Below are 112,845 nucleotides of genomic sequence, written 5' to 3'. Positions count from 1 at the left end.
CTCTGGAGGGGGCTGAACCCCTCGACGAGTTGATAGCGCTGCGTGATGACCAGCTGCAGCCCGACTATCGCGAACACACTGACCCCCGCGGCCACCACGCCGCCGCTGAAGCCTCGGTTGCGGAAGATGGTGAAGTCCACCAGTGGCTCGGTGTGGGTGGCCAGTCGCCGTTGCCGCCTGGCGAAGACGGTGAGGGTGACGACGGCGACCACCGTGGCCGCTGTCGCCAGGGTCCGGTTCGCGTCCGCCTCCGCCCAGGTCTTGACGGCCAGGACCGCCGCGGCCATGCCGACCAGGGCCTGCGCGGAGGAGAGGGCGTCCCAGCGTCGGGCGGGGTTGGTGAGGTTGGGTGGCCCGACCACGAGCATCAGTGCGCTGGCGAGCAGGACGATGGGGACGTTGAGGAGGAACACCGACCCCCACCAGAAGTGCTCCAGCAGAACGCCGGACACGATGGGCCCCAGGGCCATGCCCACGGTCGCGATCGCGGCCCAGACGCCGATGGCGAGGTTGCGCTCCCGCTCGTCCGAGAAGCTGAGGCGGATGAGTGCGAGTGTCGCGGGCATCATGGCCGCCGCACCCACGCCCAGTAGGGCGCGGGCGAGGATCAGGACCCCCGCCGTCGGTGCGAAGGCGGCCACGAGCGACGCCGCGCCGAAGACGAGCAGGCCCACCTGGAAGATCCGCTTGTGTCCTACGCGGTCTCCCAGCGCGCCCGAGCCCAGCAGGAGCCCGGCCATCAGTAGGGGGTATGAGTTGATCACCCACAGCTGTTGAGAGCTACTCGCTCCCAGCTCCCGGGTCAGCGTCGGTAGTGCCGTGTAGAGGATCGTGTTGTCCAGGGCGATCAGCAGCAGGGCAGAAGAGACGATGCCGAGTACGGTCCAGCGTTGCCAGGGGGGCAGAGCGGTGTCCGGAGTCGTCGAGACGGGAGCGGATTGCATACCGTAACTGTACCGTACGGTTGGTATAGTTTCGACCGGCGATCGCGGGCGGTCGGCGACACTGGCCGTCATGACGTGTTTCACCACATTGATTCGGGACCGTCGCTTCTAGCGGCGGATTCCCTCCTGTAGGACGCTTCCGCCGCTCCGCGGTCCAGCCGGGCGGCGCTTTCGCATGCCCGGACATCTTCTCGTTCCGGAGCGTCCACACATGCCCACCTATCGGGGCGGCCGTCATGAGTACGGCCAGAACTTCCTCACCGACACCACCGTCGTCGACGCCATCATCGACATCGTCGACGACACCTCCGGGCCGATCATCGAGATCGGACCCGGCCGGGGTGCACTGACCACACCGTTGCAGACACTGGGGCGTCCACTGACCGCCGTGGAGATCGACTCCCGAAGGGTCGAGCACCTGCGGCGTTCGCTCACCGCCGACGTGGATCTGGTCCACGCGGATATCGTGCGGTGGCCGCTACCCACCACGCCGCATGTGGTGGTGGGCAATCTCCCGTTCCACCTCACCACCGCGATCCTGCGTAAGGTGCTCCACTCCTCGACGACGACGACCGCCGTCCTGCTGGTCCAGTGGGAGGTCGCCCGCCGGCGCGCGGGGGTCGGGGGAGCGACCATGATGACCGCCCAGTGGTGGCCGTGGATCGACTTCACCCTGCATCGCCGAGTGCCCCGCCGGGCATTCCAGCCGGAACCCACCGTCGACGGGGCGGTGCTCGTGCTGACCCGGAGGTCCCGACCTCTCCTGCCGGACCGCGACCGGGCCGCATACCGCAGGTTCGTCCACGCCGTCTTCACCGGCCGTGGCCGCGGCCTCACCGCGATCCTGGCCTCGGTGGTGCCGGCGCCGCGACGACCGGCGGTCCGCGGCGCCGTCGCCCGGGCCGGCGTGGCTCCCGGCGCCCTGCCCAGGGACCTCACCGCGCCGCAGTGGGTGGCGCTGTACACGGCCCTGGGGCGGCGGGGTCCGGACGCGTCCCGTTCCGGGAGTTGATGCGCGCCGGTCGCGCTCGGCCGAGCGAATCCTGTCGGCGCTCTGTAATCAGGTACTAGTGTCAGATCCGACGACCGAGCACCGGCATCCCAGCCCGCCGGAGCGCCAGGCACCTGGGACAAGGATGGACCCTATGACATCTTCTGCAGTGGGGGCGGGGCGATGATCGAGGTGCGCCCGGCGGAACGGTTCGACGATGTGGCGGTTCTCCTGGGGCCGAAGAAGAACCCGGATGCCACGGTGTGCTGGTGCCTGAGCCACCGTCTGGACTCCGGGACCAACACCTCCCTGGTGGGTCCCGCACGAGGCGAGTACGTGCGCGACCTGTGCTCACAGGAGGTCGCACCGGGTGTGCTCGCCTACCTCGAATCCGAACCCGTGGGGTGGGCGGGAGTCGCGCCGCGCCGCGACCTGCCGATCGCGCGATCCCGGGTGGTGCCGACCGTCGACACCCAACCGGTGTGGTCGATCTTCTGCATCCGGGTCCGCCCCGGGTACCGGGGCCGGGGGATCGCGCGGGAGTTGGTCGAGGGTGCGGTCGAGTTCGCGCGTGGCCACGGCGCACCCGCCGTCGAGGCGGTGCCCGTGGACAACGGTGCGGAGAAGGTCAACCTGACCATGGCGTTCGTCGGCTTCCGCGCACTCTTCGAGGAGGCGGGATTCGTCAAGGTCGCCGATACGACGTCGGTGGCGGGGGGCTATCCCCGGATCGTCATGAGGTGCCAGATCGTCCGTGACCCGATCCGCGGAGAGTGACCATGGGATCTCTGAGCTACACGGCGACGATCTCGCTCGACGGATACGCCGCCGATGCGAACGGAGACTTCGCCTGGACCGCGCCGGGCGGGGATGTGTTCCGGTTTCACGTGGAACGGATGGGATCGGTATCGCACGAGGTCCTGGGACGGAACACCTACCAGTTGATGACCTACTGGCAGGCCGAACCCGAGGATGGTTCCTGGGGCCCGGACGAGCACGAGTTCGCCCGTCGGTGGCAGGACCTCACACACATCGCCGTGTCGGAGACCCTGACCGAGGCGGATCTGTTGTCCACCCGGGACATCCTGCTGCCGCGTCTCGACCTCGGCCGACTCCGGGAGATCGTCGATGGTGCGGCGGGTGAGGTCGAAGTCTTCGGGCCCACGACCGCGAGCGAGGCGATCAGCGCCGGGATGGTCGACGACTTCCGGTTCTTCGTCGTCCCCAGGGTCGTGGGTGGGGGTCTGCGCGCGCTGCCGCCCGGCGCCGATCTCGACCTGGAGCTCGTCGAGCACCGCGTCTTCGGCAGCGGGACCGTGTTCGTGCATTACAGGCGTCGAGACGACAACCGCCAGAGGGAAGCGGGGTCGTAGACGGCAGGGACTCCCCGTCCGCCCTCGCCGCGGCAAGCCTGCTGGCCTACGTCAGCGCGGGATGCGGCTGAGTTGCTCGGCGACGCGCGCGACGGCCTCCCGATCCAGGCCCAGGAAACCGGAGAGCATTCGACCCACGGGGATGGACCCCACCAGGTCCTCGATAGAGGCCCCCACTGGCGCGCTCGCACCGCCGCTCGCCCCGCCGGCGTTCGCGGCGAACGGGCGGAACACCTCATCGAGGACCAGCCGTGCGTCGGGGTCCGCCATCGCCTCGGAGATGGTGGACTCGAGGTCGATCCGGACCGGGCGTGGATCGCCATCGACCACCACGGTGACCTCGATGCGGATGGCCCTGCTGGACGCGGCGGCCGCGAAGACGTACTCGCCGCCCTCTACCAGCCACCTCCCGGCCGGCTCGTCCCAGTACGCTAGGTCCCGTCGTTCGACCACCACCTCCAGGACCCCGATCTGCCCGGGATCGAGATCGATGTGCCCGAACCCCACGAGCTCCCGCGGCGCCCGCCTGCGCACCGACGCCGGGAGCGAGGAGTAGATCTGGACGATCTCGCGGCCCCGGACCCGCCCGGTGTTGTGGACCTTCACCCGTGCCGTCCACTCCTCGACTCGCTGTCCCCCGTCCCGGGCGACGACCGTCAGGGACCGGTAGTCGAATCGCGTGTAGGACAGTCCGTGGCCGAAGGGGAACCGCACCTCCCGTCGCCTGTGGTCGTACCCGCGGTAGCCGACGAAGATGCCCTCCCCGTACCGCACATGCGAGTCCTCGGCCGGGAAGTTGTCCCAGCTGGGAGCGTCCTCGATTCGGAGCGGGATCGTCTCGGCCAGGCGCCCGGACGGGGTGGCCTGGCCGTAGAGCACTCTCGCGAGCGCCCTGCCCCCGCCCTGGCCCAGCAGCGCACCGGAGAGGATCGCCGTGGCGTGGGGAACCACAGGGGTCAGGTCCAGCACGGACCCGGAGGACAGGATCACCACGATCCGGTCCTGCACCGCCGCGACCGCCTCGAGGAGCCGCAGTTGGTCACCGGGCAACTCGATGTGCTGGCGGTCCACCCCCTCCGACTCCTGGTCGTCGGTCAGTCCGAGCATGAGGACAGCCGCCTCCGCCTCGGATGCCACAGCGACGGCCTCGGCGAGGAGGCGGCCGGCGTCGTCGTCATCCCCCCCGAACCCCGCCGCGTAGGTGACGCGGTCGTCCCCGCCGATCCGGCGGATCTCCGTCAGGGGCACGTCGACCCGGGTGGGCGAGACGTGGGAGCTCCCACCGCCCTGGATGCGCGGCTCGCGGGCGAACGCGCCGATCACCGCGACGCCGGTGCCCGGGGAGAGGGGGAGCAGGTCGCCGTCGTTGGCCAGCAGCACGATCGAAGCCTCCGCCGCCTCCCGGGCGAGCTCGTGGTGGGCGTCGAGGTCCACCTCCACCGGCTGTCCCCCGCGACCCTGCGAGGCATGCCGTCCGTCGCGGGCCCGGGTCGTCAGGCGCGCCACGGCGTTCGCGGCCCGCCGGACATGGGCCCGGTCGAGGTCGCCCCGCCGGGCGGCGCGGACCACGTCGGCGTCGTCGAGATCGGCGGGCCCGGGCATCTGCAGGTCGAGTCCTGCACGAACGGACGCCACCCGGTCCGCCACGGCGCCCCAGTCGCTGATGACGGCCCCGTCGAACCCCCATTCGTCGCGCAGGAGGTCGGTGAGCAGCCACCGGTTCTCCGAGGCGTACACACCGTTGATCTTGTTGTACGCCGTCATCACGGTCCAGGGGCGGGAGTCCCGCACCACACGTTCGAAGGCGCGGAGGTAGAGCTCGCGCAACGGCCGGGGGTCGACGTCGGAGCTCGCCCGCATGCGATCGTGTTCCGAGTTGTTCGCGGCGAAGTGCTTGACCGACGCCCCGACGCCGCCCGCCTGGAGGCCTGCGACCAGCTGCGCGGCCATCACTCCCGTGAGGTGCGGGTCCTCGCTGAAGTACTCGAAGTTCCGACCGGCCCGGGGGTCGCGCTTGAGGTTGATCCCCGGACCGAGCAGGACCCCCACTCCGGCGGCCCGCGCCTCGGCGGCGAGCGCGGCCCCGATCCGGCGGGCCAGGCCGGGATCCCAGCTCTGCGCCAGCCCCGACGCCGGGGGGAAGCACGTGGCCGGGTCGCTCGCGGCCAGCCCGAGATGGTCCGTCGCGCCGGACTGGAACCGCACCCCGTGTGGCCCGTCGGTGAGGACGAGCGCGGGCACCCCGGGCAGCTCCTCGGTGCGCCAGAACGAGGCACCGCTCCCGAGTGAGGCCAGCTGCTCGAGATCCAGGGTGGGGTAGAGGTCGACCGGCGCCGACCCGGAGTCTGATGTCATGTGGTGGACCCGTCCTGACGTGTTGTTCACTTGTAGCACGCGTGTGCACCCGTCATCGTCGTACGCCCACCGCGGTGGGGGTGACGCCGGGCCCGGTTTCTGTACGATGCCCCGGTGATCGCCTCACCCCACCCCGAGAACAGCAGCGGCCCCGCCGATACGGCGGCGGATACGGCCGGCCGGACCGACGCGACCGGCTTGTCGTCGGCACCGTCCGACCCGTCCGACCCGTCCGACCCGTCCGACCCGACCGGGACGGTTCCCCGGCGCCGGATCATCTTCGCCTCGCTCATCGGCACGACCATCGAGTTCTACGACTTCTACATCTTCGCCACCGCCGCGGTCTCGGTATTCCCCCTGCTCTTCTTCCACGGCGGCGACTCGGGCGCCGCTCTGCTCGCCTCCATGGCGACCTTCGGGACCGCGTTCGTCGCCCGACCGCTGGGCTCGGTGATCTTCGGCCACTACGGGGACCGGCTGGGGCGCAAGGTCACGCTCGTGGGGGCCTTGCTCACCATGGGGATCGCGACCTTCCTCATCGGCCTGCTGCCGACCATCCACCAGATCGGGTTGTGGGCCCCGGCTATGCTCACCATCCTGCGTTTCTTCCAGGGCATCGGACTGGGCGGCGAGTGGTCGGGCGCCGCGCTCCTGGCCTCCGAGACCGCGCAACCCGGCAAGCGGGCCTTCGCCGCGATGTGGCCGCAGCTGGGTGCGCCGTTCGGATTCATCCTGGCCAACGGACTGTTCCTTGTGTTGACCACCTGGTTCGCCTACGACTCCACGGCCAGTGACCTGACGGATCCATTCCTGGTGTGGGGCTGGCGCCTGCCGTTCCTGCTGTCGATCGTCATGGTGGCCGTCGGCCTCTACGTCCGGCTGCGCATCGAGGAGACGCCGGTCTTCGCCCGGGCCATCGCGGACGACCAGCGGGTCAAGACGCCGGTGTCGGAGGTCTTCCGCAAGAGCTGGCGGGAGATCATCCTCGGCACCTTCATCATGCTGGCCACCTACGGTCTGTTCTACCTGATGACCACGTGGATCCTGTCCTTCGCGATCGGCGGGGAGGGCACCGGCGGGCTGGGGTACGGGTACCGGCCGTTCCTCACCCTGCAGGTGCTCGCGATCGTCCTGTTCGCCGTGTTCGTGCCGGTGGCGGGGCTCCTGGCCGACGCGCTGGGTCGGCGGCGCATGCTCATCGGCGTGACCCTCGCCATCGTCGCCTTCGGGCTCAGCTTCGGCTGGTGGCTCGACCCGGAGGCGATCGGTACCGGCGACGACCTCGACGTGACCCGGATGCTGCTCTTCCTCTGCGTGGGGATGATGCTCATGGGCCTGACCTTCGGGCCGATGTCGGCCGTGCTCCCGGAGCTGTTCCCCACCAACACCCGCTACACCGGCTCGGGGGTCGCGTACAACTTCTCGGCCATCCTCGGCGCCGCGCTGACCCCGTTCGTCGCGGTGTGGCTGGTGCAGAACTTCTCGGTGGCCTACGTCGGGTATTACCTGGTGGGCCTGTCCGTGCTGACCATCATCGCGCTCGTCCTGGCGCCGGAGACCAGCAAGAAGTCCCTGTATTCGTGACCCGCGAGCCCACAGGATGGGCGCGCATGAACGCAGTCTCCAGAGTCCTGCTCGGGTTGTTGATCTTCAACGGCGTCACCGCGGTCGGCGGTGGGCTCGCGCTCATTACCGGCGTGATCCCCGACGAGCCGTCGTGGGTCGAGCACACCGACTTCCCCACCGTCTACTTCGCCGGCGTGATCCTGCTCGCGATCGTGGGGGCAGCGCCCTGGTCGCGGCGACGGTGATGCTCAAGCGGAGCGCCGGATGACAGGCGGCCAGCATCCTGTCCGGGTGGATCATGGTGGTGTGGATCGTCGCGGAGATCGCCTCGATCCGTGGCTTCCACGTCCTGCAGGTGGTCTACGTGGTCACCGGGCTCGCCGTGATCTGGTGCACCCCGAGGACCCCCGTCCCCGGGCGCCCCGAGCCCGACACCCCGGCGAGGGGCGTCGGGCAGGACCGGGTGAGAGCGACGACGACGAGGCCCGCGGACCCCATGTGGTCCGCGGCCCCCGTCAACGCGCTGATGCGTGGGCTCAGCGAGATCCCCCATGGGACAGCGCGCGGAACACGTTGAGCGCCCCGAGCACGACGAGCGAGATGCCGAGCAGCCACCACAGGAAGCCGGCGCCCCACAGTGGGGTGCTCACCAGGGAGACGCCCGCGAGGACCGAGATGATCGCGAAGAAGATCGTCACGCCCTTCGCTCCGGACTCGCCGAGAGTGAACAGGGCGGTGAAGCCCTCGACGATCCACATGACGCCGATCATCACGGTGATGAAGACGGCGAGGAAGGCCGCGGACTCCTGCAGCGAGACAAACGCGAAGACGCCGGCGATGACCCACAGCAGGCCGAGCAGGACGTGACCGACCCGGCTGCCCGTCGTGTGGTCCTTGGCGAGCAGGCCGACCGAGGCGTACACGATTCCCCCGACGATGGCGTAGAAGGCGAGCACACCGGTGATGGCGACGGCGGTCTTCGCCGGCCAGACCAGGACGGCGATGCCGAAACCGATGGCGAGGAGGCCGCCGGTCAGCAGCGCGAGACGGACGCTCTTGGCGACCTGGGAGGCGGTGGTCTGGCCGGCTGTGGGCTGGGAGGCGGTGGACGTGGACATTCTGGGTACCTCGCTTGGGAGGAGTGGGTCGATCGCGGTTGCGATCAACGGAAATTAATCTAGTCCTGTTCCGGTCTACTTGCGGCAGGTTCAAAAAGGGCAGCCCCCGTGCATCTACTCAGCACGCCATCGCCGGCCCGTCGGGCGACCCGCCGCCGGGTCCTCCGGCGTTGTTCATCTGGCGTTCAGGCGAAAGGAACTGGGGCAGAATCCTGAGATGTCACGGTGGACTGTCACGGATCACCGTGGCCCACTCGGCATCTGAGGAGATCACAACACAATGACGACCACCGCTCGAATCGGAACGCGTTTCCTCGCCCGGGCAGCCGCTCTCGCGGCGGCCGGCGCCCTCACGCTCACGGCGTGCGCCGAGCCGGGCGACGGTGGCGAGGCCACGGCGAGCGGGGACGGGGTCACCGGCACCGTCACCCTGTACACCTCCGAACCCCAGGCCAAGATCGACGAGATCATCTCCGCGTTCAACGAGGAGCAGCCCGACATCACGGTCGAGGTGTTCCGCGCCGGGACGGGTGATCTGCGCGCCCGCATCGCAGCGGAGCAGGCCACGGGAGAGATCGGTGCCGATGTGCTGCTCGCGGCCGACGTCCCGACGTTCGAGGGCTACAAGGATCAGGACCTGTTCCGGGAGTTCACCCCGAGCGACCCCGACGCACTGCTCGAGGTCGCGGTGGACCCGGACGGCTACTACGTGGGGACGCGGATCATCCCCACGGTGATCGCCTACAACACGAACGACGTCGACGAGCCGCCGACCTCGTGGGCCGAGCTGGCCGAGCCGGACTACTCCGGACAGGTCATCCTGCCCAATCCGGACATCTCCGGTGCCGCCGCGTTCAACGCCTCGGCGTGGAGCCTGAACCCGGACCTCGGACCGGAGTGGATCGAGGAGTTGGGAGCGAACGCCCCTCAGGTCGCCGAGTCGAACGGCCCGGTGGCACAGGCCGTCGCCGAGGGATCGCGGCCGATCGGGATCGTGGTGGACTACCTCGTGCGCGACCTCGCCGCGGCGGGGTCGCCGATCGGCGTCAGCTACCCCGAGGAGGGGGTCCCCTACATCACACAGCCGGGTGCGGTGTTCGCCGACGCCCGCGACCCGGAGGCGGCCGAGCTGTTCCTCGACTTCATCGTCTCCACCCGCGGTCAGGAGATCGCCGTCGAGCAGAACTACCTGCCGGTCCGCGACGACGTGGGTACCCCGGAGAACGCCCCGTCCCTGGACCAGATCGCGCTGTTCGACCAGAACCTCCAGGCGATCGCCCGGAACCAGGCCGCCGCCGTGTCGGCGTTCACCGAGGCGATCCGCTGACGCCACGCGTCCGCCACCGACCCCGCCCCCTACCTCGAGTGCTCCCGTGACCCTGCCGATCCGGATCGTCCTCTGGTCTTCGCTCCTCGGGATCGCGGTCCTGCCCCTGGCTCTCGTCGTCTCGCTGGCGTTCGGGGCCAACCACCTGCCGCTTCTCCTCGACGGTGGCATCGTGCAGGCCGCGGTGAACAGCCTGACCACCTCGCTCGCGGCGGCGGTCGGGGCGGTCGTGATCGGCACCGTGATGGCGTTCCTGCTCGACCGGACCGACCTGGCGGGGCGCGGGCCACTGAAGCTGCTGTTGCTCACCCCGCTGTTCGTCCCGCCGTTCATCGGAGCGATCGCCTGGACGGGCCTGGTCACCCGGGGCGGGCTCATCGACCGCACGCTGGGGTTCGCGCCCTGGGACTTCTACGGGTTCTCGGGCGTGGCGTTCCTCCTGACGTTGCACAGCTATCCCGTCGCCTACTTCGTGGTGGCCGCCGCGTTGCGCAGGATCCCCGCGGATCTGGTCGAGGCCGCACGGATGGGCGGTGCCACACCACTGCGGACCCAGCTGGATGTGACCCTCCCGCTCATCCGGCCGGCCATCGCGGCGGCGTTCACGCTGACGTTCGTCAGCAGCATCGGCGACTTCGGCATCCCGATCATCGTGGGTGTCCCGGGCGGTCTCGACACACTGTCGACGATGGTCTACCGGTACCTCGAGTCCGGGACCGTGGACTCGCCACTCCAAGTGGTCTCACAGATCGGCATCATCCTGCTGGTGCTCGGCGTGCTCGGCACGGTCCTCGATCGACGGATGTCGAAGCGTGTCGTGGAATTCGGTGGGTCCGGTCGGGAGTTCGAACCCATGTCGCTCGGGCGGTCGCGGGCCGGCGTCTCGACCGCGGCCTGGGCGTTCGGCCTCGTCACCACCGTGGCCCCGCTGGCCGGGCTCGCCGTCAGGTCCCTCCTGCCGGCTCCCGGGGTGCCGTTGACCCTCGAGACCATGACGCTGGGCAACTACCAGCGTGTGCTCACCTCCGCCCAGACGATCAACGGCGCCACCAACTCGGTGGTCCTCTCGATCGGGGCCGGGGTGATCTGCGGGATCCTCGGTCTGGCGGTGGGCCTGTTCACCACCCGCCTCGCCCGGGCCGACCGGGAGCCGATGCTGTTGACGGTGCTGCTCCCGCAGGCCGTCCCCGGACTGGTCATCGCCACCGGGTGGCTCATCCTGGGCCGGTACACCGGGCTGTACAACACGGGCTGGGTGATCCTCGGCGCCTACGTCACCGCGTTCGCGGCGATCGTCGTCCAGACGGTGCGCGGTCCACTGGCCGGGATGCACTCCTCGATGGAGGAGGCCGCCAGGATCGGCGGTGCGGGCCCGTTCCGGGCGCACCTCGACACGAGCGTGCGTCTGGCGTTGCCTGCCGCGGGGATCGGCGCGATCATGGTGGCCGTCACCGCCGTGCGCGAGCTGACGTTGTCTGTTCTGCTCGTCTCGCCGGGGACGCAGACCCTCGGCGTGGTGATCTTTCAATACCAGAGGGCGGGCGACGTCAACGCCTCATCCGCGCTCTCGGTGATCCTCATGCTGGTGGGGTTGGTGGTGCTGGCACTGTTCGGGTCCAGGTTAACCAGGTCCGACTCGGAGACAGGGAAGCTGAATGTCTGAACTCGATGCCACAGCGGTGGGTGTACGCTTCGGCTCCACACGAGCCCTCGAGTCGGTGGACCTCCGGGTGGACGCCGGCCGGATCCTGGCCCTCGTGGGCCCGTCCGGCTCCGGCAAGTCGACGTTCCTGCGATCGGTGGCGGGGTTCGTCACACCCGACTCCGGCACCATCCGGGTCGGGGACCACGTGCTGGTGGGCGACGGGGTCATGGTGCCGCCCGAGCGCCGGGGACTGGGCATGGTCTTCCAGCACCACGCGGTGTGGCCGCATATGAGCGTCGCCGAAAACGTGGCCTATCCGCTAAGGCGCGCCCGGTGGAATCGGACGGATCGTGAGACGCGCGTGGCGGAGGTGCTCGACACCGTCGAACTGCGGGACCTGGCCGGCCGCGCGCCGGACACCCTCTCGGGCGGTCAGCGACAGCGGGTCGCCCTGGCCCGGGCACTCGTCGCCAGGCCCGCCGTGCTGCTGCTGGACGAGGCGCTCTCCGCCCTCGATGAGCCGTTGCGGGCGAGCCTGCGGTTGATGCTGCGCAGGCTCGCCGCGGAACATCAGCTCACGATGGTGCACGTGACGCACGATCGTGACGAGGCGTTGGCAATCGGCGATCAGGTCGCGGTGCTCAACAGGGGTCGTCTCGTGCAGGCGGGGACGCCCGCGGAACTCGACTCCGCGCCGAACAGCGAGTTCGTGGCGCGGTTCCTGCACGACGCGACGTGTGTGGCCGGCAGCATGGGCGACGGCCGGTTCCGATCGGACGACGGCAGGGTCGTGGTCGACCGCGACGTGCTGGAGTTCCAGTCCGGGGCCGTTGACGGCCCCGCGCACCTCGCGCTCCCGCCCGACGGCGTGGAACTCGTGGACCAGCCCACCGGCGACGGCGTGTTGCCCGTCGAGGTGGTCACCAGCCTCTACGGACGTCGTGGTCGAACGGTGATCTGCCGTTCGGGGGACCTCGAGCTGCGGGTGCTGACCTCGGACATGGGGGAGGCGTCGACGCCCCCGAGCGGGGCGCGCGTGCGGCGCGGCTTCGTCTACCCCCGGTGAGCGGTCCGTCCGCGGCCCCTCGCCGACGGGTGGTGAGGAGCAACGGTTCTCGGAGCGGTCAGTGGACCGAGGCGCCGCCGTCCACCGGGATCTCCCCGCCCGAGACGTAGTAAGCCTGGTCCGAGGCCAGCCAGGCGACGGCGTTGGAGACGTGGATCGACTCGATCCAGGCCTTGCCCATGGGGTTGAGGCCGGCGAAGGCGTCGTGGGCGTCTTCGGCCTGCGGGTCGTCGAGGTCCGGCCGGAAGAGCCCGAACGTCTTGGCGTTCTTCACCATCGGGGTGTCGATGGAGTTGGGGTGGATGGTGTTGACCCTGATGCCGTGCGGGCCGAGCTCGTTGGCCAGGACCTTCATCAGCCCGACGATCCCGTGCTTGGCGGCGGTGTACGCGGCGACGTTCGCCAACCCCTTGAAACCCGCGAGCGAGGAGATGATGATGACGGATCCGCCCGGTCCGGCGGCGAGCAGATGTTCGGCCGCCGCCGCGTAGGTGTGCCAGACACCGGTGAGGTTGATGTCCTGGATATCGTTCCAGGACTGCTGCTCGATCTTGTGGGTCTCCTGCCCGAAGGTGAAGATGCCGGCGTTGGCCACGATGATGTCGACGCTGCCCAGCTCGGCGACCCCGGCGGACACTGCATCGGTGAGCGCCGGTAGGTCCCGCACGTCGGCGACCCGCGCGACGATGCGGCGCCCCTGTGCCTCGACCAGGCGCACGGTTTCCTCGAGGTCCTCCTGCGTGGGCAGGTCGTAGAACCCTTCGAGTGAGGCGATCGGTGCACAGATGTCGACGGCGATGATGTCGGCGCCGTCCTCGGCGAGACGTACCGCGTGGCTGCGTCCCTGTCCTCGTGCCGCTCCGGTGATGAAGGCGACCTTGCCGTCCAGTTGTCCTGTCATGATCTGGTCCTCTCGTCGGAGAAGTTGGGGGTCTCGGTCGTGGCCGGCACGGCGTGTCGCAGCGGCGATCATCACGGTGGCGAAGGCCTCGAGCCGATACTCGGGGAGGGAAGCCGAGTCGGGGGAGGGGGAGGGGATACGGCCGAAACTGTCGGGCGCCGAATCGGAGCTCACGGGAGTCCCGATCTGCGACGCTCGTCGCTCTTTGCAGTGTGGCATGACCTGCTTTGGCGCACAGCCATTCTCGCCCACTCGGTCCGATTCTCCACGGACCTGTGACGCAATTGCCCAGACGAATTCGGGTTGTACCGGCGCGCTCGTGATGCCGGTGTTGCACGCTGAGACATGAACGCGCCTCCGTCTCCCCCCGTTGTCAGCGGGCGGTGACGACGTGCGGCACGCCGCGACGGGAGCACCTATGACCGAGCAAGTGGAGTCCTGGCACGAAGCCCGACTGATCCCCACGTCTGGAATTTCAGGCGCTGAGGAGCAGGAACGTCGGGCGACCTCAGCGCTTCTGGCTGTCATGTCAGTGGTCAAGGAGTTCGGCCGTGCCCTGCTGAAACCTCTCGGGGCGCCTGCGGGCGCCATCGAGACCTACATCGAGGTCCCCTTCGAACAGGGCGAGAAGAAGTGCTTTCCCGATGGTCTGATACGGATCCGACGGGGCAAGCTGACGTGGACCGCTCTGGTGGAGGTCAAGACCGGCCGGAATGTCCTCGAAACCGGGCAACTCGAGACGTACCTGGACGTCGCGAGGTCCCAGGGCTTCGACGCACTCATCACCATCAGCAACGAGATCCCACCGATGCTCGGTGAGCATCCGACCAGGGTCGACAAACGCAAGATCCGCAAAGTAGCTCTGCACCACTGGTCCTGGACTCTCGTGCTCTCCACCGCAGTCCTGCAGAAGGAGCACCGAGGTGTGTCGGATCCCGAGCAGGCCTGGATCCTCGGTGAGCTGATCCGTTATCTCGAGCACCCCAGGTCCGGCGCTATGGAGTTGGAGGATATGGGCGCCCATTGGGTGAGCGTTCGTAACGCTGTCGCCTCGGGGACCCTGCGCCCCGGTGATCCCGGTGCCGCTGAGGTAGTTGCGCGATTCGACGGCCTGCTCCGTTTTGTCACCCTGCGCCTCGGAAGACAGCTCGGGACCGACGTCATCCAGGTTCGTAGCAGAAAGGAGGCCGCTGATCCGTCTCTCCGCGCGCAGGCAGTCCTGGCCAGCTTGGTGGCCGACGGCCGGATGACTGGTGCGATCCGTATCCCGGACACTGTGGCTCCGATACACGTGACGGCCGACCTCAGGGCGTCCCAGGTCACGTGCCAGGTTGAGGTGGAGGCGCCCAAATCCAGCCGCGCAACGACGCGCGTTAGTTGGTTGATTCGCCAACTGAAGCACGCGCCCGAGGGCACGCGTATCGAGGCGTTCGTGGCCAATGCGCGCGGACCCGGTACGGCAGAGTTGCTGGGTAAGGCCAGGGAGGACCCATCCACCCTCATTGCCGACCCCAAGAAAGAGATCAAGAAGTTCCAGGTCACGATGATCGTCCCGTTGGGCACGAAGAAGGCGCGCGGAAGGGGGAGTTTCATCGACTCGGTTGTCGACGTGGTCGACGACTTCTACAGCGACGTGGTCCAGCACATCAAGGGGTGGACGCCTCGTCCACCACAACTGCGCGAGTTCGAGCCCGAGACCGTTCAGCCACCGGAGATCGCCTCGGTCGCTCTCTCGTCACAGGACGGCGCGGAGACTGCGGAAGCGAACCCAGCTGAGAACGATGCAGGGCGGTAGCTGCAGGTGAGCAGCAGCGGATGGCCCCGAGCAGAGGTCACGCCTGATCGAGCCGCGTCACCACCCCCCGGTCCCCGTCCACGCGGACGCGGTCACCGGTCCGCAGCGTCTGCGTGGCGACCAGGGTGTTGACCACGCAGGGCAGCCCGTACTCGCGCGCGACCACGGCCCCGTGGGAGACAGAGCTGCCGATGTCGGTGACCAGCGCCGCGATCACTGTGAAGTACGGAGTCCAGCCCACATCCGTGACGGGCGCGACCAGGATCTCGCCCGGCTGCACCTCGCGGGCGTCCAGAATCGACCTCGCCACGCGCACCACGCCCTCCACCGACCCCCGGCTCGCGGGTCGGCCGATGATCTCCCCGCCCGCAGCCTCACGCGGGGGCCGGGCTATCAGCGGGACCGGGCGACCGACCGACACATCGGGGAACTCCAGCACGTCCTGGAACGCCAGCGCCTCCCGGCGCCCGACCGCGCAGTCAACGAGATCGCCGATCTCCCCTGGCTCCACGATCTTGCCCAGCTCCGCACGGTCGAAGAAGAACACCAGGTCCGGGTCGGGCAGTCGTCCGGCCGCGGCCAAGACCTCGCCGAGATGGCGGTAGCCCCGCTTGAGCGCGTGCGCCATCAGCGCCATCGTCGACTTGGTCTCCTCCCGCCCACGCGCGCCCTCCTGCGCGAACCGGGCGAGCAGTCGGATGACGGGCGAGACGGCCTCGCGGACATCCGCGTCTGCGCCTGCCGCGCCCACACCTGCCGCGTCTGCATCTGTCGCGCCCACACCTGCGGCGCCTGCACCTGCCGCGTCCACGCCTGTCGCCGCCACGATCTGCCCCTCGGAGATCGATCCGCCCCCGGAGGTCGGAGCGCGAGGCGGGATCGGAGGGGCGGATCGCGGGGAGGTGCCCGGCTTGGGGCTGCCCGGCTTGGAGCTGCCCGGTTCGGAGCCGGCCAGATCGGGCCCCGGCCCCGACCCCCGCGCTGACCGGACCATCACCTGCATCATCGCCCCGAGCCCCTCGGGATCGTCGGCCCAGGAGGGATCGCGCATGCACAGCTCGCGGTACCCGCGGTGACCGTGACGATCCAGGAACGCTCGCAGCATCGAGCCCGCGGTACCGCTCGAGGCCCGCAGGGTGGTGACAGCGTCACCGGGATCGGTGGCGAGGAACCCCTCGGCGGCCGCGGGATCGGCGGCGACGGCGCGGACCACCGCGTCCAGCTGCTCCAGCATGACCGCGCTCTCCACGTCGGAGGCACCTGCCATGAGCCGCGCCGCCTCGGTGCGTCCTGAGTCCTCGCCCCGGCCGGCCTTGACCGCTCGGGAGATCAGGACGCTCTCGAGGATGTTGGCGGCGACCGCGGCACGGGAGGACGAGCGCACGTGGGTCAGCGTGACGTCGCAGTACAGCTCGACCCCCGCCTCCAACTGCTCCATCACCCGCCGCGGGTCGTCGTCGGCCGGGACCCGCCAGTCGGCGATCCGCCCCGGCAGTCTCCGGATGGCGGGTCCGGCCGACAGCGCGTGGGAGGACAGACGGAAGGTGTTGCCGAGTCGGCGCAGGAACGGCTTGGGCGGCTTGGGCACCAGCTCCTCGACCACCCGCCCGCAGATCGAGGTGGAGAACTGCTCGAGCGAGTTGCCCACGATGCCCGAGCTCAGTGACGTGCCCTCGGTGAGGTTGAGGAACATGTGCCCGGAGAAGTACCCCACCTGCAGCCACGGCCGGTCGTAGCTCGGCTGGGCTCGGGCCACCACCTGGATCTGCTGCATGGCGTAGTCGATCGCGAACCCCGAAACCGACGCCGTCAGGGGGCAGAACGCCCCCGGCATCATCTCGCCGATGTTGCAGCGCGTGTAGACGTGGTCCTCGCCGGCCAGGGGTGAGTCCATCTCCGCCAGGTCGGCGGGCAACGTGGTGATGGGTCTGGCCTGCAGCCACCAGAGCCTGCCGCCCCTGTCGATCGCCCACTCGAGGTCCATCGGCCGACCCCAGTTCTGCTCCGCGCGCAGGGCGCCCGACCTGATCTCTGCGATCTCCTCCGGGGACAGGACGCCCTCGTCGTCGTACTCCCGCAGGGCCACCCCGCCGGCGGAATCCAGGATCAGGTGGTCAGCTGACGCCGATCCGTCGACCAGCGACTCGCCCAGGCCGGGGACCGCGTCGATCACCATGAGGTCGCGCCGGCCGCTGGTGGGGTCCGCCGTGAACACCACACCGGCGGCGCGCGCGTCCACCATCTGTTGCACCACCAGGTGCATGGGCGGCGGGGCGGTGGCCGTGTCCGTGGTCGCCGGAACGGCCCCGGTGCCGGCCGCCGGATCGGCGCGATAGGACGACGCGCGGCCGGACTCCACCGACGCCACGCACGTGCGCACGGCGTCGACGAAGCGCTCGGCCGAGTCCACGCCCAGCACCGTGTCGTACTGGCCGGCGAACGAGTGGTCCCCGCCGTCCTCCCCGGCCGCCGAGGACCTCACGGCCACCGGCGTCGCGCCCGCGTCGGCCATGCGGTGGAACAAGCGGGAGAGGTCGACGACGACGAGGTCCGCCGACGCGTCCGCGATCACGAATCCGTGCGGTACGTCCAGGCCGAGGCGCCGGAGTCCTGCCAGACCCGCGGCCTTCCCGCCGTAGCGGTCGTCGGTGATGTCGTCGAACTCGACCACCGTCGGCCTCATCGGTCGCCCGCCAGCGAATCGACGATCTGGGTCAGCGCATCGGTGGCGATAGGGCCCGTCTGGTAGAGGCAGAGCCGGTCCGAGACCCCGTCCACCCGGTCGCGGATGTGTGCGGCCACCTCCGCCGGGGTCCCGCAGGCGGCGATGGTGTGCAGGATGTCGTCGCTGATCAGGGCGGTCATCTCCTGCCAGCGACCCTGCTTGGACATGGCGTTGAGCTCGGGCTGGAGATCGCCCCAGCCGTGGGCGTCGAGCACCGGCTTGTACGCGGGGGTGGAGCCGTAGAACGCGAGCAGCCGGCGGGTGGACACGTGGTCGTCGTCCCGTCCGGTGGCCACCGACACGATCACCTCGGGCACCACCTCGAAGTCGTCCTCGTTGCGACCGGCGGCGGCGAGTCCGGCGCGCACGGCCGGCATCGTCGACTCGCGGAGGAACTTCGTGGACCCGAACGGCATCACCAGGAGGCCGTCGGCCACCTCCGCGGTGGCCCGGGTCAGCCGCGGCCCGAGCGCGCCCAGGTAGATCGGCGGCGGGCCGTAGGGGTTGGGTCCGGGCACGAAGGTGGGCGTCATGAGGGTGTGCCGGTAGTACTCGCCGCGGAAGTCCAGGCGCTCGCCGGTCTCCCAGGTGGCGAAGACGGCCCGCAGTGCCCCCACCAACTCCGTCATCCGCTCGACGGGGCGGTCGAACTCGGTCCCGTAGCGCTTCTCGATCTGCGCCCGCACCTGCGTGCCCAATCCCAGGACGAACCGGCCCTCGCTGAGCAGTTGCAGGTCATAGGCCTGGTGGGCCAGCTGGACGGGGTTGCGGGGAAAGGCGATCGCGACGTTGGACATCACGTCCAGGCCCCGGACCTGGGACGCCAGCACCAGGGGGGTGAACACGTCGTGCGGGCCCTCGAAAGTGAACACCCCGGACGCACCGGCCTCCTTGAGCGCCACCGCCCGGTCGACGGCGTCGGTGGGGCCGAAGAGCGCGGTCATGACCTTCACGCCGGCGATCCGTCCTGCGAGGGCGCGCCCGAACCGGAATCCGAGCCGGCGTCTGAACCCGAGCCCGCACCGTCGGTCCAGTCGGCGAACCCAGACGGGTGATGGGGGCCGATCACGCCGTGTTCGAACAGTCCCGCGCCCTCGTGGGTCGTCCCGTCCTCCTCCGTGCACACGGCGCGCCCGACGTGGTCGATGAGGCTGAACGCCGCCCCGGCCATCACCTGGGGGTCGGTGAGGTCGAAGCTCACGCGCTCGGTGAACCCCTCGCCCCTCCAGCTGCCGTGCGCCCAGGAGGAGTCGCCGCCGTACCCGGAACCGAAGGCGATGGGGGCGAACAGTCGGGATTCCACGTCCAGTCGGAACCGGTCGCCCGCACGGTTCATGAACTCCACGTGGACGCCCGTCGGGATCCGGGTGCCGACGCGGTAGTCCACGTCCACGCGCACGCCGTCGAGCTGCTCCACCCGACCGTCCTGCCAGCGCCGCGTGCAGTCGTAGAGGCTGCGGTGGCCGTCGGGGTCCTCCTGGATGATGAGGAACAGCTGGTAGTCGTCGAACGCCAGGGGCAGGTATAGCCACCACATCCCGCGGAACGCCGTGTCGGGCCGCCCGGCGGGTTCAGGTTCGCCCACCGGACGGATGCCCCACGAGCGGTCCCGGGCGGCCACCGAGGAGGAGTGCGTGACCTCCAACCGGTCTCCGTCGACCTCGATCCACCCCTCCCACGAGCCGAGTTGCGCGAAGCGGCTGGCCTGCAACGTCACCCGGCGGTCGGTGAGCATCGAGTGCGGTTCCTCCATGGCTGCGGGGAACAGGCCCCGCCAGGTGAGGTCGGCGGCGATGCCCTCGGTGGGTTCCAGCGTGAGTCGCAGTCTCTGGAGGGGCTCGATCACCTCGAGCCGGTACCCGCCGACGTGAGGCGTGAGGCGGTCGTCGTCGATCGCGTCGCTGAGGTGCACCGCGGTCTGCGTATCACCCCGGCGGACCACGACGTAGGCGTCCTTGACGCCCAGGCGCGGGTAGTAGCCGATCCCGGTGAGCGCCATGAATCGGCCCTCCCGGTCGAGCACGTTGAAGTAGGACCGGTCGTAGAAGTTCCGGTCGGACGTCGCCGGCCAGTTCACCGGCGCGTGCGTCTGGTGGATCGGGTACTCGTCGAGCGGGCTGAGGGTCACGGAACTCTCCCTACAATACGATGCACACTGCATTGGAACTATGGTGGGTTCATGACAGCAGACGCGCGCGCGGTTGGTGGGGAATCGGCCAAGTCCGCCGGGGTGAGGTCCGGCGCCGGGCGCCCTCGTGACGGCCGGATCGACGCCGCGGTCATCGCCGCCACCAGGGAACTGATCTGTGAGACGGGGTACCCCGCGCTGTCCCTCTCGGCGATCGCCGCGCGCGCGGGAACCACGACCGCGTCCATCTATCGGCGATGGTCGGGCAAGGCGCAGCTCGTCCACGAGGCGGTCCTGGACGCGGAGGCGATACCCGCGCCGGGCGGCTCCGGTGACCTCCGCGACGACATCAGGGTCCTCGTCGAGACGATCCGGGCCCTGTTCGACCGGCCCGAGGTGCGGGTCGCGCTACCGGGTCTCATCGCCGACACCGTCGCCGACCCCGAGCTGCACGACCAGATGATCGCCCGACTGGCCGGGAACCTGACCGCGTTCGAGTCGCGGTTCGGGCAGGGGCGCCGTGGTGGCGATCAGCTGCCGATGCTGGCCGAGGTGGTGGCCGGCACCGCGATCTTCCGCATCCTCGTGCGCCGGGACGCCGCGCTCGACGACACCTGGGTGACCGAGATGACCGAGATGATCACCGGGAGCTGGGGCCCTCCCCGGTAGGTCGACGACTGAGGTCGGCACGGGACGATGCATCTTTCCGAACCTTTTCTCGTTCCCGGTGAACGCGACGGCACCCCGCGACGTATCCCCTGTCGACAGCGGTCGCATCGAGGCGATCGCGCACCGAGTGACAGAGGATGATCGCGATGCCCAGCACCACGACGAACCGCACCGGAATGATGGGGGTGTGCGCCCTGGCCGGCGCCGCCGCACTGGTGGTGTCGGCAGCCCCCGCCCAGGCGAACACCGAGGTCGACCGCCCTGACTACTTCACCAGCGCGTTCTCGGTGATGGCCGTTCCCGGAGAGGTGATCGACTCGGACGGTGAGGTGGCCCCCGGCGAGGAGGGTGCGACCGGCGACTTCATGTTCTGGGTGAACTCGGACACCGACGTGATCTGCTACGAGATCACCCTCGACGGCGTGACCGGCGAGTACGACAGCCCGGCGATCACCGCGACGCACATCCACGAGGCGCGCGCCGGAGAGCCCGGGCCCCCGAGGATCGCGTTCCCCGACCCGCAGCCCGTCGGTGACGGCCCGCGCACCTCCGAGGGGTGCATGCAGGGACCGTTCACCACGGGCGTCGAGGACGACGACGGCACGGACAGGGGCGCGGGCTTCACCCTCGACCGGATCGAGGCCGATCCCGCCGGGTTCACCGCGGACACCCACACCGAGGAGTACACCGCCGGAACGGTCCGCGGCCAGCTCATGCAGGTGCCGCTCGACGGTGTGGAGACCGGGGGCGGCGGCGCGGATGGTGCTCCCGTCTCCGGTGCGGCCGCCGGGGCCGGTGCGGCCGCGATCGCGCTGGGCGGGCTCGCGCTGTTCCTTCTACGTCGTCAGCGGTCAGCCGTGTGAGGCGCGCCGACCGCGATTCGGCCGGCACCGCGCCGGCCGGATCGACCGGCGACCATCCGCGCGGGCCGCGGGCACTTCCGCGGGTGGCCTTCCTCCTGGGATCGGCTCTGGCGGTGTCGCTCACGGCCTCCTGCGCTGCGGGTGCGGGCAGCACCGTCGGCGCCGACCAGTCGCACTCCCCGTCCTCCCGTTCGTCGCCGGCGACCCCGGCGGACACGGTGGACACGGTGGACACGCGGGGCCGGGCCGCGCCGGGAACTCAGGCGGAGGAGACGGTGGGCGCGGGGTCCGTTGTCGCGCCGGCGGAACCCGTCGAACTCCGCATCCCCTCCATCGGTGTGTCGGAGCCCGTGATCGATCTGGCGATCCGGGACGACGGCACGTTGGAGGAGCCCGACGACTGGGACGACGTCGGCTGGTTTGCCGACGGCCCGCGGCCGGGCGAGCGCGGCCCGACCGTCTTCGCCGGCCATGTGGACTCGACGAGTGGCCCCGCGGTCTTCTTTCGTGTCCTCGAGCTGTCGAGAGGCGACCTGGTGGAGGTCTCCGCGGCGGACGGGTCGATCCACATCTATCGGGTGGACAGGGTCGAGGACCACCCGAAGGACGACTTCCCGACCCGGGAGGTTTTCGGACTCTCACCGGAGGACGAACTCAGGCTCATCACGTGCACTGGTGAGTTCGACAGCTCGGACCGGCGCTACCTCGACAACCGTGTAGTTTTTGCCACTGCCGTCGGCTGAGCAACCTGTCAGCTGAGCAACCCGGACGCCACGACGCGGCTGCGGTACTTTCGAGTCAACCAGGCTCCCGGGAAGGAGGGTGCAGTGCGGCGACGAGAGGACGACGCCGTGGTCCGTGCACCCTCCACGCATTTCGACGTCGACACTGCCTACCTCGAGCACGGCCGGAGCATCTACGGCTTCGCCCGCAGTTCCGTCGGCGACCGGGCGCTGGCGGAGGAATGCGTGCACGACGTCTTCGTCCGGGCGTGGCGTGCCCGTCACTCGTATGACCCAACCCGCTCCACGCAGCGGACATGGTTGTTCTCCATCGCGCGGAACGTGGTCATCGACGCCGTGCGGGCACGCGCACGTCGCGCCGAACCGGTGCACGACGTGCCCGAACCCGCCACGACCCGCCAGTCCGACACCTCACGACTGGTGGACCGCATCGACCTGCAGGCAGCACTGGCCCAGATCTCGCGCGAGCACCGCGAGGTGATCATCGCCGTCCAGGTCGACGGGATGACCTATCACCAGCTCTCCGAACGCACCGGGGTGTCGGTCGGCACCCTGCGGTCGAGGATGTACTACGGACTGAGATCGGTGCGGGAGATCATGGAAGCGGAGGAGCAGCGATGACACCGGGCGATGACCGTCGAGCGGAGCTCCTCGGCGCGGCGTTGGGTGGCGACCTGTCCGACGCCGAGCAGCGCGAACTCGAGCTGCTCAGGCAGGCTGATCCCCACCTCGACGCCGAGCTCGCCGCGCTGGGGTCGCTGGCCTCGACGCTGGCCCAGACGCGGCACACCGGGCGATCTGACGCGCCCCCGGCGGATCTCGGCGCTCGCGTGTCGGCGATGGTCGAGGCGGCGGCCGCGGAGACGGGCAGCGACCGGGGCCCGATCGGCGGGGGCACGCCCGCTGGCCGCGACGACGAGCTCGCGGCCCGGCGTCGAGCCCGGGGCGGGCGCGTGTATCTCGGCCGGGCCGCCGCGGCGGTAGTCCTCGTGGCCGCAGGCGCCATCGGTGCGCTGGCCGCGCAACAGTGGACCCAGGCCCCGCCCGACGGTCCGCCGGGGACCCTCGGTGCCGTCGAACCGATCGCCTTCACCGGCCAACCAGAGCAGAGCGAGATCACGGCCCATGTCGTGGCGCACACCTGGGGTACCGAGACGCTGCTGGAGATCGATGGTCTGCGGGAGGGCGAGAGCTTCGACGTGACCCTCGTGGACCTCGAGGGCAACACCATCTCCTCGGGGTCGTTCATCGGCACCGCGGTCACTGTGGAGTGCGCGGTCAACGCCGCCATCCTCCGCGAGGAGGTCGCCCAGATCCGGATCACCTCCGTCGACGGTTCTGTCGCTGCCGCCGCCGAGTTACCCCGCGTGGGCTGAACCGCGCGCGGTCCGTCCCCGGGCCGGTCACCACCCCGTCCGCGGGACCGCGGTGTAGACGGCGACCTCCTCGGGGATCCCCTTGGCCCGGGCGAGCGGGAAACTTCGCTTCCGACGCGTAGACACCCTGGACTCGTCCAGTCCGGGGAGGGTGGTCTCGCTGACCAGGATCTCGTCCGGTCCGGCCTTCTCCGCCAGCCTGGCGGCGATGTTGACGTCCACGCCGAGGTAGTCGCCACCGATCAGGCGGGGGGTGCCGGTGTGGATGCCGGCACGGATGCGGGGCCGCATCCCGGCGACCTCCACACGGTCGAGCCCGGCGGAGCAGGCCACGACCGCGTCGAAGGCCAGCTGTGGAGACGGGAACACGGCCATGAGTCCGTCGCCGAGGCGCTTGACCACGTGTCCGCGGTGCGCGCGCACCTGCGGTTCCGTGGCCGAGGCGACCTCCCTCAGCAGACGTAGAGCATCGTCGTCGCCCGCCCTCATGGCCCAGTTGGAGAAGCCGACGAGGTCGGTGAACACGATGGTCACCTCACTCCCGCCGCCGCCCCTGCCGGACCGTTGCGACAGGGCGTGCCACACCTGGAGCCCGCCCAGGGACAGCTCGCGGGAGGCGGTGGGCCGCTCATCGAACAGGCTGCCGGCCACGCGGGCGATCGTCCCCGCGCTGTCCCGGCCCGCGGCCGAGAGCGGATCCCCGAAACCGGAGTCGCCGGGCAGGGCCCGTCGGACGCGGCGCAACGCCTCGACGGCGGAAGGGTGTCTGTTGACGTCGCGGGCGCCCGCTGCGATCCGGGCCGCGGACGCGCGCGCCCGGTCCCATCGAGGGTTCGACATGCTGACGAGGGTAGCCGGACCGCTCCGCGTCCACGCGAGACACCTTCATCCATGGCGCGGGTGGTTTGAGTCACGGTGAACGAAACAGTTCAGTCTTCACGCCCGGTGTCGTTAGCTTTCTCTTCTGTTGCCGACCGGCAGCACCGGCGAAAGTGGACACGACATGGTTGACAGACGAATTCTCTCGAGGCTGGGTACCGGCATTCTGGGCGCGGGGCTGACCGCCGCCCTCGTCGCCGGATGCGGGGGGTCGGCGTCCGGGGACGAGTTGTCGATCGTCGGCTTCGCCGTGCCCGCGGAGGGCAACGCCGCGGTGCAGGAGGCGTTCGCCGAGACCCCGGCCGGTGAAGGGGTCTCCTGGCTCACCTCCTATGGCGCGTCAGGCGACCAGTCGCGGGCGGTGGCCAACGGTCAGCCCGCCGACGTCGTCCACTTCTCCGTGGAACCGGACGTCACCCGGCTCGTCGACGCCGGTCTGGTGGACCAGGACTGGAACTCCGGTCCGAACAACGGATTCCTCACCGACTCCGTGGTGGTGTTGGTGGTGCGCGAGGGCAACCCCGAGAACATCACCGACTGGGAGGACCTGGCCCGCGACGGCGTCGAGATCGTGACCCCCAATCCCGGCTCCTCTGGCGCCGCGCGGTGGAACATCCTCGCGGCGTGGGCGTCGGTGCTCCAGAAGGGCGGAACCGAGGAGGAGGCCGCCGAGTTCCTCGAGTCCGTCATCGGCAACGTTGCCGCGTTCCCCGGTTCGGGCCGCGACGCCACCACGGCGTTCCTCGACGGCACCGGTGACGTGCTGATCTCGTACGAGAACGAGGCGATCCTCGGTAAGCAGCAGGGTGAGGAGTACGAGTACATCGTCCCGGACCGCAACCTCCTCATCGAGAACTCCGCGGCCGTCACCGTCTCCGCTCCGGAGACCGCGCAGGCGTTCCTGGACTACGCCCTGAGCCCGGAGGGACAGGCGATCTACGCGCGGTACGGCTTCCGTCCCCTGCGCCACCTGGCGGACCGGGTGGAGGTCGGGGAGGTCGACGGCGCGACCGACCCCGCGGATCCGTTCCCGGAGATTGCGGAGCTGTACACCGTGGACGACGACTTCGGCGGGTGGACGGCGGTCGTCGACAAGTACTTCGACGACGACGGGGTCATCACCCGGATCATCCAGAATTCCGGCCTGAACTGACGATGGCCACCGTCTTCACGCCGCCGACACCACCGACACCACCGTCACCACCGGCGCCGACGACGCCGCGACTTTCCGCGCGGAGTCGGCGGCGCACCTCCCGTACGACCCTCACCCGACCCGCGGGCGTGGCTCTGGGCGTGTCGGTGCTGTGGTTCAGCCTGCTGGTGCTCATCCCGCTCTCGCTGGTGGTGGTCTCGTCCGCCGAAGGCGGTTGGGAGACCTTCTGGAGCACCCTGACCAACGTCCAGACCGCCAACGCCATCCGGCTGACCCTGCTCTCGGCGCTCGCGGCGACAGTGGTGAACATCGTGGTGGGCACCCTGATCGCCTGGGTCCTGGTCCGTGACAGGTTCCCGGGCAAGCGGGTGATCGAGTTGGTGATCGACATCCCCTTCGCCCTGCCCTCGCTGGTTGCCGGGTTGGTGCTGTTGAGCCTTTACGGGCCGAACAGCCCGATGGGGCTGACCATCGCGGGAACCCCGTACTCGGTGTTCCTGGCGGTGTTGTTCGTGACGCTGCCGTTCGTCGTGCGCACCGTGGAGCCGGTCCTGCTGGAACTCGACCCGCAGGTCGAGCAGGCCGCCCGGTCTCTCGGCGCGTCCCGGGCCGTGACGTTCCGGCGGATCGTCCTGCCCACCCTGACGCCGGCCATCGCCGCCGGGGCCACCCTGTCCTTCGCCCGCGGGGTCGGGGAGTTCGGAGCACTGGTGTTGTTCACCGGCAACCGGCCCAACATCTCCGAGGGCGCCCCGATCCGCATCCAGAGCTACATCGAGATCGACAACGTGGCCGCCGCCGCCACGGTCGCCGTGGTCCTGCTCGCGGTGGCGCTCCTGGCCATCGCGATCCTCGACCTCATCTCGCGGAGGGTGGCTCGCCATGGCTGAGCAGACCACCCACACCCCGTCCACCCGGACGCGCAGACCGGTGGCGCCGTGGGCGGGTGTGCGCCTCGTCGTCGTCGTCACCTATCTCTTCCTCCTGGTCGGCTGGCCGCTGCTGATGATCGTCCAGCGGACGTTCTTCGACGGCTCCAACCACCTGGTCTCCGGCCGATCGGCGCGCCGTGAGGTGGTGGCCGGGTCATCGTTCTCCGGTCTCACGTGGGCCACCGAGCTGAATGGTCGATCGGGCGGCGATCGGTCTCATGGTCGATTTCCTTCCTCGGAAGGGGGCCGGTGAGGGCCTGGGAGCGGCCACTCAGTTCTGCATGGCGATCTGCTGGCCTGTCACCAGGGGATAGTCGACGATCGTGTCGGAGTCGAGATCCGCTGAGTGCATGTCGACGCCGGTGATCTGACTGTTCTCGTAGGTGGTGTAGTAGTAGACGCCGGTGTCGGTGTTGCAGCAGGACGAGTAGATGGTGATCTCGTACGAGTCGTCGCCGCCGACCTGCACGCATCCACGTTGCTGCGCGACAGATCCGAGGATGTGGAAGAACTGGCTGAGGGATTCCGATTCGGACGTCCCGGAGACCGAGTTCATCTTGGTGAAGACGGCCTTGGCGAATCGCGAGGACGAGGACAGGTCGCCGGGCAGGCCGATGGCCCCCATCCCGCGACTGTAGGTATCGAACTCGAGACGCTCGGAGAAGCGGTTCTCGGACGGGGTCGTCGACAGATGCATGTAGTCGTTCAGGCCGAAACTCTGGATGTCGAAGGTCGGGTTGTTGGTCAGCACGCCGTACGGATTGTCGTAGACCCGCAGACCGGCGGCCACGCTTTCGACGGTGAGGGACCCGTGACGGTCCGAGATGATCCAGTGCAACGGTGACTGGGGGAACTCGGCACTGAACGCAATGTCCACGAGGTTGACCTCCGTCAGCGCGGTCTCCACCTGATCGACCGTGTCGAACTGGCCCAGGACCCAGGGGATGAACTCGAACGGCGCGACATTCGCCTTTCCCGGCGCCTCGGGCTTGTAGTCCGCGTTTCCGGGGAAGTTGAGTCCCGCCATGCTCAGACCCGCGTCGTTGGTCCCGTCGTAGTACAGGGGGAACCCGTCAGCGGTGGTGGCCATTCCGATGATGGCGTGGTGGGTGGGCAGCGAGGGCAGCCGCCGGAACTCGAACGGGAAGTTCCGGGGCGTGATGGCGACCTTCTCGTTGTAGGGGTACTCCAGGTCGAGGTTCCTGCCGAAGTAGTGGTCCTTCGTGGTGTGGCTGAGACCGGTGCACATGGCGTGCCTCCCTTGTCGGGGCGACTCCTCCGGGGAGAGGAGGCCTCTCATCCGTATCAGGGTGAGGCACGCCACACCAGAGGTGAGTCGGAACCGTGATCGGCCGGGGCGGCCGCCAGCCGGGGTGCTCCCTACCGGGGCAGCCCCACCACCTCGACGGGCTACCTGATATGTGTGCTGCCGCGACATCTCTCCCGACGATGAGACTGCTGATGCTGGCCCTTGCCAGGAGAAACGGGGGTCCGACGGACCTCACCCGGGGCTGCGGGCGACCTCACGCAGCTGCCCGGTCTCCACGTCGTAGACGAAGCCGCGGACCGCGGAGCCGTGCAGGAGGAACGGGTCCGCCTCGACGCGTGCGAGAGACTGACGGACGTCCCCGTCCACCTCCCCGAAGGCCTCCGGTGACCACCGCGGACGCAGACCGGTGTCGGCCTGGATCTGGTCCTTGAAATCGTCATCCCGAAACGTGAGCATTCCGCAGTCGGTGTGGTGGATCAGCACGATCTCCTCTGTGCCCAGGAGTCGCTGACTGATCGTGAGGGACCGGAGCACATCGTCGGTGACCACGCCTCCGGCGTTGCGGATCACGTGGGCGTCACCCTCGGAGAGCCCCAGCAGACCGTACGGGTTGAGGCGGGCGTCCATGCACGCCACCACGGCGATCTTGCGGCCGGGCGGCATGGGCAGGTCGCCCTTGTCGAAATCGGATGCGTAGGCCCTGGCGGCCTCGAGTAGCTCGTCGGTGACTGTCATGGCCGCAATCTAGACCCGTCGGCCGCCCCGTGACCAGCATTCCGCTCGTCACGGGGCGAATCGGGGTCGGTGGAGGTCAGCCGCGTGCGCGCCGTGCCGCGAGACCCACCAGAGCGTCCAGGACGAGGAATGCCGCCAGCGAGATCCCCAGGAGCGGGACGGCCCACCCGATCGCCGCGACCACGATCGCCCCGACCAGGGTGGCCAGCGGGCGGCGGCGCAGCAGTTCGATCGCCGCGCCGCGCACGGGGGGCCGGGCCAGGCCCCGGGTGCGGGTGGGTCGACGTGTCCACCACAGGGAGTACCCCCGGAGGGTGACGACGATGGCCGCCGCCGCGACGGCCGCCAGCAGTAGCTGGTTGGCCAGCCCGAACAAGAACCCCATGTGGAGCCGGATGCCCCAGTCGGTGAGCTTGGCGGCGACGGGGTAGCCGGAGAACGGGATGGACTGCACCACGCCGCCCGTCGCGGGATCGATGCTGACCGCGTCGGGACCGGGTGTCCAGGACCGTCGGGCCTCCTGGACCCGCCAGGGGTCACCGTCGGCGGTGGGCGGCACGAGTTGGACCGGGTCCGTCAGGCCGGCGGAACGGGCGCCCGCAAGGGCGACCTGGGCTCCGTCCGGGGTCCAGTCGGCGGCGCCCTCGGAGCCAACGCCACGGGAGCCCGCGTGCGAGCCGTGATCGTGGTGTCCGTTCGCGGGCTCGGCGAGAGCAGTTCCGGCGCTGGAGGACTCAGGTGACGTGGCTGAGAGCGTCGGAGTGGTCCAGTCCAGCGCGGCGCGGAGGTCGGCGACGCGTTGACCGGCGTAGGCCGACCAGGTCAGGCCGGTCGCCGACAGCACCAGCATGCCCACCAGAGCCCATGTCCCCAGGACGGCGTGGCGGGAACGCAGGCGCGCCCGACCCTCCAGGCCGGGTGCCGACCTGAACGGAGTGGTACCGGCGCGGCGGGTCCGGCCCCACCACAGGTACAGCCCCGCCAGGGCGAGTGGGGCGAGCCAGCTTGCGGCCAGCTCGGAGTAGAGGCGGCCCACCTCGCCGAGGTGCAGGCTGCGGTGCAGGCCGGACAGCCAGGTGCGCAGGGGCAGCGCCTGCCCGGACCCGTACTGGACGGTGTCCCCGCGGATCGCGCCGTCGGAGGGGTCGACAAAGACCACGCGGGAGTGCGATTCCGACGGCAGCGAGTCGTCCGAGAACAGGACCCTGGTCGTCGACCCGTCGCTCCCGGCCACGATTCTCGCCACCGCGAGATCGGGATGGAACGCGCGTGCGGTGGTGATCTGATCGGCCAGCGGGACGTTCTGCGCCGAGGAGGTGGCGGTCAGCTGATCGGCGTAGACCACCTTCTCGATCGTCGGCGCCAGTGCGTAGAAGAAGCCCGACACCGCCGCGATGAGCAGGAACGGGCCGACCAGCAGGCCGACGTAGAAGTGAAGGCGGAGCATGAGTTGCCTCAGCGGGCCACCGACGCCCGGGTCGCGCGCTCCGGCGGTGGAAACGTCGGCGGTGGGGGAGTCGGGGTCGCGTGGATGTTCGGTCGTGGTGGTCATGTGTTGGGTACTCCTGATCCACGGCCCGGTGCCGCCGGTGCGCTCGTGCGCGACCGGCGGGGGCCGTTCGAGATGAGAGAAGTACGCACACCGGCGTGGCCCCGGGGCGTCGGCCCCGGGGGGAAGGGTGTGGTGGATCAGGTCGGAAGCGGTGGCCCGCGTAGCGAGCGCGCGGTCAAGAGCCGAACCGCGGGCGGGGCGCCGTCGCGGGCGGAGGCGGGTGTCCCCGGGAACGTGGTACTGGGGGCGAGAAGTGCACGGAACAGTAGGACCAGCCGGGCCACCACCCTGCGCACTCCTCCGGCGGCGGCGGCCACCAGCACTGCCGTCAGGACCGCCCCGGCGAGGTGGGCGAGGAGCATCAGCGGGTCCAGGTGGGCCGAATGGGCCAGTGCTTCGGCGGTGACCCCCCAGCCCGCTGTGGGGGGTAGAGGTGGGGCGCCGTGGCCGTCGACCAACCCGTGCCCGAGCCCGTGCCCGGTCGAGGCACCCGCGAGGTGCCCGGTCGTGACCGGGTGATGGGCTCCGGCCCCGTGGTGTGCGGTGGTGGAGGGGAGCGTCACGAGCGACAGGGCGAGGTGGCCCACGGCCTGTCCGAGGAGGCCGGCCGCCGCCAGTCCCGGCGCGCCTCGTCCGACGCGGCCCCGGGCGAGCGCGGCCACGGGCAGGAGGCACAGGAGCACCACGACCCAGCCGCCCGGGCCGGGAACGCCGCCTCCTCCCGCCGTGTGCGCGACCGCGGCGGTGAGCGTGGAGGCCAACACCACGGCGACCGCACGCCACTGCGCGATCGGGTCGTGGTACCTGGACACGCTGTAGAAGCTACCCCCACCCCGCGGGGGCCTCAGTCGCAGGTGGGTGGAGGGTCAGCGACCGCGGGGATGGACCTCCATGGTCCAGACGGGGGGCCCGTCCGGGTGGTCGCGGCGCCCGGTGACCGAGAAACCGTGTCGCTCGTACAGTGTGACGTTCCGCTCGTCCGAGGTCTCCAGGCGGATGGTTCGGGCGCCTCGTCGCACTGCCTCGTCGAGGCCGAACTCGAGCAGGGCGCTGCCGAGGCGTCTGCCCTGGGCGGTGGGGCGCACCCCGAGGGTCTCGAGCGTCCAGCCGGCGTGCGGCGGCGAGCCGCCGGCCAGGCGCCCGATCCGGTCACCGTGCAGGGCCACGATCTGTTCGACCGCCGCCTCGCCGGGGTCCGGTGCGTCCGGGGGCAGGAGCGCGATCACACCGTCCGCGATCACACCGTCGAGGTCCCCGGTGACGGCGACGATCCCGTGACGGTGGGCGTGGGCGAGATAGAGCTGCTGCAGCGTGAGCAGGCGCTCGCCGTACCCGTCCTCGGGGATGACGTGGCGGGTCCAGGGGTAGTGCTCGAACGCCCGGGCCAGCGTGTCCGCGGCCGGGTCGAGATCGTCCGGTCGGGCCAGGCGGGGGTCACTCATCGCCGACTCCCACCGGGCGGATCATCGCCGTGGATTCCTGCCCGGGCCCCGTGGGGACGGTGCCGACGGGGTGGAAACCGAATCGTTCGTACAGCCGGCGGCTGCCCGCGGTGGTGGCCTCGAGGAACACCGGTTCCGGCCCGCCCTGATCGATGAGCGCCAGGCGGTGGCGTAGGAGCGCCGATCCGATCCCCTTCCCGCGGGCCCGGGGTCCGGCGGCGATGTCGTGGAAGTACCAGTGCGGTTCCGGCGGCCTGTGGGCCTCGACCGCACGGGTGTGGGCCCTGCCACGGCGCGCGGTGGGTGAGACCAGTGAGCGCAGTGTCCCGGCGACCCCGCCGGCCCACCCGGACAACCGGCCCGCGCCGTGGTGGGGCGGCTCCCAGAGCAACGCTCCCAGCACCTGGTCTCCCTCCACGGCCACGTCGACCCGGTCCGGGTGCCTACTGACGTGGCGGCGATAGTGCGCGGTCAGGCGTTCGGGCCGGGAGGACTCGTCCGGGAAGAACTGCGCCCACGCGGGATCCTCACCGAACGCCTCACCCAGCATCTCCCCGATGGCCGGTGCGTCAGCGCTCTCCGCGATCCTGATCTCCACCATGATGTCCTCCTTCTGATTGCCAGTATTCTACGATGTAGAAATATCGAGGCGTGCCAGTTGGCCCGAAAGTGGGGGGATCTGATGGTCGAGCGACACTCCGGACGTGGACCGAGGGGACTGTCCCCCGAGCGGATCGTCGATACGGCCGTCGGTCTGCTCGAGGAGGGCGGGCAGGAGTCCTTCAGTCTGCGCGGTGTGGCCCGAGCGGCGGGGTGCGACGCGATGTCGGTGGCCTATCACTTCGGGTCCAAGGAGGGGCTGACCAGGGCCATGGCGTCATGGCTGGACGCCCGGGTGCGGCCCGCCGCGCCCGGGGAGCCCTGGCGGTCGACTCTGCTCCACCTGGCCGAGCAGTACCGCGCCCTGGCCAGGTCGTATCCCCGGACGTTCCCGTTGCTCCAGCGATTCACCCACACCGGGTCGGCCGACTACGCCACCACCGAGGTCGTGCACGCGGCGATGGCGGGTGCCGGGATCCCCCGGCCGCAGGTCGTGACCGTGACGGTGGGCTGGTTCGCTACGGTGCTCGGGCTGGCCACGGCCGAGGCGCTGGGGATGATGGCTCCCGTGGACTCCGCCACCGCAGCGGAGATCGAGGCGCTTCCCGCCGAGGACTTCCCGCTCACCACGGCACTCCTGGCGGACTATCGCGGGATCGACCCCGGTGTCGTCTTCGGCACCGCCGTCGATCTCATGCACGACGGGATCGAGCGGCTGGCCGGCGGGGCTCGAGGCGACTAGCGCGAGTGTTGCCGCGCGAGTTCGTCGACGGTCTTGTCCGACGTCTCGGAGATGATGTCGAGGATCTGCTGGTAGTGCGCGGAATCCGCGCTGACGAGAGACACGTGGTCCTCGCCGTCCGCCAGGACGAGGGCCCCGATACCGCTGCGCTGTGTCACGGCGTCGATGTACCGGATGGAGTTCTCCGGGGAGACCATCGTGTCGGCGGTGCCGTGGACTGCGACGACGGGGATGCGCGGGTCGATGTTCTGGATCGGGTCGACCGAGGTGTAGCGGTCCGGGACCTCGGACGGGCTGCCGCCGAGGGCTGAGACGATGCGGTCGTCGCCGTGAGTGGCGGCGTAGACCATGTCCAGCGGCCCGGCCAGGGAGACGACCCGGGTCGGGCGGAACGCCGGGTCGCTGCCCACCTCGTCGTCGTCCAGGGAGTGCCGGGTGCCGGACCACATGGCCAGCTGGGCGCCCGCGCTGTGGCCGACGACGAGTTCGTCGTCCGTGGTGATCTCGGGATACTGCTCGTCGAGGCGGATCACGTGGTCCAGGGCGTCGGCGACGTCGCTGAACGTCGTCGGCCACCCGCCGCCGGAGCCGACGCGTCGGTATTCGATGTTGTACACGGCCATCCCGCGGTCGACCAGATCCTCGGCGAAGGGGTTCATGACCTCCGCGCCGAGTTGGGAGGCCCACGAACCGCCGTGGATGAGGACGACCAACGGCACCGAGTCCACGGCGTGTCGTCCGGCCGGGAGGTAGAGGTCTCCCCAGTTCTGGGCCGGGTCCGATTCCCCGCGGGTGGGGTAGCTGACCCGCTCGTAGTGGTGGTCGTCGCGCTCGGCGACGGTCTCCTGGTCGGCCGTATCCCCCGGCCCGGAGGCGCCGTCGCCGGACGCGCACCCGCCGGCTATCAGTGCCGCGACCAGCAGGGTCGCGACGCCTGTTGTGGACCGGGTCCGGGTCATCCGCTTCACACGGCCAAGCCTAGAGGTCGTGACGCACCCACCGGGGCGAGGTGACCGATTTCCGTTCCGCCCGGGCGGTTCCGCGCTGTCCCCACGGCTGTCGTCGCACCGGAACCGCCGTAACCGGGCCGTCACAGCGCGTCGACGCGATGCTTACACCGCGGACCTACGGTGATCCGGTTCGCGCACGCCGCGCGACATCCGTCGACACCGCTTCGAGATAGGCCGCGCATGTCCACCGCAGAAACCCACAGTAGTCACCATGACGGAACGCACTCACACCGCGAGAGCGGTGACTACCTGGCCAGGCGTCAGTTGAAGAAGGGCACCGCCGGGTGGGTGCTGCTCGCGGGTCTCGGCGTCAGCTACGTGATCTCGGGCGACTACTCGGGTTGGAACTTCGGCCTGGAACAGGGCGGCTTCGGTGGCCTGCTCATCGCGGCCGTGATCATCGCCGGCATGTACCTGGCCATGGTGCTCGGCATGGCCGAGATGTCCTCGGCGCTCCCGGCCGCGGGTGGTGGCTACACCTTCGCGCGGCGCGCATTGGGGCCGTGGGGAGGGTTCGCCACCGGGACCGCCATCCTCATCGAGTACGCCATCGCGCCCGCCGCCATAGCGACGTTCATCGGCGCGTACGTCGAATCCCTGGAGTTGTTCGGCATCACCGACGGGTGGTGGGTCTACCTCGCGGTGTACGCGGTGTTCATCGGCATCCACCTCGCCGGCGTGGGTGAGGCGCTCAAGGTCATGTTCGTCATCACCGCCATCGCCCTGGTCGGCCTCGTCGTCTTCGCTCTGGCGGCCGCGGGTCAGTTCGAGGCGTCGAACCTCACCAACATCGCTCCCACCGACGCCGCCGGTGCCTCGGACTTCCTTCCGTTCGGATTCATCGGCATCTGGGCCGCCGTGCCGTTCGCGATCTGGTTCTTCCTCGCCATCGAGGGCGTGCCGCTGGCCGCCGAGGAGGCCAAGGATCCGGCCCGCAACGTCCCCCGCGGCATCATCGCGGCGATGGGTGTTCTGCTCGTCACCGCGACCGCCGTCCTGGTCCTGGCCACCGGTGCCGGCGGCGCGGATGCCATCCAGTCCTCGGGAAACCCCCTGGTCGAGGCGCTCGGCGACGGATCGGCCGCGAAGGTGGTCAATTACATCGGGCTCGCCGGGCTCGTCGCCAGTTTCTTCTCCATCATCTACGCCTACTCCCGTCAGTTGTTCGCGCTCTCCCGGGCCGGCTACCTGCCCAGGGCGCTGTCCGTCACCAACTCGCGCAGGGCCCCGACCCTGGCCCTCGTCGTCCCGGGAGTCATCGGCTTCCTGCTCTCGCTCACCGGCCAGGGCGACATGCTGCTCAACATGGCGGTGTTCGGCGCCGCGCTCAGCTATGTCCTGATGATGGTCAGCCACATCGTGTTGCGCCGCAGGGAGCCGGACATGGAGCGTCCGTACCGGACGCCCGGCGGTGTCGTGACCACGGGATTCGCCCTCGTCGTCGCCGCGTTGGCCGTCGTGGCCACGTTCCTCGTCAACAGCACGGCCGCGCTCTGCTGCCTGGTGGTGTTCGGTGGGTTCATGCTGTACTTCGGTATCCACAGTCGCCACCACCTCGTCGCCAACTCCCCGGACGAGGAATTCGCCGCAGTGGCCAGAGCGGAAGCAGAACTCGAATGAGCCCTCATGAGTAAGTACACCCAGCAGGTCTCGGGAACGACCTATCAGTTCGACGGACTCGTGGACCTGATGTCCAAGGCGTCCGCACGGAGATCTGGTGACGAGTTGGCCGGGTGCGCGGCGGCGTCCGACGCCGAACGTGCCGCCGCGCAGTGGGCACTCGCCGAGGTCCCGCTCGAGACCTTCCTCGAGGACCTGCTGGTGCCGTACGAGACCGACGAGGTCACCCGTCTCATCGTCGACTCGCACGATCGCGGTGCGTTCTCGCCGGTGGCCCACCTCACGGTGGGGGGACTGCGCGACTGGCTCCTCGAGGTCGCGGCCTCCCCCGGGGCGGCCGCGGCGCTGGCCTCCGTGGCCGCGGGGCTGACCCCGGAGATGGTGGCGGCGGTGAGCAAGCTGATGCGCAACCAGGACCTGATCGCCGTGGCCCGAGCGGTCCGGGTGACCTCGGCGTTCCGCACCACCGTGGGGCTGCCGGGCACCCTCGCCACGCGCCTGCAGCCCAATCATCCGACCGACGATCCGAGGGGCATCGCCGCGGCCACCCTCGACGGTCTGCTCCTGGGCTCCGGCGACGCGGTGATCGGTGTCAATCCCGCGACGGATTCCCCGCACGCCACCTCTGAACTCCTGTATCTGCTCGACGAGATACGCCAGCGCTTCGAGATCCCCGCGCAGTCCTGCGTCCTGTCACACGTCACCACGACGATGGAACTCATCGAGCAGGGGGCGCCGGTGGATCTGGTCTTCCAGTCCGTCGCCGGCACGGAGGGCGCGAACTCGGGTTTCGGGGTGAACCTCGCGCTGCTGCGCGAGGCCAACGAGGCGGGCCGCTCGCTGCACCGAGGCACCGTGGGCGACAACGTGATGTACCTGGAGACCGGACAGGGCTCGGCGTTGAGCGCCGGCGCGCACCTGGGGACGGGAGGCCGGCCCGTGGACCAGCAGACGCTCGAGGCCAGGGCGTACGCGGTGTGCCGGGATCTCGAGCCGTTGCTGGTCAACACGGTCGTGGGGTTCATCGGGCCCGAGTACCTCTACGACGGTAAACAGATCATCCGCGCAGGGCTCGAGGACCACTTCTGCGCCAAGCTCCTCGGTCTGCCGATGGGTGTGGACGTCTGCTACACCAATCACGCCGAGGCCGATCAGGACGACATGGACAGCCTGCTCACGCTGCTCGGTGCGGCGGGCACCGCGTTCGTCATCGCGGTGCCCGGCGCCGATGACGTGATGCTGGGGTATCAGAGCCTGAGCTTCCACGACGTGTTGTATGTCAGGCAGGTGCTGGGGCTGACCCCGGCCCCCGAGTTCGCGGCCTGGCTCGACCGTCTGGGCATGGTCGACGCCCGGGGACGGATCCTCGACATCGACGCCACCGGGTCTCCGCTCCGTGCGCTGACGGGGACGCGATGAGCGGGATCGAGCCCTCCTTCTGGGAGGAACTGCGCCGCAGCACCCAGGCGCGTATCGGGCTGGGCCGCACCGGCGACTCGCTCCCCACCCGCCGGGTCCTGGAGTTCCGGTCCGCCCACGCCGCCGCGCGGGACGCCGTCCACATGCCGCTGGACGTCCGGGCCCTGGCCGCGCAGGTGCGGGAGATCGGCATCGGGGAGCCGGCGGTCGTCACCTCGCAGGCCTCCTCGCGTGCGGAATACCTCCGGCGCCCGGATCTGGGACGGGTGCCCCGGGACCTGTCCTCGATCACGACGGGGGAATTCGACGTGGGCCTCGTCCTGGCCGACGGCCTGTCCCCCCGGGCGCTCATGGACCATGGCGCCGGGCTCCTCGCCGCGCTGGTGTCCGAGCTGTCGGAGCAGTACTCGCTCGCCCCGCCCGTGATCGCGACCGAAGCGCGGGTGGCACTGGGCGATCATCTCGCCCGCGCCATGGGCGCACGCACGGTCGTGGTGATGATCGGCGAGCGGCCGGGATTGTCGGTCGCCGACAGTCTGGGCATCTACCTGACCCACCTTCCCGCACCGGGCACCCCCGACTCCGGGCGCAACTGCATCTCCAACATCCACCCGCCGGACGGGTTGGACTACGCCCGATCCGCGCACATCGTCGCGCGGCTCATCTCGGGGGCGCGGGAGCTCGGCGCGTCCGGGGTGGCGCTGAAGGACACCTCCCGCGCGGCCGAGGTGGAGGCCGAGGACACGCTGACGATCGACTAGCGCCCGGCCGCCCCGGCCCGGCCGAGCAGACCCGCGTTGGCGTCGGCGAGCAGCGCGTCGACCGTCTCCCGGGCGCAGGTCTTGTTGGATCCGATGAACCCGCGCGGTCCGCGCTTGATCCACCCGGCCACGTAGGCGCCGGGGACCTCGGACCCGCCGGGGCGGTCGAGGACGCGGCCGCCCCGGTGGGGGATGGTCCCGGTGGCCGGGTCGAACGGCACGCCGGGCACGGGCACCCCGCGGTACCCCACCGAGCGCAGCACCAGCCCCGCGTCCAGCACCTCCTCCGTTCCCGGACGGGGTACCGCGCGCACGTCGCCGTCGCGGGTCGTCAGCTCCGTTGCAGCGATCCGCAGTCCCTGGACCCGGTCCTCACCGAGGACCTCCACGGGGGCGGCCTGGAAACGCAGGACGATCCGCGGGCTGCCCGGGCGGGGCGGACGGGCGGCGACGTCCGCGAGGCAGTCGAGCATGAGAGACCTCTGGCGGTCGCTCGCCGCCCCGGGGTCGATCCCGTCCGGGGCCTGCACGCGGAGATCGATGTCGTCCCGCGAGGCCAGCCCGATCAGTTCGGGGAGCGTGAACGCGGCCTGCGCGGGCCCGCGCCGGCCCAGCACCACGATCTCGCGCACCCGGCTGCCGCGCAGTGCCTCCAGGGCCACGGGGGAGATGTCGGTCCCGGCGAGGGAGTGCGCGGGTGTGGCGAGGATCCGGGCGACGTCCAGGGCGACGTTGCCGTTACCGACGATGACGGCCCGCTCGTGGTCGAGTGGGACGCGCGCGTCGACGTGGTCGGGGTGGGCGTTGTACCAGCTCACCACCTGCGTCGCGGACATGCTCCCGGGGAGTCCGGCCCCCGGGATGTCGAGGGGGCGGTCGGTACTGGCCCCGGTCGCGTACACCACGGCGTCGTGGTGCGCGGCGAGGTCGTCGACGCCGAGGTCCCGGCCGATTTCCACGCCCAGGCGGTAGGTGAACCCGGGCTGGTTCTCGATGAGGGTGAACAGGTCGGTGACCGACCGGGTCCGGGCGTGGTCGGGGGCGACGCCGTGACGGGCCAGTCCGTGGGGGACCGGCAGACGGTCGAACACGGTCACCTCGACGCCCGGCTGCCTGAGTAGTTCGTCCGCGGTGTAGAGAGCGGCCGGACCGGCCCCGACGATCGCGACCCGCAGCGGGTGCCCGGCACGTCCCCGATCGTTCTCCAGACGGCGGATCGGGGGAACCGGCGCCTGGGGCGGATACGGTCGTGAGGGCGTGCTCAGCACGGCGTTGAGGTCGAGGAAGACCTGCTCACCCGTGGTGAGGCGGTCGTCGGGGACGATCGCGCCGACCGGGCAGGCGCCCACGCACGCGCCGCAGTCCACGCAGACATCCGGGTCGATGTACAGCATCTCCGCGGTGGCGAAGTCCGGTTCGTCCGGGGTCGGGTGGATGCAGTTGACCGGGCAGGCGTGCACGCAGGACGCGTCGGCGCAGCAGGCCTGGGTGACGACGTGGGGCATCAGGCGCCGGTGGCGTACGTGACGGGGGGTTCGCTGCGGTAGCGGGAGGCGCGACCGTCGATCTTCAGCGCCCGCCAGACCCGCCGCGCGAGGGGGTTCATCAGACCGGACTGCTCGGCGAGCATGCGGACGTCGGAGAAGAGGTCCGACAGGAACTCACGGGACTTCGGGCTGTCCCAGTAGAGCTCGTCGATGACCTCGCGGGGGACGCCGAACTCCTCGCGGAACTCCTTGGTCGGCTTGAGGATGGCGTCGCACAGCACCCGCATGATCACGGGGAACGCCAGGGAGATGGCGAAGCTCTGGCCGCGCGACAACCGGGGCGCGTAGCGGGCGACGTAGGTGTGGGCGAAGGAGATGTGCCGGGCCTCCTCCGCCACGTGGATCTCCATGATCCGGCTCAGCACGGGCGGGAGCTCGTCCGCGCCACGCAGGATCTGCTTCTGGGTGTGGTCGATGGGCTCCTCGCCTGCGAGGACGCCGATGAAGAAGCCCACGGGGGTGAGAGAGGCGAACCAGGGGATGACCGGCGAGACCCTGCGCAGCCAGCGGGGCAGACCGGGTACGTCGGCGCCGATGATGTTCACGCCCTGCTGGAACATCTGGGTGTGGTGACACTCCTCGGTCGCCTCGTGGGTGAGGTACCGGAACTCGGCCGACCCGTTGTCCAGGGTGGCGATGTACTGCATGATCCCGCGGATCAGGAGATTCTCGAACTGCAGGCCGACCTTCATGATGTTGGCCTGGCGCCACATGCCGATCTCGATCCGCCTCTCCACGGGCAGGGACTGGTACCAGGGGTGGGCGCCCAGCGGGTCGACGGCCGCGGGCAGGATCCAGCGCTCGTCGGTGCGGTCCACCTGGAAGTCGGGATGGTCCCAGGGGACGTCGACGAACGCGTCGAAGTGGCGTCGCACCGATGCCTCGGACAGGCGGAGGAGGGTGGCGTCGTACTCCTGGCGAGAACTGGTCGGGGTCGGGGCCGGCGGCTCGGTCCGGATCGAGGGGGCGGCGGTGGGGGTGGGTGCGGGCATGGCGATCCCTTTCGTCTTCCGGCCGCTCGGGCCGGAGAGAGCCTCGGCGTACAGAGAAGGAAGTACAGAGTGACACGTGAGGTCTCTCTGTAACTGAGGCTAGACAGCACTGCCCCTCGTGTCAACGCCCGATCGCCTAGGACCCGTCGGAGGCGCCCCTCTGCCCGCGGAGTTGTGGACCCAGGTGCCTGCGGGCGAAGTCGCGTGCTACGTCGGGGTCGTCCAGATCGATCGTGGTGGACGGGGTGAGTACGAACGAGATCACCAGTCGAACGGCCACCTCGGCCGCCACCAGCAGTTCCTCGTGGGACCGTGAGTCGTCGAGACTGGAGGCCATCTCCGAGGCGAGGAACTCGGCACTGTTACTGACCAGGGGCTCGCCCCGCACCGTCAGGTAGGGGACGGCGACCTCGGGCTCGCTCTCGAGGAGTCGGTTGAGCAGACCGTGGGCGCGCAGGGTCTCGACCGTGTAGAGGAACCCCTCGGTCAGCTTGGACTCCACGTCGTCGTAGCGGTCGATCTCCTGCTTCAGCCCGGCCAGAATGCGGCCGGACTCGCGCAGCAGGACCGCGTTGATCAGTTCCTGCTTGTTGGCGAACCGGCGGTAGAGGGTCATCCGGGACAGGCCCGACCGCTGCGTGATGTCCCCCATCGTGGACCGGGTCACGCCGAAGGTCTCGAACTGACGCACGGCCGCGTCGAGGAGCTTCTCACCGATGTCGTCCGTCGTGCTGCTCGGCCCGTGGCGGTCCAGTGCTGCGCGGATGAAGGTCGCGGCGGTGAACGGGAGATTCGGGGGCATCGCTCGATTGTCCCCCACACCCCGCGCTCGCGCGGAGGTGTGGCGTGACCGGTGGGGTCGGACCCGGATCGTGACGTCAGTCGCGGAGCGCACGGCGGATGGCGTCGTCGATACCCGTCCGCTCCCACCCGGCGGGAAGCAGGTCCGGGGTCCGGTCGGTGGTCACCATGTCGTGCCGGAGGCTCTCGACCAGCGCGCCGACGGTGGCGGGGTCCGAGTCGACGACGGGGGACAGCCCCGCGGCGACCAGATCCCACGGCACCCCGAACACCGGGACGCGGAGGGTGGGCAGGCCCGCGACCCGCGAGAACCTGCGCAGCAGCGCGGGGTAGGTGAGGGCCTCGCCGCAGCCGAGGTCCCCGTGTCCGGAGCGGGGAGAGCCCTCAAGCGCGTGGCACAGGGCCTCGAGGACGTCGCGCTCGGCGACCGGCTCGACCCGGCTGCCGCGCATCCAGCTGGGCACGGGTTGGACCGGCAACCGATCGCACAGGGTGCGCAGCAGCTCGAAGCTCACCGAGCCGGCACCGAGGACGATGCCGGCCCGGAGAGTGAAGACCGGCGTGGGTCCGGCCGAGAGCAGCTGTTCGACCTCGAGCCGGGAGGACATGTGTCGGGACAGCGTCTCACCCGGACCGGCTGACGGTGCGAGTCCGGAGACGTAGACGCAGCGACCGACTCCGGCCGCGGCCATCGCCTCGCGCATCGCGGTGGCGCCCGCCGCGTCCTCGGACCGGAAACCCGGCCCGTGCCCCATACGGTGGACCAGGTAGACGACCGAGTCCACGCCGTCCAGGGCGGCGGGCAGGCAGTCCGGGTCGAGGACGTCGCAGTGGACCGTCTCCGCGCGGCCGCCCCGGTCGTGGGACCCACGCTCGTGTGACGCCCGCTCGCGGGACCCCGCCCGCCGGGGATCGGTGACGCCGGCCCGGACGCGGTGCCCCCGGGCCAGCAGCTCGGGCACGAGGCGTGTTCCCAGGTACCCACCCGATCCCACGACCAGGACGGTCACCCCGCGTCGAGATCCTGCTCGATGAGGGCGGCGATCTCGGCCACCGCCGCCGAGTCGTCCCCGCTCACCGTGACCTCGGCCCCCTTCTCGGCTCCGAGCGCCATGATGAGCATCGCCGAGGCGGCGTCGGCCTCCTCGCCGTCGAACGCGATCTCGATGTCCGTGTCGTACTTCTCGGCGGCCTCGGCGATGATCCCCGCGGGGCGGGCGTGCAGCCCCTCGGCGGATCCCACGATGACGGTGGTGGTGGGCATGGTGTCTCCTCGTGACGGGTGGAGTGGCGGGCCGGCGGACCGACCCGCCGGAGTGCGGTCGGGTGGGGATCAGGCGGCGACGGCGACGGGTGCCGGTGCCGCGACGGGAGCGGGATCACGGCGGGCGCTCTTGGCCAGGACCACGGCTGTGGTCGAGACCAGCATGCCCGCGAGGATGGCCACCAGGTAGCCCCAGACCGGGTTGATGGCGAACACCACGAACAGACCGCCGTGCGGCGCGTAGGACTCCACCGAGAATGCCATGATCAGCGCTCCGGTGACCGCGCCACCGGCCATCATCGACGGGATCACGCGGATGGGATCGGCGGCGGCGAACGGGATCGCCCCCTCGGTGATGAAGCTGGCACCGAGCAGGAACGCGGCCCGGCCGTTCTCCTGCTCGACCTCGGTGAACAGGCGCTTGCGGACGACCGTCGCCAGGCCCATGGCCAGGGGCGGCACCATGCCGGCGGCCATCACGGCCGCCATGATCCGCAGCGAGGCGGGGTTGTCGGCGACCAGTCCCGCGGTGGCTAAGGTGTACGCGGCCTTGTTGACCGGTCCGCCGAGGTCGAAGCACATCATGAGGCCCAGGATGACGCCGAGCAGGATCACCGAGGTTCCGCTCATCCCGCCCAGCCACGACTCCATGGCGGAGGTCAGCGAGGCCAGCGGGCGGCCGAGCAGCAGGAACATCAGCAGGCCGATCGCGAGCGATCCGAGCAGCGGGATCAGCACCACCGGCATGAGGCCGGACAGCCAGCGCGGGGTCTTCCAGGTGGTCATCCACCGCACCAGGTAGCCGGCGAGGATGCCCGTGACGAGCGCACCGATGAACCCGGCGCCGAGGGTGGCCGAGAGCGCGCCGCCCACGAAGCCCGGCGCGATGCCCGGGCGGTCGGCCAGCCCGTAGGCGATGTACCCGGACAGGACCGCGATCATGAAGCCCATCGCGGCCTGCCCGATCGCGAACAGTACGGCGCCGATGTACAACCTCAGGCCGGCGTGGGTGAGCATCTCGGCTCCGGCGGTCCCGGCGGACACGATCTCACCGTCGAGATACCAGACCTGACCGGGCAGGTCGGTCAACGTGAACCCGGTGGCCACCTCCTGCCAGACGAACGCCACGTCGTATCCGGCGAACAGGAACCCCAGCGCCAGCAACAGGCCACCTGCAGCGACGAACGGGATCATGTATGACACACCGGTCATCACCGCGCGCTGCAGGCCGCGGGCCCAGTGTTCGTCCGACCCGGACCCGCCGGAATTCGAGTCCCCACCCGATCCGGACGAGGCGGGGACGCGTTTGGCGTCGGGGTCGCCCGCCGCGGCCAACGCCTCGTCGAGCACCCGCGCGGGGGAGTCGATCGCCTTCTTGACGCCGTACTCGACCACGGGCTTGCCCGCGAACCGGCCGCGGTCGCGCACGCCGACGTCGGTGGCGAAGATGACGGCGTCGGCGGCCTCGATCACGGCGGGGTCCAGCGGGGTGGACCCGGCCGAGCCCTGCGTCTCCACCTGAATCTGCACGCCCCGCCTGGCAGCCTCCTGGTCCAGGGAGTCGGCGGCCATGTAGGTGTGGGCGATGCCGGTCGGGCACGCGGTCACCGCGACCAGGCGGAGGGGTTGTCCGCCGCCCGTGCCGCTCGCCGTGGTGGACCCGGCGGTGGTGGCGGTGGCGGACGTGGCCGCGGCGGTCGTCGCGGTTGAGGCGGCGGAGGTGGAACCCGAGGGCGACGACGACGAGGCGTCCGCCGCGGGGGTGAGCACCCCCTGGATCACCGAGACCGCGTCCTCGGGGGTGGCCGCCGCGCGGAGCGCGTCCACGAACTCCGCGCGCACCAGGTTGCGCGCGAGGGTGGCGAGGATCTTCAGGTGCTCCTTGCCGCCGCCGGCCGGGGCCCCGATCATCAGCACCAGGTCGGCCGGGCCGTCCTTGGCTCCGAAGTCGACCGGCGGGTCGAGGCGGGCGAAGCCCAGGCTGGGCTCGGCCACGGCCTCGGACTTGCAGTGCGGGATGGCGATCCCGCCCTTCATCCCGGTGGCCGCCTTGCCCTCGCGGGCCATCAGGTCGGACACCAGCGCGTCGAGGTCGTTCGCGCGGCCCGCGTCGACGAGCGCCCCGGCCAGCGCCCGGATCACCTCGTCCTTGCTGCTGCCGAGATCGGCGTCGAGCCGCACCGTGGCGGTCTCGATGATCGGGTGGCTCATGGCCTTCCTCCGTGTTTTCTCATGGGTCTTCTGCTCGGGGTTCGTCGATGGGTTCGTCGATGGGTCGAAGGTGCGGTCGGGTCAGTCGAGTCGGCGGACGGTCGCCCGGAACGTGTCCGGGTCCAATCCGAGGGGGAGGCCGGTGCCGGCGAGGGAGGCGGCCACGCTGCCGTGGGACACGGCCCATGCGAGCCGCTCCGCCGGAGGGAGCCCGCGGGCGTCGGCCAGGAGGTATCCGGCGAGCGCGGAGTCGCCGGCCCCGACCGTGGATCGGACGCGGACGGGCGGGGTGGTCGCGAACCACGCCTCGCCGTCGGCGTCGTCGTCATCGCCGCCGCCGACCAGGACCGCTCCCGCACCGCCCAGGGTGACCAACACGGTCCCCACTCCCGAGGCACGCAGCGTCCGGGCGGTCTCCACGACCGGTGCCAGGTCCCCGTCCGCGGCGCGGCGTTCCAGTTCCACGCCGTCGACCCCGGCGAGCTGGCCCAACTCCTCGCCGTTGGGTTTGACGAGGTCAGGGGCGGCGGAGGGGAACCGGGCGGCGAGGGCGGCGAGCGGCGCGTCGGAGGTGTCGACGGCGAGGCGTGCCCCCGTTCCGCGTAGTTCGGCGACCAGGTCGGCGTAGAAACCCGCGGACACGCCGCCCGGCAGTGATCCGCTCAGAACCACCCAGGTGGCCTTCGCTGCGAGCGCGGCCACGTCCGACCGGACCCGGTCGAGCATCTCCGGGGTGGCGACGGGGCCCGGTGCGTTGATCTTGGTGGTGGTCCCGTCCGGGTCGGCGAGGGTGAGGTTCACCCGGACCGGGCCTTCGGCGGGTACCACGGCCGCGGGCACGCCCGCCGCAGAGCACATGGCGACGAACGGGTCGTGGGCAGGAGCGGGGAAGACCGCTGTGGCCTCGGTCCCGCCCGCGGCCAACACCCGGGCCACGTTGATCCCCTTACCTCCGGGGGAGTCGTGGGAGTCGGCGATGCGGTTGACCGCGCCGAGGGTCAGCGCGGTGGCGAGTACCGCCGAGCGGTCCACCGACGGGTTCATGGTGAGGGTGACGATCATGGCAGGAGAACCTCGATCCCGCGGTCGTGGAGGGCGCCGGCCAGCGCGCCGGTGGGCGGGGAGTCCGTCACCAGGACGTCGATCCGGTCCAGGTCGGCGAAGGAGATGAGGAACTCGTGGCCGAACTTGCTCGAGTCCGCGAGCACCGCCACCCGGCGGGCCGCGTCGCACATGGCGCTCTTGACGGCCGCCTCGTCGGGATCCTGCGTGGTGAGCCCCCGCTCGACGGTGAGCCCGTTGGTGCCGAGGAAGGCGATGTCCACCCGGATGGCGTCCAGGGCCCGCAGGACCGTCGCGCCCACGCACGCCCCGGTGAGGCCGCGGACGGCGCCGCCGAGCAGGTGGAGCGGGGCGGCGCCGGAGCGGTGGAGCGCGTCCGCGACGGGCACCGAGTTGGTGATGAGCGACAGTCCGTGGCCCTCGGCGAGCGGCTCCGCCAGGGATTCGGCCAGGCAGGCGGTCGTGGACCCGGCGTCCAGCAGCACGCTGCCGCCCGGGGCCGGCAGCAGCGCGAGAGCGGCGCGGGCGATCGCGGACTTGGCGGTCACGTTCTCGGTGCGGCGGGCGGCCAGCGTCTGCTCGACCCGCCCTCCCGGCACGGCGGGGACGGCGCCACCATGGGTGCGCTCGAGCAGCCCCTCGGTCTCGAGCAGGGACAGGTCCCGACGGATGGTCTCGGCGCTGACGTCCAGGCCGGAGGCGAGGTCGGCCACGGTGACACGGCCGGACGCCTGCAGTACCTCCGCGATGTGTCGTCGCCGTTCGCTGCCGTACATCGGGGGCCCGACCTTTCTTCTGATGACCGAATATGTTGGATTCTGCCCGATACGGTTGGAAAGTCAAGCCAAATTAGTTATTCTCGTCACAATCCACACAGCACCACCGGGCGACGAGCCCGATCCGTTAAGGAGCACCCATGTCGCTGGACACGCAGACCGGGCCGACCATCCGAGGAACCGGCGTGGTGGCCGGCCTCGCCTACGGGGTCGCTCGGTGGGTGGGGCGAGCCGAGCAGGCCGCCGCGGTGGAGCCCGACGGCGCCGCTCCCGGGGGTCCTCCGGGGGAGGAGCAGCTCGAGGCGGACCGGGAGCGCTTCGTCACCGCCGCCACCACGGTGGCGGGGCGGCTGGACCAGCGCGCCGCGCTGGCCACCGGGGTCAGCGCCGAGGTGCTGGCCGCGAACGCCGTGCTCGCGCGGGACCGCGGGTGGGCCAAAGCCGTGGTCAAGGAACTGAAGAAGGGCCTGGGCGTCGAGGCGGCCACGATGGCTGCCACGGAGACGTTCGTCGCCATGTTCACCAAGGTCGGCGGCCGTCAGGCCGAGCGCGTCACCGATCTGCGCGACATCTGTGCCCGCGTGGTGGCCGAGCTCCGCGGGTTGCCCGAACCGGGGATCCCCGAGTTCGACGAGCCGGGTGTCCTGTTGGCGGACGACCTCGCCCCCGCCGACACCGCCGGCCTCGACCCGGCCATGGTCCTGGGGATCGTGATCGAACACGGGGGCCCCACCTCCCACACCGCGATCATCGCGCGCCAGCTCGGCATCCCCTGCGTGGTCGCGGCGGCCGGTCTCACGGAGGTGGCCGACGGGTCCCGGGTCCTCGTCGACGGTGGCGCCGGGACGGTGACCGTCGACCCCGACGAGGCCGCGGCGCAGGACGCCGCCGCGGCGGACCGGCGGTTCCGGGACGTGGCGGCCGGATGGACCGGCCCCGCCGTCCTGGCCGACGGTCACGAGGTGAGCCTGTACGCCAACGTGCAGGACGCCACCGGCGCCGAGGCCGCGGCGGCGGGGCCGGCCGGGGGGATCGGACTGTTCCGCACCGAACTGGCCTTCCTCGACCGCCCCACCGAGCCCTCGGTCGACGAGCAGGCCGAGATGTACGCCCGCGTCCTCGGGGCCTTTCCCAACGCGAAGGTGGTCACCCGCACGCTGGACGCCGGGTCGGACAAGCCGCTCGCGTTCGCCGGGATGACCGAGGAGGACAACCCCGCTCTCGGAGTGCGCGGCATCAGGGTCGACCTGATCGACCGGGGACTGCTCGACCGCCAGCTCGACGCCCTGGCCGAGGCCGGCAGGCGGACCGGCGGCGCCCACTCCTCCCCGTGGGTGATGGCGCCCATGATCTCCACGGTCGACGAGGCCCGCGACTTCGCCGACCGCTGCCGGACGCGTGGACTGACTCCCGGGATCATGGTGGAGGTCCCGGCCGTTGCCGTGGCGGTGGACCGCTTCCTGCCCTACGTGGACTTCCTGTCGATCGGGACCAACGATCTCACCCAGTACGTGATGGCCGCGGACCGGATGTCCTCCGGCCTGGCCGCGCTCACCGACCCGTGGCAGCCCGCCGTGCTCCGGCTCATCCGGTCGGTCGCCCGGGCCGCCGCCACCGTCCCGGGCGGGCGGAGCGTCCCGGTCGGCGTGTGTGGCGAGGCGGCGGCGGATCCGCAGCTCGCCTGCGTGCTGTTGGGATTGGGCGTCAGCTCGCTCTCGGTGGCCACCGCGGCGCTGCCGTTCGTCGGCGCCGCACTGGGCGAGGTGACGCTCGCGCGGTGCCGCGAGTTGGCGGCGCTGGCACTGGACTGCGACACCGCGCGGGAGGCCCGGGCCGCCGTCATGGCGGCCGGCGCCTGAGCCGCAACCGCAGGAGCAGCCGCGCCCCCGCCCACACCCAGCCGCCCCGCCACCCTCAGCCGCCCGCGGCGATGAACTCTCGCGCGAGCCGTGGCGCAGGCGAGAGTTCATCCCGGAGGGCGGCTGGGAGTGGGGCGTGCAGGCGCGGGAGCGGATGCCCTCGAAAGGGCGGCTGGGGGTGGGGCGTGCAGGCGCGGGAGCGGATGCCTGTGATCGAGGGGCGGGCGTGATCGAGGGGCGGGCGCCTCAGGCGTCGATGGTCTCGGACTTCCCGGATCGGGCCAGCGCGGCGAGCTGGCGGGTCGTCGCCCCCGGCAGGTACGCCCGGCCGATCGCCACGCCGATTCGCGGCAGATCGGCCTCGTCGCGGAAGCACAGGAACACGGGCTCGATCCGAGGGTTGAACTTGGCCTTGAACTGGTGGAGTGAGCGGAACCCGTAGTAGGGCTCGAGGGCCTGGCCGAGCAGGTCCAGACCGCGGTCGAGGGTGGCCACCTCGTCGTCGTCGCCACTGCGCGCCAACGGAGCCCCGGACAACGAGACGAAATCAGCCCCTTCGTCCTTGAACTCCAGCGCGGAGCGGGCGATGAGGAACTCGATCATGTTGTTCGCGCCGGGGCCGTTGCGCTTACGCATCACGTCCAGGGTCCACCCGCGGACGCCGCCCTCGGTGCCACCCCGGTAGACGGGAAGCCACGACAGCGCCGCCTGAACGACCCCGTCGGTGTCCACCGCCAGGGCGATGCGCACGTCGTCGTCGAGTGCCTCCTCGACCGTGCCCAGGGTGAAGCCCATCTCGGGGAGCTCCTTGTCCCCCACCCACTGCTCGGAGATCTCGCGCACCTGCCCCAGGATCGCGGACGGCTGCTCCCGAAGGAGCCCGGAGACGAAACTCGTCCCGTTCTTCTGCGCCTTGTTCATGGCGCTGCGGATCTTCTGCCACTTCTTGCCACCGAACGCCAGGTCAGGCAGGTCCATGATGGTGTCCTCGGCGATCTGGAGCGCCCGCCACCCGCGGTCCCGCATGGTCTCGGCGGTCTCGGCCGACACCGAGAACAGGCACGGCACCGCGGCCTGCGACTCGGCGAACTCCACGAACTCGGTGAGCAGCCCGCGGCGATCCTCGGGCGCGGCGACAGGATCCGCCAACGCGATCGCCGTCCCGACGTGGAGGCGGTACCCCACGACTCCTCCGGCGCCGAAGAAGTAGTTCATCGGCTGCCACGTGATCATCCACGACATGGTGCTGCCCCCGTGCTGACGGATCAGCGCGCGGACGCGGTCCACCACGTCCTCCGAATGGACCGAGGACCCGGTGACCCGGCGCCGGATCCGGACCCCGAACGCCCCCCGGCCGGTCACGAGCAGCACGGCCTCGCCCGCCCACAACAGACCGGTGCCCGCCGTGACGGCGCCGAGGCTCTCGAAATCCGCCGCCACCACTAACACCGTGACGACGAGCGTGGCCACCGCGGTGAGCACGGCGTAGGCGAGGGCGACCATCCACGCCGCCCGGAAGCCGCGGCGGAGCAGTTCGGCGGTCACCGCGGCGACCAGGACCGACACGAGCATTCCGGCCAGGCTCACGTCGTCGGCCTCGGTCGGGCCCAGGGGGCCGTCCGCGGGGACGAAGTACACCACCACATGCACCGCGGCGATGAACCACATCCCGGCCGAGACGACCAACCTCGTCTCCCGCCGTGTCCGGGGCCTCAGGCCCCGCTCGGTGAGTGAGAAGAACCGCTCGCCCACGAACAGGAACACCGCGAACGCGATGAGGTGCGTGAGGTCTGCCAGACGGCCGAGGAACAGGAACGACACGATCACGTAGCCGTAGAGCAGCGCCCGCGCCCGCAGCCGCCACGGGGACACCAGCGTGGCGGTGGTGGCGGCCAGAACGGCGATCACCGCGGTCGAGCACCCCACGTCGAGCACCACGGACAACTCGGCGGCCCACTCCCAGCCCACCGCGTTCCCGGGGACGAGCACGGCGACCGCCCCGAGGACCCCGATCAGCTGGCCGCCGATCGCGACCAGCGCTGTCCGTGCGGACCCCAACCGCCACTCGCCGACACCGAATCCCGCCGCCACCAGCACGAGAAGCGACGCGTGCTGGAGCGGGGTCATCCCGAACCACGGGCCGACGAACACCGTCCACCACCGACCGCCCTCGAGCGCAGGGACGCCGTACGCCACGCCTTCGAACCACGGGGCGACGGGGGCGGCGCGCCACAGGGTCTCGAACACCACCCCGGTCACGAGGAGGGCCGCCAGCACGATCGCTGTGACCGGGAGGCGGCGGGCGGCACGCGAGACGGCACCGGCCGCGGTGGCGAACGGGGACGGTTCCGCGGGTACGCCGGGGTCGTCCGTGCTCTCGGTGATCTGGTCGGTGCTCATGGTGCTCCCGTGGGCGGCGCGCGTGACGGAACCAGCGCGTGACGGAACCGGCGTGGGCCACCCGTCGTGACCCCGTGTGTGAACGGGATCAAGTATGCGCTCACCACCCTTCGTGCGGGCGCGAACACCGGTGCTCCCGGGTGTGTTGTCACCAGTGTGTTGTTACCCTCGCGGACATGATCGGCGCCGGGCCCACAGTGCGCGGAGCGCGGCGGTCGGCGCGCACTCGCGTGCTGGTGCTGGTCGGCTTCGCGGTGTACGGAGCCCTCGCCGCGCTGGGCGACCCCATGACGTGGCCCGTGCGTGTGGCCGTGGCCGCACCGGTCCTCGCCGTGATCGTCCTCGCGGTGCGGCGTGGGTGGCACAGGCCCGGTTCCCCCGGCGGCAGGGGCGACCTCTCCAAGGCCGGACCCGTGCCGATCATCGTGTGGGTGGTGCTCCTCGCGGTCGTCGCGGTGATCCAACTCGGGCATTTCTTCGCCGAACCGCGCTCGATCTACCCGACGCTCAGTTCGTTGTTCGAGCAGCCCTTGTCCTTCTATCCGGTTCGAGCCGCGGCCTTGGCCGTGTGGGCGTGGCTGGGATGGGCTCTGGTGACACGGTGACGTTCCTCCCCGCGGACCGTTCCGCCAACCTCGTCCTCTGGGTGGTCGTCTGGTCACTCGTGCTCCTCTGGGTGGTGGTGACCGCGCGCTCCCCCGCTCTCCCGAACCTCGTCGACCTCGTCCGGTTCGTCCGCCGTTTCTGGCTGCTCCGGTGGGCGCTGCTGGCCTTCTGGATCTGGCTGGGGTGGCACCTGTTCGTGCGCACGACCGCGTGAGTGCCCCCGGGTGATCTTCTTGGAAGGTCGTTGGGCGGGAGCCGTAACGTAGGAAGTAAACCCGGTGGATCAACGGTGGTGTCGGCGCGCCGGTCTGACTCAAGGAGGGGGAGGCGAGCATGATCGCGAGTCGCCCCGCCGCCGGTGTGGTGGGCCCCGTCCCGACCCCGCAGTCCCCTCCGCGCACGCGACTGCTCGACGCGCTCTCCGGGCCGGAGCGGTTGGTCGTCGTGCGTGGCCCCCTGCTCTCCGGAAAGACCACCCTGCTCAGGCGGTGGTCGGCCGCCTCCGCCTCCCCGGGGGCCGTCGCCGGGGTGATCGAGCCCGAACCGGGCAGCACCCCTGACACCTACTGGCAGGAGGTCGCGACGTCGCTATTGGAGCACCGGGACGACGGCGCACCGACTGTCGGGCCGGTCGGTGCGCGCCGCGCCGCCACGGACCCGACGGCAGACCCGTTCGACCAGGTGACGTCCCTGGTCAGGTCGTGGCGAGGCCACCTCACACTGGTCCTGGACGACCTTCATCTGGTGGGGGAGCCGGAGAACCGTGTCCGTGACCTGTTCGAGCAGTCGTCCGGCGGGATATTCCGTGTGCTGGTGGCCACCCGCACCGCGGGTGCGTGGCACGAGGCGCCGGGGCTGCCGGCGGACAGGGTGTTCGTGTCTCCGGCGGACCTCCTGCTCACGGATGCCGAACTCGCCGCCGCGATCGATCTGGCGGGCCTCCCCGCGGCGTCGACGATCCCTCTGGGTGAGGTCGCGGCGGAGACGGGTCGGATCGCCGGCCTGGTCGACAGCGGTGTGGACGCCCTGAGGTCGGACTCCCGGTCCCGCGCAGACCGGGTCGGGCGCATCCGCAGCGCGGTGGACCGGGTGGTCGTCCGGGTTCTGGCCGAGACGGCGGAGCTGCGCCGCCACAGGAGGGAGATCTTCCGTGCCGCGACGGCCATCCCGCTGACCTCCCCCACGGTCGCCGTGGCGATCGGCGGGGTGACCGGACGGGAGAACGCGGTAGACGACGGACTCGCCGCCCTCGAGAGGCACGGACTCACCGTCTTCGACACGCGGGCTGCCGAACCGACCTGGAACCTGCCCGACCCGATCAGGGCATCCCTCCTGCGCATCGCAGCAACGGAGCGGCCGGAGGACCTACTCGAGGCGCGGATCGCCCTGATCGACCACTGGCTGGCGGAGGGACGGCCTCACACGGCGTTCGTCCACGCGATCGATGCCGAACGCTGGGACCTCGTGCTGGACGTCCTCCGCGGGCATTGGAAGACCCTGTACACGACCAACTTCCTGCACATGGACGGCGACCTCAAGCGGATCCCTCCCGAGGTGCTCGAGAGCGAACCGCTCTTCGGCACGTTGCGCAGGATGCACAGTCAGTTCTCCGCGCCCAAGGACAGTCCCGCCCCGCCTCCGGATCTGGTGGACTTGCCCGAGGTCTCGGATGACGCCGAGCGGTTGATGCGGATGATCTCGCTGCGTATCGACGGGCGTTTCGAGAATGCCGCCTCGGAGTACGAGATGCTGCGCCGGGTCCCCGTCCCCGACTTCGAGTCCTCGACGCAGGCGGAGCGGGACGGCCCGGCGTTCGTGTTTCTCCACCTCGGCCTGACCCTGCTCCTGGTGGGGCGGTTCGACGACGCTCATCAGATGCTGCGCCGGGGTCACCGGCTCGGGGTCGGGTCGTTCATCGAGCGGGACGCGGCCGGGAAGCTGACTCTGGTGAACGCGATCCTCGGCCACGTCCGGGATGCCGACTCCTGGTGGGAGGAGGAGCAGCGGCACCCGCAGCTGCCCCACGACTCGGAAGTCGTGGTCCGCCCGGCCGGCATGATCGGGTCCGCGTTGGCGCGGCTCGAGCGCCTGGACATCGAGTCGGCCGTCGATCTCATGACCGATCTCGGTCCTCCCTCGGACCAGGAGGAACTCTGGGGTTTCTTCCTCTACGTCTACGGCCAGATCGCCCTGGCGACCGGCACCCCGGCCGACGGATTGCGGTACGTCGAGCACCACATGAGGCGGTTCCCGGGGTTGCGTGCGAACGGCGCCGTGGTGGGGCCGCTACTCGATGCGGTCCGGGCCGACCTCCACCTGGCGATGGGGCAAACGGGCGTGGCCCTCGACCTCCTCGGGGGGTCCACGGACCCCCTCACCGCGCCGGCCCGGGCCCGGGCCCGACTGTACGACGGTGACCTCGCGGGCGCATTGGGGGTCGTCCGGGACCACTACGGGGACCTCCGGTGCACGCAGCGGGATTCCCTGGAGTTGTCCCTGGTCGGTGCCGCCGCCTCGATCGGTCTCGGCGACAGGGAGGAGGCGGTGACGTACCTGGAGCGCGCGATCACCACGTCCACACTCACCGGAGTTGTTCGTCCCTTCGCCACGCTCGCCCCCGGCACCCTGGCCACGTTCGCGACGCTGGGTCCCGAGCTGCCGCCCGCCGTGCGCGATGCCGGGGCCCCGCCGCCGGCCCCGGGATCGACCGAGCTCACCGGGCGCGAGCTCGCCATCCTCGCGAGCCTGGGTACCGGTGACTCCATCACCGCCATCGCTCGCCAGCACTTCGTCAGCGCCAACACGGTCAAGACGCAGCTGCGGTCGGTGTACCGCAAGCTCGGGGTCCGGTCCCGCGACGCGGCGGTCCACGAAGCCCGACGACTCGGACTCCTCTGACCGCTGAGCAGGATGGTCGTACACCTCAACCTGGGGCCCTCGGTGCGTCCGGGCAGAAGCCTGCGATAGTCCGCTCATCACCGCTTTCGCCCGTGGTTTCACCCGGGTGAAAAGGGCAGCGAGATAGGTGATTCGTCCCCAATGGGAGCTAGCGTCGATGTTGATCGAATCGCGCGACCGTGATCACCGTCGCTGTCGGCCGGGCCGGATCCGTCTCCGGGACTCCCCACCCGCCCGCGCGGGCAACTCTCCCGAGGGGGCCCTCAGCTGGGACCGTGTGCGTGCGGGCCCGGTGTGGTGACGGGCTCTGTCTTCGGAAGGACCACCCATGAGGCGTCTGACGCCCCCGTATCGGGACGGAGATGAGGCGGGCACCTCTACAGCGCTGGCGGTGCTGTGTGCCGTCATCGCTCTCGTGACCTCCACGCTTGTTCTCGCCCCCATGGTGTCGGCCCGAGCAACCTCCCCGGCGCCCGCGCCGGAGACACCGGGTTCCAGTCCGGTGGTAGTTCGTCCGGCTCCGGCGGCGCTGGACGTGCGGGTCGGGGCTCGCGGACCTGTCGACGCGGTGGCATATCCGTACGCCACCGATCCGTCGACCCCCGCCGACCCCACAGGGCCGGGGACGGCGACGAAGGTTGGACACGCGGGTGGGCCCGGTGTCCCGGCTCCCCGCACGGCGACCGCCGGAGGCGCGCTCGCGAACACCGGCGCGGACGTGACCTGGCTGACCGGAGCGGCGGCGGTCATGATCCTCGGCGGCGCCCTGGCCCTGGGCCTGGCCCGACGCAAGCGCAGCAGCATCCCCGACACCACCGAGGAGTGATCATGTTCAGCATCCCCCTGCCCATCGTCATCGGCGAGATCACCACCACGGGTTCCGCAGCGATCGACCTCCTGGGGCGAGTGGCCGTCCTGATCTTCGACCTGCCCGCCTCATGACCGGGAACGCCACCATGACCGACAACGAGTGGGCCGACTACGTCGCGTGGTCGGGGTTGGACGAGGACCGCCTGGCGGAGATCCTCCGCGACCGCGACCGGGACCGTGAAAGCGACCGCGACCCGGACGCGGGGCTGGGAACCGGTCGGGGAGCCTGTCGGGGAGCCACCACGTGGCTGGGACGCCTGTCGAGTCGGTGCCGGACGTCAACGGCGCCGCGAACCCGCCATCGCGGGACCGGAGAACAACGCGATTCCTAAGACGAAGCCGAAGTCGTACCAGTTGCCGTTGTTGTTCACCTCGTAGATGGTCACGGTGTCGGTGAAGAGGGAGATGATGAAGGTCACCGGGAGGATGAGCCCGTGCCACAGTCCCCACCAGAAGCCGAGCCCCTGCGGGGAGACGTCGACGTTGGGCCCTGCGGCGCACGCGCCGAGGGTCAGGACGACGACGAGGAGGACACCGGCGGCAAGCCCCGCCCGTCGCCTGGAGGTCATCTCTGCCGCCCCCTCAAGAAGTACAGGACGGGGCCGATGAAGTTGACCGCGATGATTGCGGCCCACATGCCCTTGCTGCCGCGCACCTGCTCGGCCGGTCGGAAGGCCAGATCGGTCCACGCGGTGACCGCCAGCGACACCTGCACGGACATCAGGGTCAGGATGGCGGCCTTCTGACCGTCGGACAGCTCGCTCCACGACTTCTTCTGCATGGGTCCTCCTGGAGAGGGTCTGAAAGTGTCCTTCTCCTCCACTTTAGTGGCTCGTGCGGCCTCGCGAGGGACGAAGTGAGGGAGCGACGGCGCGCTCGGATACGGCGCCGGTGATCGCCGCGTAGACCGCCTTGTGTGCCACGTCCACCGCCTGTTCCCGCAGGGGCCAGCTGGTGGGCGGCGCCCCGACCCCTGTCGCGTTCTCCACGGTCTGATCGAAGCCCAGCCGGATGACCGTGTGCCAGGCGGTCGCGTACGCCCCACGGATCCCCGTGGCCGCCCAGACCCCGCGGAGAGCGCCGAGCGCGGCTCCGGTGCCGAAGTGCATGAGGTGGTTCTACTCGGCTGCTCGGGCGATATGCAGTGCACGGTTGTCGCTCATGGGGTCGTCTCCTCGGTGTGTCGGGAACCGCCGGCCTGGCCGGCGGGGTGATCGTGGACGGTGGTGAGAGAGGGATTACGGGGGAGATACCGGCCGCGGCCTCGGGATCCCGGGTACCAGCCTGTGAAGAGCAGGACGATGAGCGCGAGGTCGATGACCTCACCGCCGTAGAACATGAGCTGGGCCCCCACCCTGGCGTCCGCCGGGTCGACACCGACCGGGGGATGCCCGTACAGCCACCTGCCGAGAATCGAATGGGCGGCGATGAACAACACCAGCACCACCGCACGGGTCCGGAAGCTCGCACGGTGCGGGTTCGGGTCCGGCCCGATCATCGCCACGGTGAACACCAGGCCGGCGAGGAACACGTGCAGGTGGACGAGGACGTGGACCGCGTGTGACTCGTGCATGAGCGCGAAGAGGTCGGTGGTGTAGAGAACCCACAGGCCCCCCGCATTGAGTACGGCGGCAACGACGGGATGGGTGAGCACCCGCACCGGCGGGGACCGCAGCACCCGCGAGACGACCCGGGCGTGCCGGGCGGGCAGTGTCCTCAGCGCGAGGGTCACCGGGGCCGCGAGCACCAGAAGGAGCGGCGCCAGCATGCCCAGGAGCAGGTGGACTCCCATGTGGGCGGTGAATCCCGAGTGCGCCGCGGAGGCGAGGGGACCGACCCATGCCGCCCCCAGGCAGATCAGCCCCGTGACCCACAGCGCGGTCCGATATCGGGGCCACCGGCCTCGGGACCGGTGCCGACGGACGCCCACCAGGTAGGCGACCGCCGCCATCGCGATCAGGAGCACGCCGAGCGCCTCGGGCATCGGCCAGGAGGAGGGCTCGGGATGCGCGTGGTCGTGGGTCACCGGGCTCAGTCCCGGGAAGGTGGGGAGGTCGGCGTCAGCTCCGGGGGAACCGCGGTCCGCCACAGGATCACCAGTCCTGCCAGGAGGAGCGCAGCCGCCGAGGCGATCCACACCAGGTCGTAGACGAACAGGTCGACGCCGTAGCGGATCTGGTGGACCCGGAGGATCTTGTGGAAGACGATCCCGTCGAACAGCTGGAACGCGCCGACGCCGGTGAGGACCGCACCGGACCACCGCCACCACGGGACGACCATCGTGTGCCTGACCTCCCCCAGCATGAACAGGCCCCAGACGGTGATGAGCCAGGTGGCGCCGTGGAACAGTCCGTCCGCCAGGAGGGCGACGTTGGGGGTGGAGAGGTCGTAGAAGTGGTGCCACTGCAGGAGCAGGTGAAAGACGAACAGATCGATCACCGAACCGGCGATCCCGCAACCGAAGAGGAACCCGGACAGGACCAGACGCCGGTTCACCCGGGGGTCGGCGGTGCGGAGGTCAGTAGAGGGTGGCGGCACCGGGCATCCTCCTCGCGGGGGTCGGGTGCCGCCGAGCCTAGGGCCGGCGGTGAGAGGTCACCACCGCTGCCCGCGAGGGGTCGACAACCCGGGAACCTACTCCCGCGCGGGCTCGCGCCCCTCGGATTTCTCCTTCTCCCACTCGGCCCGGTCCCGCATCTCCCTGGGGCGGAAGTAGAACAAGCCGGATAGCACCGCCACGAGGAAGACCGCGAGCATCACGAAGAACAGGGGCCACACCCCGGTGAGGAAGATGATCGGGACCGCCATCGCCGTGACGAGGCCACCGCCGAAGAACGGTTCGAAGACCAGCTGCTTGTAGCCGAACGCCTCGAACGCGGGGCTCTCCGCCTGGGGGTCGACCACCCGCATGAGGATGAGGCCCGTGGCGGTGACGCCCATCGACTGGCCGAAGTCACCGATACCGCGCTCGAACCAGTAGCGACCGATGATCCGCGGCGCCAGCCACAGGAAGACGGCGACGTTGAACACGATCCCCGCGACCGCCAGGATCACGAAGACACCGATGTTCTCTCCGATCGCCTGGAGGGACAGGGTGGCGATGGCGGCGACGATGAGGAAGTCGAGCGCCCATCCCTGGATCCGCAACATGATCTGGGCGTCGATCACGTGCGCGAACCCGGCCTTGGTGGCCACGAACTGCACGATCACGCCACCGAGGAGGGCGATGGGGAAGAGGGGGACGTAGGCGAAGATCTCCAACGGCGTGTTGTCGTCGAGCATGACCGACGCGTAGGTGGCCTGCTCGATCCAGCGCAGACCCTCCAGGATCACGAGGCCGACGAGGATCGCCACGGTGACGATCGCGATGTGGAGCGACAGCGGCTCGACCGAGGACGGGCGGGACGTCATCTTGCCGGCGGAGTAGTACTCGTCCTCCCGGAAGAGGCCCTTCTGCTCCTCGATGGACATCTTGGCGCTCCCGGTGACGAGTTCCGTCCGTCCGGTGCGTACGGCCCAGTTGATCAACCCGATCCCGACGATGATCCCGCCCACGATGCCCACGGTGGCCAGGCCGACCGCGAGGTCGGCGCCCTCGCCGAAGCCCAACTCGTCGAAGACCGGCCGCATCCCCGCAGCGGTACCGTGACCGCCTTCGAACCCGATCTCGATGAGCGCACCGGTCATCGGTGCCACCGCCAACGTCGGGACGAGGATCAGCGCGGCCAGCAGCAGGCCCACCACGTACTGGCCGGAGGCGAGGGACACACCGAGCGAGAGCTGGGGGCCGACGAGCTTGACGGCCCGCTTGGCGGTCGGGAGTTTGTGGCCGAGGAACATGGTAGCGAAGATGACGCTGATCAGCAGTCCCGGCAGCGAGGACCACACCTCGACCATGGGCTCCGTGAACAGTCCGTTCTCCCCCCAAGGTCCTGCGAACCGGCCCAGTACCTCGGGGCCCAGCAGGAGGAGCAGCGCTCCGGCGACGATCGAACTGGGGAGGAACAGTGACTGGACTATCCCCACCTTGACGCGGATGATCTTGCCGATCAGCAGTGCCAGTCCCAGGATGAGCAGGGCGAGTCCCACCGCGTTGGCCGTCATAGGGCTACCTCGGTTCCGGTCGGTGATGCATGGCGCGGAGGCCGCCCCGTTTCTCTACATCTGGCGATTCACAGGGCGACTCCTCGGTGGTGAGGAATGTACGCGGTGGCACCCCTCAAATGAACCTGAACCGCTGATCGGTAACCATGCCGTCACGTTCCCCGCCTTCGTCCCCCGGAGTCGGTCATCATCGAGAGGTGACGGAGAAACGGTGGGCGGAACTGACGGAATGGCCGTTGATCGGCGCGGCGCTGGTCTTCCTCGTCGCCTACGCGGTCTCGGTCCTGGTGAACCCGGAGGGCACAGGGGGCGTGGCCGTCGAGATAGTGATGGTGGGGACCTGGGTGCTCTTCGCGGTGGACTTCTGCGTGCGCCTGGCGTTGGCGAGACCACGAGGCCGGTGGCTGTTCACGCACTGGTACGAGCTGGTGGTGATCGCCCTGCCGATGCTCCGGCCGCTGCGACTGCTCCGGCTGGTGATGCTGCTGAACGTCATGCACCGCTCGGCGGGGACGGCCGTGCGCGGCCAGGTGATCGCGTACGCCGCGGGATCGACCTCGGTCCTGTTGGTCGTGTCCTCCCTGGCGATTCTGGACGCCGAGCGCGGGGCCCCCGGCGCGACGATCGAGACCTACGGTCAGGCGTTGTGGTGGGCGGTCGTGACCGTCACGACGGTCGGGTACGGGGACATCGCGCCGGTGACCCCGACGGGCCGGGTGATCGCGACGGGACTGATGCTCGCCGGGATCGCCTTGCTGGGCGTCGTCACGGCCACGCTCGCCTCGTGGATCGTGGACCGGGTCAGCGAGCAGGACGAGGTCAACCAGTCCGCGACGCAGGCTCAGGTCAGCCGGTTGTCGGCGGACATCGCGGCACTGCGGGGGGATCTCGCACGGCTCGGTGCCGTCACGGAGGGCGGGAGTGGACGGACCGACCACCCCGCGACGGAGCCGTACCGTTGACGGTATGACTTCCCAGGAGCGGTCCGGAGTGCGGCTCGGCGACGATTTCGCCCGCGGCTTTCCCGATCTCGGCGTGCCGTGGACGGCGGCCGAGGCCCCGACCCCGCGACTACTCGCCCTCAACGACCCGCTGGCCGACGATCTGGGCATCGATCCCGCCTACCTCCGGTCGGAGGAGGGACTACGACTGCTGACCGGCACGCACGTCCCCGCCGGCGCCACCCCGGTCGCGCAGGCGTACGCGGGACACCAGTTCGGCGGATACTCCCCACGGCTCGGCGACGGGCGGGCCCTGCTGATGGGCGAGTTGGCGGACGGGCGCGACCTCCACCTCAAGGGTTCCGGGCGGACGCCGTTCGCCAGGGGTGGCGACGGGTTGGCGGCCGTGGGGCCGATGCTCCGCGAGTTCCTCGTCAGCGAGGCCATGCACGCGCTGGGTGTGCCCACCACGCGGGCGCTCGCGGTGGTCGGCACCGGGGTGGCCGTGCACCGCGATCAACCCCTTCCGGGCGCCGTGCTCGCCCGGGTTGCAGCCAGTCATCTGCGGGTGGGTACCTTCCAGTTCGCGCGCTCCACCGGGGACCTCGACCTGGTGCGCAGGCTGGCCGACCACGCCATCACGCGCCACCATCCGCAGGCGGCGGAGGCAGAGAACCGGTATCTCGGTCTGTTCGAGGCGGTCCTCGACGCCCAGGCCTCCCTGGTGGCGCAGTGGATGCTGCTGGGGTTCATCCACGGGGTGATGAACACGGACAACACCACGATCTCCGGCGAGACCATCGATTACGGCCCCTGCGCGTTCATGGAGGCCTTCGACCCCGCCACCGTGTTCAGTTCGATAGACACCCAGGGTCGCTACGCCTACGGAAACCAGCCGCCCATCATGCAGTGGAACCTTGCGAGGTTCGCCGAGACGCTGGTCCCGTTGGTCGACGACGACGAGAACGCGGCCGTCGAGACGCTGACGGCCTCTCTGGTCACGTTCCCCGCTCGCTATCAGGAGGCGTGGACCGCCGGGATGCGCCGCAAGCTGGGACTTCCCGCTGCGCCGGGCCGATCCGAGTCGGAGGCGGCCGCGTCGGGGGCGGCCGCGTCGGACGCGGGCGAATCGGACGAGGGCGAATCGGATCCGGTCGAGCCGCTGCTGGAGGAACTCTCGCGGTTGCTCACCGCGACCCGGGTCGACTTCACATCGTTCTTCCGCGCGCTCATCCCGGCCGCGGGGGGCGACACCTCGGCGGTGCGGGAGCTGGTGGGGGAGTTGGCGGACGGATGGCTCGCGAGCTGGCGCGCGTTGGATCCCTCTGTCGAGGTGATGGCGGCCGCGAATCCCGTGTACATCCCGCGCAACCACCTGGTGGAGGAGGCCCTGGACGCGGCGACGGCGGGTGATCTCGGGCCGTTCTCCGACCTCCTCGTCGTCGTCACCGATCCCTACGCCGAGCGTCCGGGACTCCAGCGGTACGCGAGCCCGGCCCCGCCCGACGCCTCACCTCACGTCACCTTCTGCGGTACCTGAGTCGGCGGCGTCGGCCCGGCGTTCCCGCCCCCGCAGGAGGGCGCCGGAGCGTCGGCGGCCGGTCGGTCACCGTCGCCGGGCTTTCCCGCCGCGAGCAGGACGGCCACGATCCCCAGCCCCATCGCGATGAGTTGGGGTGCCCCGATCCGGTCGCCGAGCATCGCCCACGCCCAGACCGCCGAGACGGGAGGGGTGAGGTAGAGCAGCATGCTGGTGGGCGTGGCGCCGAGGCGGCGCAGGGCGAGGATGTACGCCCCGTAGCCCCCGAGCCCGGCCGGGACCACCAGCCATGCGAGCGACCCCACGAGCCGCGCGGTCGGGTCGACCGCGAGTCCGGTGGTGAGCACGGCCACGGTGACAAAGACGACCGCCGCAGCACACACCTGGACCGTCAGGGCGGTGACCAGGTTGACCCGGGGCGCCCAGCGACGCTCGAGCAGCGCCGAGCAGCTCAGGCCCAGCAGGCTGATCACCGGTAGGACCATCGCCGGACCCGGATCGCCGATCCCGCCGACGCAGAGTGCGACCGCGCCGAGACCGAGGGCGACGCCGCTCCACTGCCGCGGTGCCAGCCGGTCGCCCCAGAACACGGCCCCGGCGGCCGCGACGAGCAGCGGCTGGGCCGAGCACACCAGCGCGGCCGTCCCCGCGTCGACACCGGCCGCGGACGCGGCGAACAGGCCCCCGAGGAACATCACATGTGCGGTGAGGCCCAGGACGCACTGCCGCCCGAGATCACGGCGATTGATCCGGCGGCCGATCCGGCTGCCGAGAACCGTGACCACCGAGAGCAGGATCCCGGCGGTGATGACGTAGCGCCACGCCAGCAGGCCCGCGGGTTCGGTCTCGGCCGTACCCCACGCGGCCCCCACGAACCCGCAACTCCACAGCAGTACGAACGCTCCGGCCACCAGTGTCCTGTTCACGGACCGAGCAAAGCATACCGATCGGTATACTGTCAGTGCACCGTCGGGCGCGGCCGGCGAATGCATCGAATCGAGGAGGACCGGGTGGCCCCAGAACCGTGGCCGATCGTGCCGACGACCAAGGTGGGGGAGCGCATCCTCGAGGCCGCCGACGACCTCTTCTACTCGCGGGGCATCACGGCCGTGGGCGTCGACCTCATCGCGGAGCAGGCACGGACCACCAAGCGCACGCTCTACCAGCGCTTCGGGTCGAAGGACGGTCTCGTCGACGCCTACCTGCGTCGACGTGGCAGCCGGTGGCAGCGGTATCTCGTCGATCACCTCGATGCGACGGGGTGGACGCTGGCCGAGTTCTTCGGTCGGGCCGAGGAGTGGGCCCGGTCGAACCACCGGGGATGTGCCTTCGTCAACGCGTGGGCCGAGGTCGGGGGAACGGGGCGGTCGACCGCCGCCGAGACGATCAGGGAGGAGAAGCGGTGGATGCGGACGCTGTTCGGGGAGCTCGTCGGGGGTGACCGTGCCGCTGCGGCGGCCGTCCACCAACTCTACGAGGGCGCGCAGGTCGCCTCGACGGTGTTCGGTGAGACCGCGGCGTTCCGGGTGGCCGCTGATGCGGCACAGGTGATCGTGGCGGCCACCGAGGGGTGAGGCGGGAGGGGGCAGGGGCGGTCTCGGCCGGATGGGTGTCACTGCAACGCAGGAGTTATCAACGAAAACTTATTGACACGACCGCATGTCTGTCCTACTTTCGGGGGACAGGCATATCCCGCGTCAGCCTCCTGGCCGAGGCCGCGGGCCGCCGGAGAGGGGGACGCCATGAGGATTCTCATCGCCGACGGCGAGGGGGCGTATCGCTCCTCGTCCGGGAGGATGGACGACTTCGTCGACGATCTCTCCACTCGGCTCGGTGCCCGCGCCGTGGTCCGGGTGCAGTGGCCGGAGCCGGAGCGGACCCGCCTTCACCGTCCCCGGAGCTGGGACGCGGCCTCGGCCGCCGGAGTGGCGGATCTGGCCAGACTCGTGGGTCTTCACCCGTCCGACGGGATCGTCCTCCTGGGTTGTTGCTGCGGGTGCCGCGTGATCCACGACTGGCTGGATGCGTACCCGGAACAGCTCGACAGGGTGCTCGCCGTGGGCTTGCTCGCGGACCCCTACCGGCCGCGTGACCGCTGGCTGCCGGGAACGGCGGACCCGGGTGGGCAGGGTGTGGCGGGCCGTCGAGTGGGCCCGGTCCCGGAGCGGACGTTCTGGGTCTCGGTCCCCGGCGACCCGCTGAGCGGTATCGAGAGGGACAGTCTGCTCCGGTCGGCGGTCCGCGACTCCCCGCTGACACCGGATCAGGTGTACCGCGAGCTCCTCGAGGACCTCCCGGAGTCCCGCACCCAGTTGGCCCTGCGACTGCACGTGCTCCAGCACCCCGCCGACTGGCCCATGGTGTTCGGTCGCCGACTGGACGAGGCGCGCGCGGCGCTGGTCAGGTACGGGGACCGTGGTTACACCGCGCAGTACTCCGAACCGGGGCCCGACGGCAGGTCCCCGCTGGAGACCCTCGGTGACCGGTTGGTCGACGAGGTGGGCGCCCGGAGGACCCCGCCTCAGGACCTGCCGGAGAGGCTGGCGTCCTGACGGGTCGGCGCCGCCCGGCGGACCCGTAGCCAGGTGAGCAGGGCCACCGCGAGGACGACGGCTGAGGCCACCACCGCGGTCCAGACCAGCGCCACGGACTCGAAATCGCCTTCGGTGCGCCCCACGGCCACCCACGCGAGGCCCCAGGAGGTGGCCAGGGCGGGGGCCACCCGGCCCCGGCTGAGTAGGGCGGTGGCGACGCCGATGCCCGCGGCGGCGACGACGCCGACGAGCCCGAGCGGGATACCGGTCACCGGATCCACGCCCTGCGCCGCGAGCCACGCGAAGGTGTTGGCGAGCGTCGCCACCGACACCCAGCCCAGGTAGAGACCGAACGTGCCATCGGTGACGACCAGCTCCACCGCGCCGCCGGTGCGGGGTGCGCCGAGGAGGTACATGATGCGGATCAGCACCGCGAGCAGCACGACGATCACCACCACCGAGAGCCCGACCTGGTCGAGCTGGACTGTCCAGATCCAGGCGGCGTTGAGCAGGACCGACGCCAGTGCCCACGGGCGCAGCGCCCGCTGCCGGGCCGAGCGGCGGGCGGTGGGGGTCAGTTGCCAGAGGGCGTAGACGATCAGCCCCAGATAGATGACGCTCCAGATGCTGAACGCCGATCCCGCCGGTGCCACCGGTGTGGCGTCCGCGGACAGTGCACCGCCCGCGGCCTCGGCCACCGGGGTGCCACCGAGGGCGCCGCTCCCGACGAACGCGGCCACGATGGCCGCCGCCACCCCCAGGAGAGTGACCACGGGCATGGCCCATCCCGTCCCCCGGGTCACACGGGTCTCCGGCGGGGTGGCGTGGGTGGTGGACGCCTCGGTCCGGTGCGGTGTCGACTGGTCCATGTCCACGACGGTAGCGGCGGTTCACGGGTCCGGCGACCCGGCGCCGCCCCGCAGACCGGATGCACGACGCCGACCGGCCGGGCAGGGTGGAGGACATGACCACATCAACGAGCATCACCGTCGAGCGCGTGATCGACCACTCGGCGGCCGAGATCTTCGAGGTCCTCACCAACCCGGAGAACCACGCCAGGCTGGACGGCTCGGGCTTCGTGCGCGGCGACTACAAGTCCGACCGGATCCAGCAGGTCGGAGACGTGTTCGCCATGGACATGGAGGGCGAGCACATGGGTGGCGAATACCGCACGGAGAACCACGTGACGGGGTACGGCAAGGACAAGATCCTGGCATGGCAGACCGCGCCCGCCGGCACCGAGCCCCCCGGCTGGGAATGGATCTGGGAGCTCGAGAACCGCGGGCCCGAGTCGACGCTGGTCCGCCTCACCTACGACTGGGGCAAGGTCACCGACAAGGAGATCCTCAGAAAGGTCTCCTTCCCCCTGGTGTCCGAGCAGCAACTCGAGGACTCGCTGTCCAACCTCGCCGCCGTGGTGGCCGGCTGAGGGACGGGAGCCTCCCGGGTCACCACCGCCGGGGTGAGCCATCTCACCGAGAGATCCGGCTCCCGCGGGGCGGCCCCGAGGCGTCCCGATGACCTGCGGTGACGCCGATGTGGGCCCGCCGTTCTCGCGACCGACCCCTTTCCGGATCCCGCGGGTGGCGCCGCGTGGGGTTGCGTCGTCCCCGGACGACGCTCGTAGGGTCGTGCGCCGTCCCCGTCGATCGGGGGCCTGACCGTCGGCAGCGGGACGCCGTCGGCGGTGGGGCACACAGGCACGACCCGAGACCCAGGAGGTCACGAGAAATGCAGACGTCGCTCGTCCGAACGCTGACCGGTGCGATGCTCGCGGGCGGTATCGCCGCAGGTGGGGCATCGCTGGCCGCTCCCGCCGCGACCGCCGCGCCGGCGAGTGCGTGGGATCAGGTGGCCCAGTGTGAGTCCGGTGGCGACTGGCACATCAACACCGGCAACGGCTACTACGGTGGCCTGCAGTTCGCCGCCCAGACCTGGACCGGCTTCGGTGGCGCGGAGTACGCCCCGACCGCGGACCAGGCCACCCGAGAGCAGCAGATCGACGTCGGCGAGCGTGTGCTCGCCGGACAGGGGCCGGGCGCCTGGCCCACCTGTGGTGGCCCGCTGGCCTGAGCCGCGGCGCCGTCGCCGGCATTGCAGCCGCAGCGCCGTCGCCGGCATTGCAGCCGCAGCGCCATCGATAAGAGCGTTCCGCACACCGCGTCTCGGCCGATGTGTGCGGGACGCTCTTGTCGATGGGGGAGCGCCCGATCCCGGGTACCCCGGGCACCGCGGCCGGCGGCGATTAGGCTCTCCAGACCGTGACCGCCGCCGAGACCGTCTACTCCGCCCTCGTCACCCGCGAGCACTCCGGCGGGGGCGATCTTCCGGAGCGGGTTGAGCGCGACGTCCCCCGCAACGGCCTGCGGCTGGTGGCGGCCAACACCCTGCAGTCCTCGGGTGATCAGGCGGTCAATGCCTCCACGGTGCTGCCGTGGCTGTTCCACGTCCTCGGGGTGCCCGCGGCGCTGGTCGGTCTGCTGGTGCCCATCAGGGAATCGGGGTCGATGCTGCCCCAGGTGCTGCTCACCCCACTCGTGCTGCGGGTCACCCACCGCAAGTGGGTCTTCGTCACAGGTGCCGCGGTGCAGGCCGCCGCGGTGGCGGTGATGGCCGGGATCGCGGCACTCGGCCACGGCACCGCCGCCGGGGTGGGGATCCTGGCCGCGCTCGTGGTGTTCTCCCTCGGTCGGTGCCTGTGCTCGATCGCGTCCAAGGACGTCCAGGGTCGCACCATCCCCTCCGGGGAACGCGGGCAGATCATCGGTCTCGCGACGTCGGCGGCCGGGATCGTCGCCGTGACCCTGGGGTTGGCGATCCGCGCGCTCGGAGGTGACGACCTGAGCGCCGGCGCCCTCGCCCTGCTCCTCGCCGGTGGATCCGCGCTGTGGGTGCTGTCGGCCCTGGTCTACGCGCGCGTCACCGAACCGGCGGGGGAGTCGGCCGCCGGGACCCCCGATGACCCGGTGGACGAGGGCGGCGGATCCTGGTTCGCCGAGGCTGCCCGCCTGTTCCGTGAGGACCGGACGTTCCGGCGGTTCGTCACCGTGCGAGGGCTGGTCCTCGTGTCCTCGCTGAGCCCGCCGTTCATCGTGTCCATGTCCGTGGCGGCGGGCACCGGGGCGCTCGCCGGACTCGGCGGCTTCATCCTGGCCTCCGGTGTCGCCTCGCTCATCGGGGGGCGGATCTTCGGCCGGGTCGCCGACCGGTCCAGCCGCCGGCTCATGGCGGGGGCCGCCGCCGCCGCGTCAGTGGTGACGCTCGGCTTCGTGGCCGCCGTCTCGCTGTTCGGTGTCGACGGCTCGTCCGGCCCGGGGACCGCGTTCTTCGTAGGCGGTTACTTCCTGCTCACCCTCCTGCACTCCGGGGTGCGGGTGGGCCGCAAGACCTATGTCGTGGACGTGGCGGAGGGGGACCTGCGGACGACCTACGTCGCGGTCTCCAATTCAGCCATGGGGGTCATACTGCTCGTGATCGGCGCCATCACCTCCGCTCTGGCTCTGGCAGGGGTCGAGTGGGCGCTGGTCTTCCTCGCGGTGCTCGGAGTGATCGGGGCGGTGTCCGGGTTGCGGATGCCCGAGGTGTCAGGTCCGTCCGGGGCGTCCGGGGCATCCGGGGCGAGGTGAAGCCAGGTGCGGGGCGGGCGAGGGTGTGGAAGCCTCGGGACGGACGGCGGGTGTCCCCCGCCCGTCATGACGACGACGAGGAGCTGCGCCGTGCCCGATGACAATGTCACTCTCACGGATTTTCGAGCGGGCCTGCTCGACGGGAGCGAGAAGGATCTGGCGGACTACGCCGGGCAGGTCGTCCTGGTGGTCAATACCGCCAGCAAGTGCGGGTTCACCCCGCAGTACAAGGGGCTCCAGGAGTTGTACGAGGAGTACCGCGACCAGGGTTTCGTGGTACTCGGCTTCCCGTGTGACCAGTTCGCGCACCAGGAACCGGGCTCCGATGAGGAGATCGGGTCCTTCTGTGAGCGCAACTTCGGCGTGGAGTTCCCGATGTTCTCCAAGATCGAGGTCAACGGGTCGGGAGCCCACCCTCTCTACGACTGGCTCAAGTCCGAGAAGTCCGGGCTGCTCGGTGGGCGGATCAAGTGGAACTTCACCAAGTTCCTCGTGGGCCGCGACGGAAAGGTGATCGACAGGTTCGGTCCCACCCGCAAGCCGGAGGACCTCCGGGACGCGGTCGAGGAGGCGCTGCGGGGGGAGTGAACTCCGCTGGCCCATTCCGGCAGAGAGGTGGTGGCAGCTAAGGTTCCTGAGTCATCACTGAGAACTCTGGAGCTGCATGTCTTCCCGGATCCCCCGCTTCGCCGCCACCGCCGCCGCCACCGCCGGCGCTCTCGGCCTCGCCCTGGCCCTCGGGTCGGCCACGCCTGCTCTCGCCCAGACCGCCAGCATCGATCCCTCGACGCTGGGTTCCGAGAGCCTCGGGGCCATCATGGGGGCGGCCGGTTCGGTTCCGCTCGGGTCGGCCACCGGGTTCATCGGCTCCGTCGGTTCTGCGGACTTCCCGCTGGACGGTGAGGGCTCCGCCAACCCGCTGCCGAACGCGCCCCGCCCGGTGGACGAGAACATCACCACATCCGAGTTCATCGGGGTCGAGCGCACGTCCGACGAGTACGAGTACTGGCTGGTCACGTCCGCGGCGATGAAGCGCGAGGTCATCCTGGAGGTCGTGCCCTCGCGCATCACCGACGAAGGCCCGGCACCCGTGCTCTACATGCTCGATGGCGTCGACGCCCTCGAATACAACTCCGGCTGGAACCACCAGGCGCGGATTCACGACCGCGTGCGCGAGGACAACGTCCACGTGGTCATCCCGACCGGCGCGTACGCCTCGTACTACGCCGACTGGGACCGCGCCGACCCCGTGCTCGGCTACAACAAGTGGGAGACCTTCCTCACCCGGGAGCTTCCGGGCATCGTCGAGCAGGGGCTCGCGACGAAGGGGCTGGAGACCAACGGCAAGAGCGCCGTCGGCGGTGCCTCCATGGGTGGTCAGGCGGCCATGCACCTCGCGGCCACCTATCCCGAGATCTACCGGGGCGTCATGTCGTTCAGCGGGTACTACTCGACCATGGACGCGCTCGGATACCAGTCCGTCCGCGGCACGATCGAGACCCGCGGCGGTGACGTCGAGAACATGTGGGGCCCGCACCGCAGCGAGCAGTGGAAGCGGCATGACACCGTCTCCCATGCCGGGGATCTGAGGAACACCGCGGTGTACTTCTCCTCCGGGAGCAACGTCGCCGGCCCCGCCGACCTCGAGCACTACCGCGGTGGTGCGGACGCCCTGAGCATGATCGTCGGCCAGGTGCTCGAGATGGGCGTGCTGGAGGGGTCGAAGGCGTTCGAGAAGGCGCTGGACCGCGCCGGAGTCGACTACCGGGTCGACTACTCCGACACCGGCTTCCACAACTGGCCGAACTTCCTCAAGAACTTCGGCGCCGGCTGGGAGCACATCAAGCCCGCTCTCGAGGACTGACCCCCGCCCCAGCGCCCTCGCGATCGCCCCTTGCTCGCCGTAGCGCCGTCGCGCTCGCTCCCATCATCGACAAGACCGTTCCGCGCACCCCCTTCTTGGGCGATGTGTGCGGAACGCTCTTTTCGTTGGCGCGGGCCCGGGCCCGGGCCCGCTCGCGGTCGCGCCCGAGCCCCGGGGCGGGCCGGGCTCACGCGGGATGCGGGGTCCGCGCCGGAGTGCCGGGCTGCCGGTGGAGGCCGGCACGCCGATCGAGGTACCCGGCGATCCTGCCGATCGCGCTCTCGAGCACCGCGGCGTCGGGTAGGCACACGATCCGGAAGTGATCGGGCTCCGGCCAGTTGAAGCCGGTGCCGTGGGTCACCAGCACGTGCTCGGAGCGCAGTAGGTCCAGCACCAGGTCCTCGTCGCTCCGGATGCCGAACCGCTCGGTGTCCAGCCGGGGAAAGCAGTAGAGCGCGCCGCGGGGGGCCACGCAGCTCACGCCGGGAATGGAGTTGAGGCGCTCGGTCGCCAGCGCGAGTTGGCGCTCGATCCGGCCGTCGGGGTCGATCACGTCGCCGCCCCACGGTGAGTCCTCCGCCAGCGCGACCGGGATCGCGTACTGACCCGGGACGTTGGGGCACACCCGCATGTTGGCCAGCAGGGTGAGTCCTTCGAGCAGGTCCTGCGCCCGCTCGAGGGGCCCGGTCGCGGCCACCCACCCGGCCCGGTATCCGCACACCCGGTACGCCTTGGACAACCCGCCGAAGGTCAGGCAGAGGACGTCGTCCCCGGCGGCGAGCGCCGCGTGGTGGTGGCGGGCCCCGCCGAAGAGCAGCTTCTCGTAGATCTCATCGCTGAGCAGGACGAGCCCGTGCCGGCGGGCGATGTCGGCCATCCCCCGGACTGTCTCCGCGCTGTAGACGGCCCCGGTCGGGTTGTTGGGGTTGATCAGCACGAGCGCCGTGGTCCGCGCGGTGACCTTCGACTCGATGTCCGCGAGCGACGGGTTCCAGCCGTCGGACTCGTCGGCCAGGTAGTGCACGGGCACACCGCCGGTGAGGTTCACCGCGCCGGTCCAGGTGGGGTAGTCCGGCGCCGGGACCAGGATCTCGTCGCCCGGGTCGATCAACGCCTGCAGGACCAGCGTGATGAGTTCGCTCACCCCGTTGCCCAGGAACACGTCCTCGGCGCGGATCCCGGCCACCCCGCAGCGCCGGTAGTGGTCGGCCACCGCCGCCCGGGCCTCCGGGATCCCGCGCGAGTCCGAGTAGGCCTGGCCGCTGCCGAGGTCGCGACTCACCGCCTCCACGATCTCGGGCCGCGCCTCGAGACCGAACGGGTACATGTTCCCCAGATTGAGCCGCAGTACGTCGTAGCCCTGGGATTCGAGACGCTCGGCTTCGGTGAGCAGGGGGCCGCGCACGTCGTAGCGCACGTCGCGGAGGCGTCGGGACTGGCGGTAGATCTGCATGGGGTCATCCCATCGGACAAGTGGACAGGCGAGAAGGTCCACTTCCCGCACATTCGAGAGACCACTTCGGGGCCTCGCACGCCTAGGATGGGGAGCATGGCCCGCACCGCCCGTCCCGGATCGGTGGTCCTGGGTGAGGTCTCGGGCGCTGAGGATCTGGTGGACGCGATCATCGACCTGATCTCCGACGGTTCCCTGGTCGACGGCGACAGGCTGCCCTCCACGCGCGCGCTCGCCGAGCAGACCGGGCTCTCCCGCGGCACCGTGGTCCGGGCCTTCGACGAGCTCTCGGCCGCCGGCTTCGTCGACTCCGTCCAGGGCTCGGGGACCCGGGTCGCCGACGGGGCGGGCCAGGCGGCGCGAGCCGGGGCGCGGACACGGGGAAGGGGCGACACCTCGTCGTCGTCGTACTCGTCGTCACACGCCCCGTCGTCACGATCCTCCCCGTCGCCGTCGCCGTCGTCTCCCGTCCCCGAGCCCCGTCGGGGCAGGTCGCCGCGCGATCTGCGTCCCGGGATCCCGGACGTCGCGCTGGTGGACGAGCGGGCCTGGCGCTCCGCGGTGCGGGCGGCGGCCGCGCAGGGGCTGGCGGGCCTCAATCCGTGGGAGGAGCCGAGCCCCACGCTGCGGTCCGCGCTGGCCGGCCACCTGCGCCGACACCGCGGCATCGCGGCGGCGGACCCGGTGCTGTTCGACAGCTCCCGCTCGGCGATCGCCGCCCTGTGTTCGGCGTTCGTCGCGGCCCACGGCCCGGTGCCGTTCCACATGGAGGACCCCGGGTACCGGGGCGCCCTGCTCATGGCCCGCGAACAGGGCCTCGAGGCGCGGTTCCACCCGGTCGAGCCCGGTGGTCTGGACGCGGCGCGGTTGGGTCCGGGCCGCGGGATCGTCTTCACGACCCCCGCCCACCACTTCCCGCTGGGGCACCGGATGAGTGTGAACCGGCGCGTGGCCCTGGTCGACTGGGCGCACCGCACGGGGTCGCTGATGATCGAGGACGACTACGACGGCGAGTTCCGCTACGGCGTGGCCCCTCTGCCCGCGCTCGCCACGCTCCCAGCCGCGGCACAGCACGTGGCGTACGTGGGCACGTCGTCCAAGTCGGTGGCCCCCGACCTGCGGGTGGCGTGGTGTCTCCCGCCGACCGCGCTGCGTCGCGAGGTCGACCGTTGGCTCGTCGTGCACAGGCGCGGCCCCTCGACGCTGTCCGCGGAGGCGCTGGGCGCGTTCATCGCCTCCGGAGCGATGGACCGCCACCTGGCGCGAGCGGCGCGGGTGTACGGCGACCGGCGCCACCACCTCGTCTCCGCCCTGTCGCGGGAGTGCCCTGAGCTCCGTGTCACAGGAGTCGAGGCAGGGTTGCATCTCTGTGTGTTGCTGCCCGGCCATGACGACGACGAGGTGGTGCGCCAGCTCGAGCGGGCCGGCTGGCGTACGCGGGCGCTGAGCGGGCAGTCCGCGCGGAACCCGACCGCCGGCCTCGTCCTGAGCTACTCGCGACTCGTCGCGCGCGACGCGGAGGAGTTCGCCGCGACCCTGCGCACAGTGATCGGGCGGTGATCCCGAGCGGGTGCGGGCCACGGTGCGCGGCCTTACAGTTGCCGCGCGAGGTTCGTACCGAGCTCAGAGGAGACGCACGATGGGCACATCATTCTGGCGACGCACGACGATCGATCCCCCGGAGGCGGAGTTCCCCGAGGGTGAGCACGTGGACATCGTGGTGGTGGGGGCGGGTTTCACCGGCCTGATCACCGCGCTGATCGCGGCCGCACGGGGCAGCTCGGTGGTGGTGCTCGAGGCCCACACCGTGGGAGCGGGGGCCAGCGGCTCGACCACGGCCAAGGTCTCGGTTCTGCAGGGCACGCGACTGTCGACCATCCGTTCGCACCACGGTCTCGAGACCGCCCGCGCGTACGCGGAGGCCAACCAGTACGGCCTGGACTGGTGGGCGGAGTTCTGTGGGTCCCACGGGGTGGACGTACAGCGGCCGCGCGCGGTCACCTTCTCGCGCGGCGTCAAGGGGACGAACACCCTGCGTGCGGAGAAGCGCACGCTCGACGCACTGGGTCTGCCCGCGCGGTGGTACGACCGGATCGACGTCCCGTTCCCCGCCCGGTCCGCCGTGGAGCTGCCCGATCAGATGCAACTCGACCCCGTCGACGCTCTCGCTGCGCTGGTCCGCGCCACGTCGGCGCTCGGCGTCCGGATCATCGAACACTCCCGAGTCACGGGACTGGACGTGCGTGGCCACGACGGGGACGCCCGCGTCCAGGTGCGCAGTGACGGCGGGACGTGCTCCGCGCGCGACGTCGTGTTGGCGACCGCGTCACCGGCCCTGGACCGCGGGCCCACCGTGGCCTCGATGGAGGCCGAACGGTCCTACCTATGCGCGTTCGAGTACCCCGGCGGTCTGGAGGAGGGGATGTACGGGTCGGTCGAGAGCCCGGTCCGCTCGCTGCGGACAGTACCCGTGAGCGACCGTGAGGTCCTGCTCGTCGGTGGCAACGGACACCGCACCGGCACGGCTGCGGGAACCGAGTCGAAGATCGACTCGCTGCGCGAGTACGCGGCGAAGCACTTCCCCTCCGCCGAGTTCACCCACGGGTGGTCCGCGCAGGATTTCCACCCGGTCACGCTGCTCCCCAAGTCCGGCCCGATGCCGTGGGGCAAGGGGCGTGTGCACTTCGCGGGTGGGTACAGCAAATGGGGGCTGACGGGGGCGCCCGCGGCGGCGGGCATCATGGTGGACCGGCTCAGCGGGCGGGAGCCGCGCGTCTCCTTTGGCAAGCCCTCGCTCACCGGTGTGCTGCGCACCTCCGTCTCGCTGTACGCCGATCTTCCTATTCAACTCGCGGCCACCGCCGTGCAGGCGGCCGTACGTCCTCCCCGGCCGACCGTGCGACCGATCGGTGAGGCGACAGCGGATGACGGCGAGACCTGCAGGGTCGGCCTCCTGTGCCCGCACATGGGCGCGGCGCTGAGTTGGAACGAGGCCGAGCGGTCGTGGGACTGCCCCTGGCACGGTTCGCGGTTCTCGGCGTGCGGCGAACTGCTCGAGGGTCCGGCGACGCGGGATCTCACGCGCTACGACACGACCTGACCGGGGGCCGAACTGGACGGCCGTCCGGTTCTCCGACGGGCCTATGGTCAGGGTCCGTGGGAGAGGGAACGCCCCGCCCGACCCGTGACGGGCCGAGCGGGGCGTGACCGTGTTTCTCTGACCTGTGGGCCGCCGTGTCGAACGGCCCCGTGGTGCGGGTCAGGCCGGGGGCATCATGACCCCGTCGATGGCGTGGATGACGCCGTTGGTGGCCGGGATGTCGGTCTGGACGACGGTGATGCGGTTGCCCGCGCCGTCCACCAGGGCGACGGTCTCGCCCTCCACCTCGACCATGAACTCGGTGCCCTGCAGGGTCTGGACCATCTCGCCGTCCATTCCCATCACATCCTCGGCCATGACGTCGCCCTCGATCACGTGGAACTGCAGGATCTGGGCCAGGTCACCGGTGGGATCGGCGAGGAGCTCCTCGAGCTGTCCCTCGGGAAGCGCCGCGAACGCCTCGTCGGTGGGCGCGAACACCGTGAAGGGGCCCGGCCCCTCGAGGGTCTCCACGAGGCCCGCGGCCTCGAGCGCCTGGGTGAGGGTGGTGAAGTCGCCCGCGGCCATCGCGGTCTCGACGATGTTGCCGGTCGCGGCCGGCTCCTCCGTCATCTCCTCCGTCGTCTCCTCGGTGGTCATCTCCGTGGTCATGGTGGTCTCGTCGGTGGCGGTGGCATCGCCGTTCGTATCGTCCGTGCCACACGCTCCCATGAACACTGCGAGCCCGATAGCTCCCGTTACTGCGATCGTCCGCTTCATGAGCAACCTTTCGTCGTTGGTCGGGGGTGATCTCAGTGTGGGGGGACGCGATCGACGGACGAAACCGGTGAGACACAATCGTTGTAGTGCCGTTAACCTCCGCGTTGCTCGATCGGAGCGTCGGGATTGCCCGCCATGGCGCGCGAGTTTGGCCCGCATGACACCCTGAGGCCGTGAAGACGCCGGTACCTGACTACCTACAAGAGATCCGCGACCTGTGTTCCACGGGCGCGGGTGGACACCTCGCGGACTACATCCCCGAACTCGCGGCCGTGGACCCGGATCGGTTCGCCGTGTCCGCCTGCACCATGGACGGCGTGGTCTATACCGCCGGTGACGCGGACGCCGAGTTCACCATCCAGTCGATGAGCAAGCCGTTCGCCTACGCGTTGGCCCTGCGTGACCGCGGGATCGAGGCGGTCCTGGAGAAGGTGGCCGTGGAGCCGTCCGGGGACGCGTTCAACCAGATCTCACTGGAGAGGACCAGCGGCAGACCCCGGAACCCCATGATCAATATCGGCGCCATCACCACCCACACCCTGGTCGGTCCGGTCGGCGCTGACGAGGACGAGCGCGACGAGGCACTGGCCGCGGGTTTGTCCGCGTTCGCCGGCCGGCGCCTGGAGGTCGACGCGGCCGTCATGACGTCCGAGCTACGCACGGCGTTCCGGAACCGGGCGATGGCCAATCTGGTCCGGGCGGGAGGGATCATCGACGACGACCCCGACGCGGCGGTCCGCGGGTACACCCGCCAGTGCGCGTACCGGGTGACCGTCCGCGACCTGGCGGTGATGGCGGTGACCCTGGCGAACGGCGGGGTCAACCCCGTCACCCATGAGCGCGTGATCTCGGCGCCGGTGGCCCGACAGGTGCTGGCGGTGATGACGACGTGCGGGATGTACGACGCGGCCGGCGACTGGATGTCCACCGTCGGGATCCCCGCGAAGAGCGGGGTGTCGGGCGGCATCTTCGGCGCACTGCCCGGCCAGGTGGGCCTGGGGGTGTTCTCCCCTCGGCTCGACGAACACGGCCACAGCGTCGAGGGGGTGCGGACCTTCGAGCGGCTCTCCCGCGATCTGGAACTGCACCTCATGAACACCACGGTCACCGAGGTGGAGGCCGTCCGCTCGGTGCGGTTCGACGAGGTCACCGGCAGACGCACATTCCGCCTCCAGGGGCCCATGACTTTCGCGAGCGCCGAACAGGTGCTGCGTCGACTCGCGGAGATCCCGCCGGGTGACGGCGAGGTGACCCTCGACCTGAGCCGGGTCTCCTCGGTCAACGCGACCGCGCGACGCATGCTCCTCGAATCCATGCGACGGCTGGCGTCGGACGGGCACCCCGTGGGTCTCGCGGATCCCGGCCGCCGACTTCCCGAACCGGACCTCGGTGACGGGTCCCGGCCGATCACGCGGCGGGCGACCCGCTGACCAGGGGTCGGGTCGGCGTCACGCGCCCACGCCGGCCTCGGACAACGCCATGCGGACGGTGTCCGGCGCGGTCCTCATCGAGAACTCGAACGCCGCCACACGGCGGGTTCTGCTCATGAAGTGGGCGCCCAGCCCCGCGAGGTCCGCGGCCGTCGGGAGGATCGGGACGACCGTGGTGCCCCGGGCGCGGACGACCGCGATCTCGGCGGCAAGTTGCGCGGACATCGGTCGTCTGATCAGGCGGTGTTCGAGCCGACCGCCGGGTCCGGGCACGCGGACGCCGGGCGTCGAGGCCATGGGAGCGATGACGTAGATGAGGTCCGCGTCCTCGGGCGCGAGCAGATCCACGGAGGCGGTCGACCCCATTCCGCCGTCGACGAAGATGCGGTTGCCGATGGGGACCGGGGTCATCCACCCGGGGGTCGACCAGGACGCCCGCAGCGCCTCGCCGACGGTCGCGATCGGCGAACCCGGTGCGCCGAACACGACCCGCTCACCGGCGCGGATGTCGTAGGCGACCATCCGGGCGGCGGGGTGGGGCAACCAGGGGCCCACCTCGAACCCCTCGGCCAACCGCTGCAGCCATCCCAGGTCGCCGCGACCGCTGGGGGCGATCCCGGCGTAGGCGGCCAGACCGGAGTGCGTGCGCAGCAGTCCGGGATTGAGCAGGGGCGGCCGGGGCAGAGGCGGCCTGCCGGGAGGGGTGGACGCGATGTGCTCGCGGAGCCGGGGGTCCTGGGCCCGTCCGCGCTGCATGTCCACCAGCTCGTCGACCCCGACGCCGCCGCCCACCATGGTCACCAACTCGGCCCCCGCCGAGGTGCCCAGCAGGACGTCCGCGTCGCGGGGGTCGAATCCGGTCTGCTCGGCGAGGGCGTGCATGGCCGCGATCGCCCAGGCGCCCCCGATGGTGCCACCGCAGCCGAGGACGAGGGCGGTTCGGGTCATTCGAGGCCTCCTGAGGTGAGAGGGCGACGGGGCCAGGGGATCCGGCGGGGAATGGGTTCAGTCCCGGGGGTCGAGCACGAAGACGGGGATGGTTCGGTCGGTCTTGGCCTGATAGTCGCGGTAGTCGGGATATACCGCGACCGCCCGATCCCACCACATGTCGCGTTCCGCACCGGTCACCTCGCGGGCGACGAAGTCGCCGACCCTGTCCTTGTCCCGCAGCTCGACCTGCGGGTGGGCCTTGATGTTCCAGTACCAGACGGGATGGGTCGGAGCGCCGGCCAGAGAGGCGACGGCGGCGTAGGAACCCTCGTGTTCGACCCGCATCAACGGGGTCTTGCGCAGCTTGCCCGACTTCTTGCCCACCGTGGTCACGATGACCACCGGCATGCCCGACAGCTCGGAGCCCGACGCCCCGTTGCTCTTCTCGTACCGCTCGACGTGCTCCCGCACCCAGGTGCTGGGGCTGGGTTCGTACTCACCGGTCAACGGCATGGTGGCCTCTCTCGTCGATGCGATCCTGCGCGGTAAGTAGTCGGGGTGGCCTCCGCTTTGGCGGTGTGTAACCCGGCGATGTCCACCCGCGTGACTTCTACCCCGGCGACGTTACGCCCGACGCGGCGAGAGGCTCGGTGAACCTCCGGATCGCCGCCACCACCGCGAGGTATCGGGCGGAGTTCACAGCGTCGAACCCGTGCTGCGCGCCGGGCAGCTCGGCGTAGACCACGGGGTTCGACGACCCACCCCGCAGGTGACGCACCAGCCTGCGCGAGCCCTTGACCGGGGTGTACATGTCGTCCGTCCCGTGGATGATCGCGACCGGGGGCGCCCCCTCCGCGGGGTGGCGGACCGGATCGGAGACGTCCTTGGTCTCCGCGCCCAGGCGGCCGTAGTAGCCGTAGAGCCCGATCGCGCCGGCCAGCGTCGTGTCGAGGTCCTCGAAACCGGGCTGGAACCGCGGGTCACCGGCGGTCAGCGCGGTCATCATGGCGATGTGCGCGCCGGCCGAGCTACCCGCCACCACGATCGGGGCGTCCGCCGGGATGCCGTGCAGGGGGCCCTCCGTGCGGATCCAGCGGATCAGGCTCTTGATGTCCACGAGGTGCTGCGGGAACCCCGTCTCCGGTGTGGGGGAGAGGTGATAAGTGGTGCTGATGGCGGCCCATCCGCGGAGCGCGTGGTCGAAGAGCATGGCCCGCGACTCACGGCTCGGACCGCCCGCGCGGAAGTGCCCGCCGTGGATGTGGATCAGCACGCCCCTGACGCGACCGCCGCCCTGACCGGCGCCCTTTCCGGTGTACAGGTCGAATCGGGTGGTGCGGGCGTCGGGCCCGTAGGCGAGGCGCGTACGGGCCTCGATGCCGCGCGGTCGGAGGGGCCACGGTTGGAGGAGCACCTTTCGCCAGGGAGTGCGGCCGCGGGCTGCGGGCCCGGTGGTGCCAGCGTGCGCTCGCTCGGACTCGTCGAACGCCCCCTGAAGGGCGCGTCCGGCGGCGAGCTGCCTGGCCTGGACCACCGCCAGCCCGGCGCAGGTGACGGCGGCCAGGCCCGCCCCGGCGAGGTCGGTTCGGGTGACCGGGCGGCGGGTCAGTCGCGCGGCCGTCACCGCCGCGACCCCCGCTCCCACATGGAGCGGCATCTCCAGCGCAGGCAGACCCATCGCCCACCCCGCCGCCGCGGCGGGGAAGGGGGCGCGCACCGGGCGCAGCGCCAGGGCCGTGGAGAGGGCGGGTGGGGTGAGCAGCAACGGCAGCACGGGTCAGGCCTCCGGGTGGGGTGGGCGCCGCCGGGCCGCGAGCGGCCCCGAGACGAGATCGAACGTCGAGTGAGGCGTCGTGCGGAAGCGTCCCGGCGGCGGGTGACGGTGATAGCCCCCGGGGTGCCCGCGGAGTACCTTCTGAGCCAGGAGTCCCTCACGCCACCCGGCGACCAGCGCGACGCGGTCGAGCAGGTCGGGACGGATGCTCCACAGGCGCATCCGGCGAGTATAGGACCGTGGGCGCGGGGCGGCGCGGAGGAGGAGACCGAGATGACGACGACGAGCGAGCCGGATCTCGACGAGGTGATGGCCGAGCTGGCCGCACTGGAGGACCCGAGGATCTTGGCGGTCAACGAGCGGCACGGAGACGACCACGCGGTCAACCTCACGACGCTGCGCGCGGTGGCCAAGAGGATCAAGAAGAACCAGGCGTTCGCGGAGGAACTGTGGGCCACCGGCGACTCGGCGGCGCGCCTGCTCGCGCTGCTGATCTGCCGTCCCAAGGAGTTCTCTCCCGGCCGACTCGACGAGATGCTGCGCGAGGCCCGCACCCGCAAGGTGCACGACTGGTTGGTCGGGTACGTGGTGATGAAGGGCCCGCACGCCGAACAACTGCGCCTGGAGTGGCTGGGTGATCCCGATCCGGTGGTCGCCGCCGCCGGATGGGCGCTCACCGCGGACCGGGTGGTCAAGAAGCCCGAGGGACTGGACCTGCCGGGACTGTTGGACGCGATCGAGGTCGAGATGTCAGGCGCGCACGAGAGGCTGCAGTGGGAGATGAACACGTGCCTCGCGCAGATCGGGATCCAGAACCCGGACCTGCGTGACCGCGCCCGGGGTATCGGCGAGCGGCTCGGGGTCCTCCGGGACTATCCGACCCCGCCGGGCTGCACCTCGCCCTACGCGCCCGAGTGGATCGACGAGATGGTGCGCCGCAACGGGGGCTGACGTGCTGACTAGGAACTGCCCGCGCGACGAGAGGCGACGGCCGCGAGGGCCGTGCGGTAGAGCTCCGCATGGGCCGCGGCGACCGCGCCGTCCTCGGCAGCGGCCGCGCGAACGGGGACCGGCGGGGTGCTCAGAGCGGCGGCAAGCGCCCGGCGCAGTTCGTCGACGGTCGGTTCTATGGGGTCGTAGGAGACCGCCGGGTGACCCCACTGCTCGATCAGGTAGCCGATGTCCGGGATGACCGGTGGCAGGCCCAGATCCCGGCACAACTCCAGCCATCCGGAATGCGTCCCGTGGCGGTGGGGCAGGACCAGGGCGTCGAACCCGGACAGGGCCCGGCAGAGCTCGACGTTGGTCAGGAGGTCGTGGGGGCGGACCTCGACGTGCGGGAGTTCGGTCAGTGTATCGAGAGCGTGCGCCGCCTCATGGCGTGTGTGACCGGGAGCTCGGGCGCTGGCGAGGGCGTCGGAGCGCACCATCACCACCAGGTCGGTTTGGGAGGGCAGTGCGTCCGCCAGGCGCGGCAACAGGCCCTCGGCGGCGACCCCGGCCCTCAGCGAGCCCAGCGCCACACCCACGGTCCCGGTGCGGCCGGCCTTCTCGAGACGGCCCAGGCGGTGCGGCTCGGTGACTTCGGCCGGCATCAGCCGGGGATGGGGGATGACCCGGGAGTCCACGCCCCACCTCCGCCGTATCTCATCCGCCGCGCCCGCGGTCAGGGTGATGACCGCGTCCGCCCCTCGTACCAGGATCCCGGTGCGTTCGAGATGCATGGCCGGGTCGGGCTCGTGGGGATTGGTCAGGTCGTGCACGGTCACCACCAACGGCACCCCCCGTGTCCGGACCGCGGCGACGAACTCCGCGACCTGTGCCGGGCTCCGGTGCTCGTAACCGAAGTGAACGTGGACGAGGTCGGTGCCGTCCAGCACCTCGGGACGAGCAGCGGCCTCGAGCGCGGGGTGCGGCCACCACCGTGTGGGTTCGCCCGGGTCGAGGAGGGGATCGGCGAGCACCACGATGTCCCCCCGTTCGATGGCGGAGCCGAGGGCGTGGCGCACGTAATCATGGCCCGCGGGGATCGACCGGACCCGGAGGGGGCCTGCAGCAGAGGTGTGGTCGGGGGTCACCCCGTCACCGTGCCACGTCTGCCGGTTGCCGCCACCTGAGGCCCTGCCTACGCTCGGCGCGGTGAGTACCACCGCCCAGCCGTCCGTCATGGTGATCGGCAACTGCCAGGCCGATGTCTACCGCGACCTCCTGCGCTCCGTCGACGGGATCTCGGTGACGGACGTGCGGCCGGTGTACGAGATGACGGCTCGTGACCTCCCGGAGTTACACGCGGACCTCGCGCGCACCGACGTGCTGATCATCCAGCCCATCCGTGACGACTACCGTGACCTGCCCCTCGGCCATCGCCAACTCGCCGCCCGGTTGCCGGCCTCGGCGACTGTGGTGCTGGTGCCCGTCCTGCGGTACGCCGGATTACACCCGTATCAGGTGCTGATCCGGCCCCCGCACGATCGCTCACTCGTGCCGCCGATCGCCCCGTACCACGACCTCCGGGCCATCGTGGCCGCCGCGACAGGCGACCGGGAGGTGCTCGGCGCCGCCCCCGACCCCGATCAGGCGCTCGCGTCGGCGCAGGAATCGATGGAGGCGCTGCGCACCCGCGAGCAGGCACACGGCACCCTGATCGCCTCTGACCTTCTCGAGGGCGTCCCGCGCTGGCACACCATCAACCACCCGGACCGTCACACGCTGCAGGAGGTGTTCCGCCGCGTCCTCGATGCCCTGCCCGCGGGCCTGATCGACCACCCGCCTCGCATCGGCGACCGCGAATTGCTCGGGGCCACGCGGGCACCCGTGGACCGGGCGGTCGAACGCGCGCTCGACCTCCCGGAAACCGGTCCCCGTGACTGGCTCGTCGACGGAGTCCGGTTCTCGGTCGAGGAGGTCACGCAAGCGCACCTGGCCTGGTACACCTCCACCACGGGGGTGGTCGAGGAGGGGCTACGCCGCCACTCCGACCGGATCGACCTCCTGGGGCTGAGGTGAGCGACATGCAGACACCGCCGCGAGACGGCCCGTCGACCCCGCCACCGACCCCGCCGCTGACGATCGCTCTCGGCCCGCCGGCGCACGGGGTGACGCGGTTCGCCGCCGACTGCGCACACGCCGCCGGGACTCCACTTCTCGAGGTTTCCGAGTCGGCCCGGTTGATGGAGGCACTGGCCGCTCATCCGGGCAGCGCCGTTCACCTGCACCTCACCGACTCGTTGTTCGGGGCGACGCCGGACGAGGCGGCCGACACGGTCGAGGTCATAGCCCGGGACCGTCCGGTGGCCGTCACGCTCCACGACATCCCCCAGCCGGCCGAGGGCGCTGAGCGGTGCCGACGCCGGAGGGGGGCCTATCAGCGCATCGCGGCCGCGGCGGGACTGGTGGTGGTGAGCTCCGAACACGAGCGTCGCCTCTGTGACGCGGCGGGGATCGTCGTCGGCGCGATGATCCCCCTGCCCGTCCCCGACCTCGGCGTCGTCGGCTCACCGACCCGACCGGGCGTCGGCTCGCACCCCGAAGCGGCGCGGCGGGACGAGCGATCGGTGGGAGTCTTCGGGTTCCTGCACCCCGGAAAGGCGGTGGACCTGGTGGCGCAGGCGGTCGCCGAGCTCGCCGCCGACGGCGACCACTCGGTCAGCCTGCGACTGCTCGGGGCGCCCGCCGACGGGCACGAGGACTACGTGCGAGTCGCGGTGGAGACCGTGCGAGCGGCGGGTGGGCGCGCCGAAGTGACCGGACATATCGACGACGACGACCTCGCCCGCGTCCTCGGCGAGGTGACGGTGCCGGTCGCCCTGTTCCGCAACGTCTCGGCCTCGGGGTCGATCAACACCTGGGCCGCCGCCGGACGCCGCCCGCTCGTCAACACGTCGGACTACACGCGGGAGATGGAGTCGAGGCACCCCGGATCGCTTCTGTTCACCGATGGCTCCGACCTGCCCGGTGACCTGCGGCGACTGCTGGACGACCCCGCCCCGACCCGAATCGACCCGCCCAGCCCCGGGCTGGAGGAACTGGGCCGGGCATACCTGCGCGCGTGGGACGGCTGGGGGGCATGAGCGGGCGTCGGATGGGTGTGGACCCGGCGTTCGGGGACCCGATGAGCGTGGACGTGGTGATCCCGTATTACCGGGACCAGCGGATGCTCGACAGAATCGTGGCGGCCCTGGCTCGCCAGACCGGCCTGGCCCGGCCGCCGCGGGTGATCGTCGCCGACGACGGTTCGCCCACCCCACCGACCGTCCCGCCCGAGGTGACCGTGGTGCGGCAGGACGATCGAGGCTTCCGGGCGTCCGCCGCACGCCACCTGGGCGCGTCGGCCGGCGACGGCGAGGTGATCTTGTTCCTCGACGGCGACACCGTCCCCGCTCCCGGGTACGTGGCCGCCCTTCTCGCCGCGCTCGATCAGAGTCCGGACCTGCTGGTGGTGGGCCGACGCAGGTACGGGCGGTTCGCGGCCGCGGACGTGTCCGAGCCGATCGAGGTGCTCCCCGATCCCGCCTGGCCCGCCTCGTTCTATGCCGGCACCGACGACCTGACCCGCGACGACGGCGGTTGGAACGCGGGCCTGTGGCGCGGGGTGCTCTCGGCGGTGTGCGGACTGCACCGACGCCTCTACGACCTGGCCGGCGGGTTCGACCCCCGGATCGTCGGTTACGGCGGCGAGGACTGGGACCTGGCCTGGCGCTGCGAGCAGGTCGGTGGCCGCCTGCGCTACGTTCCCGGTGCCGTGGCCTGGCACGACGGCCCGGACTGGAGCGGGCGGGGGGAGGACGATCCCGGTCACGTCGCCCAGAAGAACGCCGAGACCGCCCGTCTGGCCCGCCTCATCGTCTCCCCGCTCACCCGTCCGTCCGGCGGCATCTTCGGGGTCCCACTCGTCGCCGTGCACGTCCACGCCGGGGAGCGGGGGAGCGGGGCCGACGCGGCGGCCTGCGCCTCCCTCGTCTGTTGGGGCGATGTCTCGGTGACCGCGGACCCGGCAAGCTCCGACGCCGCGGAGATCGCGGAGCTCTTCGGCGCCGACCCCCGGGTCCGGCTCGCCGCGCGACCCCGGTGGTGGGAACCGGCATCGCAAGGGGCGGGACCTCGTCGTCGTCCTGAGGTCCTGATCGACCTCCTCCGTCCCTGCGCACTCGGGGCGCTCGACCCGGGGCGGTTGCGCGCCCTGTGCCCGCCCGTGGGGATGCTCACGCTCGACGACGACGAGGGCCGCGTCCTCGCGCGGATCCGCACCTCGCGCGCTCTGGCGCGGGAGCACCTGTGGGGAGACCGCCCCGGCGAACCGGTCGTGATCCACGCCGCGGACCTGGGGGTCACGCGCTTCTCGGCGGACGACGCGGGGGTCCGACTCGAGCGGATCCTGGGCGGCTGGTGACCCCGACGAGACCCCTCCGGTGGCGGCGGGCCCCCCGGGGGGTCACCATCTGAGTCTCGGGGCAACCGACCGAGAATCGGACGCCCGAACCAGTCGGAGCGTCCGGCATGCCAGGAGCGAGAGGGGGCCCGTGGACGCACAGAGCGACGAGCCGATGACCATCGCGGTGATAGGGCCCTCACGGTTCCCCATCCGCGAGCCGTACGCCGGTGGACTCGAGGTGGTGGTGGCCAAGGAGGTCGCGGCCCTGCGCTCGCGAGGGCACCATGTGACGCTGTTCGCCGCCGCCGGTAGCGAGGGCCACGACCCCCGGTTCGAGTTCACCGCGATGTCCGGTGTGGCCGGTTTCGGGGACAGCTTCTACCCGAAGGGTGGATACGAGGCGGACGCCGCCGAGTTCCACAGGCTGATGGATCACCTCGCCGAGTCCAGGTTCGACGTGATCCTCAACCACAGCCTCAGCCACGTCCCCCTCATCCGGGCCGCGGAGATGGACGCCCGCATGATCACCACGCTGCACTGTCCGGCGCTCGCCCCGATGCAGGACGCCTTCGACCAGTTCGGGGGACTGACCGGGATGGTCCACGCCGTCAGTCGGTCGGTCCTCGGGTCGTGGCGGGTGCCGCAGGGCGCCGAAGTGATCCCCAACGGGGTCGAGACCCGGATCTGGCGGCCCCACCCCCCGTCCGCGACCACGCACACGTCCGGGATCCCGCCGCGGGCGGTGTGGTGCGGGCGCATCGTCCCGGAGAAGGCCCCGCACCTGGCGGTCGACGCCGCTCTGCGCGCGGGCATGGAGCTCGACCTGGCCGGCCGGATCGGCGACGACCGATACATGCGCACAGTCCTGGCCCCGCGTCTTCGCCAGGCCGGGGACTCGGTCCGGTTTCACGGTGCGCTCGGACGCGAGTCACTGGTCCCCCTGGTCGCGAGGGCCTCGGTGGCCCTGGTGACCCCGTGCTGGGAGGAGCCGTTCGGGTTGACCGCCATCGAACCGCTCGCGTGCGGGACCCCCGTGGTCGCGCTCGCCCGCGGCGGCATCCGTGAGATCCTCCGCGGCCAACCCGGCGTCGTCCTGGTCGATCCGGGCCGCGACCCGGCCTCCGCCCTCGCGGCAGCCGTCCCCGTGGCCCTGACCTTCGACCGCGTGGCCACCGCCCGCGCTGCCGCCGCGGCGTTCTCCCACGAGCGGCGGATCGACCGGGTCGAGGCGCGGTTGAGGGCGCTCCCGATCGGGGTGGCCGGATGAGCGGGACGGTCGGATGATCGGTACGGCCGCATGATCGGGATGTACGCCCACCATCACGGCAGTGGGCACCTCCAGCGCGCGTTCGCGGTCGCCGCCCATGTGGACGACGAGGTCACCATCCTGACCTCGGCGAACGTCGAAGCGGCGACCAATCCGGACCCCACTCGCATCCGGGTGCTCCCCCTGCCACTGGATCACGACGGGCCGGGCGCGGTGGCGGAGCCCGACCGGCCGGTCCTCGAGCCGACCGCCGGCGGCCGCTTGCACTGGGCCCCGCTGGGGCAGCCGGGCCTGAGACGACGGACGGCGATGCTGACGGGTTGGATCGACACCCACCGGCCCACCGTGATGTGGACAGACGTCTCCGTCGAGGTCACGCTCGCCACGCGCCTGACGGGCACCCCTGTCGTCTCCACCGTTCTCCCCGGACGGCGTGACGACATCCCGCACACACTCGCGCACGGGGTGTGCTCGGCCCTGGTCGCCGGGTGGCCTCGCTCAGCCGGTGCTCCCGTCCCCGCCGGGGCGACCGAACCGCTGATCCCGGTGGGCGGGGTGTCGCGGTTCGCCGGCCGCCACCCCGACCAGGCCGACAGAGGACACGGCCGCGCTCGGGTGCTGCACCTGCGGGGAAGCGGAGGATCCGGTCGCGACCGGCGGTGGGACGCGGTCCGCGACGAGCTCGATGGTGTGGAGTGGGTGGAGCTCGGGGGCCCCGGTGGTCGCTGGGTGTCTGATCCGTGGAGCGAACTGTGCCGCGCCGACGTGGTGATCAGCGCGGCCGGTCAGAGTTCGGTGGCCGACCTCGCCGCCGCCGACGCCCACGTCGTCGCGGTGCCCGAGGAGCGGCCCTTCGGCGAGCAGGACGACACCGCTGCCAAGCTCGACGGGCTCGGCCACGGCGCCGTGGTCGGTCATGACTCCACCGTCGCGCACCTCGTCCGCGCGGTGCGGCGGACCCTCGAACGCTCCCGGTCGACGCCCGGGGCGGGTTCCGGGCTGCGCGAGGCCTGGGAGATCGACGGCGCGGCGGGGCGGTTGGCCGCGGTGCTGGAGACGGTGGCGGCGGACTCGATGGCCGGTGCCCGATGACACGTCGCGATCCCACCCCGTCATCGGTCGCCGTGGTGACCGTGTGTACCCCCACGCGGGCCGATCACCTGAGGTCGCAGCGGCGCGCGCTCGACGCGCACCTGCCCGGTGCCCGCCACGTGGTGGTTCTTCCGGAACGCCCCGGTAGCGAGGAGCTGGCCGCCGAGCTCCTCGCGGACGGCGCGGACCCACTGGAGCTCCCGGCGGGGCCGGACCTGCCGGTGGCCCGTTGCCGCAACGCGGGCGGGGACCGGGCCGTCGAGACCGGCGCAGAGCTGATCATCTTCCTTGACGTCGACTGCATGCCCGGCCCGGACCTGGGCTCCCGGTACGCGGATCTTCCGCCTGACACGGTGGGGATGGGGCCGGTCACCTATCTGCCAGAGTCGGTGGGTGCTCCGGACCCCGCCGAGCTCGCGGGCCTCACCGACCCGCACCCGGCGCGACCGTTCCCCGAGCACGGCCTGCAGCGACTCGAGGCGGGCGAGTTCGGGATGTTCTGGTCGCTGTCGTTCGCCCTGCACGCAGCTCTCTGGACACGGCTCCGCAGGGAGTTCGGTGGGTTCGACGAGCACTACACGGGCTACGGCGCGGAGGACACCGACTTCGGTCGCCGACTGCTGTACCGGCGGATCCCGGTGGTGCTGGTGGCGGGCGCCCACGCCTACCACCGGTGGCATCCCGTCTCGTCTCCGCCGGTGGAGCACCTGCAGGATCTGCTGCGCAACGGAGCCCACTACGCCGAACGCTGGGGTGAGTGGCCCGCACCGGGGTGGTTCGAGGAGTTCGAGCGGAGGGGACTGGTCCGCCGCGACGGCGACGGGTGGATCGCGGCTCCCGCCCACCGGAACTCTTCAGGCGGGGGCTGAGGCGGGGGGCTGAGGCAGCCGGGCCGCAGCGGGCGGACCTCAGCCCAGGAACGCCTTGTCGGAGAGTGTCGCGCCCTTGATGTTGGCGAACTCCTTGAGGAGATCCTGCACGGTGAGCGACGCCTTCTTCTGGTCGTCGGCCTCGTAGACGATCCGGCCCTCGTGCATCATGATCAGCCGGTTGCCCAGCCGGATGGCCTGCTCCATGTTGTGCGTGACCATGAGCGTGGTGAGACCGCCCTCGCGGACGATCCGCTCGGTGATCGTGGTGACCAGCTCGGCCCGCTGCGGGTCCAGGGCCGCAGTGTGCTCGTCGAGCAGCATGATCCGCGGTTGGGTGAACCCGGCCATGAGGAGCGAGAGCGCCTGTCGCTGGCCTCCCGAGAGCAACCCGACCTTGGCGGTGAGCCGGTCCTCGAGACCCAGCTCGAGCATGGCGAGCTGGTCGGCGAACTGCGCGCGGCGCTTCTTGTTCAGGCTGGGGCCGAGCCCCCGTCGCCTGCCCCGCAGGACCGCGAGCGACAGGTTCTCCTCGATGGTGAGGGTGGGCGCGGTCCCGGCCAGCGGGTCCTGGAAGACGCGGCCCACGTACTTCGCACGCTTGTGGTCGCGAAGTCGGGAGACGTTCCTACCGTCGATGTCGATCCGCCCGGCGTCGGGGATCAACCGCCCGGACACGACGTTGAGCAGGGTCGACTTGCCGGCGCCGTTGGAGCCGATCACGGTGACGAAGTCGCCCTCGGCCATCGTGAGGCTGAGACCGTGGAGTGCGCGGCGCTCGTTGACGGTGCCCGGGAAGAAGGTCTTGGACACATCGGTGACTGTCAGCATCGTCAGGTCTCCTTGGCGCCGGTCGCGGCGGTGTCGGCGGACTCGGGCCCGGCGTCGACGGCGGTCCCGGCGCCCGCCACCGCGCGCTCGTTCGCGGCGACCGCGGTCGTGGGCTTGCGCCCGAACCGACCACCCAAGGATTTCCACCTGGGCACGAGCAGTGCGATCACCACCAGGATCGCCGTGATGGCCTTCATGTCGTTGGGGTTCAGGCCCACCTGCAGGGCCGCGAAGATGATGAGGCGGTAGAGCACCGCACCCACGACCACGGCGAACACGGCGAACACCAGCCTGCGCTGGCCGAGGATCGCCTGGCCGAGGATCACCGAGGCCAGGCCCACCAGGATCAGCCCCACGCCCATCGAGATGTCGGCGAATCCGCTGTACTGCGCGACCAGGGCGCCGCACATGCCCACGAGGCCGTTGGACAGGGCGAGGGTGAGGGTCTTGGTGAAGTCGGTGGAGACACCGAACGAGGAGATCATCGGGCCGTTGTCGCCCGTGGCGCGGATCGACAGTCCCAGGTTCGTGGTGAGGAACCAGACGACGACGAGGCCGAGCAGCACCACGGCCAGCGCGAGGACGGCGACGCCACCCCAGGTGCCGAGGATGCCGGCCTCGCGCAGCGGTGTGAACGCGGTGTCCTGACGCAGCAGCGGGACGTTCGCGCCTCCCATGATCCGCAGGTTGGCCGACCACAGGGCGATCATGGTGAGGATGCCGGCCAGTAGCCCGTCGATCTTGCCCTTGGTGTGCAACAGTCCGGTGACCACGCCGGCGAGGAACCCGGTGACGAAACCCGCGAGGGTCGCGACCACCGGGTTCCAGCCGGCGAGGAGTGCGGTCGCCGCGGTGGCGGCGCCGGTGGTGAAGCTGCCGTCGACGGTGAGGTCGGGGAAGTTGAGCACGCGGAAGGTCAGATAGACCCCCAGCGCCATGACCCCGTAGATGAGGCCTACCTCGACGGCGCCGATCACTTCTTCTCAGCCTCGGCGAGGATGTCCTCCGGGATGGTGACGCCCTGGCGCTCGGCGGCGGCCTCGTTGACCACGTAGGTGAACTCCGTCGCGGTCTCGACCGGCATCGTGGCCGGGTCCTCGCCGTCGCGGAGGATGCGCAGCGCCATCTCGCCGGTCTGGCGGCCGAGCTCGGTGTAGTCGATGCCCAGCGTGGCGACGGCGCCGCCCTCGACGGTGCCCTCCTCCGCGGCGATCACGGGGATCTGCTTGGACTCGGCCACCTGGACCAGCGAGGCGATACCGGAGACGACCATGTTGTCGGTCGGTACGTAGATCGCGTCGACGTCACCGAGCGCCTCGACGGCCTGCTGGATCTCGTTGACCGTGGTGACGGTCTGGGTGACGATCTCCAGGTCGAGCGGGCCGGCGGCCTCCTCGGCCTGGTCCACCTGGACCTGCGAGTTGACCTCGCCCGAGGCGTAGACGATGCCGACGCGCTCTGCGTCGGGGACGATCTCCTTGAGCAGCTCGAGCTGCTCGTCGATCGGCGCGGCGTCCGAGGTGCCGGTGACGTTGGCGCCCGGCTCCTCCATCGAGTCGACGAGCTCGGCCGAGACAGGGTCGGTGACCGCGGTGAACAGCAGCGGGATGTTGATGATGTTCTGGGCCATCGCCTGGGCGGCGGGGGTCGCCACCGCCAGCGCGAGGTCCAGGTCGTCGGCGGCGAACTGCTGCGCGATGGTCAGCGCGGTGGCCTGCTCACCGTTGGCGTTCTGCTCGTTGAACTCCACCTCGACACCGGCGTCGGCGAAGGCCTCCTTGAAGCCCGCGGTGGCCGCGTCGAGAGCGGGGTGCTGGACGAGCTGGTTGATGCCGATCGTGTAGGACTCGCCGCCGCCACCGGCGGCGTCATCGTCGGAGCCGCCGGTGCAGCCTGCGAGGACGAGTGCCGAGGTGGCCACCAGTCCGGTGAAGAGCGTCGCGCGTGAGAATGCCATGTGCCATGCCTTGTCTACGGTCACGGGTGAGCGTGAGGGGCCGGATGCGTTAACAGTGCTGGCACATGAGGGTACCGGGTCACACCGACCGGGTAACCCGGGACTCACCTCACGGGTTGCTGATCCGGCTCCGATTCCGCCAACTCGCGTTTCCAGGTGCGGAAACCCTCCTCCGTGCGGCCCCGGCGCCAGTATCCCGAGATCGAGGCCCGCCGGGCCGGGACGCCGCGTCCGGAGCGCAGCAGGGGGCGCAGGTGCTTCATCACGGTCTCGGCCTCGCCGTGCACGAACACCTGCACGTCGCCGTCCGGCCACGGCATCTCCCGGAGGGCGACGACCAGCGGCGCGTCGCCGTCGATCCGTCCGGGGCCGGCGTGGGTGGAGGGGGTCCCGCGGTGCAGCCAGGTGATCCGCACCCCCTCCGGAGCGGTGAGCGACACCTCGTCGTCGTCGTCTCCCACCTCCAGGAACACCGCTCCCACCGAGTCCTCGGGCAGGGCCTCCAGCGCGGCGGAGATCGCGGGGACCGCGGTCTCGTCCCCGGCGAGGAGGTGGAAGTCCGCCTCGGGGTCGGGACGGTACCCGCCGCCCGGCCCCCGGACGGGGACGTCGGTCCCGGGCGCGACCGTCCGGGCCCACGGCCCCGCCACGCCCGCGTCTCCGTGCACGACGAAGTCGATCCAGATCTCGCGGGCCGGGAGGTCGACGCGTCGCACGGTGTAGGTCCGCACCACGGGGCCGTCCTCGGAGGGCAGTTCGAGTTTGACGTAGCTGTCGGTCTCCGCGCGCGGGGCGAAGGCGTCGAACCCCGCGCCGCCGAGGACGACCCGGACCATGTGGGCGCTCACCGTCTCGGTGCGCAGCACGGTGAGGGTGGTCGGGGTGGGGCTCTTGCGCTCATCTGCCACGGGGGTCTCCTTAAGTTAGGCAACCCTATCTTGCCAGTCGGTGCGTCCCGACCGCGCGGTCGCCCGACGGGTTCCCCCCTTCCGTGTTGCAATGTAAGATATATGTGATCTGAAACAGGGCCGTCGACGCGGGCGGCACGGACAGGCCCGGGGAGTGACGTGATGAACGCAGGGACGCGATCCGCCGACGCAGGCGTCGACCCGACGAGGATCCGGCACCTCCCTGACCTGTCCACGCACCTGTGGTTCTGGCTTCCCGCCGCGAACGTGGTGATGCAGCTCGCCGACCCCGCCGTCGGGTACGGCGTGGTCGAGAGCCGGGTGGACCGGGGCCGCGGTGACCTCCGTCCGATCAAGCGCGGCAGGACCACCGCCCAGTACCTCGCCGTGGCGACGCTGGGGAACCAGGAGGAACGGGAGTTCTTCCACGAGGCGGTGCGGGAGATCCACGCGCAGGTCTACTCCACCGGGTCCAGTCCGGTCCGCTACAACGCCAACTCCGCGGCCTCACAGACGTGGGTGGCACTGTGTCTGGTCCGCTACTACATCGATCAGTGGGAGATGGTGCACGGGCCGCTGTCGGAGGCGGAGCTCGACCGGGTGATCGAGCTCGCGCGGCCGCTCGGCACCACCCTGAACGTGCCCGAGGCCCGGTGGCCGGCGAGTTGGACCGAGTACGAGCGGCGATTCGCCGAGTGCATCGACGGCGTCCGGATCGACGAGACCGTCCGCGAGTACCTCCAGTCGCTCGCCGACTTCACGGTCCTCGAGATCCGGATGAAGCAGCTGGGGACTCTCGCGCACAAGACCCTCGGCCCGTGGAGTCTGTCAATGACCAAGTTCGCGGTCCCCGAGCGGATCCGTGACGAGATGCGCTGGACCATCACCCCTCAGGACCTCCGGCGCCGCCGGATCATCGTGAACCTCGCGGCCGCGCTCGACCTGGTCCTGTCCAGGCCGCTGCGCGTGGTCTACACGCTCAACCTGTGGGACCTCCGGGTGCGCCGACGGCTGGGGATCGCCGTCTTCTGAGCGCGGGTCTCAGGACGCGCGGAGGAACTCCATGGGGGCCGTCGCCTCGAAGTGCGCGCTGACCTCGCCGACCAGTCCCCCCTCGAGCCCGGTGTCGGCGACCAGGTCGAGCTTGCGCACGGGTGCGCCCTCCGACAGGTCGAGGCCGTCCAGCCGTACCCAGACGATGTTGGGCCGACCGGTGTCCTCGAAGACGTACACACCGTCGACGTGGTCGGTGATGGTCCGCCACAGGGTGGTGGAGGCGTTGGGGTGATCCGGATCCGGCACGCGGAACGGTTGGGACGCGTTGCGCATCACACTCAGCAGCTCCGCGACGGCCCCGGTCCGGTCGGCGGGCGCGGGGAGCCGGTCCAGGTAGAAGGCCGCGCGGGCGAACCGCTCGTCGGCGTCCGTGCCGCCGGGGAGGGGGCGGTCGCCGCCGAAGCCCTTGATCTCGTGGAGGCGTTCGAGCTGCTCGGCGAACGGCGGCGAATTGGTCATGACCCTGTAGGACCGGTCATGCCAGATGTGGGGCTCACCGTCGATGTACTCGATGATCGCCGAGTCGCCGCTGCGGTCGTCGAGCGCCAGGTGGACGGTGACGGTGGTGCCGGTGACCGGGTCTCCGGACGTCCGGATCTGGACCCGGGACCGACGCATCCAGTCCACGGCCTCGGCGACGGTCGCGAAATTGTCCAGCATGTACTGCACCCACGCGGAGGCGCTCAACGCCGGACGGTCCGGGTCGCGCTCGCCGTAGTCGGACTCCGCCAGCCACAGCAGGTGTCCGGCCAGGCCCGCCTCGTTGATCCCGTCCGTGCTCGCCAGGTCGTAGGCCGCGGCCACCACGCTGCCGTGGACCGAGGTCCAGCGCAGGCTGTCGTCCACGCCGTTGTCGCGGGAGAGTCCCCGGGGGAACGCCCACAGGTTGGTCCGCAGATCCACCTCGTAGTCCATGGTGCGGCCGGCCAGGACCAGGTCCTCACCCGTTGACCAGAGCGTTCGCGTGCACATGGGTTGCCCTCCCGGAGCATCGACCTCGGAGATGAAGAAAAACTATCACCCGGTGTGCTGCTCGGGACGCGAACGCGCTCGGCGCCGCAGGCGGGGGTGCCGGGCTCAGCGGCCCCTCGCTCAGCGCCCCTCCACTCAGCGCCCCTCCACTCAGAGCCCGCCCACTCAGAGCCCCATCGCGTTCATGCGGGCGGAGATCCTGGCGTCCGTGCTCACGATCGGGGCCTCGGAGTCCACCCAGGAGTCCCCGCCGAAGTACAGCTGGAAGATCTTCTCCGCCGTCCGGGTGGCGAGCGCCTGGGTGGTCAGGGTCGGATTGGGTCCGCCGAGCGCATTGGCGAGCGCCGAGTTGTCGGCGATGAACAGCCGCTTGACCCACCGCGCCTCGGCGTTCGCGTCGAGCACCGAGTTCTGGTCGGACTCGCCCATCCGCATCGACGAGTGCACGTGGAGCAGCAGCGGAGCCCAGTCCAACCGATACACCTTCTTCGCCCCGGCGGCCCGCATGATCTCCGCGGACTTGCGCACCATGAACTCCCGGTTCTCCTGTGTCCGCGGGGAGCGGTTCCGCAGCGTGATGTCCACCTTGGCCGGCGCGCCGTTCTCGTCGGCGGGGAAGAGGGACGGGGTGATCCGGTTGGTCGACTGGACGTGATCGTCGGTGATCACGAGGAAGTTGAGCAGGTTGTCGATCCCGCCCATCATGAGGTCCTTGAGCTCGTTGCCCACCAGGCGGCCCGAGGGGCCGTCCCACGGTCCGTAGAGTCCGCGCCCGTTGTCGTAGACCCCGCGGACCCCGGAGTCGGACAGTGACAGCGTGAACGCCTGGATCGCGGGACCCAGCCCCACGTTCTCCATGCCGCCGCGACCCGGCCAGTCCATCCGTGCGGCCGAGTTGGCTCCCTTGGAATTGCCGGTGTACTCGTCGAAGCTGCCGACCACCCAGTCGAAGTGGTGGTCGGTGTGCCCGCGGCCGACCCAGTCGTTCGGGTTGGGCAGTCCGCTGTTGAACCACAGGCGAGGGCTCTCGGTGACCCCGCCGGCCAGAACCACGACGCGGGCGTCCTCGGAGAAGGTCGCGCCGGTGGTGTTGTTGCGCCAGGTCACCCCCCTGGCCACGGTGTGCGCACCTTCCTGCTCGTGCCGGATGGACTGTACGAAGCTGTCCGCGATCAACTCGAAGGCGCGGCCCCCGGGTCGGACCGCGTCCGCGGTCAGCCCGAGCGGGACGTAGCTGTTGTCCGTGGAGCGTTTGGCGTACTGGTTCCGCGGGGCCTGCCGGGGTACGTAACACCCCTGGAAGCAGTGACCGCAGAACGTGCAGCCGGTGGCCTGCGGGTAGGTGAGCAGGTTGGAGTCGTCCGTCCGGCCCGAGTTCCCCCCGGGCTGGAGGATCGCGTTCTGCTGGGGCCGGAACGCGGGCCTGGTGATGTCGCGGGAGGTCTGGACCGGGAGCCCGATGCCCTCGCATCCCCGGAAGGTGATCTCCTCCTTGGTGCCCATCGCCGCGGTCTCCACCGGGAGCGTCGCCTCCACCCATTCCAGGTACGGGACCAGCTCCTCGTAGCTGAAGGGGAAGAGGTGGGCGGTGTCGTACTCCGCGGCGTCCGCACCGGTGTACCCGCGGAACGCCCCCGGCATGGGGCGGGGACTGTTCCCGTAGTAGTGCTGGGTGGTACCGCCGACACCGGACAACTGCCAGACGAAGAGGTTGTCGGTCCATTCCCGGAACCACGCGGGCTTGTCCCGGTCCTCCGGGCCGAAACGGAGGAAGCCGTCGTTTGGGTTGTTTGCGTCGTTCTCCGCGTGGGACCACTGGTTCTCGGGATCGGCGTGCCGGGGGCCGCCCTCGAGGACGAGGACGTCCAGCCCCCTGCCGGCCAGCTCGGCGGCGACGACGGGGCCGCCCCCTCCTGCTCCGATGACGATGACATCACGCATCCGCGGGCACCTCCGTGCGGTTCTGGTAGTACCCGATGAACTCGGGATGGCCGTCGACCAGGCCGGTGGGCCGGAACCCGGTGAGGTCCCAGGGGACGGGCCGAGGGGTCACCGTCCGGGTCGCGCGGTCGAAGTTGTTCTGCTCGGAGTACACGCCGAAGGCGGTGCCCTGGAGCAGGATCCCGCCGGCGAAGCGGAGGAATCCCGACGCCGAGCCGCGAAGCGGGACCGGCAGGGCGCCGTCGATGATCGAGATGAGTTGCGGGACGGGCCCCTCGATCCCCTCGAGCACCCGGCACTTGTCCCCGAGCGACAGGCGGGAGAACGGCGACCCGAGCGGGCCGACGATCGATCCGGGGTTGACGAGTAGCGCGCCCGTGTTGAGCAGCAGCGCGACGGGGAGCGACAGGGGGAGGACGCGGTCGCTGTAGACGTACCCGAGGACCTGGTCGATGCGGCGGCCGTCGGGTTCGCTCAGGCCGAGGAAGGGCTCTGTGGGGATCCCCATGTCGGAGAGCGCCTCGCCGAGCCCCAGCGCGAGTGGTTGGGACAGCTGATCACCCATCGCGAGGTAGTTGTCGAACAGGTCCTTCATGAACTCGCCGCCGCCGACCTCGATCGGTCCCGGGTCCTCGCGCGGCGTGCCCTGTTGCCTCGACCACTCGTCGGGTCCGGGCATGACCATCACACACAGCGCCCGCATGGTGTCCAGGGAGAACTCCTCGACCGCGTCGAGGACGGCACTCCCCGTCCCCTGGGCGTTCGCTCGTCCCACCGCTCCGAGGGAGCCGTTCAGGGCGCCCGGAAACGCGACGCCCGCGCTGACGAATGCACCGAACAGGGACGCCCGCGCGAGAAAGGCCCTCCGGTTGAATTGATCCATGACCCCGCCTTTCGCTAGCACAGTGGGGCCACCGTAACGATGTGATATTCCTCACGCCACCGGTCGGGGATGATTCCTTTATCCCTCGAGCTATCCCTCGATCAGCCCTCGTTGTCACGGATGTCGTGTCGGCCCGTGAAGGGCAGGAGGCTCGAGGCGTCGCCCAGATCGTCGCGACCGATGACCCCCAGGCTGCCGTCCTGTTGGAGGATCACCGCCGCGACCTGCTCGAGCGAACCCTTCCCGGATTGCCGGGCCGCGGTGTGGACGTCCTCCTCGAGAAGGCGGTGGCTCCGTAGCGCCCTGCCCTGCATCCGCCCCTGGTAGTAGAGGAGGATCGGCGGGCTGTCCAGCAGGGACCGGACGCGCGGAGACCGCGCGCGGACCGCCGCGAACAACCACTGGACGCCCACGAGTAGCGCCAACACCAGGACCGTCTGCGCCAGCGGCACCTCGGTGGCGGTGAGTGTGCGCCCGAACGCCGAACCGATGGTCACCGCCACGATGAAGTCGAGGGGCGTCATCTTGGCCATGGTGCGTGGGCCGGATACCCGGAGGATCACGACCAGGGCGACGAAACCGCACACGACCATGACGACGGAGTGGACGACCGGTTCCCAGCCGTCCCAGAGCAGAGTTGTATCCATGACGCGAATGGTGCGCGCACCGCGGTCGGAGGACAACCGGCGTCGACGGGAACGGCCCCGACCGCACGGGCCGTGGTCCGTGCGGTCGGGGCCGTTCCGGGGCTGTTCCGGGGCCGTTCCGGGGCCGTTCAGCTCCGCGTCACGAGGCCCGCGCGGCGATCGGAGTGGCGGATCTCAGCGGGCAGCGGTCCTTGGCGGCGAGGAGGCAGGTCGCCGCGGCAGTGCCCAGGATGGCGACGGTGCCCAGGATGATCGGTGCGGCGGGGAAGGGCAGTTCCTGGGACAGGACGAAGGCTCCCATGAGCAGGACGAAGTAGCCGAACCCCTTGCGCAGCGCCTTCTCCGGGACGACCGAGGTGAGCCGGATGCCGACGAAGGAACCGGCGATGGCGGCGGCGGTGACGGCGGCGACGAGCGGCCAGTCCAGGCTGACCGAGGTGAGGTAGCCGCCGAGTCCGGCGAAGGATTTCATGGCGATGACCAGCAGGGACGTGCCCACCGCGACGGTCATCGGTAGACCCGCCAGGAGCACCAGGGCCGGGACGACGAGGAATCCGCCGCCCGCACCGACCAGTCCGGTGGCGGCGCCCACGACGAGACCGTCCAGCAGGATCCGCCACAGCGGGTGGTGATGGGTGGTGCTCTGGCCGTCGCGGTCCTTGCGGCCCTTGATCATGGCGCCCGCGGTGGCGATCATCATGATCGCGAAGGCGACCATCAGGACGGTACCGGGGATGTAGCCGCCGGCCAGCCCGCCGCCGAACGCGCCGACCATGCCGGCGGCGCCGAAGATCAGGCCGGTGCGCCACCGGACGTTGCCCTTGCGGGCGTGGCCGAACAGGCTGACCAGCGAGGTCGCGCCGACGACGAACAGCGAGGTGGCGATGGCCTCCTTGGGATCGAGTCCGCCGATGTAGGTGAGCAGCGGGACGACGAGGATGGAACCGCCCCCGCCGAGCAGGCCCAGGGACAGTCCGACCAGGACGGCCAGGGCCACGACGATGATCGTGGTGATCTCCATGTCAGGTGCCTTTCTCCGGCGGGGCGCCGGTTCCGGTGTCGGGGGTCGGGTGGGTCAGGAGCGGGCGGGCAGCGAGTCGAGCACGGAGCCGAGTCCGGGCTCGTCGGCCGAGCGGTTCCACGGCATCTTCGACAGGGCGGCGGCCATGGCGCAGGAGTTGCTCGCGGCGGAGTAGGTCAGCCCGGCCCCGATGGCGCCGGCGAGGTAGGCGAACTTCGGGGAGAGCACCTTCGAGGCCGTCACGCCCACCAGCACGAGGGAGCCGGCGGCCATGCGGACCTGCCGGTCCATCGCCCACGGGCCCGCGCCGCGGACGACCTCGCCGCCGGCGGACTCGAACGCGGCGATCCCGCCGTCGAGGACGGTCACCGAGTCAGGGTCCACGCCCACGGACTCGAGGCGCTGGCCCGCCTGGCGGGCGCGGTTGCCGGACTGGCAGATCAACACGACCTGTCCCGGCAGGCGGGAGGCGAACTCCTCCCCGTGCTCGGCGAGCAGGGGCAGCGGCACGTTGTAGGAGCCGCGGATGTGGACGGAGGAGTACTCGGCGCCGGACCGCACGTCGATGACGGTGGGCGGGGTGTCCGAGTCCATCGCATCGCGCAGGTCGGCCGGGGCGATGGTCGGGGCGTGGGTGAGGCTGGAGAGCATGGGTGGTGTCGGCCCTTTCGTGTGGGGAGTCGGAGTGGCGGCGGGTCGCCGCGGGGCCGGGGGCCGGACGGGTGGTCCGGCCCCCGGGGTGTGCGGTGGGTCCGCTCAGGCGGAGACGAGGGTGCGCTCGGACCAGGCGGCGTAGCTGCCCTCGAGCTCGACCACGTGGTAGCCGGCGCGACGCAGTGCACTGGCCGCGACCGAGTTGCGGACGCCGCTCTGGCAGTACGTCACGATCGGCCCGTCGGTCGGGAGCCGGTCGAGGTTCCACAGGAGTCGGCCGCCGCTGAGCTGCTCGGAGCCCGGGATGTGCCCCTCGGAGTGCTCGGTCTTGTTCCGCACGTCCAGGACCATGGCGGCGTCGAACGCGTCCAGCTCGTCGGGCCCGATCATCTCGGGGGTCGTCATGGGCAGACACTCGAGGCCGGTGGTGTAGCCGGTGACGGTGTCGATGCCGACCCGTAGCAGGTGATCCCGGAACGCCTCGGCCATCTCGACGTCCTCGGCCAGGACCACCAGGGGCGTGTCCTCCTTCTCGGGGTCGTAGACCCAGGCGCCGAAGGAGGCGGCCTTGTCGACGCCGGGGATGTTGAGCGAGCCGGGGACGGTGCCCGCGTGGACCTCGTCCTGGCCGCGGGTGTCGACGACGACGACCTCGTTCGTCTCGAGGGCGTCGGCCACCTCCGCGGACTCGTAACGGCGCAGCGGGGCCAGCGGTCCGAGGACGTCCGGACCCTGCCGGTTCTGCCGCTTCATCCGCCCGAAATACGCGTGCGCGTCCGGCTGGCCGTCGAGGAGTTCGGAGATGAAGCCCTCTTCGTCGTCGTCGTTGACGTACCCCGCCCACCACGCGTATCGACGCTCGTACCCGACGCTGGTCGACGGAAGCGCGCCGAGCGCCTTGCCGCAGGCGCTGCCCGAGCCGTGGCCCGGGAAGACCTGGACGTGGTCCGGCAGCGTGACGAACGAGTCCTTCAGGCTCCGGAAGATCTGCTTGGCGCCGGCGAAACGGGTGTCGACCCCGCCCGCGGCCTCGTCGAGCAGGTCGGGCCGGCCGAGGTCGCCGGAGAAGACGAAGTCGCCGGTCAGCATGTACCCGGGGGTATCGGCGAACGCGCCGTCAGTGATGAGGAACGACAGGTGCTCCGGCGTGTGGCCCGGTGTGTGCACGGCCTCGACGGTGATGTTGCCGAGTGTCAGCCGGTCGCCGTGGTACAGGCGCTCCGCGGCGAAGCGGTACTGCCAGTCGTCACCGCCCTCGCCGGAGACGTAGACGGTCGCCCCGGTGGCGGCCGCGAGTTCGCGGGTGCCGGACAGGTAGTCGGCGTGGATGTGGGTCTCGGTGACCGCGGTGATGGTCATGCCGTGACGGGCGGCCAGGTCCAGGTACTCGCGGATGTCGCGGCGGGCGTCGACCACCACGGCCTCCCCCTTGGCCTGGCAGCCGATGAAGTAGCCGGCCTGGGCGAGGTCCTCGTCGTAGATGCGTTCGAGAAGCATGGTGCTCTCCTTGTCGGTCGGTGTTCCCTGCGAGGGGTGTGCCACGACTGTACATACCCCGGGGGTATCGACAAGGCGGGCGGCGCATCAGGACAGGGTGGCGTTCGCCACAAGTGGTTGCACAGGCTGTGCAATGGTGCAGTGCCCGTGCAAAACTGCGAGGGTTCCGCTTCCCGCACCTACGCACCAGGAGCCAGCGCATGGCGTCATTCCTCTACCGCATCGGGCGGTCCGCCTATCTGTTCAGGTGGCGGTTCATCGCGGCCTGGATGCTGTTGATCGTCGGCGTGGGCACCGCCGCGGCCACGATGTCGCAGCAGACCAGCACCACCTTCTCGATCCCGGGCCTGGAGTCGATCGAGACCCAGGAGGAGATGCAGGAGCGGTTCGCCGGGGCGGGGGACCAACTCGACGCCCCCACGGGGACAGTGGTCATCCGCGCCCCGGAGGGCAGCACCCTCACCGATCCGGCTGTGACGGAGGACGTCGACGCATTCCTCGCACAGGTGCGGGAGCTGGACTTCCTCGCCGACACCGACGCGATCGTCAACCCGGTGATCGCCGCCGAGGGGCTGTCCCAGCAGCTGACCGAGGCCAAGGCCGCCCAGGAGATCCCGCAGGAGCAGATCGAGGCCGACATCGCGGCCCTGAGCCCGCTCAGCGCGGACGAGACGACCGGCACCGTCCAGGTCCTGTTCGCGGCCGAGACGACCATGGACATCGACGCCGAGGACCGCGACGCCTTCGCGGACGTCGTGGCCGGGCACGAGGGCGACCTGACCATCGCGTACTCCGGGAACGCCTTCCAGATGTCCGAGATCAGCGCCATCGGCGAGCTCATCGGCATCGCGGTGGCGGCGGTGATCCTCTTGGTCACCTTCGGTTCGCTGATCGCCGCGGGGATGCCGCTGCTCACCGGGATCATCGGCGTCGGGATCGGCATCGCGGGCATCTTCGCGGCCACCGCCTTCACCGACACGATCAACACCATGACGCCGACCCTGGCGTCCATGATCGGTCTGGCCGTGGGGATCGACTACGCGTTGTTCATCGTCTCCCGTTTCCGTACGGAGCTGGTCAAACACATCGGCGGAAACGATCTCGAGCCCGCGGAGCTCGCGGAGAAGCTCAAGACCATAGACGCCAAGCAGCGCGCACACCTCGCCGGGCTGGCGGTCGGCAAGGCCGGCTCTGCGGTCGTCTTCGCCGGTCTCACCGTGCTCGTCGCCCTCGCGGCCCTGTCGATCATCAACATCCCGTTCCTCACCGCGATGGCACTGTCCGCCGCGGCGACCGTCGCGATCGCCGTTCTGGTCGCCATCACGCTGCTGCCCGCCATCCTCGGTGCTGTCGGGACCAGGCTCTTCGCGGCCCGCGTCAAGGGCGTCAAGGCGCCCGACCCGGAGGACGAGAAGCCGACGATGGGCCTGACCTGGGTGCGCCGCATCCGCGCCCGTCCCGTGTTCTTCGCGACCGCCGGTGTCCTGCTGCTCGTCCTGCTGGCCCTGCCGGCCGTGCAGCTGCGACTGGCCATGCCGTCCGACGGCACGATGGCCCCGGACACCCCGAACCGCGTGGCCTACGACATGACCGACCAGGCGTTCGGCCCCGGTCGCAACGCCCCCATGATCGCCTTCGTGGACACGCTCGATGTCGCGGAGGAGGAGCGTCCGGCCGCGTGGGCCACCGCTGCGGCGGACATCCAGGCGCTCGACGGTGTGCAGAACGCGCAGATCATCGAGACCAACGAGGCGGGCGACGCCGCCCAACTCCTCGTCACGCCCTAGTACGGTACGAACGACGAGCGGGCCGCGGAGGTTCTCGCTGAAATCAGGTCCGGGGTCGCGGCCTTCGAACAGGAGACCGGGGGCACCTACTCCGTCACCGGCGTCACCCCGATCTACGAGGACATCTCCGAACGCCTGACCGAGGTGCTGCTGCCGTACATCGCCATCGTGCTGGCGCTCGCGTTCATCCTGCTCATGCTGGTGTTCCGGTCGATCTGGGTGCCGCTGATCGCGGCGCTGGGCTTCGGCCTCTCGGTCGCGGCGACCTTCGGCGTCACCGTGGCGATCTGGCAGGAGGGCTGGGGCGGGATCATCTCCGATCCGCAACCCGTCATCAGCTTCCTGCCGATCATGCTCATCGGCATCGTGTTCGGTCTGGCGATGGACTACCAGGTGTTCCTGGTCACGAGGATGCGGGAGGGGTGGGTGCACGGCAAGACCGCCCACAACGCGGTCGCCAACGGCTTCAAACACGGGGCCCGCGTCGTCACCGCCGCCGCGTTGATCATGATCAGCGTCTTCGCCGCCTTCATGACGATCGACGAGCAGTTCATCAAGGTGATGGGCTTCGCGCTCGCGATCGCGGTGCTGTTCGACGCGTTCGTGGTGCGCATGACGATCATCCCGGCGGTGATGTTCCTCCTCGGCGAGCGGGCCTGGGGCCTGCCGCGCTGGTTGGACAGGATCCTGCCCACCGTCGACGTCGAGGGGTCGGCTCTGGAGACCGCCGAGGGGTCGGCGCAGCGGGGGACCGACCCCGGCACGGGCGGTGACGCCGACGGCGGCGCCGACCGCGAAGCGGCACTCGTCGGTGGCCGGCACTCGTCCGACACCGTCGCCGACCAGTCCCCGGGGGCCGGCAGGCACGAGTCGCGCGGTGAGTCGGACGGCGGTGGTGGTCCCGGGACGCGGACAGATGGCTAACCTCCGGGAGCGGAAGAAGGCCGACACCCGCACGCGACTCTCGGTGGCCGCGGTCGAACTCCTGGTCGCCGAGGGCGCGGAGGGGGCGACGGTCTCGGCGATCGCCGACCGGGCCGGCGTCTCCACCCGCACGTTCCACAACTATTTCGCCCACCGCGAGGGCGCGTTCGTCCACTTCCTCCGCGAGCAGGTCGCGGAATGGGTCCGTCGGGTCGACCGGGCGCCGGCGGGGATGTCGCCGCTCGACGTCCTGCGCTCGATCTTCCGGGAGTCCTACGGTCGCTCGCAGGACGACATCGTCGCGGCAGAGAACCTCCTCGTGCTCGGTGAACAGGTCATGCTGCTGATGGGCGACGAGGAGCACCCCTGTGCCGAGAGCATCCTCGATCCGCTGTACGAGGCGGTCTGTCGTCGGGCGCCCCACCTGAGCGCGTTCCGGGTCCGCGTGCTCCTGGACCTCGGCCTGGCCGCCGGAGCATCGGTGCTCAGGCACCAGCCACCCGCGGGAGAGCCGGGCCGCGACGACGCGGTGCACGACCCGGCGCACTATCTCGACGAGGCCTTCGACCTGCTCGCACGCGGGACCGGGCAGGAGTTCCGGGACGACTCGGACCAGCGGGGGACCGACTAGGACGTCTCCCGCACTAGGAGACTGCTGAACAAAGGGCGTGGCTCGCCTGCGGCGTTGGTGCCGGCTTGAAATGATGTGGGGCATGCAGGGTGAGTCGGATCGGCAGCGCGAGTTGCTGGATGTGGAGTCGGTGGCGGGGCATCTACTCGAGCCCGGCAGCGTGTTCGCGTTGCTGGCCGAGCATCGAGATCGCCTGTTTCCGGCGGAGTTGTTCGCAGATCTGTTTCCCTCGGGCCGGGGCCGGCCGTCGATCCCGGGTGAGGTGATTGCCTCGGTCATAGTGCTGCAAGCGCTGTTCGGCCACTCGGACCGTGAGGCGGTCGATGCGTTGACGTTTGATCTGCGGTGGAAGGCCGCATGCGGGTATGCGGTCGATGCGAAGGGATTCGATTCGTCGACGTTGACCTACTGGCGGCGCCGGTTGGCGGCCAGTGACCGACCGCAGCGGATCTTCGAGGTGGTGCGCCAGGTCATCGCCGAGACCGGGGCGGTCAAGACCAAGACCCGCCGCGCCCTGGATTCGACGGTCCTGGATGACGCGGTGGCCCGTCAGGACACGATCACCCAACTCATCGCCCAGATCCGTCGGGTCGGCCGCGAGGTGCCGGGTGCGAAGGAACTGATCGCCTGCGAGTGCACCAGGCTGGCGGCAGTGTGCGGGCAGGACTACACCGCGCCCGGTAAGCCCCGCATCGCCTGGGATGACCAGGCTGCCCGCGACGAGCTGGTCTCTGCCCTGGTCGCGGACGCTCTGGCACTGCTTGAGGCTCTGGATGTTGAGGCGATCACCGCCGCCGGCGGCAGACCGGCCGAGGCGGTGGCGCTGTTGGCGCTGGTGGCCGGTCAGGACGTCGAGCCCGCCGACGACTCTGATGGCACGGACGGGCGCTGGCGTATCGCCCGCCGCACGGCACCGGATCGGGTGATCTCCACCGTGGACCCTGATTCCCGGCACGCGCACAAGACCCGGCAACGGCGCCAGGACGGGTTCAAGGCCCATATCGTGGTCGAGCCCGACACCGGCCTGACCACCATGTGCGCGCTGACCAAAACAAACGGGCCGACCAACTCCGATGCCGCGATCGGTGCGGAGCTGGTCACCGCCGATCCCACTATCGGCGCCGACGAGAAGGTCGAGGTGCTCGGCGACTCGGCGTATGCCAGCGGCGACATGCTCCACGCCCTGGCGGGAAAGCAGTGGCTGCCCCTGGTCAAACCGTGGCCGCTACGGCCTACGGTCGAGGGCGGGTTCACCCTCGACGACTTCACCTTCGACGCCGCGGCGGGCACGCTGACCTGCCCCGGCAACATCACGCGGACGGTGACAGTGCACGGCCGCGCCACATTCAAAGCAGCCTGCCGCGGCTGCCCGCTGCGCCAGCGGTGCACCACCTCGGCCACGGGACGCACCGTGCTGCTCGGCGAGCATCACCTTCTCCAGCGCCAGCACCGCCAGCGGGCTGGTGACGAGAACTTCAAGACCGTCTACCGACAGCACCGCCCCATGGTGGAGCGCTCGATCGCCTGGCTCACCCGAGGCGCTCGCCGCGTGCCGTACCGCGGGGTCGACAAGAACAACAACTGGCTCCACCACCGCGTCGCCGCCCTCAACCTGCGGCGACTGCTCGCCATGGGCCTGACCCACCAGAACGGAACCTGGGCCCTGGCCTGACCAGCACGTCAGGGCCGCCCCCGGGAAGAGGCTCGAACGACCCGCCACGAGCGCCACCACCGGTCGCCGACCCCAGATATCTCAAGCCCCGCACTCCGCGCGACGGCCAACCGGCCCCTCACCCACAACCGGCCACACCCCTCGCCGCTAGGAACACAGCTTGTTCAGCAGTCTCCTAGCTGTCCTGCTCTCGGGTCTGCCCCCGGCCCGCTCCACCCCGTACGGGAGCGGGGTACGGCGGGCCGGCGGGGCCACACCAGACCACCTTGCCGTCCTTTCCCGGCCTGGCCCCGTGCTCGCGCAGCCGCGGGACCAGTTGATCGAGCGGCGGGTTGTGGTGGCCGAGGTGCACGGCCACGACGTCGGTGCGGTCGTCGACGGCCCCGACGGACCGCAGCGACCGCACCATCGCGCCGAACCGCTCCAGCCCGAGATGGGCGTCCGAGATCTCCTCGCGGTCGCCCAGGGTCTCCTCGAGGAACACCGCGTCGTATCCCGCCCCCCGGACGGCCGCGAACCACCCGGTGGGCCACGGGCCGGTGTCGGTGGCCCACAGGACACGTGCGCCGTCGGGGCCGGTCACGTCGTAGAGCACCGCGTCGCCGTCTTCGAACACGCGGTGTCGGGCGGGCAGGACCCGCACGTCGTACCCGCCGACGCGGATCCGGTCCCCGGCCACGACCGGAACGAACCGCACGGGGTCGCCGGGGCCGACCCACGGCCGGCACACCTCGAGCGCGGCGGAGGGGCCGATCACCTCGAGCTCGCCGGTCCCGGCGACCCAGGAGCGGGAGAGCAGTGCCTGGGGGCCGAGGTGGTCGGAATGGGCGTGGGTGAGAAGCAGATGCCCGACCCCCGCGAGCGTCCGGCCGAGACGCGACGCGGCACCCGGCACCTCGGGCCCGCAGTCGATCAGCAGCTCGTCGTCGACCAGCGCGGCGGTCTGGCCGCGCACCTCCCCGCGCCGCAGGGCGTCGAGGCAGGTGCCGCAGCGGCAGAACGGATTGGGCCACCCGTCGGCGGCACCCGTGCCCAGCAGCACGATCTCCATCAGGTCCCCGCCCCCGGCATCACGCCCGAGCTCCCGGCTCGCGGAGCGGCAGGACGGCGCGACCGTCGGGGCGGTCGAGGACCTCGACGCGGGCGTCGTACACCTCGGCCACCCGTTCCACCGTCAGCACGTCCTCTCCGGTGCCGTCGGCGACGATGCGGCCCTCGTCCAGCAGGACCACGCGTTCGCCGTAGTGCGCAGCGGAGGTGAGGTCGTGCATGGCGGCCACCACGGTGAGGCCGCTCTCCCGCCGCATCGAGTCGACCAGGTCGAGGACCTGCTGCTGGTGCCCGATGTCGAGGGCGCTCGTGGGCTCGTCCAACAACAACACGCGGGGCTCCTGGGCCAGGGCCCGTCCCAGGACCACCCGCTGGAGCTCGCCCCCGGACAGCGTGGTGGCGATGCGCGGGGCCAGGTCGTGCAGCGCGAGTCGGTCGATCACGCTCTCGACGACTTCGTGGTCGTGGGGCGACTCGGTGCCGAACCGGGGGATGTGGGGTGTGCGGCCCAGCCGGATCAGCTCTCGCGCGCTCACGCCCTCGGGCACGACCGGGCGCTGCGGCATCAGCGCCACCATCCGGGCCACCCGCCGGCGTCCGGCCCGTCGCGGCGCCAGGCCCATGACCTCCACCTCCCCGCGGGACGGGATGAGCCCGGCCAGGGCGTAGAGCAGCGTGGTCTTGCCCGAGCCGTTCGGCCCGACCAGAGAGATCCAGGACCCGGTCGGCACGGCCAGGTCGATCCCGTGCAGGACGGGCACGGCGTCACGGGCCACGTGGAGACCACGGCAGGACAGGGCCGCGCGAGCATCCGGGGTGGAGGTCATATGAGTCCCCGGCTCCGGCTCAGGACGAACAGGAAGAACGGGGCACCGATCGCGGCGGTCACGACCCCGATCGGCAGCTCGGCCGGGCTCATCGCGGTGCGGGCCACGATGTCGGCCAGGACGAGGAAACTCGCCCCCACCAGCAGGGACAGCGGTAGGAGTAACCGGTGGCCCGGGCCGATCACCATCCGGACGGCGTGCGGGATCACGATGCCGACGAACCCGATCAGGCCGCTCACGGACACGACCGCGGCGGTCCCCAGCGTGGCTACGCTGATCAGCACCAACCGCACCCGGGCCGGGGCGATGCCGAGGGTGGAGGCTTCGACGTCACCCACCGCCATCACGTCGAGGGTGCGCCGGAACAGGGCGATCACCGCGACCGAGACCAGGACGTACGGCAGCACGGTCCGCACCTCGGACCAGCCGCTGGTCGTGAGCCGGCCGAGCATCCACGAGTACACCTGCCTCAGGGTCTCGTCGTTGCGCTGCATGAAGAAGGTCTGGATGGCGCTCGCGAACGCGGCGACGGCGACTCCGGCGAGGATGATCACGACCTCTGTCCGCCCGCCACCGATACTGCGGCCGAGGGTGTAGGTGGCCATCACCGCGATCATGCCGCCGACGAACGCCGCGGGGGGCACCACCGCCGAACCCATGGCCCCGCCCACGACTATCGCCAGTGTCGCGCCCAGCCCGGCGCCGCTGGACACACCGAGGAGATAGGGGTCGGCGAGCGGGTTTCGGAACACGCCCTGGTAGGTGGCACCGGCGAGCGCCAGCATCGCGCCGACGATCCCGCCGAGCACGACCCGCGGGATCCGGATCTCCCACAGGATCACCTGCTGGCGTGGCGAGAACCCCGAGTCGACGTGCACGAACGGCAGCTGCCCGACCAACTCGAGCAGGACCCCCCGCGGTGTGAGCCCGGCGGGACCGACGAGCGTGCCCGCCAACAGTGCCAGGAGGAAGAGCAGTGTCGCTCCACCCAACACCAGGGCGTGGCGGGGCGACGCTCGGGTCACGAGGCAGGTTCACTCTCGGGCTGTGGTTCGTTCACAGGGAGTGTGGAGATGATCCCGGCCACCCCGCGCATGAAGTCCACCACGCGCGGGCCCCACCGGCTGGCCAGGTCCTCGTCGACCACGAAGACGCGGTCCTGCCTCACCGCGCCGAGCTCGCCCCACCCGGGGCGCTCGGCCACGACCTCCGGCGTGATCCCGCAGCACTGCCCGTCGGCGAGCATCACCAGGTCCGGGTCGGCCTCGAGGATCAGCTCCTCGGACAGCTGCGGGTAGGCGTCGTCCCCGGTCGCGATCGAGGTCAGCCCCAGTAGGGAGTACACCTCTCCGATGTACGAGTCGTCGGTGACGGTGTAGTAGGTGTCGTCGAGTTCGTGGAAGTAGGTCAGCGGGGTCTCGCGCTCCGGGACCGAGGCCACGATCTCGTCGATCTCGCCCTGCATCCTCGAGACCAGCTCGGCGGCCTCGCCGACCGTCCCGGTGGCCGCGCCGACCTGTTCGATCTGGGTGTACGTGTCGTCCAGGGTCCGGGCGGCGGGGAGCAGCAGGACCTCGACCCCGGACCGCTCGAGGCCGGACACGATGTCGCCGGTGTCGTCCGTGGCCACGACCAGGTCCGGCTGGTACCCGAGGATCGCCTCGAGGTTCGGGGTGTAGCCCGACAGGTCGGTGACCGGGGCGTCGGCGGGGAAGTCGGAGCGCTCGTCCACCGCGACCACCCTGTCGCCGGCACCCACGGCGTACAGCATCTCGGTGGTGGTGGGGCTGAGCGAGATGATCGCCTGCGGCTCACCGGCGGCGGCGCCGGTGCCGTCGGTCTGGTCGGCCCCCTGCTCGTCGGCGCCGGAGCAGGCCGAGGCGACCAGGGCGACGGAGGTGAGGACGGCGGCGAACAGGGAGCGGGATCGGGGCGTGGTCCGGGCTCGAGACTGGTGCATGACATCCTCCGGGGATCGCCAGGACGAAAGCAGCTCGGCAGCGACGCGGACGCCGCGGCACGCAACCGTCCTTCGTGCGAGGTCAGTTCGTACGGCGCCGCGGTACCGGCCGACCTGGCTCGCCCGCTCGGGGCGGGATCACAGTTGCGCGACAGCGTCGGATTCACACCGACTTCCGCCGGGTACCACGGGTGTCCGGCGGGGGAGCCGGACCCTCCGAGAGTAGCCGACCCCGGGGTCGAGGGCAGGATGGGCCGTGACCGCGCCCGGACACACCGACGGGCCCGCACGCACTGACAGGAGGGACCACGAGATGACGACGACGAACGGTTCAGGCGAGGGGCCTTCGGCCGCGGATCTTCGGTCGCGGGGTTTCGCGACCCGGCGCGGGGTGATGGGCGACGCCTTCGTGGACCGCGCGATGGGCCGGGCCGAGGGGACCGCCTCCGAGGCCCTCCAGTACGTGGTCACCGAGAACGTGTGGGGAAATATCTGGGACCGCCCGGGGCTCGGGCGCCGCGACCGCAGCCTGTTGAACATCGGCATGCTCGTGGCGTTGCGGGCGAACCCCGAGTTGGCCGGTCACGTGCGCGGCGGCCTGACCAACGGCCTCACCCGCGAGGAGATCACCGAAGCCGTGATCCACGCCTCGGGTACTGCGGGGCGCCAGCGGCCCTCAAGGCCATGAAGACGGTCCAGGAGGTCTTCGACGCCCTGGACAGGTAGGCTGGTGTCCAGAAGTGACCCCCGACACCCCCCTGAGTGAGGAGCCCCTCGCATGCGCAGCACCATGCAGCCGGAACAGCTGAACATCAGTACCATCCTGACGTTCGGCGCGACCGTCCACTCGGACGCGGTCGTCACCACCTGGACCGATCAGGGCCCGCGGAAAGTCACGTTCGGCGAACTCGGGAAGCGGGCGGCCCAGCTCGCCCACGGGTTGCGTTCGCTCGGGATCGACGCAGACCAGCGCGTCGCGACGTTTCAGTGGAACAACTCGGAGCACATGGAGGCCTACCTGGCCATCCCGTCGATGGGCGCGGTGCTCCACCCCCTGAACATCCGGCTGTTCCCGGACCAGCTCGAGTTCGTGGCCAACCACGCCGAGGACAAGGTCGTGATCGTCGACCCGAGCCTGATCCCGCTCCTGCAGCCCCTGCTGCCGCGGTTCTCGACCGTCGAGCACGTGATCGTCACCGGCGGCGGTGCGGCGAACCTCGAGGCCCCGGAGGGCGTGCAGGTTCACGACTACGAGGCGCTTCTGGCGGCCCAGCCCACCGAGTTCGAGTGGCCCGAGATCGACGAGAACTCCGGCGCGGCGATGTGTTACACCTCGGGCACGACGGGAGACCCCAAGGGCGTCGTCTACTCGCACCGGTCGATCTACCTGCACTCGATGCAGGTGTGCATGTCCGACGGCATGGACATCTCGCTCGACGACAACGTGCTGGCGATCGTCCCCATGTTCCACGCGATGTCCTGGGGCCTGCCGTACGCGGCGTTCCTGGTGGGGGCGTCGCTGCTCATGCCCGAGCGCTTCCTGCAGCCCGAGCCGCTGGCCGCGATGATCGCCTCCGAGCGGCCGACCCTGGCCGCCGCCGTCCCCACGATCTGGCAGGCTGTGGACGCGTACAGCGTCGACCACCCCATCGACATGTCGAGCTTCCGTGCCGTGGTCGTGGGCGGCAGCTCCTGCCCGCCCGCGCTGATCCGCAAGTTCAAGGAGAACTACGGGATCGACATCGTCCACGCGTGGGGTATGACGGAGACCTCGCCCATCGGCACGCTGTCGCGGCCGAAGGCGGACCTGCCGGAGGACAAGCAGTTCGACCTGCGCACTACGCAGGGTCGGTTCATCGCGGGGGTCAAGGCCCGGATCGTCGACGACGCCGGACAGGAACTGCCCTGGGACGGCGAGTCCGTCGGTGAGCTCCAGGTGCGTGGCCCCTGGATCACGGGCAGCTACTACAAGGTGGAGGAGTCGGACCAGTTCGACGACGGCTGGCTGCGCACCGGCGACGTCGGCTATGTCCGCCCCGAGGCGTTCCTGCAGCTCACCGACCGCGCCAAGGACATCATCAAGTCCGGTGGTGAGTGGATCTCCTCCGTGGAGGTCGAGAACTACCTCCTCGAGCACCCGGATGTGGCCGAGGCGGCCGTGATCGGCATCCCCGACCCCAAGTGGGACGAGCGTCCGCTGGCCACGATCGTGGTCAAGGAGGGCGTGGCCGATCCCGCCGTCGAGGACCTGCGCGCGCACCTCGAGAGCAGGATGGCCAAGTGGCAGGTGCCCGAGAAGTTCGCCTTCGTCGACGAGATCCCCAAGACCTCCGTCGGCAAGCTCGACAAGAAGCGCATCCGCGTCTCGCACTCCGAGGGTGAGCTCACGGTGGTCAACGCCCTGGAGAAGTAGCCTCTGCCCGGCGGATCGTCACCCGGTCCCCGCACGTCCAACGAGAAGAGCGTTCCGCGCACATCGCCCGAGGCAGGTGCGCGGAACGCTCTTCTCGTTGGATCAGGGGGGTCGCGTGCGGGAGCGGCGCCGGCGTCCGGGGCGAGTCGGCCGGGTCAGCTCAGCCGGTGCGGGCCGGCGTGAGCGGTCGCAGGGACACCGGGAGCCCGTCCCCGGGGAACGGCAGTGAGTCGTTCTTCATGGGTGGGACGTAGTCCAGCGGAACGGACCACTCGAAGTGCCGGAGCAGCGCGCTGAGTACGAGCTTGGACTCCAGGTTGGCGAAGATCATGCCGAGGCACTTGTGCACCCCGCCGCCGAAGGGCTCCCAGGCGTAGCGGTGGGACTTGTCCTCGCGCCTGCCCTCGGTGAAACGCTCGGGGTCGAAGAGTTCCGGGTCGGTCCAGTACTCGGGCATGTGATGCGACAGCAGCGGCATCACGGAGACGAGCCGACCCTTGGGGATCATCACGCCCAGCACCTCGGTGTCCTTGACCGCCCTGCGGGCCAGCACCGGTACCGGCGGGTGCAGCCGCAGCGTCTCCTTCATCACCAGGTCCAGGTCGGTGAGGCCTTCCAACTCGGCGAGGGTCGGCGAGGGGCCCAGTTCCAGACACTGCCGTCGGCAGCGCTCCTGCCATTCACGGTCACGGCCGAGTTCGTAGACCATCGAGGTGACGGTGCTGGTGGTGGTGTCGTGCGCGGCCATCAGCAGGAATCATCTGGTTGATGATGTCGTCGTCGTTGATCCCGCCGGAGGCGTCGGCCACCTGACACAGGGCCGAGAACAGGTCCTCGCCGGGGTTCGCGCGGCGGGCGGGCAGGTGGCGCCGGAGGAACTCCTCCAACAGGCGTCGGCCGCGGGTGGCGCTACCCCACTTGGTGAACGGCAGTGGCGCGGTCGAGCGGATGTACCCGTTGGCGGCCTGCACACAGTCCACGAACGCGGTGTTGACCCGCTCGATCTCCCCGGGTTCGGCGTACTCGGCGCCGCCCATGAACACCTCGGTGGCCAGATCGAGGGTGTGTGACTTGAGCGCGGGATAGATCTCGAACGCGCCATCGGGGGTCCAATCCGAGATGCCACGCTCGACCAGCGGGGCCAGCCTGCGGGCATAACCCTCCAACCGCGGGCGGGTGAACGCCTCCTGCATGATGTGCCGGAAGTGGTGGTGCTCGGCGAAGTCGAGCAGCATGAGTCTGCGGTCGAAGAACGGGCCCACCAGGTAACCCCAGCCGGGGCCGTTGGCAAAAGCCTTGTCTGTCAAGCCCCGGGTTTTGTAGAGGGTGGTTATCTGGCGTCGATGAGGTCTTCGATGGTCTGTGGTTGAGGTTCGGCCGCGGTGAGTCGGGCCTCGTATTCGGCGGGTGGGACGTAGCCGATCTCGCCATGGATCCGGCGGTGGTTGAACCAGTCGATGTACTCGGCGACGGCGATCTCGAGGTCGTCGATGTCTCGCCATGGCCCCTTGTGGCGGTTGCGGACGAGCTCGGCTTTGAACAGCGAGTTGAACGCCTCGGCCATCGCGTTGTCG

103 protein-coding genes, 5 pseudogenes and 1 riboswitch (1 of these 109 only partly in view) are annotated in these 112,845 nt (G+C 70.6%); of the genes and pseudogenes, 52 read left to right on the top strand and 56 right to left on the bottom strand.

The genetic code is table 11. From position 1 onward, the window contains the following. Window positions 1-944, bottom strand: the 5' portion of a protein-coding gene (locus CEY15_RS11440) for an MFS transporter (protein ID WP_095718552.1). The gene continues 595 nt to the left of window position 1, outside the view; only the first 944 of its 1,539 coding nucleotides appear in the window; it begins with the start codon at window positions 942-944; the stop codon falls past the left edge of the window. 211 nt (window positions 945-1,155) lie between these two features. Here CEY15_RS11440 and erm point away from each other — a divergent pair, with 211 nt between their 5' ends. From erm to CEY15_RS11425, 3 genes are all read left to right on the top strand, one after another. Then, the gene (erm, locus tag CEY15_RS11435; protein ID WP_095718551.1) at window positions 1,156-1,956 is read left to right on the top strand and encodes a 23S ribosomal RNA methyltransferase Erm; all 801 of its coding nucleotides are present in this window, start codon (window positions 1,156-1,158) and stop codon (window positions 1,954-1,956) included. 162 nt (window positions 1,957-2,118) lie between these two features. Continuing rightward, a complete protein-coding gene (locus tag CEY15_RS11430; RefSeq protein WP_095718550.1) occupies window positions 2,119-2,712 on the top strand; it encodes a GNAT family N-acetyltransferase in 594 nt (197 codons plus the stop codon). A gap of 2 nt (window positions 2,713-2,714) precedes the next feature. Beyond that, on the top strand, window positions 2,715-3,308 hold the full coding sequence (locus tag CEY15_RS11425) for a dihydrofolate reductase family protein (RefSeq protein ID WP_095718549.1): 594 nt from the start codon (window positions 2,715-2,717) through the stop codon (window positions 3,306-3,308). A gap of 51 nt (window positions 3,309-3,359) precedes the next feature. Here the strand turns inward: CEY15_RS11425 and CEY15_RS11420 are convergent, their stop codons facing one another. Continuing rightward, window positions 3,360-5,663, bottom strand: a complete 2,304-nt coding sequence (locus CEY15_RS11420) for a glycoside hydrolase family 3 protein (protein ID WP_095718548.1) — start codon at window positions 5,661-5,663, stop codon at window positions 3,360-3,362. A 198-nt stretch (window positions 5,664-5,861) separates the two neighbouring features. Here CEY15_RS11420 and CEY15_RS11415 point away from each other — a divergent pair, with 198 nt between their 5' ends. The 3 genes from CEY15_RS11415 to CEY15_RS18160 are packed head-to-tail and all read left to right on the top strand — an operon-like array spanning window position 5,862 to window position 7,806. Further along, window positions 5,862-7,247, top strand: a complete 1,386-nt coding sequence (locus tag CEY15_RS11415; RefSeq protein WP_095718578.1) for an MFS transporter — start codon at window positions 5,862-5,864, stop codon at window positions 7,245-7,247. 26 nt (window positions 7,248-7,273) lie between these two features. Then, entirely contained in the window at window positions 7,274-7,474 is a 201-nt protein-coding gene (locus CEY15_RS11410; protein ID WP_095718547.1) for a hypothetical protein, read from the top strand. A 53-nt stretch (window positions 7,475-7,527) separates the two neighbouring features. Continuing rightward, a complete protein-coding gene (locus CEY15_RS18160; RefSeq protein ID WP_141244253.1) occupies window positions 7,528-7,806 on the top strand; it encodes a hypothetical protein in 279 nt (92 codons plus the stop codon). Here CEY15_RS18160 and CEY15_RS11405 read toward each other — a convergent pair. Beyond that, window positions 7,766-8,347 (bottom strand): HdeD family acid-resistance protein, encoded by a 582-nt coding sequence (locus tag CEY15_RS11405; protein WP_095718546.1) that lies wholly within the window; start codon window positions 8,345-8,347, stop codon window positions 7,766-7,768. The genes CEY15_RS18160 and CEY15_RS11405 overlap by 41 nt on opposite strands. Before the next feature lie 280 nt (window positions 8,348-8,627). Here CEY15_RS11405 and CEY15_RS11400 point away from each other — a divergent pair, with 280 nt between their 5' ends. The 3 genes from CEY15_RS11400 to CEY15_RS11390 are packed head-to-tail and all read left to right on the top strand — an operon-like array spanning window position 8,628 to window position 12,385. Beyond that, entirely contained in the window at window positions 8,628-9,674 is a 1,047-nt protein-coding gene (locus CEY15_RS11400; RefSeq protein WP_095718545.1) for an ABC transporter substrate-binding protein, read from the top strand. 46 nt (window positions 9,675-9,720) lie between these two features. Continuing rightward, window positions 9,721-11,337 (top strand): ABC transporter permease, encoded by a 1,617-nt coding sequence (locus CEY15_RS11395; protein ID WP_095718544.1) that lies wholly within the window; start codon window positions 9,721-9,723, stop codon window positions 11,335-11,337. Beyond that, entirely contained in the window at window positions 11,330-12,385 is a 1,056-nt protein-coding gene (locus CEY15_RS11390) for an ABC transporter ATP-binding protein (protein ID WP_095718543.1), read from the top strand. Before CEY15_RS11395 ends, CEY15_RS11390 begins: the two co-directional genes overlap by 8 nt. Window positions 12,386-12,443: 58 nt before the next feature. Here CEY15_RS11390 and CEY15_RS11385 read toward each other — a convergent pair whose 3' ends face one another. After that, on the bottom strand, window positions 12,444-13,286 hold the full coding sequence (locus CEY15_RS11385; protein WP_095718577.1) for a mycofactocin-coupled SDR family oxidoreductase: 843 nt from the start codon (window positions 13,284-13,286) through the stop codon (window positions 12,444-12,446). Window positions 13,287-13,704: 418 nt separating this feature from the next. On the opposite strand from CEY15_RS11385, the gene CEY15_RS11380 reads away from it, so the two are divergent. Next, window positions 13,705-15,081 carry a hypothetical protein gene (locus CEY15_RS11380; RefSeq protein WP_217987101.1) on the top strand — a complete coding sequence of 459 codons (1,377 nt, stop codon included), beginning with the start codon at window positions 13,705-13,707 and terminating at the stop codon, window positions 15,079-15,081. A 37-nt stretch (window positions 15,082-15,118) separates the two neighbouring features. Here CEY15_RS11380 and CEY15_RS18790 read toward each other — a convergent pair whose 3' ends face one another. The 3 genes and pseudogenes from CEY15_RS18790 to CEY15_RS11360 all read right to left on the bottom strand — a co-directional run. Continuing rightward, on the bottom strand, window positions 15,119-17,764 hold the full coding sequence (locus CEY15_RS18790) for a PEP/pyruvate-binding domain-containing protein (RefSeq protein WP_245847570.1): 2,646 nt from the start codon (window positions 17,762-17,764) through the stop codon (window positions 15,119-15,121). Beyond that, a complete protein-coding gene (locus CEY15_RS11365) occupies window positions 17,761-18,759 on the bottom strand; it encodes a TIGR03617 family F420-dependent LLM class oxidoreductase (protein WP_095718542.1) in 999 nt (332 codons plus the stop codon). The genes CEY15_RS18790 and CEY15_RS11365 overlap by 4 nt, the downstream gene beginning before the upstream one ends. A 74-nt stretch (window positions 18,760-18,833) precedes the next feature. Continuing rightward, window positions 18,834-19,934, bottom strand: a pseudogene (locus CEY15_RS11360) (hypothetical protein); the annotation flags it as partial. Between the two features lie 51 nt (window positions 19,935-19,985). On the opposite strand from CEY15_RS11360, the gene CEY15_RS11355 reads away from it, so the two are divergent. The 5 genes from CEY15_RS11355 (at window position 19,986) to CEY15_RS11335 (ending at window position 23,585) form a co-directional block, all read left to right on the top strand. Further along, window positions 19,986-20,603 carry a TetR/AcrR family transcriptional regulator gene (locus tag CEY15_RS11355; RefSeq protein WP_095718541.1) on the top strand — a complete coding sequence of 206 codons (618 nt, stop codon included), beginning with the start codon at window positions 19,986-19,988 and terminating at the stop codon, window positions 20,601-20,603. Between the two features lie 146 nt (window positions 20,604-20,749). After that, window positions 20,750-21,466 carry a CHRD domain-containing protein gene (locus CEY15_RS11350; protein ID WP_095718575.1) on the top strand — a complete coding sequence of 239 codons (717 nt, stop codon included), beginning with the start codon at window positions 20,750-20,752 and terminating at the stop codon, window positions 21,464-21,466. After that, a complete protein-coding gene (locus tag CEY15_RS18610; RefSeq protein ID WP_217987099.1) occupies window positions 21,463-22,209 on the top strand; it encodes a class F sortase in 747 nt (248 codons plus the stop codon). The genes CEY15_RS11350 and CEY15_RS18610 overlap by 4 nt, the downstream gene beginning before the upstream one ends. An 84-nt stretch (window positions 22,210-22,293) precedes the next feature. Next, on the top strand, window positions 22,294-22,830 hold the full coding sequence (locus tag CEY15_RS11340) for an RNA polymerase sigma factor (RefSeq protein ID WP_176475094.1): 537 nt from the start codon (window positions 22,294-22,296) through the stop codon (window positions 22,828-22,830). Further along, window positions 22,827-23,585: a hypothetical protein gene (locus tag CEY15_RS11335; protein ID WP_095718539.1), complete on the top strand. Its 759-nt coding sequence runs from the start codon at window positions 22,827-22,829 to the stop codon at window positions 23,583-23,585. The genes CEY15_RS11340 and CEY15_RS11335 overlap by 4 nt, the downstream gene beginning before the upstream one ends. Window positions 23,586-23,612: 27 nt before the next feature. On the opposite strand, the gene CEY15_RS11330 is transcribed toward CEY15_RS11335, so the two are convergent. After that, complete coding sequence (locus tag CEY15_RS11330; RefSeq protein ID WP_095718538.1) at window positions 23,613-24,425, bottom strand: adenylate/guanylate cyclase domain-containing protein; 813 nt, start codon at window positions 24,423-24,425, stop codon at window positions 23,613-23,615. Between the two features lie 163 nt (window positions 24,426-24,588). Between CEY15_RS11330 and CEY15_RS11325 the strand changes: the two genes are divergently transcribed. From CEY15_RS11325 to CEY15_RS11315, 3 genes are all read left to right on the top strand, one after another. Beyond that, window positions 24,589-25,617, top strand: coding sequence for a sulfate ABC transporter substrate-binding protein (locus CEY15_RS11325; RefSeq protein WP_095718537.1), 1,029 nt, complete (start codon window positions 24,589-24,591; stop codon window positions 25,615-25,617). 128 nt (window positions 25,618-25,745) lie between these two features. Further along, window positions 25,746-26,507, top strand: a complete 762-nt coding sequence (locus tag CEY15_RS11320; RefSeq protein WP_245847569.1) for an ABC transporter permease — start codon at window positions 25,746-25,748, stop codon at window positions 26,505-26,507. Next, entirely contained in the window at window positions 26,500-26,802 is a 303-nt protein-coding gene (locus CEY15_RS11315; protein ID WP_095718535.1) for a hypothetical protein, read from the top strand. Before CEY15_RS11320 ends, CEY15_RS11315 begins: the two co-directional genes overlap by 8 nt. Before the next feature lie 18 nt (window positions 26,803-26,820). On the opposite strand, the gene bsh is transcribed toward CEY15_RS11315, so the two are convergent. The 6 genes from bsh to CEY15_RS11285 all read right to left on the bottom strand — a co-directional run bounded on the left by bsh (window position 26,821) and on the right by CEY15_RS11285 (window position 32,149). Further along, window positions 26,821-27,849: a choloylglycine hydrolase gene (gene bsh, locus CEY15_RS11310; protein WP_281254066.1), complete on the bottom strand. Its 1,029-nt coding sequence runs from the start codon at window positions 27,847-27,849 to the stop codon at window positions 26,821-26,823. A gap of 201 nt (window positions 27,850-28,050) precedes the next feature. Continuing rightward, window positions 28,051-28,554, bottom strand: coding sequence for a beta-class carbonic anhydrase (locus CEY15_RS11305; protein ID WP_095718533.1), 504 nt, complete (start codon window positions 28,552-28,554; stop codon window positions 28,051-28,053). Window positions 28,555-28,630: 76 nt separating this feature from the next. Then, a complete protein-coding gene (locus CEY15_RS11300) occupies window positions 28,631-30,106 on the bottom strand; it encodes a PepSY-associated TM helix domain-containing protein (RefSeq protein ID WP_095718532.1) in 1,476 nt (491 codons plus the stop codon). A 137-nt stretch (window positions 30,107-30,243) separates the two neighbouring features. Then, the gene (locus CEY15_RS11295; RefSeq protein ID WP_095718531.1) at window positions 30,244-30,918 is read right to left on the bottom strand and encodes a hypothetical protein; all 675 of its coding nucleotides are present in this window, start codon (window positions 30,916-30,918) and stop codon (window positions 30,244-30,246) included. Between the two features lie 54 nt (window positions 30,919-30,972). After that, the gene (locus CEY15_RS11290) at window positions 30,973-31,548 is read right to left on the bottom strand and encodes a GNAT family N-acetyltransferase (RefSeq protein ID WP_095718530.1); all 576 of its coding nucleotides are present in this window, start codon (window positions 31,546-31,548) and stop codon (window positions 30,973-30,975) included. Next, on the bottom strand, window positions 31,541-32,149 hold the full coding sequence (locus CEY15_RS11285) for a GNAT family N-acetyltransferase (protein WP_095718529.1): 609 nt from the start codon (window positions 32,147-32,149) through the stop codon (window positions 31,541-31,543). The genes CEY15_RS11290 and CEY15_RS11285 overlap by 8 nt, the downstream gene beginning before the upstream one ends. 81 nt (window positions 32,150-32,230) lie before the next feature. Here CEY15_RS11285 and CEY15_RS11280 point away from each other — a divergent pair, with 81 nt between their 5' ends. Then, window positions 32,231-32,890: a TetR/AcrR family transcriptional regulator gene (locus CEY15_RS11280; RefSeq protein ID WP_095718528.1), complete on the top strand. Its 660-nt coding sequence runs from the start codon at window positions 32,231-32,233 to the stop codon at window positions 32,888-32,890. Here the strand turns inward: CEY15_RS11280 and CEY15_RS11275 are convergent. Then, window positions 32,887-33,849: an alpha/beta hydrolase family protein gene (locus tag CEY15_RS11275; protein ID WP_095718527.1), complete on the bottom strand. Its 963-nt coding sequence runs from the start codon at window positions 33,847-33,849 to the stop codon at window positions 32,887-32,889. The genes CEY15_RS11280 and CEY15_RS11275 overlap by 4 nt on opposite strands. Before the next feature lie 231 nt (window positions 33,850-34,080). Between CEY15_RS11275 and eat the strand changes: the two genes are divergently transcribed. From eat to eutC, 3 genes are read left to right on the top strand one after another with little or no spacing between them, the layout of a single operon-like run. Beyond that, on the top strand, window positions 34,081-35,520 hold the full coding sequence (eat, locus tag CEY15_RS11270) for an ethanolamine permease (protein WP_095718526.1): 1,440 nt from the start codon (window positions 34,081-34,083) through the stop codon (window positions 35,518-35,520). A gap of 6 nt (window positions 35,521-35,526) precedes the next feature. Beyond that, the gene (locus tag CEY15_RS11265) at window positions 35,527-36,939 is read left to right on the top strand and encodes an ethanolamine ammonia-lyase subunit EutB (protein WP_095718525.1); all 1,413 of its coding nucleotides are present in this window, start codon (window positions 35,527-35,529) and stop codon (window positions 36,937-36,939) included. Beyond that, window positions 36,936-37,700 carry an ethanolamine ammonia-lyase subunit EutC gene (eutC, locus tag CEY15_RS11260; RefSeq protein WP_017838300.1) on the top strand — a complete coding sequence of 255 codons (765 nt, stop codon included), beginning with the start codon at window positions 36,936-36,938 and terminating at the stop codon, window positions 37,698-37,700. The genes CEY15_RS11265 and eutC overlap by 4 nt, the downstream gene beginning before the upstream one ends. Here eutC and CEY15_RS11255 read toward each other — a convergent pair. The 8 genes from CEY15_RS11255 to CEY15_RS11220 all read right to left on the bottom strand — a co-directional run bounded on the left by CEY15_RS11255 (window position 37,697) and on the right by CEY15_RS11220 (window position 46,353). Next, window positions 37,697-39,205, bottom strand: coding sequence for an FAD-dependent oxidoreductase (locus CEY15_RS11255; RefSeq protein ID WP_017838301.1), 1,509 nt, complete (start codon window positions 39,203-39,205; stop codon window positions 37,697-37,699). The genes eutC and CEY15_RS11255 overlap by 4 nt on opposite strands. After that, window positions 39,205-40,239: an AurF N-oxygenase family protein gene (locus tag CEY15_RS11250; RefSeq protein WP_095718524.1), complete on the bottom strand. Its 1,035-nt coding sequence runs from the start codon at window positions 40,237-40,239 to the stop codon at window positions 39,205-39,207. The genes CEY15_RS11255 and CEY15_RS11250 overlap by 1 nt, the downstream gene beginning before the upstream one ends. A 136-nt stretch (window positions 40,240-40,375) precedes the next feature. Beyond that, window positions 40,376-41,041 carry a TetR/AcrR family transcriptional regulator gene (locus tag CEY15_RS11245; RefSeq protein ID WP_042330255.1) on the bottom strand — a complete coding sequence of 222 codons (666 nt, stop codon included), beginning with the start codon at window positions 41,039-41,041 and terminating at the stop codon, window positions 40,376-40,378. Window positions 41,042-41,117: 76 nt separating this feature from the next. Beyond that, window positions 41,118-42,050 (bottom strand): NAD(P)H-binding protein, encoded by a 933-nt coding sequence (locus CEY15_RS11240; RefSeq protein WP_017838304.1) that lies wholly within the window; start codon window positions 42,048-42,050, stop codon window positions 41,118-41,120. Continuing rightward, window positions 42,047-42,304 (bottom strand): HPr family phosphocarrier protein, encoded by a 258-nt coding sequence (locus CEY15_RS11235; protein WP_017838305.1) that lies wholly within the window; start codon window positions 42,302-42,304, stop codon window positions 42,047-42,049. Before CEY15_RS11235 ends, CEY15_RS11240 begins: the two co-directional genes overlap by 4 nt. A 69-nt stretch (window positions 42,305-42,373) precedes the next feature. Next, window positions 42,374-44,515 (bottom strand): PTS fructose transporter subunit IIABC, encoded by a 2,142-nt coding sequence (locus tag CEY15_RS11230; RefSeq protein WP_095718523.1) that lies wholly within the window; start codon window positions 44,513-44,515, stop codon window positions 42,374-42,376. Between the two features lie 81 nt (window positions 44,516-44,596). Beyond that, the gene (locus CEY15_RS11225; RefSeq protein ID WP_095718522.1) at window positions 44,597-45,577 is read right to left on the bottom strand and encodes a 1-phosphofructokinase family hexose kinase; all 981 of its coding nucleotides are present in this window, start codon (window positions 45,575-45,577) and stop codon (window positions 44,597-44,599) included. Next, complete coding sequence (locus tag CEY15_RS11220; protein ID WP_017838308.1) at window positions 45,574-46,353, bottom strand: DeoR/GlpR family DNA-binding transcription regulator; 780 nt, start codon at window positions 46,351-46,353, stop codon at window positions 45,574-45,576. Before CEY15_RS11220 ends, CEY15_RS11225 begins: the two co-directional genes overlap by 4 nt. A gap of 140 nt (window positions 46,354-46,493) precedes the next feature. Here CEY15_RS11220 and CEY15_RS11215 point away from each other — a divergent pair, with 140 nt between their 5' ends. Beyond that, on the top strand, window positions 46,494-48,212 hold the full coding sequence (locus tag CEY15_RS11215; protein WP_095718521.1) for a putative PEP-binding protein: 1,719 nt from the start codon (window positions 46,494-46,496) through the stop codon (window positions 48,210-48,212). Window positions 48,213-48,458: 246 nt separating this feature from the next. Here CEY15_RS11215 and CEY15_RS11210 read toward each other — a convergent pair whose 3' ends face one another. Further along, window positions 48,459-50,612, bottom strand: coding sequence for a bifunctional lysylphosphatidylglycerol flippase/synthetase MprF (locus tag CEY15_RS11210; protein WP_095718520.1), 2,154 nt, complete (start codon window positions 50,610-50,612; stop codon window positions 48,459-48,461). 176 nt (window positions 50,613-50,788) lie between these two features. Between CEY15_RS11210 and CEY15_RS11205 the strand changes: the two genes are divergently transcribed. The 4 genes from CEY15_RS11205 (at window position 50,789) to CEY15_RS18155 (ending at window position 54,942) form a co-directional block, all read left to right on the top strand. Then, complete coding sequence (locus CEY15_RS11205; RefSeq protein WP_141244252.1) at window positions 50,789-51,217, top strand: hypothetical protein; 429 nt, start codon at window positions 50,789-50,791, stop codon at window positions 51,215-51,217. After that, the gene (locus tag CEY15_RS11200) at window positions 51,214-51,432 is read left to right on the top strand and encodes a hypothetical protein (RefSeq protein WP_095718518.1); all 219 of its coding nucleotides are present in this window, start codon (window positions 51,214-51,216) and stop codon (window positions 51,430-51,432) included. The genes CEY15_RS11205 and CEY15_RS11200 overlap by 4 nt, the downstream gene beginning before the upstream one ends. A 119-nt stretch (window positions 51,433-51,551) precedes the next feature. After that, window positions 51,552-54,116: a LuxR C-terminal-related transcriptional regulator gene (locus CEY15_RS11195; protein WP_095718517.1), complete on the top strand. Its 2,565-nt coding sequence runs from the start codon at window positions 51,552-51,554 to the stop codon at window positions 54,114-54,116. A 328-nt stretch (window positions 54,117-54,444) separates the two neighbouring features. Further along, window positions 54,445-54,942, top strand: coding sequence for an LPXTG cell wall anchor domain-containing protein (locus tag CEY15_RS18155; RefSeq protein ID WP_141244251.1), 498 nt, complete (start codon window positions 54,445-54,447; stop codon window positions 54,940-54,942). A gap of 322 nt (window positions 54,943-55,264) precedes the next feature. On the opposite strand, the gene CEY15_RS11185 is transcribed toward CEY15_RS18155, so the two are convergent. The 6 genes from CEY15_RS11185 to CEY15_RS11160 all read right to left on the bottom strand — a co-directional run bounded on the left by CEY15_RS11185 (window position 55,265) and on the right by CEY15_RS11160 (window position 59,090). Then, window positions 55,265-55,555: a hypothetical protein gene (locus tag CEY15_RS11185; protein WP_095718515.1), complete on the bottom strand. Its 291-nt coding sequence runs from the start codon at window positions 55,553-55,555 to the stop codon at window positions 55,265-55,267. Then, window positions 55,552-55,767: a PLD nuclease N-terminal domain-containing protein gene (locus CEY15_RS11180; RefSeq protein WP_095718514.1), complete on the bottom strand. Its 216-nt coding sequence runs from the start codon at window positions 55,765-55,767 to the stop codon at window positions 55,552-55,554. Before CEY15_RS11180 ends, CEY15_RS11185 begins: the two co-directional genes overlap by 4 nt. A 43-nt stretch (window positions 55,768-55,810) precedes the next feature. Further along, window positions 55,811-56,095 carry a hypothetical protein gene (locus CEY15_RS11175; protein ID WP_217987098.1) on the bottom strand — a complete coding sequence of 95 codons (285 nt, stop codon included), beginning with the start codon at window positions 56,093-56,095 and terminating at the stop codon, window positions 55,811-55,813. A 50-nt stretch (window positions 56,096-56,145) separates the two neighbouring features. Beyond that, window positions 56,146-57,012 (bottom strand): cytochrome c oxidase assembly protein, encoded by an 867-nt coding sequence (locus tag CEY15_RS11170; protein WP_245847566.1) that lies wholly within the window; start codon window positions 57,010-57,012, stop codon window positions 56,146-56,148. Window positions 57,013-57,017: 5 nt separating this feature from the next. Beyond that, window positions 57,018-57,524, bottom strand: a complete 507-nt coding sequence (locus CEY15_RS11165; protein ID WP_095718513.1) for a DUF2243 domain-containing protein — start codon at window positions 57,522-57,524, stop codon at window positions 57,018-57,020. A 96-nt stretch (window positions 57,525-57,620) separates the two neighbouring features. Further along, entirely contained in the window at window positions 57,621-59,090 is a 1,470-nt protein-coding gene (locus CEY15_RS11160; RefSeq protein ID WP_095718512.1) for a sodium/glutamate symporter, read from the bottom strand. A 197-nt stretch (window positions 59,091-59,287) separates the two neighbouring features. Here CEY15_RS11160 and CEY15_RS11155 point away from each other — a divergent pair, with 197 nt between their 5' ends. Continuing rightward, a complete protein-coding gene (locus tag CEY15_RS11155) occupies window positions 59,288-60,052 on the top strand; it encodes a potassium channel family protein (protein ID WP_245847564.1) in 765 nt (254 codons plus the stop codon). 4 nt (window positions 60,053-60,056) lie between these two features. Next, window positions 60,057-61,571: a protein adenylyltransferase SelO gene (locus CEY15_RS11150; protein ID WP_095718510.1), complete on the top strand. Its 1,515-nt coding sequence runs from the start codon at window positions 60,057-60,059 to the stop codon at window positions 61,569-61,571. Here CEY15_RS11150 and CEY15_RS11145 read toward each other — a convergent pair. Continuing rightward, a complete protein-coding gene (locus CEY15_RS11145) occupies window positions 61,547-62,497 on the bottom strand; it encodes a DMT family transporter (protein WP_176475093.1) in 951 nt (316 codons plus the stop codon). The two genes, CEY15_RS11150 and CEY15_RS11145, sit on opposite strands and share 25 nt — an antisense overlap. Before the next feature lie 84 nt (window positions 62,498-62,581). Between CEY15_RS11145 and CEY15_RS11140 the strand changes: the two genes are divergently transcribed. Beyond that, window positions 62,582-63,145, top strand: coding sequence for a TetR/AcrR family transcriptional regulator (locus CEY15_RS11140; RefSeq protein WP_217987097.1), 564 nt, complete (start codon window positions 62,582-62,584; stop codon window positions 63,143-63,145). A gap of 168 nt (window positions 63,146-63,313) precedes the next feature. Then, a complete protein-coding gene (locus CEY15_RS11135; protein ID WP_095718507.1) occupies window positions 63,314-64,123 on the top strand; it encodes a hypothetical protein in 810 nt (269 codons plus the stop codon). Here CEY15_RS11135 and CEY15_RS11130 read toward each other — a convergent pair. Beyond that, window positions 64,093-64,974, bottom strand: coding sequence for a tryptophan-rich sensory protein (locus CEY15_RS11130; RefSeq protein WP_095718572.1), 882 nt, complete (start codon window positions 64,972-64,974; stop codon window positions 64,093-64,095). The two genes, CEY15_RS11135 and CEY15_RS11130, sit on opposite strands and share 31 nt — an antisense overlap. Before the next feature lie 95 nt (window positions 64,975-65,069). Here CEY15_RS11130 and CEY15_RS11125 point away from each other — a divergent pair, with 95 nt between their 5' ends. The 5 genes from CEY15_RS11125 (at window position 65,070) to CEY15_RS11105 (ending at window position 69,595) form a co-directional block, all read left to right on the top strand. Next, the gene (locus tag CEY15_RS11125) at window positions 65,070-65,534 is read left to right on the top strand and encodes an SRPBCC domain-containing protein (RefSeq protein WP_095718571.1); all 465 of its coding nucleotides are present in this window, start codon (window positions 65,070-65,072) and stop codon (window positions 65,532-65,534) included. 302 nt (window positions 65,535-65,836) lie between these two features. Continuing rightward, window positions 65,837-66,178: a transglycosylase family protein gene (locus CEY15_RS11120; protein ID WP_176475092.1), complete on the top strand. Its 342-nt coding sequence runs from the start codon at window positions 65,837-65,839 to the stop codon at window positions 66,176-66,178. Window positions 66,179-66,366: 188 nt separating this feature from the next. Then, window positions 66,367-67,731 (top strand): MFS transporter, encoded by a 1,365-nt coding sequence (locus CEY15_RS11115; protein WP_095718506.1) that lies wholly within the window; start codon window positions 66,367-66,369, stop codon window positions 67,729-67,731. Between the two features lie 90 nt (window positions 67,732-67,821). After that, window positions 67,822-68,319 carry a glutathione peroxidase gene (locus CEY15_RS11110; RefSeq protein WP_095718505.1) on the top strand — a complete coding sequence of 166 codons (498 nt, stop codon included), beginning with the start codon at window positions 67,822-67,824 and terminating at the stop codon, window positions 68,317-68,319. 76 nt (window positions 68,320-68,395) lie between these two features. Then, window positions 68,396-69,595 (top strand): alpha/beta hydrolase, encoded by a 1,200-nt coding sequence (locus tag CEY15_RS11105; RefSeq protein WP_095718504.1) that lies wholly within the window; start codon window positions 68,396-68,398, stop codon window positions 69,593-69,595. 187 nt (window positions 69,596-69,782) lie between these two features. Here CEY15_RS11105 and CEY15_RS11100 read toward each other — a convergent pair whose 3' ends face one another. After that, window positions 69,783-71,048 (bottom strand): pyridoxal phosphate-dependent aminotransferase, encoded by a 1,266-nt coding sequence (locus tag CEY15_RS11100; protein WP_095718503.1) that lies wholly within the window; start codon window positions 71,046-71,048, stop codon window positions 69,783-69,785. Window positions 71,049-71,144: 96 nt separating this feature from the next. Between CEY15_RS11100 and CEY15_RS11095 the strand changes: the two genes are divergently transcribed. Both CEY15_RS11095 and CEY15_RS11090 read left to right on the top strand, forming a co-directional pair. Next, window positions 71,145-72,608, top strand: coding sequence for a PLP-dependent aminotransferase family protein (locus CEY15_RS11095; RefSeq protein WP_095718502.1), 1,464 nt, complete (start codon window positions 71,145-71,147; stop codon window positions 72,606-72,608). A gap of 79 nt (window positions 72,609-72,687) precedes the next feature. Then, complete coding sequence (locus CEY15_RS11090; RefSeq protein WP_095718501.1) at window positions 72,688-74,148, top strand: FAD-dependent oxidoreductase; 1,461 nt, start codon at window positions 72,688-72,690, stop codon at window positions 74,146-74,148. A gap of 159 nt (window positions 74,149-74,307) precedes the next feature. Here the strand turns inward: CEY15_RS11090 and CEY15_RS11085 are convergent, their stop codons facing one another. After that, entirely contained in the window at window positions 74,308-74,799 is a 492-nt protein-coding gene (locus tag CEY15_RS11085) for a fasciclin domain-containing protein (RefSeq protein ID WP_245847563.1), read from the bottom strand. 281 nt (window positions 74,800-75,080) lie between these two features. Between CEY15_RS11085 and CEY15_RS11080 the strand changes: the two genes are divergently transcribed. Next, window positions 75,081-76,337, top strand: coding sequence for a glutaminase (locus tag CEY15_RS11080; protein ID WP_017837276.1), 1,257 nt, complete (start codon window positions 75,081-75,083; stop codon window positions 76,335-76,337). A gap of 18 nt (window positions 76,338-76,355) precedes the next feature. On the opposite strand, the gene CEY15_RS11075 is transcribed toward CEY15_RS11080, so the two are convergent. The 4 genes from CEY15_RS11075 to CEY15_RS11060 all read right to left on the bottom strand — a co-directional run bounded on the left by CEY15_RS11075 (window position 76,356) and on the right by CEY15_RS11060 (window position 79,263). After that, a complete protein-coding gene (locus CEY15_RS11075) occupies window positions 76,356-77,285 on the bottom strand; it encodes a patatin-like phospholipase family protein (RefSeq protein ID WP_095718500.1) in 930 nt (309 codons plus the stop codon). Between the two features lie 57 nt (window positions 77,286-77,342). Further along, a complete protein-coding gene (locus CEY15_RS11070; RefSeq protein WP_095718499.1) occupies window positions 77,343-77,780 on the bottom strand; it encodes a nitroreductase family deazaflavin-dependent oxidoreductase in 438 nt (145 codons plus the stop codon). A gap of 97 nt (window positions 77,781-77,877) precedes the next feature. After that, a complete protein-coding gene (locus CEY15_RS11065) occupies window positions 77,878-79,041 on the bottom strand; it encodes an alpha/beta hydrolase (RefSeq protein WP_095718498.1) in 1,164 nt (387 codons plus the stop codon). Window positions 79,042-79,044: 3 nt separating this feature from the next. Continuing rightward, window positions 79,045-79,263 carry a pyrimidine dimer DNA glycosylase/endonuclease V gene (locus CEY15_RS11060; protein WP_245847561.1) on the bottom strand — a complete coding sequence of 73 codons (219 nt, stop codon included), beginning with the start codon at window positions 79,261-79,263 and terminating at the stop codon, window positions 79,045-79,047. A 51-nt stretch (window positions 79,264-79,314) separates the two neighbouring features. Between CEY15_RS11060 and CEY15_RS11055 the strand changes: the two genes are divergently transcribed. After that, window positions 79,315-79,992, top strand: a complete 678-nt coding sequence (locus tag CEY15_RS11055; protein ID WP_095718497.1) for a DNA alkylation repair protein — start codon at window positions 79,315-79,317, stop codon at window positions 79,990-79,992. Between the two features lie 8 nt (window positions 79,993-80,000). On the opposite strand, the gene CEY15_RS11050 is transcribed toward CEY15_RS11055, so the two are convergent. Beyond that, window positions 80,001-81,119, bottom strand: a complete 1,119-nt coding sequence (locus tag CEY15_RS11050; RefSeq protein WP_095718569.1) for a glycosyltransferase family 4 protein — start codon at window positions 81,117-81,119, stop codon at window positions 80,001-80,003. A gap of 61 nt (window positions 81,120-81,180) precedes the next feature. Between CEY15_RS11050 and CEY15_RS11045 the strand changes: the two genes are divergently transcribed. The 6 genes from CEY15_RS11045 to CEY15_RS11020 all read left to right on the top strand — a co-directional run bounded on the left by CEY15_RS11045 (window position 81,181) and on the right by CEY15_RS11020 (window position 87,640). After that, window positions 81,181-82,047, top strand: a complete 867-nt coding sequence (locus tag CEY15_RS11045) for a WcbI family polysaccharide biosynthesis putative acetyltransferase (RefSeq protein ID WP_095718496.1) — start codon at window positions 81,181-81,183, stop codon at window positions 82,045-82,047. Window positions 82,048-82,052: 5 nt separating this feature from the next. Continuing rightward, complete coding sequence (locus CEY15_RS11040) at window positions 82,053-83,111, top strand: hypothetical protein (RefSeq protein ID WP_095718495.1); 1,059 nt, start codon at window positions 82,053-82,055, stop codon at window positions 83,109-83,111. Then, window positions 83,108-84,430 (top strand): glycosyltransferase, encoded by a 1,323-nt coding sequence (locus CEY15_RS11035; protein WP_245847560.1) that lies wholly within the window; start codon window positions 83,108-83,110, stop codon window positions 84,428-84,430. The genes CEY15_RS11040 and CEY15_RS11035 overlap by 4 nt, the downstream gene beginning before the upstream one ends. A gap of 130 nt (window positions 84,431-84,560) precedes the next feature. After that, the gene (locus CEY15_RS11030; RefSeq protein WP_095718493.1) at window positions 84,561-85,679 is read left to right on the top strand and encodes a glycosyltransferase; all 1,119 of its coding nucleotides are present in this window, start codon (window positions 84,561-84,563) and stop codon (window positions 85,677-85,679) included. Window positions 85,680-85,709: 30 nt separating this feature from the next. Next, window positions 85,710-86,771: a glycosyltransferase gene (locus CEY15_RS11025; RefSeq protein ID WP_095718492.1), complete on the top strand. Its 1,062-nt coding sequence runs from the start codon at window positions 85,710-85,712 to the stop codon at window positions 86,769-86,771. Continuing rightward, window positions 86,768-87,640, top strand: coding sequence for a glycosyltransferase family 2 protein (locus CEY15_RS11020; RefSeq protein ID WP_176475091.1), 873 nt, complete (start codon window positions 86,768-86,770; stop codon window positions 87,638-87,640). Before CEY15_RS11025 ends, CEY15_RS11020 begins: the two co-directional genes overlap by 4 nt. A gap of 39 nt (window positions 87,641-87,679) precedes the next feature. Here the strand turns inward: CEY15_RS11020 and CEY15_RS11015 are convergent, their stop codons facing one another. The 4 genes from CEY15_RS11015 to CEY15_RS11000 form a co-directional block, all read right to left on the bottom strand. Continuing rightward, a complete protein-coding gene (locus tag CEY15_RS11015; RefSeq protein WP_095718491.1) occupies window positions 87,680-88,471 on the bottom strand; it encodes an ABC transporter ATP-binding protein in 792 nt (263 codons plus the stop codon). A gap of 2 nt (window positions 88,472-88,473) precedes the next feature. Next, window positions 88,474-89,448 carry an ABC transporter permease gene (locus tag CEY15_RS11010; protein WP_095718490.1) on the bottom strand — a complete coding sequence of 325 codons (975 nt, stop codon included), beginning with the start codon at window positions 89,446-89,448 and terminating at the stop codon, window positions 88,474-88,476. After that, the gene (locus tag CEY15_RS11005; protein WP_095718489.1) at window positions 89,445-90,428 is read right to left on the bottom strand and encodes an ABC transporter substrate-binding protein; all 984 of its coding nucleotides are present in this window, start codon (window positions 90,426-90,428) and stop codon (window positions 89,445-89,447) included. Before CEY15_RS11005 ends, CEY15_RS11010 begins: the two co-directional genes overlap by 4 nt. Before the next feature lie 104 nt (window positions 90,429-90,532). Next, window positions 90,533-91,336: a siderophore-interacting protein gene (locus CEY15_RS11000; RefSeq protein ID WP_095718488.1), complete on the bottom strand. Its 804-nt coding sequence runs from the start codon at window positions 91,334-91,336 to the stop codon at window positions 90,533-90,535. Window positions 91,337-91,498: 162 nt separating this feature from the next. Here CEY15_RS11000 and CEY15_RS10995 point away from each other — a divergent pair, with 162 nt between their 5' ends. Then, the gene (locus CEY15_RS10995) at window positions 91,499-92,368 is read left to right on the top strand and encodes an oxygenase MpaB family protein (protein ID WP_095718487.1); all 870 of its coding nucleotides are present in this window, start codon (window positions 91,499-91,501) and stop codon (window positions 92,366-92,368) included. 9 nt (window positions 92,369-92,377) lie between these two features. On the opposite strand, the gene CEY15_RS10990 is transcribed toward CEY15_RS10995, so the two are convergent. The 7 genes from CEY15_RS10990 to CEY15_RS10960 all read right to left on the bottom strand — a co-directional run bounded on the left by CEY15_RS10990 (window position 92,378) and on the right by CEY15_RS10960 (window position 100,007). Continuing rightward, window positions 92,378-93,364: a linear amide C-N hydrolase gene (locus tag CEY15_RS10990; RefSeq protein WP_095718486.1), complete on the bottom strand. Its 987-nt coding sequence runs from the start codon at window positions 93,362-93,364 to the stop codon at window positions 92,378-92,380. A gap of 165 nt (window positions 93,365-93,529) precedes the next feature. Next, window positions 93,530-95,305 carry a GMC family oxidoreductase N-terminal domain-containing protein gene (locus tag CEY15_RS10985; protein WP_095718485.1) on the bottom strand — a complete coding sequence of 592 codons (1,776 nt, stop codon included), beginning with the start codon at window positions 95,303-95,305 and terminating at the stop codon, window positions 93,530-93,532. Then, window positions 95,298-96,188, bottom strand: a complete 891-nt coding sequence (locus tag CEY15_RS10980; RefSeq protein ID WP_095718484.1) for a hypothetical protein — start codon at window positions 96,186-96,188, stop codon at window positions 95,298-95,300. The genes CEY15_RS10985 and CEY15_RS10980 overlap by 8 nt, the downstream gene beginning before the upstream one ends. Window positions 96,189-96,289: 101 nt before the next feature. Next, a complete protein-coding gene (locus CEY15_RS10975) occupies window positions 96,290-96,835 on the bottom strand; it encodes a DUF421 domain-containing protein (RefSeq protein ID WP_095718483.1) in 546 nt (181 codons plus the stop codon). A 139-nt stretch (window positions 96,836-96,974) separates the two neighbouring features. Further along, window positions 96,975-97,856, bottom strand: coding sequence for a sulfite exporter TauE/SafE family protein (locus CEY15_RS10970; RefSeq protein ID WP_095718482.1), 882 nt, complete (start codon window positions 97,854-97,856; stop codon window positions 96,975-96,977). A gap of 54 nt (window positions 97,857-97,910) precedes the next feature. Then, the gene (locus CEY15_RS10965; RefSeq protein ID WP_095718481.1) at window positions 97,911-98,507 is read right to left on the bottom strand and encodes a rhodanese-like domain-containing protein; all 597 of its coding nucleotides are present in this window, start codon (window positions 98,505-98,507) and stop codon (window positions 97,911-97,913) included. A 105-nt stretch (window positions 98,508-98,612) separates the two neighbouring features. Beyond that, window positions 98,613-100,007 carry an MBL fold metallo-hydrolase gene (locus tag CEY15_RS10960; RefSeq protein WP_095718480.1) on the bottom strand — a complete coding sequence of 465 codons (1,395 nt, stop codon included), beginning with the start codon at window positions 100,005-100,007 and terminating at the stop codon, window positions 98,613-98,615. A 200-nt stretch (window positions 100,008-100,207) separates the two neighbouring features. Between CEY15_RS10960 and CEY15_RS10955 the strand changes: the two are divergent. From CEY15_RS10955 to CEY15_RS10945, 3 genes and pseudogenes are all read left to right on the top strand, one after another. Then, window positions 100,208-102,718, top strand: a pseudogene (locus tag CEY15_RS10955) (MMPL family transporter). Continuing rightward, window positions 102,711-103,349: a TetR/AcrR family transcriptional regulator gene (locus CEY15_RS10950; protein WP_176475090.1), complete on the top strand. Its 639-nt coding sequence runs from the start codon at window positions 102,711-102,713 to the stop codon at window positions 103,347-103,349. Before CEY15_RS10955 ends, CEY15_RS10950 begins: the two are co-directional and overlap by 8 nt. An 82-nt stretch (window positions 103,350-103,431) precedes the next feature. Then, a complete protein-coding gene (locus CEY15_RS10945) occupies window positions 103,432-105,021 on the top strand; it encodes an IS1182 family transposase (protein WP_095718478.1) in 1,590 nt (529 codons plus the stop codon). A 181-nt stretch (window positions 105,022-105,202) separates the two neighbouring features. Here CEY15_RS10945 and CEY15_RS10940 read toward each other — a convergent pair. From CEY15_RS10940 to CEY15_RS10925, 4 genes and pseudogenes are all read right to left on the bottom strand, one after another. Further along, a pseudogene (locus tag CEY15_RS10940) lies at window positions 105,203-106,072 on the bottom strand (MBL fold metallo-hydrolase); the annotation flags it as partial. A gap of 19 nt (window positions 106,073-106,091) precedes the next feature. Then, window positions 106,092-106,898: an ABC transporter ATP-binding protein gene (locus CEY15_RS10935; RefSeq protein ID WP_095718476.1), complete on the bottom strand. Its 807-nt coding sequence runs from the start codon at window positions 106,896-106,898 to the stop codon at window positions 106,092-106,094. Next, window positions 106,895-107,923 carry a FecCD family ABC transporter permease gene (locus tag CEY15_RS10930; protein ID WP_095718475.1) on the bottom strand — a complete coding sequence of 343 codons (1,029 nt, stop codon included), beginning with the start codon at window positions 107,921-107,923 and terminating at the stop codon, window positions 106,895-106,897. Before CEY15_RS10930 ends, CEY15_RS10935 begins: the two co-directional genes overlap by 4 nt. Continuing rightward, a complete protein-coding gene (locus CEY15_RS10925; protein WP_095718474.1) occupies window positions 107,920-108,858 on the bottom strand; it encodes an ABC transporter substrate-binding protein in 939 nt (312 codons plus the stop codon). Before CEY15_RS10925 ends, CEY15_RS10930 begins: the two co-directional genes overlap by 4 nt. Window positions 108,859-108,948: 90 nt before the next feature. Further along, window positions 108,949-109,085: riboswitch (cobalamin riboswitch) on the bottom strand. Window positions 109,086-109,171: 86 nt separating this feature from the next. Between CEY15_RS10925 and CEY15_RS10920 the strand changes: the two are divergent. Together CEY15_RS10920 and CEY15_RS10915 are read left to right on the top strand one after the other, a co-directional pair. Beyond that, window positions 109,172-109,584: pseudogene (locus CEY15_RS10920) on the top strand (carboxymuconolactone decarboxylase family protein). Between the two features lie 52 nt (window positions 109,585-109,636). Continuing rightward, on the top strand, window positions 109,637-111,271 hold the full coding sequence (locus tag CEY15_RS10915) for a long-chain fatty acid--CoA ligase (protein WP_095718473.1): 1,635 nt from the start codon (window positions 109,637-109,639) through the stop codon (window positions 111,269-111,271). A gap of 160 nt (window positions 111,272-111,431) precedes the next feature. On the opposite strand, the pseudogene CEY15_RS10910 reads toward CEY15_RS10915, so the two are convergent. Further along, a pseudogene (locus CEY15_RS10910) lies at window positions 111,432-112,572 on the bottom strand (cytochrome P450); the annotation flags it as partial. A 29-nt stretch (window positions 112,573-112,601) separates the two neighbouring features. Next, window positions 112,602-112,845 (bottom strand): IS3 family transposase (locus CEY15_RS10905; protein WP_141244249.1); only part of this gene is annotated, 244 nt, incomplete at its 5' end.

The sequence above is a fragment of the Dietzia natronolimnaea genome, assembly GCF_002289575.1.
In the GTDB taxonomy this organism is placed as follows: domain Bacteria; phylum Actinomycetota; class Actinomycetes; order Mycobacteriales; family Mycobacteriaceae; genus Dietzia; species Dietzia natronolimnaea_A.
The sequence above is the reverse complement of the archived record's forward strand: the minus strand, read 5'-3'. Positions and strand labels throughout refer to the sequence as shown.

Excerpts from the sequence above, each read along its gene's own strand:
- erm (WP_095718551.1), top strand. The coding sequence starts at position 1,156 with ATGCCCACCTATCGGGGCGGCCGTCATGAGTACGGCCAGAACTTCCTC.
- CEY15_RS11430 (WP_095718550.1), top strand. The coding sequence starts at position 2,119 with ATGATCGAGGTGCGCCCGGCGGAACGGTTCGACGATGTGGCGGTTCTC.
- CEY15_RS11425 (WP_095718549.1), top strand. The coding sequence starts at position 2,715 with ATGGGATCTCTGAGCTACACGGCGACGATCTCGCTCGACGGATACGCC.
- CEY15_RS11420 (WP_095718548.1), bottom strand. The coding sequence starts at position 5,663 with ATGACATCAGACTCCGGGTCGGCGCCGGTCGACCTCTACCCCACCCTG.
- CEY15_RS11410 (WP_095718547.1), top strand. The coding sequence starts at position 7,274 with ATGAACGCAGTCTCCAGAGTCCTGCTCGGGTTGTTGATCTTCAACGGC.
- CEY15_RS18160 (WP_141244253.1), top strand. The coding sequence starts at position 7,528 with ATGGTGGTGTGGATCGTCGCGGAGATCGCCTCGATCCGTGGCTTCCAC.
- CEY15_RS11405 (WP_095718546.1), bottom strand. The coding sequence starts at position 8,347 with ATGTCCACGTCCACCGCCTCCCAGCCCACAGCCGGCCAGACCACCGCC.
- CEY15_RS11400 (WP_095718545.1), top strand. The coding sequence starts at position 8,628 with ATGACGACCACCGCTCGAATCGGAACGCGTTTCCTCGCCCGGGCAGCC.
- CEY15_RS11390 (WP_095718543.1), top strand. The coding sequence starts at position 11,330 with ATGTCTGAACTCGATGCCACAGCGGTGGGTGTACGCTTCGGCTCCACA.
- CEY15_RS11385 (WP_095718577.1), bottom strand. The coding sequence starts at position 13,286 with ATGACAGGACAACTGGACGGCAAGGTCGCCTTCATCACCGGAGCGGCA.
- CEY15_RS11380 (WP_217987101.1), top strand. The coding sequence starts at position 13,705 with ATGACCGAGCAAGTGGAGTCCTGGCACGAAGCCCGACTGATCCCCACG.
- CEY15_RS18790 (WP_245847570.1), bottom strand. The coding sequence starts at position 17,764 with ATGAGGCCGACGGTGGTCGAGTTCGACGACATCACCGACGACCGCTAC.
- CEY15_RS11355 (WP_095718541.1), top strand. The coding sequence starts at position 19,986 with ATGACAGCAGACGCGCGCGCGGTTGGTGGGGAATCGGCCAAGTCCGCC.
- CEY15_RS11350 (WP_095718575.1), top strand. The coding sequence starts at position 20,750 with ATGCCCAGCACCACGACGAACCGCACCGGAATGATGGGGGTGTGCGCC.
- CEY15_RS11335 (WP_095718539.1), top strand. The coding sequence starts at position 22,827 with ATGACACCGGGCGATGACCGTCGAGCGGAGCTCCTCGGCGCGGCGTTG.
- CEY15_RS11330 (WP_095718538.1), bottom strand. The coding sequence starts at position 24,425 with ATGTCGAACCCTCGATGGGACCGGGCGCGCGCGTCCGCGGCCCGGATC.
- CEY15_RS11325 (WP_095718537.1), top strand. The coding sequence starts at position 24,589 with ATGGTTGACAGACGAATTCTCTCGAGGCTGGGTACCGGCATTCTGGGC.
- CEY15_RS11315 (WP_095718535.1), top strand. The coding sequence starts at position 26,500 with ATGGCTGAGCAGACCACCCACACCCCGTCCACCCGGACGCGCAGACCG.
- bsh (WP_281254066.1), bottom strand. The coding sequence starts at position 27,849 with ATGAGAGGCCTCCTCTCCCCGGAGGAGTCGCCCCGACAAGGGAGGCAC.
- CEY15_RS11305 (WP_095718533.1), bottom strand. The coding sequence starts at position 28,554 with ATGACAGTCACCGACGAGCTACTCGAGGCCGCCAGGGCCTACGCATCC.
- CEY15_RS11300 (WP_095718532.1), bottom strand. The coding sequence starts at position 30,106 with ATGACCACCACGACCGAACATCCACGCGACCCCGACTCCCCCACCGCC.
- CEY15_RS11290 (WP_095718530.1), bottom strand. The coding sequence starts at position 31,548 with ATGAGTGACCCCCGCCTGGCCCGACCGGACGATCTCGACCCGGCCGCG.
- CEY15_RS11285 (WP_095718529.1), bottom strand. The coding sequence starts at position 32,149 with ATGGTGGAGATCAGGATCGCGGAGAGCGCTGACGCACCGGCCATCGGG.
- CEY15_RS11280 (WP_095718528.1), top strand. The coding sequence starts at position 32,231 with ATGGTCGAGCGACACTCCGGACGTGGACCGAGGGGACTGTCCCCCGAG.
- CEY15_RS11275 (WP_095718527.1), bottom strand. The coding sequence starts at position 33,849 with ATGACCCGGACCCGGTCCACAACAGGCGTCGCGACCCTGCTGGTCGCG.
- eat (WP_095718526.1), top strand. The coding sequence starts at position 34,081 with ATGTCCACCGCAGAAACCCACAGTAGTCACCATGACGGAACGCACTCA.
- CEY15_RS11265 (WP_095718525.1), top strand. The coding sequence starts at position 35,527 with ATGAGTAAGTACACCCAGCAGGTCTCGGGAACGACCTATCAGTTCGAC.
- eutC (WP_017838300.1), top strand. The coding sequence starts at position 36,936 with ATGAGCGGGATCGAGCCCTCCTTCTGGGAGGAACTGCGCCGCAGCACC.
- CEY15_RS11255 (WP_017838301.1), bottom strand. The coding sequence starts at position 39,205 with ATGCCCCACGTCGTCACCCAGGCCTGCTGCGCCGACGCGTCCTGCGTG.
- CEY15_RS11250 (WP_095718524.1), bottom strand. The coding sequence starts at position 40,239 with ATGCCCGCACCCACCCCCACCGCCGCCCCCTCGATCCGGACCGAGCCG.
- CEY15_RS11245 (WP_042330255.1), bottom strand. The coding sequence starts at position 41,041 with ATGCCCCCGAATCTCCCGTTCACCGCCGCGACCTTCATCCGCGCAGCA.
- CEY15_RS11235 (WP_017838305.1), bottom strand. The coding sequence starts at position 42,304 with ATGCCCACCACCACCGTCATCGTGGGATCCGCCGAGGGGCTGCACGCC.
- CEY15_RS11230 (WP_095718523.1), bottom strand. The coding sequence starts at position 44,515 with ATGAGCCACCCGATCATCGAGACCGCCACGGTGCGGCTCGACGCCGAT.
- CEY15_RS11225 (WP_095718522.1), bottom strand. The coding sequence starts at position 45,577 with ATGATCGTCACCCTCACCATGAACCCGTCGGTGGACCGCTCGGCGGTA.
- CEY15_RS11220 (WP_017838308.1), bottom strand. The coding sequence starts at position 46,353 with ATGTACGGCAGCGAACGGCGACGACACATCGCGGAGGTACTGCAGGCG.
- CEY15_RS11215 (WP_095718521.1), top strand. The coding sequence starts at position 46,494 with ATGTCGCTGGACACGCAGACCGGGCCGACCATCCGAGGAACCGGCGTG.
- CEY15_RS11210 (WP_095718520.1), bottom strand. The coding sequence starts at position 50,612 with ATGAGCACCGACCAGATCACCGAGAGCACGGACGACCCCGGCGTACCC.
- CEY15_RS11205 (WP_141244252.1), top strand. The coding sequence starts at position 50,789 with ATGATCGGCGCCGGGCCCACAGTGCGCGGAGCGCGGCGGTCGGCGCGC.
- CEY15_RS11195 (WP_095718517.1), top strand. The coding sequence starts at position 51,552 with ATGATCGCGAGTCGCCCCGCCGCCGGTGTGGTGGGCCCCGTCCCGACC.
- CEY15_RS18155 (WP_141244251.1), top strand. The coding sequence starts at position 54,445 with ATGAGGCGTCTGACGCCCCCGTATCGGGACGGAGATGAGGCGGGCACC.
- CEY15_RS11185 (WP_095718515.1), bottom strand. The coding sequence starts at position 55,555 with ATGACCTCCAGGCGACGGGCGGGGCTTGCCGCCGGTGTCCTCCTCGTC.
- CEY15_RS11180 (WP_095718514.1), bottom strand. The coding sequence starts at position 55,767 with ATGCAGAAGAAGTCGTGGAGCGAGCTGTCCGACGGTCAGAAGGCCGCC.
- CEY15_RS11175 (WP_217987098.1), bottom strand. The coding sequence starts at position 56,095 with ATGCACTTCGGCACCGGAGCCGCGCTCGGCGCTCTCCGCGGGGTCTGG.
- CEY15_RS11160 (WP_095718512.1), bottom strand. The coding sequence starts at position 59,090 with ATGACGGCCAACGCGGTGGGACTCGCCCTGCTCATCCTGGGACTGGCA.
- CEY15_RS11150 (WP_095718510.1), top strand. The coding sequence starts at position 60,057 with ATGACTTCCCAGGAGCGGTCCGGAGTGCGGCTCGGCGACGATTTCGCC.
- CEY15_RS11135 (WP_095718507.1), top strand. The coding sequence starts at position 63,314 with ATGAGGATTCTCATCGCCGACGGCGAGGGGGCGTATCGCTCCTCGTCC.
- CEY15_RS11130 (WP_095718572.1), bottom strand. The coding sequence starts at position 64,974 with ATGGACCAGTCGACACCGCACCGGACCGAGGCGTCCACCACCCACGCC.
- CEY15_RS11125 (WP_095718571.1), top strand. The coding sequence starts at position 65,070 with ATGACCACATCAACGAGCATCACCGTCGAGCGCGTGATCGACCACTCG.
- CEY15_RS11120 (WP_176475092.1), top strand. The coding sequence starts at position 65,837 with ATGCAGACGTCGCTCGTCCGAACGCTGACCGGTGCGATGCTCGCGGGC.
- CEY15_RS11105 (WP_095718504.1), top strand. The coding sequence starts at position 68,396 with ATGTCTTCCCGGATCCCCCGCTTCGCCGCCACCGCCGCCGCCACCGCC.
- CEY15_RS11100 (WP_095718503.1), bottom strand. The coding sequence starts at position 71,048 with ATGCAGATCTACCGCCAGTCCCGACGCCTCCGCGACGTGCGCTACGAC.
- CEY15_RS11095 (WP_095718502.1), top strand. The coding sequence starts at position 71,145 with ATGGCCCGCACCGCCCGTCCCGGATCGGTGGTCCTGGGTGAGGTCTCG.
- CEY15_RS11090 (WP_095718501.1), top strand. The coding sequence starts at position 72,688 with ATGGGCACATCATTCTGGCGACGCACGACGATCGATCCCCCGGAGGCG.
- CEY15_RS11085 (WP_245847563.1), bottom strand. The coding sequence starts at position 74,799 with ATGACCACGGAGATGACCACCGAGGAGACGACGGAGGAGATGACGGAG.
- CEY15_RS11075 (WP_095718500.1), bottom strand. The coding sequence starts at position 77,285 with ATGACCCGAACCGCCCTCGTCCTCGGCTGCGGTGGCACCATCGGGGGC.
- CEY15_RS11070 (WP_095718499.1), bottom strand. The coding sequence starts at position 77,780 with ATGCCGTTGACCGGTGAGTACGAACCCAGCCCCAGCACCTGGGTGCGG.
- CEY15_RS11060 (WP_245847561.1), bottom strand. The coding sequence starts at position 79,263 with ATGCGCCTGTGGAGCATCCGTCCCGACCTGCTCGACCGCGTCGCGCTG.
- CEY15_RS11055 (WP_095718497.1), top strand. The coding sequence starts at position 79,315 with ATGACGACGACGAGCGAGCCGGATCTCGACGAGGTGATGGCCGAGCTG.
- CEY15_RS11040 (WP_095718495.1), top strand. The coding sequence starts at position 82,053 with ATGCAGACACCGCCGCGAGACGGCCCGTCGACCCCGCCACCGACCCCG.
- CEY15_RS11035 (WP_245847560.1), top strand. The coding sequence starts at position 83,108 with ATGAGCGGGCGTCGGATGGGTGTGGACCCGGCGTTCGGGGACCCGATG.
- CEY15_RS11025 (WP_095718492.1), top strand. The coding sequence starts at position 85,710 with ATGATCGGGATGTACGCCCACCATCACGGCAGTGGGCACCTCCAGCGC.
- CEY15_RS11020 (WP_176475091.1), top strand. The coding sequence starts at position 86,768 with ATGACACGTCGCGATCCCACCCCGTCATCGGTCGCCGTGGTGACCGTG.
- CEY15_RS11015 (WP_095718491.1), bottom strand. The coding sequence starts at position 88,471 with ATGCTGACAGTCACCGATGTGTCCAAGACCTTCTTCCCGGGCACCGTC.
- CEY15_RS11005 (WP_095718489.1), bottom strand. The coding sequence starts at position 90,428 with ATGGCATTCTCACGCGCGACGCTCTTCACCGGACTGGTGGCCACCTCG.
- CEY15_RS10995 (WP_095718487.1), top strand. The coding sequence starts at position 91,499 with ATGAACGCAGGGACGCGATCCGCCGACGCAGGCGTCGACCCGACGAGG.
- CEY15_RS10990 (WP_095718486.1), bottom strand. The coding sequence starts at position 93,364 with ATGTGCACGCGAACGCTCTGGTCAACGGGTGAGGACCTGGTCCTGGCC.
- CEY15_RS10985 (WP_095718485.1), bottom strand. The coding sequence starts at position 95,305 with ATGCGTGATGTCATCGTCATCGGAGCAGGAGGGGGCGGCCCCGTCGTC.
- CEY15_RS10980 (WP_095718484.1), bottom strand. The coding sequence starts at position 96,188 with ATGGATCAATTCAACCGGAGGGCCTTTCTCGCGCGGGCGTCCCTGTTC.
- CEY15_RS10975 (WP_095718483.1), bottom strand. The coding sequence starts at position 96,835 with ATGGATACAACTCTGCTCTGGGACGGCTGGGAACCGGTCGTCCACTCC.
- CEY15_RS10970 (WP_095718482.1), bottom strand. The coding sequence starts at position 97,856 with ATGGAGATCACCACGATCATCGTCGTGGCCCTGGCCGTCCTGGTCGGA.
- CEY15_RS10965 (WP_095718481.1), bottom strand. The coding sequence starts at position 98,507 with ATGCTCTCCAGCCTCACCCACGCCCCGACCATCGCCCCGGCCGACCTG.
- CEY15_RS10960 (WP_095718480.1), bottom strand. The coding sequence starts at position 100,007 with ATGCTTCTCGAACGCATCTACGACGAGGACCTCGCCCAGGCCGGCTAC.
- CEY15_RS10950 (WP_176475090.1), top strand. The coding sequence starts at position 102,711 with ATGGCTAACCTCCGGGAGCGGAAGAAGGCCGACACCCGCACGCGACTC.
- CEY15_RS10945 (WP_095718478.1), top strand. The coding sequence starts at position 103,432 with ATGCAGGGTGAGTCGGATCGGCAGCGCGAGTTGCTGGATGTGGAGTCG.
- CEY15_RS10935 (WP_095718476.1), bottom strand. The coding sequence starts at position 106,898 with ATGACCTCCACCCCGGATGCTCGCGCGGCCCTGTCCTGCCGTGGTCTC.
- CEY15_RS10925 (WP_095718474.1), bottom strand. The coding sequence starts at position 108,858 with ATGCACCAGTCTCGAGCCCGGACCACGCCCCGATCCCGCTCCCTGTTC.
- CEY15_RS10915 (WP_095718473.1), top strand. The coding sequence starts at position 109,637 with ATGCGCAGCACCATGCAGCCGGAACAGCTGAACATCAGTACCATCCTG.